This window comes from Capilliphycus salinus ALCB114379, from assembly GCF_047276495.1.
GTDB lineage: Bacteria > Cyanobacteriota > Cyanobacteriia > Cyanobacteriales > Microcoleaceae > Capilliphycus > Capilliphycus salinus.
Window position 1 is genome coordinate 4,539,699 of record NZ_CP178543.1, and the last position, 115,343, is coordinate 4,655,041.

The 115,343-nt window shown below is 43.6% G+C and carries 85 protein-coding genes and 2 pseudogenes (2 of these 87 cut by a window edge); 37 read left to right on the forward strand and 50 right to left on the reverse strand.

Features of this window, described 5'->3' with window-relative positions:
- A protein-coding gene (locus ACL6C3_RS18370; protein WP_413160481.1) for an amino acid adenylation domain-containing protein crosses the window boundary here: on the forward strand, positions 1-2,813 show its 3' portion. It extends 421 nt beyond the left edge of the window; only the last 2,813 of its 3,234 coding nucleotides appear in the window; the start codon falls outside the window, past its left edge; its stop codon occupies positions 2,811-2,813.
- A 29-nt stretch (positions 2,814-2,842) separates the two neighbouring features.
- Here the strand turns inward: ACL6C3_RS18370 and ACL6C3_RS18375 are convergent, their stop codons facing one another.
- The 21 genes from ACL6C3_RS18375 to ACL6C3_RS18475 form a co-directional block, all read right to left on the reverse strand.
- Positions 2,843-8,008: a PAS domain S-box protein gene (locus ACL6C3_RS18375; protein WP_413160482.1), complete on the reverse strand. Its 5,166-nt coding sequence runs from the start codon at positions 8,006-8,008 to the stop codon at positions 2,843-2,845.
- Between the two features lie 3 nt (positions 8,009-8,011).
- Positions 8,012-9,004, reverse strand: coding sequence for a diguanylate cyclase (locus ACL6C3_RS18380; protein ID WP_413160483.1), 993 nt, complete (start codon positions 9,002-9,004; stop codon positions 8,012-8,014).
- Between the two features lie 964 nt (positions 9,005-9,968).
- Entirely contained in the window at positions 9,969-11,954 is a 1,986-nt protein-coding gene (locus tag ACL6C3_RS18385) for an amidohydrolase (protein WP_413160484.1), read from the reverse strand.
- 325 nt (positions 11,955-12,279) lie between these two features.
- Entirely contained in the window at positions 12,280-13,140 is an 861-nt protein-coding gene (locus tag ACL6C3_RS18390) for a spondin domain-containing protein (protein WP_413160485.1), read from the reverse strand.
- Between the two features lie 144 nt (positions 13,141-13,284).
- A complete protein-coding gene (locus ACL6C3_RS18395; RefSeq protein WP_413160486.1) occupies positions 13,285-13,959 on the reverse strand; it encodes a Crp/Fnr family transcriptional regulator in 675 nt (224 codons plus the stop codon).
- On the reverse strand, positions 13,922-15,556 hold the full coding sequence (locus ACL6C3_RS18400) for a PP2C family protein-serine/threonine phosphatase (RefSeq protein WP_413160487.1): 1,635 nt from the start codon (positions 15,554-15,556) through the stop codon (positions 13,922-13,924). Before ACL6C3_RS18400 ends, ACL6C3_RS18395 begins: the two co-directional genes overlap by 38 nt.
- Positions 15,557-15,599: 43 nt before the next feature.
- Positions 15,600-16,013, reverse strand: coding sequence for an ATP-binding protein (locus ACL6C3_RS18405; RefSeq protein ID WP_413160488.1), 414 nt, complete (start codon positions 16,011-16,013; stop codon positions 15,600-15,602).
- Between the two features lie 165 nt (positions 16,014-16,178).
- The gene (locus ACL6C3_RS18410) at positions 16,179-16,517 is read right to left on the reverse strand and encodes an anti-sigma factor antagonist (protein ID WP_413160489.1); all 339 of its coding nucleotides are present in this window, start codon (positions 16,515-16,517) and stop codon (positions 16,179-16,181) included.
- Between the two features lie 83 nt (positions 16,518-16,600).
- Positions 16,601-18,760 carry a glycogen debranching protein GlgX gene (gene glgX / locus ACL6C3_RS18415; RefSeq protein WP_413160490.1) on the reverse strand — a complete coding sequence of 720 codons (2,160 nt, stop codon included), beginning with the start codon at positions 18,758-18,760 and terminating at the stop codon, positions 16,601-16,603.
- Between the two features lie 13 nt (positions 18,761-18,773).
- Positions 18,774-19,106 (reverse strand): STAS domain-containing protein, encoded by a 333-nt coding sequence (locus tag ACL6C3_RS18420; protein WP_413160491.1) that lies wholly within the window; start codon positions 19,104-19,106, stop codon positions 18,774-18,776.
- Between the two features lie 24 nt (positions 19,107-19,130).
- Entirely contained in the window at positions 19,131-20,948 is a 1,818-nt protein-coding gene (locus ACL6C3_RS18425; protein ID WP_413160492.1) for an AGE family epimerase/isomerase, read from the reverse strand.
- Between the two features lie 77 nt (positions 20,949-21,025).
- Positions 21,026-21,643 carry a DJ-1/PfpI family protein gene (locus ACL6C3_RS18430; protein ID WP_413160493.1) on the reverse strand — a complete coding sequence of 206 codons (618 nt, stop codon included), beginning with the start codon at positions 21,641-21,643 and terminating at the stop codon, positions 21,026-21,028.
- Positions 21,644-21,722: 79 nt separating this feature from the next.
- Positions 21,723-22,073: a carboxymuconolactone decarboxylase family protein gene (locus tag ACL6C3_RS18435; protein ID WP_413160494.1), complete on the reverse strand. Its 351-nt coding sequence runs from the start codon at positions 22,071-22,073 to the stop codon at positions 21,723-21,725.
- Between the two features lie 2 nt (positions 22,074-22,075).
- Entirely contained in the window at positions 22,076-22,642 is a 567-nt protein-coding gene (locus tag ACL6C3_RS18440; protein ID WP_413160495.1) for a hypothetical protein, read from the reverse strand.
- A gap of 489 nt (positions 22,643-23,131) precedes the next feature.
- On the reverse strand, positions 23,132-24,418 hold the full coding sequence (locus ACL6C3_RS18445) for a hypothetical protein (RefSeq protein ID WP_413160496.1): 1,287 nt from the start codon (positions 24,416-24,418) through the stop codon (positions 23,132-23,134).
- Positions 24,419-24,453: 35 nt separating this feature from the next.
- Positions 24,454-24,786: a putative quinol monooxygenase gene (locus ACL6C3_RS18450; RefSeq protein ID WP_413160497.1), complete on the reverse strand. Its 333-nt coding sequence runs from the start codon at positions 24,784-24,786 to the stop codon at positions 24,454-24,456.
- 51 nt (positions 24,787-24,837) lie between these two features.
- Positions 24,838-25,515 carry a helix-turn-helix domain-containing protein gene (locus ACL6C3_RS18455; RefSeq protein WP_413160498.1) on the reverse strand — a complete coding sequence of 226 codons (678 nt, stop codon included), beginning with the start codon at positions 25,513-25,515 and terminating at the stop codon, positions 24,838-24,840.
- Between the two features lie 97 nt (positions 25,516-25,612).
- Positions 25,613-29,185: an AAA-like domain-containing protein gene (locus ACL6C3_RS18460; RefSeq protein ID WP_413160499.1), complete on the reverse strand. Its 3,573-nt coding sequence runs from the start codon at positions 29,183-29,185 to the stop codon at positions 25,613-25,615.
- Between the two features lie 34 nt (positions 29,186-29,219).
- A complete protein-coding gene (locus tag ACL6C3_RS18465; protein WP_413160500.1) occupies positions 29,220-30,611 on the reverse strand; it encodes an AAA-like domain-containing protein in 1,392 nt (463 codons plus the stop codon).
- A gap of 598 nt (positions 30,612-31,209) precedes the next feature.
- A complete protein-coding gene (locus ACL6C3_RS18470) occupies positions 31,210-31,443 on the reverse strand; it encodes a hypothetical protein (protein ID WP_413160501.1) in 234 nt (77 codons plus the stop codon).
- A 293-nt stretch (positions 31,444-31,736) separates the two neighbouring features.
- A complete protein-coding gene (locus tag ACL6C3_RS18475; RefSeq protein ID WP_413160502.1) occupies positions 31,737-32,363 on the reverse strand; it encodes a redoxin domain-containing protein in 627 nt (208 codons plus the stop codon).
- Between the two features lie 319 nt (positions 32,364-32,682).
- Between ACL6C3_RS18475 and ACL6C3_RS18480 the strand changes: the two genes are divergently transcribed.
- From ACL6C3_RS18480 to ACL6C3_RS18540, 13 genes are all read left to right on the forward strand, one after another.
- Positions 32,683-33,177 (forward strand): AAA family ATPase, encoded by a 495-nt coding sequence (locus tag ACL6C3_RS18480; protein WP_413160503.1) that lies wholly within the window; start codon positions 32,683-32,685, stop codon positions 33,175-33,177.
- A gap of 159 nt (positions 33,178-33,336) precedes the next feature.
- The gene (locus ACL6C3_RS18485) at positions 33,337-34,134 is read left to right on the forward strand and encodes a peroxiredoxin-like family protein (protein WP_413160504.1); all 798 of its coding nucleotides are present in this window, start codon (positions 33,337-33,339) and stop codon (positions 34,132-34,134) included.
- Positions 34,135-34,701: 567 nt separating this feature from the next.
- The gene (gene ndhL, locus ACL6C3_RS18490; protein WP_413160505.1) at positions 34,702-34,935 is read left to right on the forward strand and encodes an NAD(P)H-quinone oxidoreductase subunit L; all 234 of its coding nucleotides are present in this window, start codon (positions 34,702-34,704) and stop codon (positions 34,933-34,935) included.
- The gene (locus ACL6C3_RS18495) at positions 34,935-35,261 is read left to right on the forward strand and encodes a DUF3007 family protein (RefSeq protein ID WP_413160506.1); all 327 of its coding nucleotides are present in this window, start codon (positions 34,935-34,937) and stop codon (positions 35,259-35,261) included. The genes ndhL and ACL6C3_RS18495 overlap by 1 nt, the downstream gene beginning before the upstream one ends.
- A gap of 41 nt (positions 35,262-35,302) precedes the next feature.
- Positions 35,303-36,118: a tryptophan synthase subunit alpha gene (trpA, locus tag ACL6C3_RS18500; RefSeq protein ID WP_413160507.1), complete on the forward strand. Its 816-nt coding sequence runs from the start codon at positions 35,303-35,305 to the stop codon at positions 36,116-36,118.
- Between the two features lie 931 nt (positions 36,119-37,049).
- Complete coding sequence (locus ACL6C3_RS18505; RefSeq protein ID WP_413168362.1) at positions 37,050-38,264, forward strand: glycosyltransferase family 4 protein; 1,215 nt, start codon at positions 37,050-37,052, stop codon at positions 38,262-38,264.
- Between the two features lie 108 nt (positions 38,265-38,372).
- Positions 38,373-40,016: a hypothetical protein gene (locus tag ACL6C3_RS18510; protein ID WP_413160508.1), complete on the forward strand. Its 1,644-nt coding sequence runs from the start codon at positions 38,373-38,375 to the stop codon at positions 40,014-40,016.
- Between the two features lie 127 nt (positions 40,017-40,143).
- Positions 40,144-40,968, forward strand: coding sequence for an ion transporter (locus tag ACL6C3_RS18515; RefSeq protein ID WP_413160509.1), 825 nt, complete (start codon positions 40,144-40,146; stop codon positions 40,966-40,968).
- A gap of 126 nt (positions 40,969-41,094) precedes the next feature.
- Positions 41,095-45,354 carry a PAS domain S-box protein gene (locus tag ACL6C3_RS18520; protein WP_413160510.1) on the forward strand — a complete coding sequence of 1,420 codons (4,260 nt, stop codon included), beginning with the start codon at positions 41,095-41,097 and terminating at the stop codon, positions 45,352-45,354.
- A gap of 226 nt (positions 45,355-45,580) precedes the next feature.
- Positions 45,581-46,303: a Crp/Fnr family transcriptional regulator gene (locus tag ACL6C3_RS18525; protein WP_413160511.1), complete on the forward strand. Its 723-nt coding sequence runs from the start codon at positions 45,581-45,583 to the stop codon at positions 46,301-46,303.
- A gap of 182 nt (positions 46,304-46,485) precedes the next feature.
- Positions 46,486-46,941, forward strand: a complete 456-nt coding sequence (locus tag ACL6C3_RS18530; protein ID WP_413160512.1) for a response regulator — start codon at positions 46,486-46,488, stop codon at positions 46,939-46,941.
- A 58-nt stretch (positions 46,942-46,999) separates the two neighbouring features.
- Positions 47,000-48,499, forward strand: a complete 1,500-nt coding sequence (locus ACL6C3_RS18535) for a sensor histidine kinase (RefSeq protein ID WP_413160513.1) — start codon at positions 47,000-47,002, stop codon at positions 48,497-48,499.
- Positions 48,500-48,691: 192 nt separating this feature from the next.
- Entirely contained in the window at positions 48,692-50,692 is a 2,001-nt protein-coding gene (locus tag ACL6C3_RS18540; protein ID WP_413160514.1) for a response regulator, read from the forward strand.
- A gap of 354 nt (positions 50,693-51,046) precedes the next feature.
- Here the strand turns inward: ACL6C3_RS18540 and ACL6C3_RS18545 are convergent, their stop codons facing one another.
- Positions 51,047-51,454, reverse strand: coding sequence for a hypothetical protein (locus tag ACL6C3_RS18545; RefSeq protein ID WP_413160515.1), 408 nt, complete (start codon positions 51,452-51,454; stop codon positions 51,047-51,049).
- A 246-nt stretch (positions 51,455-51,700) separates the two neighbouring features.
- On the opposite strand from ACL6C3_RS18545, the gene ACL6C3_RS18550 reads away from it, so the two are divergent.
- The gene (locus ACL6C3_RS18550; RefSeq protein ID WP_413160516.1) at positions 51,701-51,985 is read left to right on the forward strand and encodes a hypothetical protein; all 285 of its coding nucleotides are present in this window, start codon (positions 51,701-51,703) and stop codon (positions 51,983-51,985) included.
- Positions 51,986-52,159: 174 nt separating this feature from the next.
- Here ACL6C3_RS18550 and ACL6C3_RS18555 read toward each other — a convergent pair whose 3' ends face one another.
- Both ACL6C3_RS18555 and pap read right to left on the reverse strand, forming a co-directional pair.
- Positions 52,160-53,146, reverse strand: coding sequence for a YdcF family protein (locus ACL6C3_RS18555; RefSeq protein ID WP_413160517.1), 987 nt, complete (start codon positions 53,144-53,146; stop codon positions 52,160-52,162).
- Positions 53,147-53,388: 242 nt separating this feature from the next.
- The gene (gene pap, locus ACL6C3_RS18560) at positions 53,389-54,891 is read right to left on the reverse strand and encodes a polyphosphate:AMP phosphotransferase (RefSeq protein WP_413160518.1); all 1,503 of its coding nucleotides are present in this window, start codon (positions 54,889-54,891) and stop codon (positions 53,389-53,391) included.
- 243 nt (positions 54,892-55,134) lie between these two features.
- Between pap and ACL6C3_RS18565 the strand changes: the two genes are divergently transcribed.
- The 5 genes from ACL6C3_RS18565 to ACL6C3_RS18585 all read left to right on the forward strand — a co-directional run bounded on the left by ACL6C3_RS18565 (position 55,135) and on the right by ACL6C3_RS18585 (position 61,563).
- Positions 55,135-55,434, forward strand: a complete 300-nt coding sequence (locus tag ACL6C3_RS18565; RefSeq protein ID WP_413160519.1) for a hypothetical protein — start codon at positions 55,135-55,137, stop codon at positions 55,432-55,434.
- Positions 55,435-55,713: 279 nt separating this feature from the next.
- A complete protein-coding gene (locus ACL6C3_RS18570) occupies positions 55,714-56,130 on the forward strand; it encodes a hypothetical protein (protein ID WP_413160520.1) in 417 nt (138 codons plus the stop codon).
- Positions 56,131-56,271: 141 nt separating this feature from the next.
- Entirely contained in the window at positions 56,272-57,348 is a 1,077-nt protein-coding gene (locus tag ACL6C3_RS18575) for a DUF1611 domain-containing protein (RefSeq protein WP_413160521.1), read from the forward strand.
- 296 nt (positions 57,349-57,644) lie between these two features.
- A complete protein-coding gene (locus tag ACL6C3_RS18580; RefSeq protein ID WP_413160522.1) occupies positions 57,645-58,388 on the forward strand; it encodes a WecB/TagA/CpsF family glycosyltransferase in 744 nt (247 codons plus the stop codon).
- Positions 58,389-58,788: 400 nt separating this feature from the next.
- On the forward strand, positions 58,789-61,563 hold the full coding sequence (locus tag ACL6C3_RS18585) for an ATP-binding protein (RefSeq protein ID WP_413160523.1): 2,775 nt from the start codon (positions 58,789-58,791) through the stop codon (positions 61,561-61,563).
- Between the two features lie 33 nt (positions 61,564-61,596).
- On the opposite strand, the gene ACL6C3_RS18590 is transcribed toward ACL6C3_RS18585, so the two are convergent.
- Positions 61,597-63,558 (reverse strand): ABC transporter ATP-binding protein, encoded by a 1,962-nt coding sequence (locus ACL6C3_RS18590; protein ID WP_413160524.1) that lies wholly within the window; start codon positions 63,556-63,558, stop codon positions 61,597-61,599.
- 520 nt (positions 63,559-64,078) lie between these two features.
- On the opposite strand from ACL6C3_RS18590, the gene ACL6C3_RS18595 reads away from it, so the two are divergent.
- Together ACL6C3_RS18595 and ACL6C3_RS18600 are read left to right on the forward strand one after the other, a co-directional pair.
- A complete protein-coding gene (locus tag ACL6C3_RS18595; RefSeq protein WP_413160525.1) occupies positions 64,079-64,372 on the forward strand; it encodes an SH3 domain-containing protein in 294 nt (97 codons plus the stop codon).
- Between the two features lie 110 nt (positions 64,373-64,482).
- Positions 64,483-64,824, forward strand: a complete 342-nt coding sequence (locus ACL6C3_RS18600; protein WP_413160526.1) for a hypothetical protein — start codon at positions 64,483-64,485, stop codon at positions 64,822-64,824.
- Positions 64,825-64,889: 65 nt separating this feature from the next.
- Here the strand turns inward: ACL6C3_RS18600 and ACL6C3_RS18605 are convergent, their stop codons facing one another.
- The 3 genes from ACL6C3_RS18605 to ACL6C3_RS18615 all read right to left on the reverse strand — a co-directional run bounded on the left by ACL6C3_RS18605 (position 64,890) and on the right by ACL6C3_RS18615 (position 70,560).
- The gene (locus ACL6C3_RS18605) at positions 64,890-68,567 is read right to left on the reverse strand and encodes an MHYT domain-containing protein (RefSeq protein WP_413160527.1); all 3,678 of its coding nucleotides are present in this window, start codon (positions 68,565-68,567) and stop codon (positions 64,890-64,892) included.
- Positions 68,568-68,910: 343 nt separating this feature from the next.
- Complete coding sequence (locus ACL6C3_RS18610) at positions 68,911-70,044, reverse strand: glutathionylspermidine synthase family protein (RefSeq protein ID WP_413160528.1); 1,134 nt, start codon at positions 70,042-70,044, stop codon at positions 68,911-68,913.
- Positions 70,045-70,128: 84 nt separating this feature from the next.
- Positions 70,129-70,560: a hypothetical protein gene (locus tag ACL6C3_RS18615; RefSeq protein WP_413160529.1), complete on the reverse strand. Its 432-nt coding sequence runs from the start codon at positions 70,558-70,560 to the stop codon at positions 70,129-70,131.
- Between the two features lie 185 nt (positions 70,561-70,745).
- On the opposite strand from ACL6C3_RS18615, the gene ACL6C3_RS18620 reads away from it, so the two are divergent.
- From ACL6C3_RS18620 to ACL6C3_RS18630, 3 genes are all read left to right on the forward strand, one after another.
- On the forward strand, positions 70,746-71,096 hold the full coding sequence (locus tag ACL6C3_RS18620; protein WP_413160530.1) for a hypothetical protein: 351 nt from the start codon (positions 70,746-70,748) through the stop codon (positions 71,094-71,096).
- A gap of 116 nt (positions 71,097-71,212) precedes the next feature.
- Positions 71,213-72,733, forward strand: coding sequence for an AAA family ATPase (locus ACL6C3_RS18625; RefSeq protein ID WP_413160531.1), 1,521 nt, complete (start codon positions 71,213-71,215; stop codon positions 72,731-72,733).
- A 170-nt stretch (positions 72,734-72,903) separates the two neighbouring features.
- Positions 72,904-73,257, forward strand: coding sequence for a DUF1257 domain-containing protein (locus ACL6C3_RS18630; RefSeq protein ID WP_413160532.1), 354 nt, complete (start codon positions 72,904-72,906; stop codon positions 73,255-73,257).
- 127 nt (positions 73,258-73,384) lie between these two features.
- Here ACL6C3_RS18630 and ACL6C3_RS18635 read toward each other — a convergent pair whose 3' ends face one another.
- Positions 73,385-78,784 carry a CHAT domain-containing protein gene (locus ACL6C3_RS18635; protein ID WP_413160533.1) on the reverse strand — a complete coding sequence of 1,800 codons (5,400 nt, stop codon included), beginning with the start codon at positions 78,782-78,784 and terminating at the stop codon, positions 73,385-73,387.
- A 253-nt stretch (positions 78,785-79,037) separates the two neighbouring features.
- On the opposite strand from ACL6C3_RS18635, the gene coaE reads away from it, so the two are divergent.
- Together coaE and hisA are read left to right on the forward strand one after the other, a co-directional pair.
- The gene (coaE, locus tag ACL6C3_RS18640) at positions 79,038-79,643 is read left to right on the forward strand and encodes a dephospho-CoA kinase (protein WP_413160534.1); all 606 of its coding nucleotides are present in this window, start codon (positions 79,038-79,040) and stop codon (positions 79,641-79,643) included.
- Between the two features lie 31 nt (positions 79,644-79,674).
- The gene (gene hisA, locus ACL6C3_RS18645; protein WP_413160535.1) at positions 79,675-80,448 is read left to right on the forward strand and encodes a 1-(5-phosphoribosyl)-5-[(5-phosphoribosylamino)methylideneamino]imidazole-4-carboxamide isomerase; all 774 of its coding nucleotides are present in this window, start codon (positions 79,675-79,677) and stop codon (positions 80,446-80,448) included.
- Here the strand turns inward: hisA and ACL6C3_RS18650 are convergent.
- From ACL6C3_RS18650 to dndC, 6 genes and pseudogenes are all read right to left on the reverse strand, one after another.
- The gene (locus tag ACL6C3_RS18650; protein ID WP_413160536.1) at positions 80,445-81,236 is read right to left on the reverse strand and encodes a calcium-binding protein; all 792 of its coding nucleotides are present in this window, start codon (positions 81,234-81,236) and stop codon (positions 80,445-80,447) included. The two genes, hisA and ACL6C3_RS18650, sit on opposite strands and share 4 nt — an antisense overlap.
- A gap of 155 nt (positions 81,237-81,391) precedes the next feature.
- Positions 81,392-82,567 carry an NAD(P)/FAD-dependent oxidoreductase gene (locus ACL6C3_RS18655; protein ID WP_413160537.1) on the reverse strand — a complete coding sequence of 392 codons (1,176 nt, stop codon included), beginning with the start codon at positions 82,565-82,567 and terminating at the stop codon, positions 81,392-81,394.
- Between the two features lie 89 nt (positions 82,568-82,656).
- The gene (locus tag ACL6C3_RS18660; RefSeq protein ID WP_413160538.1) at positions 82,657-83,184 is read right to left on the reverse strand and encodes a hypothetical protein; all 528 of its coding nucleotides are present in this window, start codon (positions 83,182-83,184) and stop codon (positions 82,657-82,659) included.
- 227 nt (positions 83,185-83,411) lie between these two features.
- On the reverse strand, positions 83,412-85,397 hold the full coding sequence (gene dndD / locus ACL6C3_RS18665; protein WP_413160539.1) for a DNA sulfur modification protein DndD: 1,986 nt from the start codon (positions 85,395-85,397) through the stop codon (positions 83,412-83,414).
- A gap of 6 nt (positions 85,398-85,403) precedes the next feature.
- A pseudogene (tnpA, locus tag ACL6C3_RS18670) lies at positions 85,404-85,865 on the reverse strand (IS200/IS605 family transposase).
- Between the two features lie 313 nt (positions 85,866-86,178).
- Complete coding sequence (dndC, locus tag ACL6C3_RS18675; protein ID WP_413160540.1) at positions 86,179-87,750, reverse strand: DNA phosphorothioation system sulfurtransferase DndC; 1,572 nt, start codon at positions 87,748-87,750, stop codon at positions 86,179-86,181.
- Positions 87,751-87,842: 92 nt separating this feature from the next.
- Here dndC and ACL6C3_RS18680 point away from each other — a divergent pair, with 92 nt between their 5' ends.
- Both ACL6C3_RS18680 and ACL6C3_RS18685 read left to right on the forward strand, forming a co-directional pair.
- Positions 87,843-89,444: a DGQHR domain-containing protein gene (locus ACL6C3_RS18680; protein WP_413160541.1), complete on the forward strand. Its 1,602-nt coding sequence runs from the start codon at positions 87,843-87,845 to the stop codon at positions 89,442-89,444.
- Between the two features lie 858 nt (positions 89,445-90,302).
- Complete coding sequence (locus ACL6C3_RS18685; RefSeq protein WP_413160542.1) at positions 90,303-91,499, forward strand: DNA sulfur modification protein DndB; 1,197 nt, start codon at positions 90,303-90,305, stop codon at positions 91,497-91,499.
- Between the two features lie 84 nt (positions 91,500-91,583).
- On the opposite strand, the pseudogene ACL6C3_RS18690 reads toward ACL6C3_RS18685, so the two are convergent.
- Positions 91,584-92,010 (reverse strand): annotated as a pseudogene (locus ACL6C3_RS18690) (Uma2 family endonuclease).
- A gap of 99 nt (positions 92,011-92,109) precedes the next feature.
- Between ACL6C3_RS18690 and ACL6C3_RS18695 the strand changes: the two are divergent.
- Entirely contained in the window at positions 92,110-92,949 is an 840-nt protein-coding gene (locus tag ACL6C3_RS18695; RefSeq protein WP_413160543.1) for an ADP-ribosylglycohydrolase family protein, read from the forward strand.
- 55 nt (positions 92,950-93,004) lie between these two features.
- On the opposite strand, the gene ACL6C3_RS18700 is transcribed toward ACL6C3_RS18695, so the two are convergent.
- Positions 93,005-93,232, reverse strand: coding sequence for a hypothetical protein (locus ACL6C3_RS18700; protein ID WP_413160544.1), 228 nt, complete (start codon positions 93,230-93,232; stop codon positions 93,005-93,007).
- A gap of 373 nt (positions 93,233-93,605) precedes the next feature.
- Here ACL6C3_RS18700 and ACL6C3_RS18705 point away from each other — a divergent pair, with 373 nt between their 5' ends.
- The gene (locus ACL6C3_RS18705; RefSeq protein ID WP_413160545.1) at positions 93,606-94,562 is read left to right on the forward strand and encodes a tyrosine-type recombinase/integrase; all 957 of its coding nucleotides are present in this window, start codon (positions 93,606-93,608) and stop codon (positions 94,560-94,562) included.
- Positions 94,563-94,727: 165 nt separating this feature from the next.
- Here the strand turns inward: ACL6C3_RS18705 and ACL6C3_RS18710 are convergent, their stop codons facing one another.
- The gene (locus ACL6C3_RS18710) at positions 94,728-94,904 is read right to left on the reverse strand and encodes a hypothetical protein (protein ID WP_413160546.1); all 177 of its coding nucleotides are present in this window, start codon (positions 94,902-94,904) and stop codon (positions 94,728-94,730) included.
- Positions 94,905-94,918: 14 nt separating this feature from the next.
- On the opposite strand from ACL6C3_RS18710, the gene ACL6C3_RS18715 reads away from it, so the two are divergent.
- Positions 94,919-95,626 (forward strand): hypothetical protein, encoded by a 708-nt coding sequence (locus tag ACL6C3_RS18715; protein ID WP_413160547.1) that lies wholly within the window; start codon positions 94,919-94,921, stop codon positions 95,624-95,626.
- Between the two features lie 88 nt (positions 95,627-95,714).
- On the opposite strand, the gene ACL6C3_RS18720 is transcribed toward ACL6C3_RS18715, so the two are convergent.
- From ACL6C3_RS18720 to ACL6C3_RS18740, 5 genes are all read right to left on the reverse strand, one after another.
- Complete coding sequence (locus ACL6C3_RS18720) at positions 95,715-96,797, reverse strand: WD40 repeat domain-containing protein (RefSeq protein ID WP_413160548.1); 1,083 nt, start codon at positions 96,795-96,797, stop codon at positions 95,715-95,717.
- Entirely contained in the window at positions 96,785-97,756 is a 972-nt protein-coding gene (locus ACL6C3_RS18725) for a CobW family GTP-binding protein (protein WP_413160549.1), read from the reverse strand. The genes ACL6C3_RS18720 and ACL6C3_RS18725 overlap by 13 nt, the downstream gene beginning before the upstream one ends.
- A 256-nt stretch (positions 97,757-98,012) precedes the next feature.
- Positions 98,013-98,141, reverse strand: coding sequence for a hypothetical protein (locus tag ACL6C3_RS18730; protein WP_413160550.1), 129 nt, complete (start codon positions 98,139-98,141; stop codon positions 98,013-98,015).
- A gap of 135 nt (positions 98,142-98,276) precedes the next feature.
- Positions 98,277-100,133, reverse strand: a complete 1,857-nt coding sequence (thrS, locus tag ACL6C3_RS18735; protein WP_413160551.1) for a threonine--tRNA ligase — start codon at positions 100,131-100,133, stop codon at positions 98,277-98,279.
- Positions 100,134-100,210: 77 nt separating this feature from the next.
- A complete protein-coding gene (locus tag ACL6C3_RS18740; protein WP_413160552.1) occupies positions 100,211-101,281 on the reverse strand; it encodes a metal ABC transporter solute-binding protein, Zn/Mn family in 1,071 nt (356 codons plus the stop codon).
- Between the two features lie 52 nt (positions 101,282-101,333).
- On the opposite strand from ACL6C3_RS18740, the gene ACL6C3_RS18745 reads away from it, so the two are divergent.
- Together ACL6C3_RS18745 and ACL6C3_RS18750 are read left to right on the forward strand one after the other, a co-directional pair.
- The gene (locus tag ACL6C3_RS18745; RefSeq protein WP_413160553.1) at positions 101,334-102,053 is read left to right on the forward strand and encodes a metal ABC transporter ATP-binding protein; all 720 of its coding nucleotides are present in this window, start codon (positions 101,334-101,336) and stop codon (positions 102,051-102,053) included.
- A 15-nt stretch (positions 102,054-102,068) separates the two neighbouring features.
- A complete protein-coding gene (locus ACL6C3_RS18750; RefSeq protein WP_413160554.1) occupies positions 102,069-102,944 on the forward strand; it encodes a metal ABC transporter permease in 876 nt (291 codons plus the stop codon).
- Positions 102,945-102,976: 32 nt separating this feature from the next.
- Here the strand turns inward: ACL6C3_RS18750 and ACL6C3_RS18755 are convergent, their stop codons facing one another.
- The 5 genes from ACL6C3_RS18755 to ACL6C3_RS18775 form a co-directional block, all read right to left on the reverse strand.
- Positions 102,977-103,681, reverse strand: a complete 705-nt coding sequence (locus ACL6C3_RS18755; RefSeq protein WP_413168363.1) for a metallophosphoesterase family protein — start codon at positions 103,679-103,681, stop codon at positions 102,977-102,979.
- Positions 103,682-103,788: 107 nt separating this feature from the next.
- Positions 103,789-104,439 (reverse strand): GTP cyclohydrolase I FolE, encoded by a 651-nt coding sequence (folE, locus tag ACL6C3_RS18760; protein WP_413160555.1) that lies wholly within the window; start codon positions 104,437-104,439, stop codon positions 103,789-103,791.
- 67 nt (positions 104,440-104,506) lie between these two features.
- The gene (locus ACL6C3_RS18765) at positions 104,507-105,523 is read right to left on the reverse strand and encodes a CobW family GTP-binding protein (protein ID WP_413160556.1); all 1,017 of its coding nucleotides are present in this window, start codon (positions 105,521-105,523) and stop codon (positions 104,507-104,509) included.
- Positions 105,524-105,580: 57 nt separating this feature from the next.
- The gene (locus ACL6C3_RS18770; RefSeq protein WP_413160557.1) at positions 105,581-106,396 is read right to left on the reverse strand and encodes a metallophosphoesterase family protein; all 816 of its coding nucleotides are present in this window, start codon (positions 106,394-106,396) and stop codon (positions 105,581-105,583) included.
- Entirely contained in the window at positions 106,393-107,172 is a 780-nt protein-coding gene (locus ACL6C3_RS18775; protein ID WP_413160558.1) for a GTP-binding protein, read from the reverse strand. The genes ACL6C3_RS18770 and ACL6C3_RS18775 overlap by 4 nt, the downstream gene beginning before the upstream one ends.
- 87 nt (positions 107,173-107,259) lie before the next feature.
- On the opposite strand from ACL6C3_RS18775, the gene ACL6C3_RS18780 reads away from it, so the two are divergent.
- Positions 107,260-108,459: an FAD/NAD(P)-binding protein gene (locus tag ACL6C3_RS18780; protein WP_413160559.1), complete on the forward strand. Its 1,200-nt coding sequence runs from the start codon at positions 107,260-107,262 to the stop codon at positions 108,457-108,459.
- Between the two features lie 4 nt (positions 108,460-108,463).
- Here the strand turns inward: ACL6C3_RS18780 and ACL6C3_RS18785 are convergent, their stop codons facing one another.
- Complete coding sequence (locus tag ACL6C3_RS18785) at positions 108,464-109,693, reverse strand: DUF1501 domain-containing protein (protein WP_413160560.1); 1,230 nt, start codon at positions 109,691-109,693, stop codon at positions 108,464-108,466.
- Positions 109,694-110,247: 554 nt separating this feature from the next.
- Here ACL6C3_RS18785 and ACL6C3_RS18790 point away from each other — a divergent pair.
- Positions 110,248-110,574, forward strand: a complete 327-nt coding sequence (locus tag ACL6C3_RS18790; protein ID WP_413168365.1) for a hypothetical protein — start codon at positions 110,248-110,250, stop codon at positions 110,572-110,574.
- A 329-nt stretch (positions 110,575-110,903) separates the two neighbouring features.
- Positions 110,904-112,160, forward strand: coding sequence for an LCP family protein (locus tag ACL6C3_RS18795; protein WP_413160561.1), 1,257 nt, complete (start codon positions 110,904-110,906; stop codon positions 112,158-112,160).
- 302 nt (positions 112,161-112,462) lie between these two features.
- Here the strand turns inward: ACL6C3_RS18795 and ACL6C3_RS18800 are convergent, their stop codons facing one another.
- Positions 112,463-115,343, reverse strand: partial view of a transporter substrate-binding protein gene (locus tag ACL6C3_RS18800; RefSeq protein WP_413160562.1) — the 3' portion only. The gene runs 1,067 nt beyond the window's last position; only the last 2,881 of its 3,948 coding nucleotides appear in the window; the start codon falls outside the window, past its right edge; it ends in the stop codon at positions 112,463-112,465.

Consider the following 115,343-nt stretch of genomic DNA (forward strand, 5'->3'; position numbering starts at 1 on the left):
GGACTCAACATCATTTGATTCTTGATGGTTGGTCTGCGGGATTGGTAATTAAAGAAGTTTTAGATGTTTATCAAGCCTTATCCGCAGGAGAACAGTTTTCTTTACCGAAAATTCGTCCCTATGGCGAATATATTGCTTGGCTGTACAAACAAGATTTATCAACCGCTCACCAATTCTGGAAAGAACAATTAAAAGGGTTTACAACTCCGACATCTTTAAGAATTGAGCATAATTTAAACTCTATTTCTCACACAAACAAACAAGAAGAACAACAGGTTAAACTGCCTCAAACGACTACATCAGCACTCCAGTCATTTGCTCAAAAAAATAAACTAACTATAAACACAATAATTCAAGGTGCTTTTGCAATACTTTTGAGCCGTTATAGCGGCGAACAAGATATTTTATTTGGTGCAACTTCTTCGGGTCGTCCGGTTGCGTTAACTGGAGTAGAATCAATGGTTGGGTTATTTATTAATACTCTCCCTGTTAGAATCAAACTTCCCGGTCAAGCGGTTTTAGTTTCCTGGTTGAAGCAATTACAAAACCAACAGTCTGAAGCTTTACAATATGAATACACATCTTTATTAGAAATTCAAAAATTGAGCGATATTTCTCCGGGTTTACCTTTGTTTAAAACGATTTTAGTTTTTGAAAATTATCCCATAGATACAACTTTAACACAACAAAAGGCAAGCCTGAAAATTCAAGAGGTAGATTCGGTTGAATGGACGAACTTTCCCCTAACAATATTGGTCGGACTGGGTTCGGAACTTTCGGTTAAACTTAAATATTCGGGTCATCTTTTTGAACCGAAAACTCTCGGCAGATTTTTAGAACATTTCTGCATATTACTCGAACAAATAATAGCGAATCCTCAGCAACGCTTGGGAGAGTTTAACTTTTTAACCCCAACCGAACAAAAACAGCTATTTCTTGACTGGAATAACACTCGTATTGACTATCCGACAACTTTAACTATACCCGAATTATTTCAAACACAAGTAGAACAAACTCCCGATGCGATCGCACTGGTTTTTGAAAATCAATATTTCACCTATCAAACTCTCAATTCTCAAGCCAATAAACTCGCACATTATTTACAAAATCAGGGAATTACATCAGAATCTTTAGTCGGGGTTTGTGTCGAACGTTCTCCAGAAATGTTAATCGCAATTTTAGCCATTATCAAAGCTGGAGGCGCCTATGTTCCTCTCGATCCCTCTTATCCCCAAGACAGATTAGAATTTGTCCTAAAAGATGCTGGCGTTTCTACTCTCCTCATTCAAGAAAACCTTTTAGATAAAGTCTCGAATACCGAAGCAAATATTATTGTTTTAGACGAAAGTTTAAAAATCAAAATTGATCAATATTCATCCTCTAATCTTCCGAACACTATCACCAACCAAAACAGCATTTATGTCATCTATACTTCCGGTTCAACGGGTAAACCAAAAGGAGTGATTAACACCCATCAAGGGTTATGTAATCGCTTATTCTGGATGCAAAATACTTATCAATTAATGACCGACGATCGCATTTTACAAAAAACACCTTTTAGCTTTGATGTTTCAGTGTGGGAATTATTTTTGCCCTTGCTGAATGGCGCTTGTTTGGTGATGGCTAAACCCGAAGGTCACAAAGATAGTTATTATTTAGTAAAATCAATTATCAATCAACAAATTACAATCCTACATTTTGTTCCGTCAATGCTGCAAGTTTTCCTAGAAGAAAATAACTTGAAACAGTGTAAATCAATCAAGCAAGTTTTCTGTAGTGGGGAAGCCTTAAGCCTTGAACTTCAAAACCAATTTTTTAAACAGTTTGATGCCAAATTACACAATCTTTATGGCCCCACAGAAGCCGCAATTGATGTGACAGCTTGGACTTGTACTCCTGATAGCAACTTATCAACAGTTCCCATTGGTTATCCCATCGCAAATACTCAAATCTATGTCCTCGATACTCATCTGCAATCCGTCCCCGTCGGCGTACCCGGAGAATTGCATCTAGGCGGCGTTGGACTGGCGCGAGGCTATTACAATCGTCCCGAATTAACAGCCGAAAAATTTATTCCCAATCCTTTTAATTCTCAACAAAAATCGGATCGTTTGTACAAAACAGGTGATTTGGTGCGATATCTTTCCGATGGAAATTTAGAGTATTTAGGAAGGCTAGATTATCAAGTTAAAATTCGCGGACAGAGAATAGAATTAGGAGAGATAGAAGCGGTATTACAACAACACCCCGACATCAAATCCTGTCGAATAATCCCCGAGAATAATCGCTTGAACGAGCCATGTATTGTAGCCTATCTCATTTTACCCGAAAAACCGAGTCAACCCGAAAATTTACATCAAAAACTACAGAATTTTTTAGCAGAAAAATTACCCGAATACATGATTCCCAGTCATTTCATCACTTTAGATGAGTTTCCTTTAACTCCCAGTGGAAAACTCGATCAACAGTCACTTCCTAAAGCAGAAAACACCAATCAAAGAAGATCAGTGTATGTTCCACCTCAAAACCCAATAGAAGAAAAAATAGTCACAATTTGGCAAGACGTTTTAAAAATCGAAAAAATCGGAATACACGATAACTTTTTTGAACTCGGAGGACATTCATTACTGGCAACTCGGGTTAATTCTCGTTTGCGAGAAACCTTTGAAATGGATATCCCTTTACGCACTCTATTTGAGAAACCCACCGTTTCCAGTTTAGCCCAACGAATTTCTACCATGCAAATGACAATTCAGCAATGTTCACAGCCTTTTACTGTTCAAGAAGGAACTCGAAAAGAAATGGAAATTTAAACAAGAACATTCGGATTACTCAAAAACAGTTATCTGAAAGCGTTATTTTCTCGTTCTGATAGAGTATCAAGATACATTTGGGTCAATTTCATCATTTTTTCAAACTCAAAGTTTTCAGTGAGATGCTGTAAGCTAACCGCCAGAGAGGAATATTCAGGCGGAATTTGTTTGATTAACTTTTCGACAGTTGTATGTTGACAGGTGATTGAAGCTTGATAGAGTTTAACAACCCAATTTTGCGGCATTACAGCCAGATTTTCTACCGTCAGATTGGGTTCAACACCGAATGCCTTATCATTGGGAAACTGATGGTTATCTTGACTGGAAATGTAAACAATACCCAGATGTTCTGACATTTTCTCAAACAGAGTTTCTATTTCAAACGGTTTGCTGATATAATCATTACAGCCCGCAGCAAAGGCTTGGGTCTGTTCGTTCCGAGATGCTTGGGCAGTTAGGGCGATAATTACCGTTGACTGTGGACTGTTAATTTTCGACTGTCGGTTCTGCTCTTGGGCGCGAATTTGCTTCGTGGTTTCATAGCCATCCATTCCCGGCATTCGCACATCCATCCAAATCAGATGGGGATGCCAATTCTGCCAAACAAAGAGCGCTTGCTCACCCGATGCCGCTTCTTTGACCTCCAGTCCGACTTCTTCTAACAACTTCACTAACAGCAGTCGATTTTCGACTTGATCATCAACAACCAAAATTCGATAAACCCGTTGGTTGGGGGCGAGTCCGATAATTTTTTGCTTGGGCTGCTGAGGTTGTACACTGCTTTTTGTTGTAATTTGAACGGGAATACTAAACGCAAAAGTGCTACCTTTTCCAACTTCGCTATTAACCGTAATTTCACCGCCCATCAAATTAACTAACCGCCGACTAATTGTAAGTCCCAGTCCCGTTCCTTCCTGGGCTTTTCGACCTGCTGATGCTTGGGAAAAAGCCTCAAAAATCTGGTTCATCTCAAGAGAAGAAATGCCGCTTCCCGTGTCTTCCACCTCAAAATTTAAAGAAATAACATCGGACTGAGGAGAGTCCCGAACGTTAAAACATACTCGCCAAGTTACTTTTCCGCTTTGGGTAAACTTAATGGCATTGCCAATTAAATTAATTAAAACCTGCTGTAACTTTTGAGAATCGACAATAATATATTGCGGCACTTGGGGGAAAATTTCTAGGTAAACTTCTAAGTCCTGATTTTTAACCCGCTGACTAAACGTGGCGTGTAAAGACTCAAGAAGATCGAACAGGTTTATCGGTTGATTTTCTAAGGTGAGTTTTCCGGCTTCTATTTTTGAAAGGTCGAGAATTTCATTAATTAACTTCAAAAGATAGCTGCCACTGTTGTGAATAATTTTGATATATTTTTGGTAATCGGGGTTGAGAGTTGTATCTCTATTCATCAATTGGGTAAATCCCAAAATCGCATTTAAAGGCGTGCGGAGTTCGTGGCTCATATTTGCCAAAAAAGCACTTTTAGACTGGTTTGCCGTTTCTGCGGCTTCTTTAGCCTGTTGAAGTTCAAGTTGTGCTTGTTTGCGATCGGTAATATCAACCGAAATCACGGTCACATTCCAGCACCGCTGCATCGGGTCCCAACAGGAATTATTCGTTTGCGAAATCCAACGTAGACTGCCATCTTTGTGATGCAACCGATATTCATAAGTACCCGATTTTTCGGCAAAAATGTCGGCGAAGATCTGGGCTTGAATCGCTTCCCAATCTTCCGGAACAATTCGACTTGTCCACAGGTCATTGTCAGAGATTAATTCGTCAGCCGTGTAACCGGAGAGAAATTCCACTCCCGCTGAAACCTGCTCAATTTGCCAGGTGCTATCTTTAAACACTCGCAAACTGCTAATTGCCGCGATCGCACTGTTGAGAATATACCGGGTTTTGGCTTCAGATTCTTGCAGTGTCAATTCAAGCTGTTTGCGCTCGGTAATGTCTCTAGCGGCTCCATAAATCAACGTTCCGACTGGGAATGATCGCCATTCAATCCATCGGTAAGAACCATCTTGACAGCGATAACGATTTACAAAGTTAATACTGATGTTCTGATTGGCGAGAACTTGAATTTCATTGAGGGTACTTTCTAAATCCTCTGGATGAACCCAATCGAGGAATCGGCTGTTCTCCAATTCTTGCAGACTGTAACCCAAGGTCTTTTCCCACTGTTGGTTGAGGCGATGGAAATAGCCATTTGTATCGGCAATACAAAGTAAATCGAGAGCAACGGAGAAAAAGCGATCAAGTTCTTCCGTTTTAGCTTGTAATGCCTGTTCTGCTGCAAAGCGATCGCTGACATCCTGTACCAAAGACAAAACGGAAACTATATCTCCCCGTTCATCGAGAAGAATGGAGTTGTACCACTCGCAATAAACAATCGATCCATCTTTGTGATAGTTGCGATTGTGAGAAACCCGACTAACCCCTTCGAGTAATTGAGCCGTAACCTGATGAACATCATCCCAATCCTCCTCAAAGATAAATTGCCAATCGTCCATCTTTTTACCGATCACTTCTTCTGCTGTCCAGCCAAATATTTTCTCCGCTTGTTTAGACCAAGTTTGAACTCGAAATTCTCGATCCCAGCGAATCGTTCCCAAAGGAGAATTTTCAACATGATAAGTTAATTCTTGCAGGGCTTTTTGTAGCGCGATTTCTGCCCGCTTGCGATCGCTAATCTCCAATACAACCCCATGCCAAGCCATCTCACCATTTTTGCGTTTTTCCGCTCTAGAATTGGCTTGAATCCACTTCATTGTCCCCGAAGGTGTGATAATCCGCCATTCGTGTTTGAACGGTTTCCCGGTTTCTATACTTTCTTTTACGGCTTGTTGATAACCAACTCGATCGTCGGGATGAATTTGGTTAAAAGTAATACTGGCATCTTGGCGAACTTCGGCTACGCTAATTTCGTGAATGTCTTCAAAAGCCTGACTTACATATTCGTAGCACACCGGGCCGGTCGGATATTCAATCACAGTGTAAATCACTCCGGGGGAAGCGGCCGCTAACTGTTGAAATCGTTCTTGATTTTGGCGTAAAGCTTCTTGAGTCTGAATGCGATCGCTAATATCCTGAATCACCCCATGCCACGCGATCGCCCCATTGCGGCGCCGCTCCGGTTTCGAGGTGGCCTGTAACCATTTCAGTTGGCCTGTGGGGGTAACAATTCGCCACTCGTGAGAGAACAACTCCAAAGATTCGGCACTGCGAGTCCGGGCGGCCAGATAACCCGGGCGATCGTCGGGGTGGATCTGGTCAATCACCAAATTAGCATTTTCCAGCGCTTGTGCTGGGGTGAGTTCATGGATGGTTTCTACCGCCGAACTCACATACTCGTACCAAAGACGACCATCGGGTTCGAGAACCAGAGTATAAATTGAACTCGGGGATTGACGGCTATATTGTTGCAGCCATTGTTCAGTTTTGCGAAGCTGTTCTTCCATCTGTTTGCGATCGCTAATATCGCGAATCACCACAATCACAGCATCCTGTCCTTGCAGGTTGCAGACGGTTGCCGACAGCAGCACAATCTTAATCTCGCCCCAGCTTGTGGGAGTTGTAACTTCGAGATTATCAACATAGCCTTGGGTTTCCAGCAGATGTCTAAACTGCCCTCGTTCCTCACAATTGACCCATAAACCCACTTCCGAAGCCGTTCGCCCAATGATTTGGGAGCGGGAATAGCCATAAAACTCGATCATCCGGTTGTTGACTTCCAAAAATCGTCCTTCGGTCCGGTTGGTAATGGCGATCGGGTCGGGGATAGTCCGAAACACGGTTGTAAACTTTTCTTCTGACTCTTGTAAGGCATTTTGAAGGCGATGGAAGGATTCTTCTAAGCGATCGGCCATCTGGTTGAAAGAGAGCGCCAATCCTTTGACTTCCGCAACGGGACTATCGGCCGGCAATCGTTGGGTCAAGTTTCCCGATGCGAGTTCCTGACTGACCCGGTTGAGTCGGGCGATGCGAAAAGTAAATCGATGGGCAATTCCTAGTCCGGCTGCGATCGCCAATCCCAATGTTAGCAAGCAGAGTAAAACCGTTGTGCGGGTATTGCGGTGAATTTCTGCCATAAAATCCGACTCGGGAATCACGGTGATAATCAGCCAATCCAACCCGTATTCATCTTGATAGGGCGAAATATTTAAAAAGTAGCGATCGCCATCCCTATGAAAATTCAGGGCTTGGGCTGATTTTACCCCTGCCAAATTCTCAAATTTTTCCACAAGATACTTATAGGAATCTTGAATCGCCCGGTTGGAAATTTCTGAGGGGTCCCGGCGCCGAAATTCCACCATTCCGGGTCTGCCGATACTCTTGATCTGGATTTCGCCGGATGCAGAGTAAGGAGTTTCGGAGGTTGAGTCGGCAATCAGCAAACCGTTGCGTTCGATAATATACACCTCTCCCGACTTCCCCACCTCCAAACGACGGAGAAAGTCACCCAGTTGATTGAGGCTAATATTAACCGCAAACACCCCCAACAATTGCTGAGATTTGTCGTATAAGGGGGCGTAAGCATTGAGCGCCAGGTGATCGGTACTGCCGATTTGAAACGGACTGGTCCAACCGGGTTTTCCGGTTTCCACCGCCCGACGATACCATTCGCGATCGCGCACGTCTATATTTGTGATCTTTTCCAAATAGCGCATCAAGTCCCCCGCTTGATTAATGCTGTAGATCTTGAGGGTGGACGGGTTCGAGGGCTGCGAGAAAGAGGCTTCATAGGGCAATTCTTCGGGTTTTAGATAGGTGTTTACCCCGTAGTCTGTCGGACTGACGCGGTGGCTGATCCGAAAATCTCCTTGAGGATTTCCAAACAATAGCGTTGTCAGGTCTTCGGTTTGCTGATGTTGTAGAATCAGATAGCGATGAAGCCGATCGAGGTTTTGCAGATCGATCGCTCCGGATGCGATCGCGGCGATTTGAAGTTGATTGAACTCGTGAGCCTTCTGCAAATAGCGATCGAGTTCCTGATTGACTTGCTGTCCGGTATTTTTCATCAGTTGATCGGCGAGGTTTTCGACCGCCTGCCGTCCGGTGCGGTAAGATAGATACCCGACTAATGTCACCGCTCCGACGGTTTGCAAGACAAAGGGAACCACTAACGCCCACCACAGCGGGATAGTTTTCCTGCCTTTTTTCTGAAAAGGCCGCATCAGAAATCTGAATTTCATCAGTTATCTATTTTCGGGGTATGTTTCTACGCTAACCCGATTTCGTCCTTCTGCTTTTGCCTTGTAGAGTGCCTGATCCGCGATTTTAATTAAAGTCTCTACAGATTTACTCTCACAAGGAATAAGGCTGGCAACACCCAAACTCAGGGTAACGTGCTGACAGGGAGGGGTGGGTAGATCAGTAATGGTCACTTGTTCGACTGCCAAGCGGATTGTCTCTGCGATTTGAGACGCCCCGCTTATGTCAGTTTTGGGTAGCAGTATAATAAATTCTTCTCCGCCATAGCGAGCAACCAGATCGCAGGGTCGTTTAATTATTCGTTCGATGGTTTGGGCGACTTTTTGTAGACAGCGATCGCCGGCCAGATGACCGCACAAATCGTTATATTGTTTAAAGTGGTCTACATCTGCCAAAATCAAGGACAAGGGCAATTTATCCCTGGCTAATGCCTTCCACTGTTGGTCTAGGTATTGATCGAAGTGACGGCGATTGGCAATTTGGGTCAGTCCGTCCAATGTTGCCAGACGTTGGAGTTCATCGTTGGCTTGTTCTAAAGCTTCAATTAAGGCTTGGCGCTGCTTTTCTAAACTGCGAATTTTCAATTGATGCTTGACCCTGACTAAGACTTCTTCCAACTGAAACGGTTTGGTAATATAATCGGCCCCACCCACTTGAAACGCTTGCACTTTGTCGAGAGGCTGATCGAGCGCACTTAAGAAAATTACGGGGATTTCACAGGTTAGAGAATTGGCTTTTAAGCGCTGACAAACCTCGAATCCATTCATTTCTGGCATCCGAATATCCAACAAGATCAAATCGGGAGGATCTGCCTGCACTGCGATCAGGGCCATCGCACCACTTTTGACACAACGCACGTTATACCCGACCTGGGTAAGGGCATCAAATAAGATGTGTAGATTACCAGGAGTATCATCAACGACAAGAATCGCTCCCGATCTCGATTCTGAAAGGGCTATTGATGAATCGAAGTTCATCTTGTTTTCAACCTGCATAAAAGGCATAATATCACAATTGAGTCAACGTATTTTACAAAAATATATTAACGAGTTGGATGGAAATCTTTTCAACCCTCAATTATTTGATCAATACTAGATTAACTGACTTTTATATAAAATACACCCGCTCTGCGCCGTCCTAGCTACCATCATAACGGCTCTCCGGTTCTTTTTTGACAATTAGAATCAATTAATATTGAATAGAAATCCCCCCGTTCAGTTGAAAGCAGATGAACGGGTCGGTCTGATCTGAAAGACTTAAATATTGGCGTGAAAATGATTAATGGGGAGGTGGGGAAAAAGATGTGTGGGATGATTTTCTGTATTTTATATTACAAACTGCTCTGCCCATAGAAGTTTCTGCAATGAATGCGGAAAAGTCTACGAAGAAAATCGCAGCTATCAGAAAGCACTCATATGATATCCGGTTGATTAATGCGTCTTATGGGGGCGGGGCGGGTTTAACTCAATCTCGGAGTGGTGGCCCTCGATCTTCGACGGAACCCGCCCCTACCGATACGCTGATTGATTAGTCGGATATCATATAATTATCCATTATCAATTATCAATTATCAATTATTGAAAGGCGTATTTTTGGCGGACATTGCAGTTTCGTTTTTCGGTGTTTATCCTGTAAAAATAAATAAAATTTCCGGGAAAAATCACAGATGTTTCCCGAGACTCATAAAAATATTAAACGTCAAAATTTTACAGTTTTATCCAACAAAAAAAGATTGAAAGCCCTCTGGATTTAGTCGTTAAAGTCATGGGTGTTATGGGTGCGGGGCGGTTTGAACTCAATCTCTCAGTAGTAGTAAAAATCGCAGTCGAACCCGCCCCTTTGAGCGGATGATTGATTAGTCGGATATCATATGATTAAACCCGATTCAACCCGAGTTAAAACTTTTAAAAAATTCGCGGCTTTCTATAAAACTATTGAACCCTAGATAAAACAACCGCAACCCATACCGCCGATCCATCCAGAAAAACCACTGGCAGAGTTCAGCAACGACGCGGATAAATTATTGCTAATTTTACTGTTTAAACTGGCGGGAAGACAGCAGCCAACATGGGTCGATAAATGGGTCGATAACGAGATTTGATTTGATTTTTGTTGTGAATACTGTTCGCCCCCGTAATAAGCAACCGGAGACCAATCAGGACTCACGGGTAACGGAGGAGGCGCGAGATTACTAAACTCTTGATCTGCATAAACAGTCTGACCGCCAACAATTGTTAAAACCGATTCTAATCCGCGAATTTCTTCTTCTGGAATGGAGAAATAATCGGCAGAAAGAACCGCCAAATCCGCCAATTGACCGGGAACAATTGCCCCTTTTTCGCCAACAGTTGAGGTAAACCAATCCGCATTGGCGGTATACAATCTTAACGCTTCCATGCGGTCAAAACGGTTATTTTCGGAATACAATGTTGTGCCGCCAACGGTCTTCCCGCTTACCAACCAATACAAACCCACCCAGGGATTATAACTGGCGACTCGGGTGCCGTCCGTTCCCCCACCGACGGGAATTTCCATCTCCAACATTTTCTGAATGGGCGGGGTGCGTTCGGTGGCTTCTTTTCCGTAACGTTTGAGGAAATTTTCCCCTTGAAATGCCATCCGGTGTTGAACGGCTATTCCGCCCCCCAAGGTTTTAATTCGTTCTAAATTGGCGTCGGAAATGGTTTCGCAGTGGTCTAATAACCAGTGAATTCCAGTTAAGGGAATCTCTCGATTTACGGATTCAATCACATTCAAAAAACGAGTAATTGATTCATCGTAGGTGGCATGAAGGCGAAACGGCCACTGATTTTCTGCCAACAAACCAATTACTTTTTTTAGGTCTTCTTCCATCGTCTGCGGCAGGTCGGGACGGGGTTCGGTAAAGTCTTCAAAATCGGCAGCGGAATAGACCAACATTTCCCCGGCGCCGTTGTTGCGATAAAAGTCGTCACCCTGGCCGGGTTTGGTGATTTTAACCCACCGTTCAAAGTCTTCGAGTTCCTGCCCGGGCCGCTGGGTGAACAGGTTGTAAGCAATGCGAACCGTCAGCAAACCCCGACTGTGGAGTTGTTCAATAATTTGATAATCGTCGGGGAAATTTTGGCCGCCGCCCCCCGCATCGATGACGCTGGTAATCCCCAGGCGGTTCATTTCTCGCATATATTGGCGGGAGGAGTTGATCTGATCTTCGGGGCTGAGAAGCGGCCCCCTGGCGATGCTGGCGTAGAGAATGCCGGCGTTGGGTTGGGCGATCAGCAGTCCGGTGGGGTTGCCGCTGCGATCGCGTTGAATGGTGGCGCCTGGGGGTTCGGGGGTGTTTTTGGTAAAGCCCAAGGCCCGGACTGCGGCCCGGTTGAGGAGGGCGCGATCGTAGAGGTGGAGGACGAAAACGGGAACGTCGGGGGAAACGGCGTTAATTTCTTCGAGGGTGGGCATCCGGCGTTCGGCAAATTGAAATTCTGACCATCCGCCGATCACCCGCACCCACTGGGGCGCCGGGGTGCGTGCCGCCTGTTCTTTGAGCATTCGCAGCGCATCGGCGAGTGACGGTACCCCATCCCACCGCAATTCCATATTGTAGTTGAGGCCGCCGCGAATCAGGTGGGTGTGGGTGTCGTTGATGCCGGGAATGGCGGTTCTTCCCCCGAGATCGATAATTTGGGTATTGTCGCCTTTGTAAGCGATGATTTCTTTGTCGGTTCCGGTGGCAATAAATCGACCGTTCGCGATCGCTACGGCCTCAACAAAAGAACGATTTTCATCTTGGGTGGCAATGCGACCATTGATTACAATTAAATCGGCATTTGTTGGCTCGTTTGCCGTTTGTTGGTTCCGGCGACAGGAGCTTAAAAAATAAGTGGAAAGTCCCGAAGCAACGGCCAGTTTTATAAATTCTCGTCTGGGCAATCGACTTTTGTTAAACATAGTTCGCTTGAAGGTTTGAGGGTACAATTGGAGAGCGTTGGAAATTATCAGCGAGAACGTTTACATGAAGTTTTGCGCTTTTTTAAATTGTAAAACGTTTGGCGTGCAAAAGCAATGGAAATTTTGTAGATAGGTGAGGAAAATTTATAAATTTGATCAAAGATTTGATTTCCAAATCTACTCCGATGTTACCCTTGGTATAGTTGTTGGGTGTAGGTTAGTTTTAGGATCAAAAAAAATCGCCTCTCAAATTAATGAGACTGCGACCGTTGTAAAATCTATCCCGAAAAAAATATTCTTTTAGTTTCGGGGTTTGATCGAAAGTTTAGAATTGGCGATTTTTCACCGAGGATCGCTTCTTTTTGAGAAGGAATAAACTCCCCAAAGCCAACAAACCGATGCCGGTAGCCGGTTCGGGAACTTTTTCAATTTTAATGCGGGCCAGTTGATAGTTCGGCTGAGTAAAATCTGCGTTAGGAAATGCAGTTAAAATATTACCCCCCGGAATAAAACCCGGATGAGGTGAAACGACTCCATTTTCATTAATTCCGGTGTTTGGTGCGGCTTGGGCGAGTGCTGCGGTATTTTCAGGAACTTCGTCATTGACTTCGGTTCCCGCATCTCCAATTTGAGCGCCCGTTATGATGAAGTCGGCTCCCAAAAAGTTACCTTCCTCATCAAAAATTTCAACGGCAAAGGGATTTTCGTTGCCAAAAAAAGCATCATTACTGGGGAGAATCATCGCCGCATAGCTAAAATAACGGCTTGCTGTCGGATCGTCAATTTTAAAGGTTGAAGATACGCGATCGCCGGGAAAAAAGTCACTAAAAGAGCCGGTTAAACCCAAAATTGTGCCTTCAGTTCCGACCGTACCGTTGTCTAAAAAAGTGCTGCTGAGAGTGTTTTGGAAGGCACCTGTGGGTTCTGTAATGGCATCTTCTGCCAAGCGTTCTAATAATTCGGGTGCGGTTTCGCCATCATTAAAAATGTCAAAATTGCCATCGTGAAAACCAACCCAAGTCCGCGAGAAAAATACACCTTCTTCGGGGCCAATATTCTCAATTGTTACTTTGAGAGTTGCTGCGGTGGTAGCAGATGCCCAAACGGTGGAACTGACAGCGATCGCCAGTGTTAGGAAAGATGTTTTGAGAGAATTGAGGTAAATGGAAGTCGCTTTAGGTTTCATGTTGCTTATGAATAATGGTTGTTTGCACCCAATGGTTATCCAAGAATTTTCAGGAGGTTTTATCGTTCATCCTTTCAGGAGATAGTTTACAGCTTGCTCGAAAAATATGTCGTGTTTTTTCCTACCGAAATGGCTTGATTTAGATCAAGCAACAAAAAATTTTTGTAGGGTTATCGTATTCTTTGAACGGGTAATTAGTCCTTCCGCTTCCAATCGCAATAAAGCTCTTGATAGCGTTTCTGGGGTAAAGCCTAACTCGGCAGCGATTTCTTTCAAAGGTTGATCAAAGGTTATAACTTTAGAGTTATTGGAACGAGCCAGGTAATGTAAGTATTTGAGCAAGCGTTGATGAGCAGAGCGAATATTTTGCAACTCCAAACGGAATTTAAGATGATGATTTTTTTTGATCAACATCTTAATTAAATTCTCGAATAAAACTGGATAATCGTGCAAGCTGGATAATAATAGCGTTTTGGGATAAATAATAACTTCTGAAGTTATTTCTGAAATTGCCGTACAAGAATAAACTTCGGAAAATAAAGCGGTTTCACCCAAACAATCGCCGGCTTTGGCGAAATTCAGCAAAATGCCATGATTGGGATTGCTAAACCGAATAACTTTGAAGCGTCCAGTTTGAACGACAAAGAAAAAAGATGCGGAATTTCCTTGCCAAAAAAGTTTCTGTTCGCCAACTAACTTTTTGATTTTTACTGCCTTTTTTAAATCGGGGGGAAGGCTATCAATATTTAATAGATTCACGATTGCTTCTTCCGTTTGTAAATTAGAGAGTTCGTCGAACTGCCAACATTGTAATATCATCAAACTGTTCGGCGATGCCCGTATGGTGTTGAACGCTATCGGAAATATCTTGTACCAAATTTTCGGCAGAATTATTATTTTTTTGCAAAATAGAGAGCAACTTTTCTCCGGTAAAAAATGAACCATCTACCGCTCTGGCTTCGGGAACACCATCGGTATATCCGATTAAAATTTCTCCCGGTTTAATGTAAGTTTGAGCGAGATTAAATTTCAGATCGGGCAACATCCCAACAGCCGGCCCGGTGGAGGTGAGCGACTCTCGAATTCCGGCTTCTGAATTGAGAATATACAGGGGTTCGTGTCCGGCATTGATATAAGTTAATAAACCCGTACAGGGGCATAAAACCCCAAAGAAAAGGGTGGCAAACATTCCCAAATCTCCGTGATATTCGGCAACATAATTATTAGCTAAACAAACCGCTTGCAGGGCGTTTAAGTGAGTCAAATTCATCGAAGTTGATTCGCCAATCCAACCGTTAATGGGTTGGTGATCGTCGAGAATTTTTGAGGGAGAACCTCTGAGTTTTGTTTGGGCTGAAAATATCCGAATTAAACTCCGAAATAAAGCCATAAATAACGCCGCCCCGACGCCTTTATCGCAGACATCGGCAATCACCAAACCGACGGAACCTTCGGGAAATTCAAACACATCATAAAAGTCTCCGGCGACTTGTCGGGCGGGTTGAAAAAAGGCGGCAATTTCCCATCCTGATTTCTGTAAAAGTTCTGGTGGAAGGAAGTTTCTTTGAATTTCTCGACCTGTTTCGAGTTCTTTATTTAAGGCTTGAGAATAGGCCTCAACTTGAGTTAAACTTTCTTGTAATGCGGCTTCTGCTTTTTTGCGATCGCTGATGGCTTGTGTGATTTTCTGAAACATGAGATTAAAATCAAGAATTACATCTCCCAACTCGTCCGGGCGGTTATTTTTCATCGAACAAAAATCGGGCGGGTCGAGGTCTTTTTTGATGGCATCCCCGGCTTTAATTAAATCTTTTCTCAGGTCTAAAATTGGGGTAATGACTAGGGGATTTAAAGCGACCCAAACGCCGAGAGTGACAAACAGAGAGATAATTAAAACTAGCCCGATAATTCGCAAAATAAAAGCACTTAATTCTTGATCGACCGTCGAAACATCGTGGCGAAAGATCAGGATATAATCTTGCATCATGCTACTCGGAGTCCAAGCCGCATCAAAGCGATTCCCATCGAACAACATGATGGGTTCTTGTTGACTGACTTGGGTGTAAGATAGCTTGGGTTTTTCTCCAAAAGTTCCAATAACTTTCCCGCTAGAAGCTTGATAAAGTACGCCTCCGACAATTCGATGGGTCAGTTTTCCCATCAAGTGAATCGGTTGATCTTCTAGGGTTTTAATACGTCTAAAAAATTTTGATTCGGAATCGTTGGGGGGAATAGTTCGGATGAGAACTTTAACCTGTCCCGCCGAAACTTCTTCAATTTGATTGAAAAATTCTTGTCTGCGGCGAATGACGGAGGGAATGAGTACAATCCCTTCAATGATGACAATACTCGCAAAGACAACCATGACAACTCGGCGAGATAAACGGGCTTGGGATAGAGAAAAATATCTGAACATTTTCGGCTAATTTATGCTATAATTATTGCTGTTAACGGGTTGATTATTGCGGTCGATTCATCACCAAAATATTTCGATTTGTATTATGAATTCGCTGATAGAGAAATTCATCGACGTTTTCGCGAGCCAGATAAATTCCCAGTCCGCCCAAAGCACGTTCTTCTAGGGGTTTATCTAAGTTTTCGGGATGCTGATGAGCGGTTGGATCGAAAGGAGTTCCGGTATCTTCGAGATAAATTGTTAAGGTGTGTTCGTCAAGATTTGCCCTAATTTTAATCGTTCCTTCTTGGTTTCCATTTTGGTAGCCATGAAGGATAATATTGGTAGCAATTTCATCAACGGCGAGACGAAGTTTTGAGGCTTTTTTTCCCAAGTTCGCACGTTTGGAAGCGCAGAGAACATACTGAGCAATTTTATCGAGATATTCTAAAGTTCCGGGGACGACTAGAGGTTCCATTTTGAATTTGCTAAAATTAGCCAAATAAAGCTTGAAATTTTGATGAATGAATTTGGGTTGATACCATTTCTTTCTAATCATGCAACTTTTTCCGCTCCCCTTATCTCCCCCACCCCCCTTTTTAAGGGGGGATCAAGGGGGGATTAAAGGGAGGATTGGGGAAATTTAGGCGGATTCTAGTTTGTCAGTTTCGTATTCATCCAACAGAATAACGCTGTGATGAAATCCGGTTTTTTCCAGGGTTTCTTTGACGCTATCTTGAACCCCAACCAGATAAATATCAACCGTTTTCCCCATTTTTTGTTTCGCAAAAATTAGGACTCTCAGCCCCGCACTTGCCATATATTCCAAATCTTTCATGACCAAAACTAACCGTTGCAAATTTTGACGGGCGGCTTCTTCAATTTTGGCTTTAAATTCCGGGGCTGCGTTCGCGTCAAGTTCTCCCGATAGGGTAATTTTTGCCGAGGTTTCAAGGGTTTCTAGAGTTGCTGTAAAAGCCATAGTTTTCTCCGGGTTTTAGGGTTGCAAACGTGATAATTTTGAGGTAAAATAGAGGGTAAATTGGGGCAAAATTGAGGTAAAAATTACCGAGAAACAAGAATGACAACACTGCGATCGCCGACCAATAATCCCGATTGATTTTCTAATTTCGGTTCGGTTCCGGGTTCCCAAGAATCTTCCGGGGGCTGACATCCGGTATTGACAAAAACGCACCATTTTTTATGGGCGGGAAGTTGAGGAAGTTCAAACCAATGGCTTTTCCAGTGCATATTCATCGCAACATAAATATCGCCATCTTCAACGCTTCCCCGTCTGGCGTGTTTTCCGCACAGCATAAAGGCTAAAATACGGCTTTCATTTGACCAGTCCGCATTCCAAGCTTGGGTGCCGTGCCAGGTAATATCCGCGTAGCCGCTACCCAGATAATCTTGATTTTGCAAATGGTGGGAATTTCTCAAAACCGGGTGTTTGTGGCGAAAAGCAATGCAGTTTTTGACAAATTGAAACAAGCTCGAATTTGATTCTAGCAAATTCCAATTCATCCAACTGAGTTCGTTGTCGTGGCAATAGGTGTTATTGTTGCCATTTTGAGAACGTCCGATTTCATCCCCCATCAATAACATTGGCGTTCCCTGACTGACGAGCAAAATTGCAATGGCATTTCGCATTTGTCGCCGTCTGAGTTGATTAATTTCGTCGTTTTCCGTCCAACCTTCCGCCCCACAATTCCAGCTATAATTATCATTTGCGCCGTCGTTATTGTACTCGCCATTGGCATAGTTATGTTTGGAATTGTAAGAAACCAAATCCGCCAAAGTGAAGCCATCGTGACAGGTAATAAAATTAATTGAAGTCGCCGGACTTCGACCCGAAAAAGCGTAGAGATCGGGAGAACCTTGTAAGCGTTGTGCCATCTCTCCAACAATGCCAGAATCACCTTTTAAAAACTTACGAATGCAGTCGCGATATTGGCCATTCCACTCGGCCCAGCGCCCAAAAGCGGGAAACGATCCAACCTGATATAATCCCCCCGCATCCCAGGCTTCGGCGATCAATTTACACTTAGCCAAAATCGGATCAAATGCCAGAGTTTCTAATAGCGGGGGATTCGTTAGCGGCGCACCCCAAGGATCTCGTCCGAGAATAGAAGCTAAATCAAATCTAAACCCATCAATATGATATTCGCTCGCCCAATATCGCAGGCAATCTAACACCATATTTCTGACAATTGGATTATTACAATTAAGCGTATTTCCGCACCCGCTAAAGTTAAAATAATATCCCTCGGGCGTCAACATATAGTAGGTTTTGTTATCGAGTCCCCGATAGGAAATATAGGGGCCTTTTTCGTTGCCTTCTGCGGTATGGTTGAAGACAACATCGAGAATGACTTCGATACCATTTTTGTGCAGTTCTTTCACCAAACTTTTGAACTCATCCACCTGCATTCCCAACCGACCCGTTGCGGCATAACCGGCTTTGGGCGCGAAAAAACCGACGGTACTATAGCCCCAATAATTCATCAGCATCTCGCCGGTTTCGGGGTGGGGGCGGGAATTTTCAAACTCATCAAACTCATAAATTGGCATTAGTTCAATGGCGTTTATTCCGAGTTCTTTGAGATAAGGAATTTTATCCCGAATTCCGGCAAAAGTTCCCCGATGTTTCTCTTTGACGGCCGAAGACGGATGGCGAGTAAAGCCGCGAACATGGGCTTCATAAATAATTAAATCTTCTGCGGTAATTTCTAGGGGTTTATCATCTTCCCAGTCAAAATCATCAAAGGCAATTCTCGCCCGGTGGTGGTAGATATCATCCCAGTTAGGAGGAGTTCCCCAAATATCGCGACCTCCGATTATTTTTGCATAAGGATCGAGAAGGATTTTCTGTTTGTTAAACCAGTGACCCTCCTGGGGGTTAAACGGCCCGTCCATCCGATAGCCATACTCCAGATTTTCATAGTCTAAATCAAACACAACCATGCTGTAAACATGACCGATTCTAAATTCTTCGGGAAAGGGGATTTCTGCGAAGGGTTCGGCGCCGTGTTTTTCAAATAAAACTAATGTGCAGGCGGTGGCGTGGGAGGAAAAAATAGAGAAATTCACGCCTCCGGGTACTAAAGTCGCGCCAAAGGGAAAAGGTTTTCCCCGTCGAAGTTTAAAGTTATCGTAAGTATGGGTGGGATGAATATCGATGCGTTCAATCTTCATCTGTTGGCTTTCGTTTGTGGTATTAATCATGGTTTTTGGGCGATTATTTTAACGCTTTGATTCCGGCTTCTAGGCTATCAAAGGTTTTAAAAAAGTCCAGAAATCCGGTAATTGACATGGTATCTTGCAGGTCTTCCGACAGTCCAACGAGGGCAATTTTGGCATCTTTGGCGGTTGCAGTTCGGTACAAAGACAGTAACATTCTTAAGCCAGCACTGGACATATATTCAACCCGACTCATATCAATTAAAATTTGGCTTTCTGGTTTCACCAATGACAGAACGTTTTGAGTGATATCGGGGGCGGTTTTGGTGTCAATATCTCCCGCCAATTCGATAACGTTTACCGCGTCTATTTGTTGGGTGTTAATGTTCATGGTTGGTTTCTCCTGTTCGGGGTTTTAGTTGGGAACAATTTGCACTTTGACTTTGACCCGTTCTTTGCTTTTGGGAAGTTTAACGGTGAGGTTGTGGGCATCAAAATCGGTGTGGGGTTCGCCGTCTATTTCCACCGAACCTATTTTAATGCTACCTGCGGGAAGAATATCCGGTGAAACGCGCAGGATATTATCAGGAAATCCGCCGGGAATGGGTTTAAAATAGAAGTTCATCGGCTGTTTTGTCACCAGTAAATTGGTGTAAACCGCAGCCAAATAGCACAGTTCAATGGAGTGATAACCGCTCATGGAATGGGACCCTTTCCCCCGTTCATTTCCGCTGGCTAAAAACGGGATTCCATTGGCTAAAACGTTGAAATAAACGCCCCCATCTTCCACATCTAAAAACCAAGCATTGTAGAAGGCGGCGGCTTCTCGGGCATGGCGATGATAGGTTGATTTTTTCAAGGTTCCTGCTAAAATATAGTAAGCAAGAATTGACTGTTCTTGTTGCCACCAAGCCTTGCGGTCGTGCCAAACAAAACGATGATATTTTTCGCCTTTTTTTAAGATTCTTTCAACAACATCGTACCAACCCCCCCGCTGGCGATCGCTTCCCACTTCGGGCATTATTTCAGCGATTTTTGTCGCCAATTCGACATATTCATCCTTGTCTTTGAGGGAATTCATTCGCATTAAATTCCAGGCAATTTTGAGGTTGTGACCGACAACCGCCCGATTTTGTTGCCATCCCCAAGTTGTATCGTGAGACCAGTCTTCAAAAAATCGTTCTTGCACAAACGGACTGCGTTCGTAATCGGGAAATCTTTTGACAATTGTATCGAAAGTATACTCCAACATTTTCGCATATTTGGGTTCGCCCGTCGCCAACCAAAGGTTAATCAAATAAGCGGGAGCATGATCGCCAACGGAGTTCCAATTTTTCGTGCCTTTATTTCGTCCCAAAGCTTCACTTTTCGGGTCTAACGTTACCGGATCTAAGTGCGAAAAATAACCGCCATATTCGCTTTTATCGAGGAAGAAATCATCAAACAGTTTAATGGTTAATTCTGCATCTTCTCGAATTTGCGGGTCGCCGGTGATGCGATAAGTTTGAACGGGGCCGGCTAAAGCATAAATTTGTTCGTAGGCGGGAATTGCATCATAATCATCCCCAAATTCTGAGGTAAAAATTTTAAATTCTCGCTCGCCTTGAACGTCAATTCCATGATACCAATAAACAATTTTATGATCAAGGTCGAGAAATCTCATGTGTTCTCGCAGATATTGAACGCCTTCTTCTGCCGCTTCCAAAAATCGATCTTCACCGGTTAACATAAAAGCGCTGGCAAACCCGTAGACCAAACGGGAAATGGTATCGGTTTCTTGACTAAAATTAACCTCGGAACGAATTCCCGACAAGTTGAGAAAAGTTCGGTATCGGCGATAGTTAATTTCCCCGTCTCCAAACTGGGCTTTCAAGTAAAAGTTCGCCAGAGAACGGGCTTGATCGACCCACCAATTGGGTTTTTCAAAGATATAATCATCGGCTGTTCGTCCGACAAAAACAATAGATTTTACATCAAATAAAGGACTATCCGGGTAAAACACTCCGTAAGCATATAAATAGCGTCCGGGGACTAACATTGAACGCATGGTTCCGGTTGCATCCGGGTAGGCTTCATCCAAATTTTGAATCAATTTCGCATAGGTCATAAAACTCAATTTGGCGTGAATTTCTCGCTCATCGGATGTTTTTATCCCGAATTTATCCTGTTCGGAATCAAAATAGGTGATGTATCCGGCGACTAAATCGGAAGTTGGAAAACTGACCGCATTCATGGTTAAAATATCCTCCCAATTGTTACTGTGGTTTGAAGTGTTGGTTTGGGTAGGCCGAACCTACCCGGTGATTTTTATCAAGTTGCTGAAACCGCCGCTTTCTGATTTAATTCTTGTAAGAAAACCCGCATAAATTCTTCAACAACGCCGGGATGTCGCCCGGTGATTAAGTTCCCATCAATATAAGTTGTGGCGGTTTCTCCGTTTTCGTAGATGATGGTTGCTCCCGCATTTTCAACATCACAAATAATATTGTGGGCGCAGGTAACTTTTCTGTTTTTCATCAGTTCGGGGTCGGCACAAAACAGCCACAAACTATGACAAATTGTACCGATTTTTAGATGATTTATATCCATTTCTTGAACGGCTTTCCGAAGAAATTCAACCGCCGGAGATTGATTTTTTTGACCCGGTTTGACTTTAACTTGATACCGCAGCCGATCCATTGCATAGCCTCCAATGAGGATAATTCCCCGATAATCGGAGGGTTTAATATCGTTAAAATCAATACTGACGGTAACGGTTTCTTCGTGGTCGTTTCCCTTAAAAGTTAGGCTATTTTGTCCCCAAAGGTTTGAAACATATTCGACATCGTAGCCGTTTTCAGGAAAAAATTCGTTGAATCTTCGATATTCGGTTTCGTCAAAATGTTCTTCAACGATAACCGCTATTTTTCCTTTTTTTTCTGTGGTCATTTTGCCAAAAATCCTGATAGATGTTAACTCTAAATTTCGAGGTTTTGTTGGGCGTATGCCATACGCCCCTACGTTAGGTTTAACCTAAAATTTCGTTCAGCATTCCAAAGCAACCGGCGGCTTTATTGAAGCCCGCATAAACGCACATAAACAGCAATAATTCTTCAATTTCTTCGCGGGTTGCGCCTTGCTGCATTGCCATCTTTACGTGAGCGCCAAAGGGATTTCCCGGCCCTGTTTGGTCTTGATTAACAACATCAATTGCAATAGTAATCAAGGCTTTTGTTTTCTGATCAATTAACGGAAGTCCCCAAGCTTCCCCCGCAACCCGAGTACAAAAATCTCCGAATTTGGGGTTAATACTGTTCAAACCCGCTTGCAAATTTTGGTCATCGAGAACCGCATTTTTAAACGCTTTATTGTCAGTCATGGTTAGGCTACCTTGATAAGTTTTAACAGATTTTCGGGTGCAAAAACGTCCCGATAAAAGGTTAATTGTTCGGTTTTGAGATAACAGCCTCCCCGGTGTCCGCGACGAACCCAAGTTACATTTCCTTTGGCGATAGTTTCGTTGGTTTCGTTGTCCAAACATTTCCATTCAAAAAAGGTATGTTCGGCGTAAAACATGACAATAGGCCACACCATTGTAACGCCGGGTTGAGCAATTAACGCCCACCAATGTTGTTCCCGTTCTTGTTGTTGTTCCAAGCCTCTATAGGGGCCGTCTTGACAAAAATAAACGAGATCTTCTCGATATTCATCGGTGAGAATATCGCCCCGTCCCTGTCTCAAAGCTTCGCAGTGAGTCGGCCACCATTCTTTATTTTCTTTCTCGATTTGTTCGAGGGTGTAATCTTCATTAATTTCGGGTAAGGTGGCTTCTTTCTTGCTGACAATTTTCTCGCCGAGTTCGATGAGTTGCCGTTTCATGTCTTCGGAAATTAATCCGGGTCTAGAATAGTCTGCCGATAGTTCTTTGTAGTAGTTAACTCGCATCATTTCAATTTTCCTCGCGTTCATATTTCTAGAATATTCGCTCAAATTAGAGATGCCAATGGAAAAAGTTTAAGTCCCAGTGGAAAAAGTTTTGATATTGAAGCAAAAAAAAGACACCTAATATGTCTTATCAATAATATTTTTGTCGGGGCGGGTTCTGCCTAGATCTCTGTTTCCAATCAATAATTTAGATAAACCCGCCCTACACCACAACAAAATTAATCAAGCGAACAGAGCATAAATTCTGTCCGTTCAATCAATAATATTTTTGTCGGGGCGGGTTCTGCCTAGATCTCTGTCTACGAGCAAAAGTTTAGATAAAGCCGCCCTACGCCACAACAGAATTAATCAACTGATTTCAGTTAACAGTAAGGGGAGTTTATAGAGGTTCTTGATGGGATACGCAGATTTTTACTGAACCCGCCCCTACAACATATATCGCCCATAATAGAGTTAGTTTTGTCTTGGCTGAAAGGAAAAAATCAGAAATATTTAGTCGATGCTGGGTACAAAATTTAACGCCTGACCATTCAAATTTGGAAATTCAATAAAAACATCAATAAACTCTCCCGTTATCCCATCAAAACGAACGACACTTCCGGTTCCGGTACTGCTAACATAAAAATGATTATCAGGACCAAAACCCATTCCTCTCGGCGCTTCTAATAAAGCTTCTCCCCCTTCATCAACTCCCGCATTTAACACATTTAATAATGTGCCATCGTCAATATCATAAACCCGAACGGTTCCGGTTGCCTCATCGCTTCCAAAGGGAAATTCACTGCTAACATAAAGATTGCCATCCAATCCATTAATAACATCTAAAGGACTAAGTTCGGGGTCATTTACAAAGTTAGAATTGATTAACTCTCCGGTCAAACCATCATATTGATTAATTGAACCGCCCCCGGTTCCCGTTGCGGGATCTGCACCATTTCCCAAATAAAAATTTCCGTCCGAACCAAACACGAAACCCCGGGGAAAATCAACAGCCTCCGAGGGGATAAATTCATCAATAAATTCCCCCGTTTCTCCGTTAAATCGTAAAATAGCTCCCAGCGATCGCGCACCAACATAATAATTTTCATCAGGTCCGAAAACTGCACCCCCTCCGTTTAAGTTGGGAAACTCAATAAAGCTATTAATAAAGCTGCCATCACTGGCTTGAAACCGCAAAACATTATCGTCGCCGCTATTAATTAAAACCGTTGATTGGTCGGGAGGTTCTAACACAATATCTCGGGGATCTGTAAGTCCTCCTCCAATGGGAAATTCTCCAATAAATCGCCCGGTTAGCCCGTCAAACCGCAACGCCGCACTATTACCATTGTTGGCGGCACTGGTAACAACAATATCAAATTGAGTTCCAATAAAATCTTGAGCAAAAGTCCGACGTTCATCGATGCCAAATTCAACAAAATGCTGAAACGGAGTCAGGTCTAAATTATTTTCAAGTGCTTCGCCAAGGTCTTGATTTTCCAGCAAATAAGTTGTAGTAATAAACTGGGGATTGGGATTTCGTCCTTCAAACTGACCGAATTGGATAAAGTGTTCAACTGCGGTTAATCGACCTTGTTCAACCGCCTCAGCAACGCCGGGATTTGTTTCCAAATAAAATTGATGATCGAAGAATAAACTGGGGTTTCGTCCTTCAATTTGACCGAACTGGAGATAGTGGTCTAGGCTATTTAAAATAATACCCCGACTTAAAGCATCATCGACATCTGGATTTGTTTCTAAGTAAAAGTTTTCGTCAAAAAGGTCAACTAGATTTAGCATAGCTTGAAGTTGGGGATTGATTGAGTTGAAGTGAATTAAAGTCCGTAGGTCAATTTCTCGATATCATAAATTCTGACATCCGCATCTTCGGCTAATAGTTCTGAAATTTCTTTAATTAGCGGGGTAATATAAGGTTGTTGAAGATGTTCCTTTAGGGCGTCTCGGTCTTGCCATTCTTCAAAATAGAGAAAGCAATTTGAATCTTCAATATCTTCGTAAAGGAAATAACTAATATTTCCGGGTTCTTTGGGGGTTTGTTCGAGTCCGGGTTTGGCGAGTTCTAAAAATCGTTCCCGTTTTTCGGGCTTGATTTTGTAGCGTCCGGCTAAAACCAATGTGATTTTTTGGCTAGAATTGGCTGAATTCATGGTAAACTATTTTAAGGTTTGTAGTAACAATTGAAATGAGAGATTTTCGGTTTAAGATGCCGCTTGACGCTGACTATTTCTCCAACTTTGAGGGGATTGATGATGGAATTGGGTAAACTGTTTAATAAAATGTCCGGGGTCGGAATAGCCGACGGCTTCCCCAATTTTCCGAACAGAGAAATTACTGGAAATTAACAGATAACGCGCCTGAAACATTCGCCGTTGCACTATCCACTGATAAAGCGTTTTTCCCGTTAACCGACGCACCAAACTGGTGAGGTAAGCCGCCGAATAATTGAAGGTTTTGGCAATTTTATTCAAGCTGATAGACCGATGATAATTTGCTTCAATAAATTCAAAGATTGGGTTCAGTTGCTGATGCTTTGGAAAGGCAAAAATTGAATGTTCTTGACTTTTTTGGGGATTTTGTGGTAAATTCTTGTCAAGTGAGATGATGGCTCTTGGTGTACCTTCTCCCCGAACCTGAACCGATGAAATGGGGAATGCAAGGCTAGAGTCTGCCGAAACGGGACTCAAAACCCACGGCTGCGGCAAACGGGATTGCAAACCCTGGCAGTTAGCCTCAGTCGCTTCGCTTCCGACCATCCGATAAACTTCCCCGATTCTGCGCTGAAGCTGGCTTTCCAACGCTTCCACCTGGGCTAGAGATTGACGCAGGGCGACGAGTTCATCGAGAAGTTGCGCTTTTGTCTTGGCCTGATTGTTCATGGCGATTTCAGATGTACCACTCTGTATAACAGCCTAAGCGCAACTTTTGGCGATGTCTGTCGGAAAAGATCGGAAAAGATCGGATCTTGACGTCGGATTAATATTCTTCGCAAAATTCAAAATCCCGAACCGACACGTTGGGGTTGGTTTGCAGGTAATCCCCGACCCAATCGCACCCTTGGGCAATCAATTCTTCTACAGTTAAATCAACTTTTAAATTCCAAAAAATCACCTGTCCGCTAGCATCCGACGACACCAAAGTTTGACCATCGTGGCTAAAATTCACATCCCGAACCGCCGACATATGACCCCGCAAAATTTGCAATCTTTCCCCCCTTAAACTCCACAATTTTACCATACCATCGCGATAAGCCAAAGCAATTTTTTCGCCATCCGCACTGAAGCCAACCCCGGTAATTAAACCGTCAAAAGTTTGAAAAGAACTTAATTCCTCACCCGCCAAATTCCACCGTTTGACCATGCCATCTTGGGAAACCGAAATTACCTCTTGGCTGTCGGGGCTAAAATTCACCCCAATCACCCAATCCGAATGACCCGAAAACGTTTGTAAAAGTTCGCCATTCACCGTCCAAAGTTTAACAGTTTTGTCTTCGCTTCCCGAAACCAAAAACTGAGAATTCGGACTAAAACTCACAGTAAAAACCCCCGCTTGATGTCCGGTCAAAGTTTTAATTAATTCCCCTTCAATACTCCATATTTTAACAGTTTTATCTTCACCAACCGATGCTATTTTATCACCTTTTGGACTAAAAACAACATCCCAAACCGCCGCCTGATGTCCTTCAAACTGGCGCAGTTCTTCCCCGTCAATACTCCAAAGTTTAACCGTTTTTCCCCAGGTTGCCGTCGCCAACATTGAACCGTCCGGACTAAAACTCACGCTTCTAACCGTCGAATCAAAATTCCGCAAAGTTCGTAACCTTCGACCCATGCGACTCCACAATTTTACCGTCATATCCATGCTTGCCGTTGCCAATATTTTATCATCTTGACTCAACTCAACACTCCTAACTGCGGTATCATCACTTCGCAGAATTTGAACCCGATTACTTTCAATTTGCCACAATTTTACCGTGCGGTCTTCCCCACCCGTTGCCAATATTCCATCCTCACTCAAACTTAATCCCCAAACTGCATCATTATGTTTAAATTGAATCGGAAGTTCTTCTCCATCCAAATTCCACAATTTAACCGTTGTATCCCAACTCGCCGTTGCCAAAGTTTGGCTATCCGGCGTAAAACGAACTCGAAAAATTGCCGCTTGGTGGGCGGAAAATGTTTTTAATAATTCCCCCTCGCGACTCCACAATTTTACCTCACCATTTCGACTTCCACTGGCGAGGGTTTTACCATCACGAGAAAAACTCACCGTAAACACCCAATCTTGATGACCTTTAAGCGTGCGAATCAGGCGACCATCGGGGGTCCAAAGTTTAACAGTACCATCCCGTCCTGCGGTTGCAAACACGCTATTATCGGGACTAAAACTAATATCAAAAACCCCTCCCGTGTGACCCGTAAGCGTTTTTATCAGTTCCCCTTCCAGCGTCCAAAGTTTCACGGTACCATCCCAACTCGCCGTTGCAATTTCTCGCGAATTCGGACAAAAAACCGCGTCAACCACCCAAGCTTGATGACCCCGCAAAGTTTTTAATAATTTTCCATCGCGACTCCAAAGTTTGGCGGTTTCGTCTCGACTGGCGCTAATTAAAGTTTGACCGTCGAAACTATAATTAACACTCCAAACCGAATCTTGATGACCCCGCAACGTGTGCAGAAGTTCGCCGTTTCTTCCCCATAATTTAATCGTTCCATCCCGTCCCCCGCTAGCAATTTGTTGATTATCGGGGCTAAAACTTACACTCATCACCGAATCTTCGTGTCCTTCCAAACGGTTTTTTTCCCTCACCCAATCTAGGGTTTGTTGCAAGTTGGTTTTTACGTGAGTTTTCAGGTCTATATTGTTGTTCGCCCAAGGATTTTTTCTCAGGGAATTAGCGGCTTTTAAACTTTCTAACAATGCCTCAAAATTTTGGTTGGCTTTAAATAAAGCTTCCGAAGAAAGAGTTAAAGCCGAAATTTGATTTTCTATGGCTTGTCGCTTTTGTTGGGTGGCTTGAAATGCGAGAAAAGCGGCGAGTCCGAGTAAGGCGACGGCGAGAATTGAAATGCTTCCCAATCCCACCAATCCCCGTTGAATCGTTCGCTTGGCTTTTTGTTGGGCTTCCGATAAAATTTGGTTGGCTTTTTGGGCGGTATTTAAAGCATTTTGTACCTGTTTTTTCTCGGATTCTTGACTCGCGGCGAGAAACCGATAATCGATGTCGCTCAAGCTTTTTCCTCTCGCCCAATCTTGGGCATCTTCTAAGGCATTTCCCCGCAACAAACGGGATTCGTCTTGAGAATTTGATTCTATCCAAGCGCAAATTGCTTCCGAATAAGGCCGCCGTTTTGCCAGTTCTTTATCTATCCAAACTTGATTAAAAACGGCTTCATAAATGCGATTGTAAACCCTCAGTTTTCCCTGCTGTTTCACCACCAAACCCGATAACAGCAAGTCAATTTGTTCGCCGCTATCGTCGGCTAAAATACTCCCCTGCTGCAAGATTTTTTGATAGAGTCCCAACAGTCTCCCGGCGCGTTGTTCGTTCATTAACAAACGGTTGCGAATAGTTTTCAGGTGTTCGGGTTCGTCTTGAGATTCCCAATTTTCAAGAATATTTTTTTGAACAATTGCCGCAATTTTTGCTTTCCGAAATATTTGTTGAGTCGATTTTGAGGGTTTGGATGTTGTCTCGGGAAAACTGGGGGTTGATGGGGGATTGAGAACCGATGAAAGCTTTTCTACTTCGGGGCGTTCCCACTCTCCCCGTTCCGCATATTCTAACACCAGTTTGCAGAGTTTTTGGGTTAGAAAAGGTTGTCCTCCCGTCCAATCTAAAATAATATTCAGGACGGCTTTGGGATTCTTAATTTTTCCCTCCAATCCCTTCGCTAAGGGTTGGGCTTCCCGAAATTGAAAGCCGTGCAGTTCAATCGCTTTGCCAATATTAAACGGGGTGCGATTTCGGTCTTGAATTAAATTTGAAGGGGTTGCAACCCCAAACAACGCGAAGGTTAAACGGTTGTAAATTGGGTTTTCCGCCCGTTGGTTGTAACAGTACCGAATCACCGCAAAAAAATCGTCAATGGAAAAGTTTAAACTTAAAATACTGTCAATTTCATCGACAAAAATAAATATTTTTTGGCTTTCAATCTCCGCCAGAATCACTTCTTCAATAAAACGGCTTAATCGCTGTACCGGAGAAATTCCTTCCTGTTCTCCCCACCAACTTTTAAAATTAACAATCCCCAAAAGGTTGAACCCCCGCCACAGTTCGGAAGCAATGCCTTTATACCACTGTTCTGCGGTTGTATTTTCGCTACCAATACTGGTAATATCAATCGCCGCACAACAAAATTCCTCCTGTTGAAGTCGGTGTTTTATTCTGACTCTCAGGGAAGATTTTCCCATCTGTCGGGAGTTAAAAACATAACAAAATTCCCCCCGAATTAAACTTTCATAAAGTTCGCTGTCGGCTTCTCGTTCAACATAACTTGGGTCCGTAACTTTCAGACTTCCGCCAACTTGATATCTATAATTTTTCATCGTTATTTTAACAGGATAGAAGTTAAATAATGGTTTAATCAAGCTGTTGGCGAAAATAAAGCCGATACAGTTCGCAACTGGGATATATTTTATTTTGACTCATTTTTATCAATCCCATACTATCCAACTTGTAGGCAACAATAGACTCCAAATCTACACTTTCAGAAGCCGTTACAACCCGTTTAATGGCGGTTTTTAACTCGGAATTTTCCTGAATTGCGTTCAGGTGTCGCCGCAAATGATGGCCGTAAATCCCCGTCGGTGTCGGCGCTTCTTCTAAAAGTTTTTCTAAGGTATAATTTTCTTGAGAAAGATGGGAAAGTGCCAAACTAATTAAATAAGGATGTCCGCCCACCAATTCCATCAACTGCAAAGCATTTTTAGTCGGATTTTTTCTACACCAATTCAACCCGTAACAACCCGCCAATTTGATCACTTGTTCTAGAGTAAACTCCGGTAACTTAACGGGAACTCCCACGTTAAAAGGAGATTGATTCAGGTTGAGGGGAATATAAATTTCGGTGGAGTGAACCACAATTTGTCTGAGATTTTGCCAAATTTCCAAATTGTTGGCTTCTTCGTACCAAAACCTCAATAACGGTAAAAAGTCCTGTGCAACGGTGGGAAACTCAAAAATTAAATCGACTTCATCCAATGCCAAAACCAACGGACGCCGAATTTGCTGAAGAATATACCCTTGAAAATAGGTTGTGCAGCTTACTTTACTCCCCAAATCTTCATCCCAATAATTGTTAACTTGCGGTTCCAAATTTAACTGGCGGCTGACATTGACACAAAACCACCGCAAAAATTTATCCGAATCTGCAAGAATAGCCCGATCCGCTTGACTTAAATTTAACCTTGCCGTACAATAACCTTGGGTGCTGGCGTGGGCTAAAATTCGGGTCATTAAAGATGTTTTTCCCATTTGTTTGGGCGCTCTTATTCTTAATAATGCTCCCGGAATTAAAATTTCTTCGTAACAGCGCTGTTCGAGGGGAGGACGTTCAATATAAAGCGGAGAATTAACGGGAATTAACCCGCCGGGATGCTTGGGATTTTCTTCGTGAACATTCGAGGGGGTCTTCCCCAAACTTTCCATTTTCAACCGAGAAGATTTTACCCGTTTTTTGGGTTCTAAATCTTCAAGTTCAGACAACCGTTGCATCACCACAGATTGTACATTTTTTTTCGTCACTTTTTCATCTAAAATCTCGGAAAGAAGCTGCCATAACTGATAGCCAACATCTCGAATATGTTGTATACTATAAGCGGACGACATGGCAATTTCTTCGTAGGTTTTTCCAGACAAAGACAAGCGTAATACAATCTCTTGAATGGAATTTAGACGTTTGGGTAATACAACAGTGTTCACGATTGTTAAGACTTCTTCATCGGTGAGTTGTCCGTTAAGATTTTGAGTCATGGTCAAATCCGATCCACAGAGAGTAAACTCGAGTTTAGCCTAACATTTCTAAAAGTGCTTTGACCCCATTGCTAGCCCCACATTTCTCCAAAAGAACGCGATCGCTGCTGTTGCCAGACACATCAACATCGGTGAACTTTCAGGCTTGAGTCTCTTTCAAACGAGTTCTTCTCAGATGAGCAGCTTGACTTAAAGACTTACCTGAGCGAGAAAAGCAAGTCTGCTGAAAAGTTAATCAACGACATTTATTGTTAGACCGATCCGCGTCCGACGATGAACATCAACCCAATTTCAGATCCAATACTGAACTCTCTCCCCCGAGTCATAACAACTATTATTTTTAATTAAAATTTTGTTCTTTTTTACTGGCGATTTATGTGGTATGATTTATAAATAGCGTTTCTCAGAGTTTGTCGAGCTTCGATCAAACCATGAGAATGATTTTGCCGTTTTCCAACCGTGAAAAATTCAACAATTCAGTCCAACCCGCTCCTGAGAATTATGGGGAGTGAGCGACAAAAGATCGAATCATCGGTATACTAGATTTGAAATCCAGTGTACCGATGACGGCTTGACCAACCTTGACTATCGAGAAGGCTTACATTTTACCCTTCTGCATTACTTCTTGAAGATGCTGACGAACTTCAGAAGCTTGGTTTAACTCTTGCTCTTGCAATTTCTTGAACAGTTCCACACAAGCATCAGAGTCAGTATTTTGGGCGTCTTGGATATAAGTGTTATAAATCTGAACAGCTTCACACTTGTTCTTTAACAACGCCAGCAAATCATACTCAAGGTCACGGACAGCCTTGGAGTTTTCAGTAGCAACCATAGAGTTGGCCTCCATTAGCTAAGTTTTAACTCATTTTGACTTAATCTCGTTAAGACTTCATCTATCGAAAAGGGTATAAATAATCTTGGCAACTGCATGATTTTGAACGGAGTGTATATCAAAGGGCGTGCGTTTTCAACTCCAATCTGGAGTATTCTCTTCGCCCCAATTTTTCGGCTATTTTCGGCAACTTGTAACCTGATTATTTCGGGAGTTAGCTGATAATTTAGCAGAACAAGTAGCGAAAACCCCATTACAACTCCTTTCCGATGGTTTTAGGAGTTAATCGGGTTTTAGATGAGTTCAAGCCAATAGTTTTCATCTTGAACAACCAGAGCGTTTTGAAATTTTAATTGAATGTCATTCTCCGATTCAGTTCGAGCATAAATTATTTTCTGTTCGGAATTAACCTTATAAATAGCCGGAACCATGACTTCAAACTTATTGGGAGTTTTTGACCTGATGATTTGCACTCCAAAGCGTTCGTAGCTTGAGCCGAGAGCGGCAGAAATTTCACGCATTAAACCAAACATTCGAGCCACTTTTAATTCATCATCAATTAAGATTTCTATCCGAAAAAGCTGTTTCTTTAGGGTTTCTATAAAGGCTTCCGAGGGTTGGGGAGAAATCAGAATGATTTGGTGATGCTTTGAAAGATTTTTTAAAAAAGACTTCTGAAGCGTCCAAAGTTCCAAACTGTCATAGGGATACCATTGACCCCGAGCAAAGATTAGTATGACTGAACCTTTGGCTAAATGGGTTTGAATTTTAATCCGTTTTCCCCGAATGTTTTTTAGGGTAAAGTTCGGAATGCGGTCTCCGACTTGGAAAGGATTGACTCGATAAAATTCTTGAAGTTTTGAAAAACTTTGATTGATGTTTTCCCGGCTGGCTTGCGGACGGGTAGACATGATTTTCATTGAACTAACTTGAACTCGTTTTGATTCTCAATATAACCCTTCTTATACAGTTAGACTATATGAAAATGTTTGAAAATGTATAGAATTTTCAAGAGCATAAATTTGTTTGAGCAACCCAAATCAAAACCATACAATCCTGAATTTTTCCTGAGAGAACACCCAGAATTTCCGGTGAAAAGTATATTGGAAACTCTTTGAAATGCCTCGGGGTTTAAACAATTATGACTCCGCTTGTTGGTTTGGAGTCTCGAAACTTGAGCGAGTCTTGAGCTAAAATTGAGTGGCAAGAACCCCAGGTAATCAATCAGAGGTCGGGCAAATGAATCAAGAAACAACTTTACACTTCTTCTGTGGAAAAATGGCAAGCGGTAAATCCACCTTAGCTCGAACTTTAGCTCAAGACAATCATGCCCTATTGATTTCTGAAGATGTTTGGTTATCCCAACTTTATCCAGAAGAAATTCATCAGTTTTCAGATTACCTCAAATACTCATCTCGATTGAAAGCCACCCTGTCACCACACATCCAAAATCTTCTCTTACAAGGGATCTCAATTGTTCTTGATTTTCCGGGAAATACTCCCAATCAACGAAATTGGTTTCGTTCAATATTTGAATCGGTGGGAGCCAATCATCGACTTCATTACATTATTACATCCGATGAACGGTGTAAGCAACAGCTAAAAATCAGAAACCAAGGTTTACCCGAAGGTTCTCCATTTACAACCGAAGCCGAATTTGAAGCAATTACCCAATATTTTCAACCTCCAACGCCCGAAGAAGGATTTCAGATCGACACATACCAAAGAGATTAAATAAAAACTTTAAAGTTGTATCGTCAAGAGGCAGTCCGAAAATTTTTGTAGATCAGTTAGGGTAAAATTAAACATTGAGGAGAATTCACGAAACTTTTTCAACTCGGTGAATGTGCAGTTGTTTTTTCTTTTCCTAATTCCTTAGTCAACAGGTAGCTGATGAATACATATACCCTCTTGAGTCAAACTGAACGCCAACGGGTCAGCGATGGAGTTGTAACATCTATTTTGAGCGGTTGCCAATCCTCACCCGGGCAATTAGTGTTAATATTGCCACAACTGGGAGATTTCGACAGCTTGGAATATGCTTGGTGGTTGACGGAGCGTGCCGAACAGCTATCGATGCAAGGGATAGCAATCCGAGCGGTTGGAATTGGCGATCGCAATTCCGGTCAGCGATTCTGTGATTATACTGGATTTCCGGCCAACTGTTTGTTTGTCGATCCCACCGCCCAACTGCATCAAACACTCAACCTCTATCCGGGTCTATCCCTGAAACTACCGGGTTTATCGCCCGGTGTCAATGCTTGGCTGAACCTGATGCTGATGTGTGCTGGAATTGGTAGTCCCGGTACTTTGGCGGAAGTGTTTCGCGGATATCGGGGTGATACCAAAGCGCCTCAGTTAATTGGCGACGAAGAAATTGTTCAAGCTCCCCCTCTACCCCCGCTCAAAGGTTCATTCTTCAGATGGGCGGGTGGTCGCGGTTTTCAGCGTCCATTTGAGTTGGCCACTTTACGACTGCGAAATATGGGAGAAGTCTTGACAAACTGGAAAACTTATGTTCCCAATTCTGCCTATCTCACCCAACGGGGAGCGACTTTCCTATTCAACGAACGGGGAGAATTACTTTATGAACATCGCGATCGGGCCATCCTTGGCTTCGCTGCTGATATGAGTAATCCCCTATCTTTTCTGACGGATTTTATGACCAATCAAACCGAGTTAAAAGCTTGAAACCTTGTTTTTATAAGGTGTTATACTGTATGGGGGCGGTGGGACTTGAACCCACACGACCGTTTAAGGTCAACGGATTTTCATCCTCTCGCAGCTTTCGCCACTGCTGGTGAACATCTGTCCGACCAGCTTTGAGAATTGGACTCTCCCTTTACCCTCGACTACACGTTAGGGTAGCTCCCGTCGAGTCTCTGCACCTTCCCCGTCATTCAACCGGGCTTGGCTCAGGATTGCCCTGTCTGTCTCCAGATTTAGGTTTCCCTGAATTTGAGAGCCGTCACTTGAGAGATTTCTCGCCTCAAGGCTCAGTTTTCTAAGTCCGTAGCGTCTACCATTCCGCCACGCCCCCGAGTTTTCACAGGTTCAATCTGTCTTTTTTGTGACAGTATCCTATACTATAGCAGCCAAGTTATAATTTTTGCAAGTTTTTTTTTCGCCATCACAGCGATCATCTCAAAAGCCACCGACATGACGATTCAAGATCGCGATCGGGTGTAATAATGGTTCAATGTGCATTGCTGTGCGATCGCATCTATTCTATTATTGTTGGATCTAATTGCAACTGTTATGTCTATTACATCCCCAATCACCATTACACTAATTTTGTATGCTGCTCTGGCCGGCGCCTATCTATTAGTCGTTCCCGCTGCGGTGTACGCCTATCTCAACAGCCGTTGGTATGTCGCCAGTTCCTTTGAACGGGGTTTCATGTACTTCTTGATGTTCTTCTTTTTACCCGGTATGATCGTCCTGGCTCCCTTCCTCAACTTTCGTCCCAAACCCCGACAAATTGAGAACTAATGCGACGAATTGATGCGATTGGAATCGGAATCGGAGTCTTTGCTGCCGGAGGCGTCGCTTACCTGATCTTACAGGCGATCGGCTTGGAAAGTGCAGATGCCGGAATCTGGAGTCAAGTCTTATTAGTCGCCGCTTTGGTGGGTTGGTTATTGAGTTATCTGTTTCGGGCGCTGACTCAAAACATGACCCTCAACCAACAAGTCAAAGACTACGAAGACGCCGTTTTACAGAAACGTCTCGAAGAAATGACCCCCGAGGAGTTGGCCCAACTGCAAGCCGAAGTTGAACAAGAAAAGCAAACTCGCCAAAAAACCGCCGACAACTAAAACTCCCGATCTCCGATTTTTCCCCACCCCTACCCCAAACTATGATCTCTGTTTCTCAACAATTTGAGTCTTTGCAATCGCCATCCGACTCAACCGGCCGCCACTGTGCTTTAATTCCCTTTATCACCGCAGGCGATCCCGATCTGGAAACTACCGCCCAAGCCTTGCAAATTTTGGATCAAAACGGGGCGGATTTCATTGAGTTGGGCGTTCCCTACTCCGACCCCTTAGCCGATGGTCCGGTGATTCAGGCCGCCGCCACTCGCGCCTTACAACGGGGAACCCGTTTAGAAGCGGTGTTGGAAATGCTGCACAGTGTCAGCCCCAATTTAAAAGCGCCAGTTATTTTATTTACCTATTACAACCCCATCCTCTATCGGGGAATTGAACCGTTTTTGGAGCGAATTTACCAAGCCGGGGCGCGAGGGTTAGTGGTTCCGGATTTACCTTTGGAAGAAGCGCCCGGTTTGTTGAAACCCGCCGGCGAAATGGGGATAGAAGTCACGCTGTTGGTGGCGCCGACTTCCCCGAAAGAACGCATTGAAATGATCGCCCGTCAGTCTCAAGGGTTTATTTATTTGGTGAGTGTTACCGGAGTTACCGGAATGCGTTCTCAGGTACAAACCCGAGTTCAAGATTTACTCCAACTGATGCGAAGCGTTACCGATAAACCCATTGGCGTTGGCTTTGGGATTTCTCAACCGGAACAAGCCCGTCAAGTTCGCGACTGGGACGCCGATGCGGTAATTGTCGGGAGTGCGATGGTCAAACGTTTAGCCCAAGGAACGCCTTCGGAGGGGTTGGAGGCGATCGCCGAGTTTTGTTCGAGTTTAAAAGCCGCAATCACTTCGCCATAAAATTCTCAAAAAGATTGATCGTTAACTTGCGAAAACCGCATCCATCCAACTGTATATATAATAGAAGAATCACCCCAAGAAAAATTGGGGTGTGCTGATTAGATGACCCTGATATTCTATTCTTGTATAGATGCTCCCCGATCAATTAACCCTCTAATCAACTAGCTGATGAATAGACTAGATTGCAAATAGCTGAAGTCTGGTCCATTCAAAAAAAGAAGAACGCTGGAAGTTTAGTGCTCCCATAAACACATCACTTCCAGCTCCTTGAAACCCTCGTAATGTGCCTTTCTGTATTTAATTATTGCAAGCTATTTTTGAGATTACAAGAGGTCTTTTGCAATCACCCACTTTTGCGGCTCGATCTCGCTTGAAATTTCTCAAACCCTCTCTACATCAAGTTTCTAACCCTGCAACTTTCGGCCCGTCGCTTTGTCTTTTTTTCTCGGTCTGTCCCGGCAACGGTAAAGTTGACAAATGCTCTAAAATATGATATTTACAACTCCCAACAGCACAAGTATAACATCAGTTTAAAAGAAGTTGAGGGGTAATACCCACCTTTAATATATCGAGTTCCCGAACTCCAGTAAACCAATTCGTCCGATGGGTCCGTCTCAACCCAACCCTCAACCGGTGAATTGACTTTCGTTTTCCTGTGGGGTTTAATAGTTTTACACCCGAGCGATCGACTTTTCGCAACATTTTAATCGCGCCTCGATCGCGGCAAAATAGAGAAAAGCAAAATCCAACAGAAACCGGGAGTAAATAGCCGCTCAAAATTCGATCCAAATCCCTTGAGATCAAAAGAGAGTCCGAACCGGATCTGATGCGATCGCCAACTTTATCTCAAGTAGAAATAAAGCTATATTTAATTGTAGATTATCCTCCCCTTTCTTCGAGAAGCACTCAAAGTAAGAATATAGAAAAATTTATGAAAATCTTAATGCTTTCGGCAACCTTTCCCTATCCCCCCACCCGAGGCGGAACCCCGATCCGCACCTTTAACTTACTCAAATATTTAAGCCAACGACATCCCGTCACCCTCGTCACCCAACGCAGCGAAGACGTCACCGATGAAGAAATCGAACAACTGGGTGAATACGTCGATAAATTAGTCATATTTCCTCGACCCGAAAGCGAACAAACAAAAACCGGAACCGGGGCCAAAATCCAACGCTTTGGCGAATTTCTACTCGAAGGAACCCCCCCAAGCGTGCGATCAATCTACTCAGAAGCAATGCAAAACTGGATCGATGAATGGGTAAATGCGGGTAAATGCGAAGCGATCACCTGCGAACATAGCGTCAATGAAATCTTTGTGCGTCCCGAATGGAAACACCAACTCAAAACCGTTGTAGACGTTCACAGTTCAGTGTACGGCACAATTCGCCAACAACTGCAAACCCACACCGCAGAAAAACCCCTGCGCGATCGCCTCAACCTACCCCTACTGTACCGCTACGAAAAACGCTACTGCTCAAAATTTAGCGCCATTGTAGTCACCACCCCCGAAGATCGCCAACAACTGATCGCCTTCAACCCCAAAGCCCGATTTGAAACCGTTCCCAACGGAGTAGACTTAGATCAATTTCCCCCTCGCCGCCAAGATCCGGGAGGACACCGATTAATTTTTGTCGGCACAATGGACTACATTGCCAATATCGATGCGGCCCGTTATTTTAGTTTAGAAGTCTTTCCGAAACTCAAACAGCGTTATCCCGACGCGACCCTCGCCCTGGCCGGCGCAAGACCGGTACCGTCCGTCTTAGAATTAACGAAAATACCCGGAATTGAAGTCACTGGACGAGTCCCATCAATGGCAGAATATTTACATCAAGCCACTGTTTGTATAGTACCCATGCGAATCGGTTTCGGAATCAAAAATAAAACCTTGGAAGCAATGGCCGCCGGTGTCCCGGTGGTCGGCAGCAATAGCGGTTTAGAAGGACTCGCCGTTGATGGACCGAATGTACCGTTAAGGGCTTTGCGGGCTAATACGGTCGAGGAATATATCGACGCCATTAGCCGACTGTTTGAGGATGCTCAACTCAGACAAAAACTTTCCGATCAGGGACGAACGTTAATCGAAACCGAATACACTTGGGAACGAGCGGGTCAACGTTATGAACAAGTGCTACTGGCATAACCGGCTTGCATCAATTCTAGTGCAGCACAGTAGGGTAATCAGAGGTTAAAAACCATCACCAAAAATTACAAGCATTTGAAACCCTGGACAATAGGCGGAGAGTTGACGATGAACAACAAGTTTCACCGAAGAAACCGAACACCCAAAACCCCCCCTCAAATGGTGAGAATTCTTTACCGACTCGGATGGTTACAGCCGAAAGCCAGCAGTCACGAAACGCCGGCTGTATCCCCTCGAAAACAAGCTCTAAAGCCCCGACGTCGGCTAAGACGGAGGGCATCGAAAAACACCATTTTGGGGGCGGTCTGGAAAAAATGGATGGCCGATGGCGTCGCTTTTGCCCTGTTATTGGGGGGATCGGGTTTACTGGCCGGCGGCGCCTGGTTTAGCTACAAATTGATTTTAGATCCCGATATCGGGATTTGGCTCAATCAATTTTTACCCGCCTGGACTCAAATTCCCCTACAGCGCCACGAGGCGATCAAAACCCTCGATGAAGTGCGCGTCAGTCTCGAAGAACAGGGACTCACCATCGGAGAGGGTTTATCTTTACCGCGATCGGATTCTCCGAAAGCTTCTCACAGCTTGTTTGAGAATAATCCCTATTTAAAAGTTCTCAAACCTTTTCTTTTACCCCCGGAAAAATTGGTTCAAAACTCACCGGATTTATTAGTTCCGGTGGTAAGAAAGCGCGAACCTTCTCAGGCTTATCCTTGTCCTTCGGTTTGTCAAGAAATTATCGAACTGCGGGTTTACAAAGCGGTTCAAATGCCCTACCAACGTCCCGGAAGCGAACAATATTATCGCCTGGTTCACCAACTCGACGCCAACGGGCCTGCTGAATCGTTTATCTTGACTTCTCTGATTAGCAACCGCACCAACCAACAAGGCTCGAATAAACCCGTTCCTTTAACCCGGATTCGTCAATTTACCGGGAAAGTTCCGACTTTTGGGGTGTGGTTTAGTCTCAACGGTGAACGGATTCTCGGCACCAAAAAAGTTCCCTATGGTAAAGTCATTCATTACAACCCTACTCATTATTATTTGAGTACAATGTTGGAGTGGAAAAGTTCGGCCGGACAACAACCGATTTGGGAACAAGTTACCGGAAATCTTGAACCGGAATTATTAGTTGAGGAAACCATCGGACTCGAACCCCAGTTTCAAATTTATCAGGTTAAACCCCGTCAATTTGTTCCGAATCCGATTCAGCTTGCCGATATTTCTTTAGAAGAACAAGCCATTGATAACTATGCTTATCGCAAGGCGTTAAGACTGGCCCGCAGCGGTTTGTGGTCCGCCGCTTTAGAGTTGATGGAACCGATTAAAGTTGAGATGAATAAAGACGGTTCTAATAGCAGTAAATGGCCGGCTTTGGCGCAAGCTCAGTTAGATTTGATTCAGTTTCATGCTAAAATTACAGAAGCACAGGCAACCGCTTCTTGGGCGAGTCCGACTCAAAAAGTCTTGGCGGGTTTAATTGATGGTCGCTGGACGGAAGCGTTGGATGTGCTACAAACAGAACAGGTGAATTCTGAGGATATTAATACTCTCTTACAAGCCGATGACGGACGTTTGAAAACTCGCATTAAAGCGGCTTTGGCTGAAAGTCCAGAAGAACCGGATTTACAGGCTTGGGGTGCTTTAGTGGTCGCGGCGCAAGAAGGACGAAATCAGGCTTTAACTTGGTTGGATGAACAGTCTTTCGCCAGCAGTGAAAATAAAATTAGAATTCAACAATTGTTGGATTAAGCAAAGGGAAAATGGGGGACAGGTTTCGGGTTTTTGGGGTTTGGTGAATTCGCCCTTTACTGTTCCCTAAAATTTTTCCCGAGTCCGATTTTTTTTGAAACTTGTTGCTCTCAATTTGTTAATCTCAATGGGTGAAAAAGGGGAAGCAGAAACTCTGAAGTTAACTCGCCAGCGAATCGCGTTTTATTTGGATGATTTAGAAACGCCTATCGGTCGATTTGTTAGCTTCAGCATCACGGGTTTAATTTTACTTTCTTCGGTGATTTTTGTGGTTCAAACTTATCACATTCCCCCGGAAGTTCGGTATATTTTAGAGAAAATAGACCGGGGAATCGTGATTATTTTTGCCTGCGAATATTTAATTCGATTTTGGGTAGCCGAAGACAAAATAAAATTCTTTTTGAACCCGTTTTCGCTGATCGATTCCATAGCCATTTTACCTTATTTCTTTGGATTTTTTAACGTTAGTTTTATTAGAATTCTGCGCTGGTTTAGAATTTTACGGCTGATTCGATTTATTGAAGTCAAACTTTATATATTCCGCCTGCAAACCGAAGACGGGATTATTTTTGCTCGAATTATCTTTACTCTGTTAACGATTATTTTTGTATTTTCCGGGCTAATTTATCAGGTCGAAAGTCCGGTGAACCCCCAAATTTTTGGAACATTTCTCGATGCGGTTTACTTTTCAGTTGTGACCATGACAACCGTTGGATATGGGGATGTTGTTCCTTTCTCCGAACCCGGTCGATTTTTAACCATTTTGATGATTTTAACCGGAATTGCTTTAATTCCTTGGCAAATCGGAGATTTAATTAAACAATTGGTAAAAACCGCCAATAAAATAGAAACCACCTGTTCCGGTTGCGGTTGGATGAGCCACGACCAGGATGCCCTTTATTGTAAACGATGTGGGACCTTACTCAACGCCAATCGTTCTTCTAAATCCTAAACTCCCACAAGCACCCGGTTTTCATCCGAAAGAATGATCTTTATAAAAAAATTTAGTCTTGAAACAGACAAAAAGACAATTTCCTGACATGATAAAAAGTAAGTTATCTGAATTATAGAGCAAAGAATGAACGCTGATGTTATATACACAGAAACCTCTCACTCCAGACAACTACTGCGATCGCTGCGATCGCTTTCGGTGTATAGTAGCCTCATTATTTTAGTAACCGGATGTATTGTACTCGTCGGTTGGGCGATCGACATCGACATCCTCAAAACCATTTTACCCGAACATCTGACCATGAAGGCAAATACAGCCATCGGTTTTATTGTCAGCAGTATAGTCTTGTGGTCTTGGCTTCATCAATACAATTTCAATAATTCCAAATTTCAACGAATCTTCCCATTTTTAATTAAAATTGCTTCATTTTCAGTGATTTTATTGGGTTTACTCACCCTAATCGAACATTACTTTCAAACCGATTTAAACATAGATCAAATTTTATTTTCATACTCCCCCGATCCCCTCGATCCCGAAGCCCCCGGACGCATGGCCCCCAATACTGCGATCAGCTTTATTTTATCGGGATCGGCTTTAATTTTACTGGCTTATCAGCTTTGGCGTTTAGCCCAACTGTTCAGTTTGTTCAGCTTCTCCGTCGGTTTGGTTTCCCTAACCGGTCATCTTTACGCGGTGGTACCATTGTACAGTGCAGGTTCGGTCAGCGGAATGGCATTTCACACCGCAATTTTATTTATGATCCTCTCACTGGGAATTTTATTCGCCTGTGCAGACCAAGGCTGGATGCAGGAACTCACCACCAACGCCGCAGGTGGGATTATGGCCCGGCGTCTGATTCCAATATTAGGTTTATTGCCGCTATTTTTAGGCTTATTTGTCTTAGTTCTCTACGAAGAATTACAACTCACAGCAGAGTCCGCTTTTGCGCTTCGGAGCGTATTGGGTATGATCATCTATGTTGCTATTGTTTGGCGGAATGCCAAAACCCTCAACCGCATCGATTATCACCGCCAAGAAATTCAGCAACACCTGATTAATAGCGAACGTCGCTTCCGAGCAATTTTAGATCAAACCTATCAATTTATTGGATTATTACAACCCAACGGTATTTTAATTGAAATTAATCAAACCGCCCTAGAATTTCGGGGTTTAAACTTGAGTGAGGTTCGGGGTAAACCCATCTGGGAAATCTACTGGCCGAACTCATCAATACAAACCCAAAACCAGTTCAAACAAGCCATCGCCACCGCAGCTTCGGGGGAATTTGTTCGCAATGAAGTTGAAATGCGGGATAGGGAAAATCAAATTGCCATCATTGACTTTTCCTTAAAACCGATTCAAGATGAACAAAGAAATGTCACCCTTCTGATTTTTGAAGGGCGAGAGATCACCGACTACAAAAAAGCACAACAAGCCTTAGAACGCAGTCAAGCGCGTTATCGTGCCATTGTTGAAGATCAAACCGAATTAATTTGTCGTTATCACGCCGATACAACAATCTCCTTTGTCAATGATGCCTATTGTCGTTACTTCTGCATCGAACGAGAGGCTTTAATTGGCAATAGCTATAACCCGATTATTTATGAAGCCGATTATCAGCGAGTTTTGCAAGAGATCAATACGATCAGTTTAGAAAATCCGACTGTTACCATTGAAAATCGAGTGGTTGTTAACGGGGAAATTCGCTGGACTCAGTGGAATAATCGCGCTATTTTTAATTCCCAAGGAGAACTCATCGAATATCAATCCGTCGGTCGAGATATTAGTGAACTGAAACAAAAAGAAGAAGAACTCCGACAACTCAACCAACAACTCACCGAAGTGAATAAAATCTTGCAACGCCGAGAAGAACAATTTAGAGCATTGGCTGAAAATATACCCGATAGCATTACCCGCCACGATCGCCAATATCGCTATCTTTACACCAATCCCGCCTGTAGGCAACAATCCGGCTTTCCCCCAGAAGTTTATCTGGGAAAAATCCCATCCCAATTGGGTTATCCCGAAGAAATGACTCAGATGTGGGAAGCTTCTTTAGAAACGGTTTTTCTCACGGGTGAGATGAGAATTGATGAATTTGAAGTCGTCAATCAAAACGAAGTTAAAAGTTATCAAACCCAAATTGTACCGGAATTTGCACCCGATGGTTCCGTGCTATCGGTTTTAACAATTTCCCGCGATATTACCCAACTGCGACAACTCAATGAATATCTCGAAGATGAGGTGGAAAAACGCACCGCTCAATTGGCTGCAACCAATACCCAATTGCGCGAAGAAATTCGTCGCCGCCAAGCGGTTCAACGGGAACTGATTCAGCAAAAACGGCTTTTAGAAAGCTTCTTTGAAAGTTCTCCGGTGGGGATGATTATCTATGACAAGCAATTGCGCTTTATGCAACTCAATACCTCAATTGCAGAAATGAATGGCGTTTCAATTGAAGCTTCTTTGGGTCGTACTGTTGAGGAAATTTTACCCGATATTGCACCCCAAATTAATCCCAGATTTCAGCAAGTTTTACAAACCGGTAAACCGGTTCTGAATGTGGAAATTTCGGGAGAAACCCCCCAGCATCCCGGTGTAACCCGCTATTGGCAAGCCTCCTATTTTCCGATCCTCAGACAAGATCATCAAGTGATGGGAATTGGAGCGGTAATTGTGGAAATTAGCGATCGCAAACGAACCGAAATCGCATTACAACAGAGTGAAGAACGGTTCCGAAAAGCGATCATTGAAGCCCCTTTCCCGATTCTCATTCATGCGGAAGATGGCAAAATTATGCAAATTAGTAATACTTTAAGTGAAATTACAGGTTACACATTTGAGGAAATCCCCACAGTTGAAGATTGGACCGAGCGAGCCTATGGTGAGCGTCAAAATATTGTTTTAGAAGTCATCAATCAGCTTTATCGGCTCGATCATCGAGTGGATGAAGGAGAATGGGAGGTTAGAACTAAAAACGGAACCCATCGGATCTGGAATTTTAGCTCTGCTCCTTTGGGCAAATTTTCAGATCGTAGACGATTGGTTATATCAATGGCGGCCGATATCACAGAACGAAAACAGGCAGAAATTGCCCTGGCGACTCGCCTCAGACAACAGGCGATCATCACTCAATTGGGTCAGATGGCGTTGTCGGGATGCTCTTTAACAGAACTTTTCGATCAAACAACGGAATTGGTCGCCGAGAGTTTAAGCGCTCAATATTGTAAAGTCTTAGAGTTGTTGCCAGATGGTGAGCGTTTACTATTGCGCTCGGGAGTGGGTTGGCGTGAAGGTCTAGTGGGGAAAGCAACCTTGGGAAGCGATAATAATTCTCAGGCGAGTTATACCCTGGCAGTCGATGAACCGGTGATCGTTGAAAATTTAACCACAGAATCCCGTTTTAACGGCCCGTCTCTGTTGCAGGAACATCACGTTATTAGCGGCGTGAGTACCATTATTGAGGGGAGAAATCATCGACCTTTTGGGGTGTTGGGAGTTCATTCTACAGAGCAACGACATTTTACCCCCGATGATGTTAACTTTGTACAAGCGATCGCCAATCTTTTAGCCGAAGCGATCGCCCGCAAGCAAACCGAGCAGGAAATTAACGAACTCAATAGCAGTCTCGAACGGCGAGTTAAAGAACGTACTCAACAGTTAGAGGATGCTAACCAAGAAATGAATGCTTTTTCTTACTCTGTTGCCCACGATTTACGCGCTCCGTTGCGAGCTATTCAAGGATTTGCTCAAGTGTTAATTGAAGACTACAGCAATCAACTCGATGAACTCGCAAAAGAATATATTAACCGCATGGGCGCCTCTGCCGAACGTCTCGATCAATTGATTCAGGATTTACTCGATTATAGTCGTTTGGGACGGACGGAAATTCAGTTAAGACGGATTAATTTAGCCTCTGTTATTCAAGGGATTATTGATGAACTTCAGCCCGAGTTGGAAGCAACACAGGCCCAGATTTTGATAGACTCATCTCTACCAATGGTGAGGGCGCAACGCAGCGTTTTAAAGCAGGTGATGACCAACTTGATCTCAAATGCGATTAAATTTGTTCAACCGGGTGTTTCCCCGATAGTATCGATTCGGGCGGAAAAGGTAGGGGATAATCACTTAGATACACAGACTGAATCGATCAGAATTTGGATCGAAGATAATGGGATTGGTATCTCAGCCCAACACCAAGAGCGTATTTTCCGGGCGTTTGAGCGGTTGCACGGCGTCGAAGCTTATCCGGGTACGGGAATCGGATTGGCGATTGTTAAACGGGGCGTTGAACGCATGGGCGGACGGGTCGGTGTGGAGTCCGATTGGGGTCACGGAAGTCGATTCTGGATAGAATTGATTCCTGCCGAGTCTAAATTGGACTAAATGGGAGAGATTTTACTCAGATCGATAGATTCCATGCCTTAATCGTTTGTGCTAAACTTGGGGACTAATTGCACGCTTAAAAAACCGCATAAATCTAGTCGCTGTCGCGTTTTTATAGGGTAAAAATGCAGATAAAGTTTTGCTGATTTATACCGATTTTTTCAGGACGTTCAAGCAAAAACCAGAACAAAAAAGAGCATCACCCAACCAATTGAATAAAGGTAATATGGACAGTTCAATCCGCAACTCTTTATTGGAAAATCATCTTTTGGCAGCTTTACCCCAAGCAGAGTTGGAACGGCTCGCCCCCTATTTCATCGAAGTTTCTCTGTCTTTAGGACAAATTCTCCACGAACCCCAAGAAAAAATAGAAACCGTCTATTTCCCGACTCATTCCATGATTTCGTTAGTTTCGATTATGGAAGATGGTTCGACTGTTGAGGTGGGAATTGTTGGGAATGATGGGATGTTGGGTTATCCGGTTTATTTGGGCGGAGACTACAGCCATACTCGGGCGATTGTACAGATAGAAGGAACCGCTTTGCAACTTGATGCGGGTGTTCTCAAATGTGAATTTAATCAGGGGAATTTTCTACAACGGTTATTGCTACTTTATACCCAAGCCTTTCTCGCTCAGGTGAGTCAAACCGCAGCTTGTAACCGCTTTCACCCCGCAGAAGAACGACTCGCCCGTTGGCTTTTACAGTCTCAAGACTTTGCCGGTTCGGAAAAATTAAATTTAACTCAAGAATTCCTTTCCAGTATGTTGGGGATTCGTCGGGCGAGTGTTACAGTGTCCGCCGGAACCTTACAGCAAGCGGGTATGATCCGCTATAATCGAGGCAAAATTACTATTTTGGATCGTGCCGCCCTAGAAGCTACAACTTGCGAATGTTATCAAATTGTTCGCCGAGAATATAATCGCTTACTTGGCCTTTTAACAGTTTAGGTACGGTGGCGTACATATCTTGATTTATTATTGTGGGATAGTTAGAAAGAATGACTCCAATCGTTGTCGGATCAGAGCTATTTTATCCATTTCTGGACATCTTGTTGTGTAAACTCATAGGCCCGATAGGTATTTTATTTCTAAATGCTCGCAGTTTTAGGTTATTCTCAGTATTGGGTTGAATGATGAATATCAATGATTACGGTATATTATTAGTAGAAGATGATGCTAATGACATCCTGTTTGTACAGCGGGCTTTTCGTCAAGCCAACCTAAAAAATCCCATTCGGATTGTTAAAGATGGTGAGCAAGCTATTTCTTATCTTCAAGGAGAAAATGAATATGCTAATCGCGATTTATATTTCTTACCGACCTTGATTCTTTTAGACTTAAAGTTACCTCGCTGTTCTGGATTGGAGGTTTTGGAATGGATTAAAACACAAGCACATCTGAGACGGATTCCCGTCGTCATTTTAACATCTTCGAGAGAAAGTGTTGACGTGAATCGAGCTTATGAAATCGGGGCTAATTCTTATTTAGTTAAACCCGTAAAATTTGATGACTTAACTAAAATGATCGAAATTATTGATGCTTATTGGTTAAAATTAAATCAATATCCTTCGTCAATATCAATTTGAGTTTTCAGCTTTCTGTTAGATTTAGATCGGAATAATAGTGTATTTTCCCTATTGGATAATGACTGGAGAGCAATTGCTGCAACGTATTTTGCTTGTTGACGATAGCCCCGACGATCGCCTTCTCGCCATTCGAGAAATTTCTCGGGAATTTCCAGAGGTTGAAATTCAAGAAGCGGTCAGTTTGCGGGAGTTTTATCAGGCTTTAGAAGCCGATCGGTTTGATTTGGTGATTACCGACTACGAGTTAAATTGGACGACGGGATTGGATATTTTACGGATGGTGAAAGAACACGATCGCGATCGCCCGATTATTATGTTTACCAATTCGGGAACTCAAGAAATCGCCGTAGAAGCGATGAAAGCGGGTTTGGATGACTACGTGTTGAAATCTCCCAAATATTTTATTCGGCTGTCTCAGGCGGTTCGTACCGTTTGGGAAAATACACAAAATCGTCGCAAAGCCGAAGAATTAGAATTGCGCCTGCAATTTTTACTGGATGAGTTAAATGTCGGGGTATTTCGCGCAACTTTAGACGGTGAACTGTTGGAAGTCACCGATGGGTTTTATAAGCTTTTCGGACTCAATTCTTTTGAAGAAGCTCAGATTTTTTTTCGGGAAAACCTAACGTTTAATGATGTGGAGATTCGCCAACAAGAACAATGGAAATCTGAAACGGAATTAACCCATCCGAATGGGAATAAAATTTGGGTCAAAATTAGTGAAACTTTGGTCAATCAAAATGGAAAAACGGTCATCGATGGGTTGATTGATGATATTACCGAACAAAAGCAAACCGCCGACAAACTTCAAAAACTGAACCAAACTTTAGAACTGCGGGTTCGAGAACGAACCGAACGTTTAGAAAATCTCAATAAAGAGTTAGAAACTTTTGCTTTTTCTGTCTCTCACGATTTGCGAACGCCCATCCGTCAAATTGATGGTTTTGTCACCTTACTCCAGCAACAACTCCAACCCATTACTACAGATGAAACCGTTCTACATTACTTGGATATTATCAGCAAATTAACCGAACGTTCCGGTCGGATGATTGATGATTTATTGCTTTTTTCTCGAACCGGACGAGCAGAAATGCAGTATAATATCGTGAATATGGAACAGTTAGTTCAATCTCTCACACGTCAAATCGAGTTGCGACAGGAAAGCCGAAAAATTATCTGGAAAATAGACCCCTTGCCCTCGGTACCTGGGGATTCTCATCTGCTCCAACAAGTTTGGCAAAATTTACTTGAAAATGCGGTAAAATATACTCGGAAAAAAGAACAAGCTGAAATAGAAATCGGCAGTATTTCCGGCGAACAAGAAATTACTTATTTTGTCAAAGATAATGGGATTGGTTTCGAGATGAATTATGTTAATCGGCTGTTTGGTGTATTCCAACGCCTAGAAAATGCTCAAGACTTTGAGGGAACCGGGATAGGACTCGCCAATACTCGCCGGATTATTCACCGTCATCACGGACAAATTTGGGCGGAAGGAAGCCCCAACCAAGGAGCAACCTTTTATTTTAGTTTACCTCGCGAGCGACGCCAAATTTGAAAAGAATCTTTATTTTTTTTGGTTTTTAAAAAAATTTTGGTTAATATCAGTTATTAGTTCGCTTTTAAATGCCCCATCGATTCACAAAGTTCACCGTCTGTTAAGATCTATTTATTCCTTGAGATAGAGATAGGGATTGGTAGCTTGTCATATCATTGCTAGAATGGCATCCCTTATGTTTAACTGAATTTAATGTACGCTCTATGGAATAGCTTATTTGTTCAAGTCTCCCCTCCCCCACCAATGCTACAAATTCTCCTGTTAGAAGATGATCCGGTAGATGTCGAGTTAATTCAAACTCTACTCAAAAATGGAGGCATTGAAGCCGAATTTATCTGTGTTAATCAACGCTCCGATTTTGCGGAGTTCTTGAAAACACAATTGCCCGACTTGATTTTATCAGACTATGTACTGCCCAACTTTGACGGAATTACCGCCTTAGAAATTGCTCAACAATTCTGTCCTGAAGTCCCGTTTATTATGGTGTCCGGGATGTTGGGAGAAGAACGGGCGATCGACACCCTCAAACAAGGCGCGACCGATTATGTTTTAAAACAGCGCTTGCAGCGATTAGTTCCTTCAGCCAAACGCGCATTGCGAGAAAGTCAACAGCGAAAGGAACGCTTTCGGGTTGAGGAAGCCTTGCGTCAGAGGGATGACCTACTACAAGCGATCGTAGAAGCTTCTCCCGTTGCCATAATCACCCTCAGTCCCCAGAAACAAGTGATTACCTGGAATACTGCGGCTGAACGGATTTATGGTTGGCAGCCCTTAGAAGTAATTGATCGCCCGTTGTCGGTGATTCTTCCCAAACAACAAGATCAATTTAATCGCTTATTTCAGCAGGCTCTAGAAAATCATACCCTAACCAACTACGAATTTCAACACCAGGGAAAAAATCAAGATTTAATTGAAATTAGCGTCTCCCTGGCGCCCCTGCACAACGCCGAAGGAAATGTCTGTGGAGTCGTAATGACAGCCATTGATATTACCGCTCGCAAACGCATCGAAGCCGAGCGTTTTAACCTCCTCAAACGAGAGCAAACCGCCCGAGAACAAGCCGAAGCCGCCAACCGGGTTAAAGATGAATTTTTAGCCGTTCTTTCCCACGAATTGCGGACTCCTCTCAATTCAATTTTGGGATGGATTACCTTAATTCAACAGGGTAAACTCAACCAAATTACCCTCAATCAAGCCTTAGAAGTGATCGAACGGAACGCTTCTTTACAAACCCAATTAATCGAAGATTTACTCGATATTTCACGAATTAGTCGGGGAAAACTGAGTTTGAGTATTAACCCGGTTAATTTGATTGAGTTAATTGAAACCACCGCCGAAACGGTACGCCCTGCGGCGCAGGCGAAATCAATTTCTCTCGAACTGGTTTTAGATAGCAGTCTGGGTAGAATTGCGGGAGATGCCAATCGGCTTCAGCAAGTTTTTTGGAACTTATTTTCCAATGCGATTAAATTTACTATAAATAACGGTTCGGTCACAGTTCGATTAAATAAAATAGACAATTCTTACGCTCAAATTCAAGTGATTGATTCGGGGATTGGGATTGAACCGAATTTCCTTCCTTATGTGTTTGAATATTTTCGTCAAGCCGATGCTTCCACCACGCGATCGCACGGGGGTTTGGGATTGGGTTTGGCGATCTCTCGTCATTTAGTTGAACTGCATGGCGGTACAATTAATGTCGAAAGTGAGGGAAAAGGAAAAGGGACAACTTTTACGGTGATGCTGCCGATTCAGCCGATTGAATCAGATTCCCAACAGCCCGAACAACTGATTGATAATGGCTTGAGCTTGCAAGATCTTAACATTATGATTGTTGAAGATCAAGCCGATGCGCGAGAGTTAATCAGGTTGGTTCTCGAACAACAAGGAGCGAAGGTCAACGAAGCAAGTTCGGGTCTAGAAGCGTTGGAAATGATTAAACAATCTCAACCGGATGTTTTAATTAGCGATATTGGAATGCCCGATGAAGATGGTTATACTTTTCTCAAAAAAGTGCGTTCTTTACCTCCCGAAAAAGGCGGTAATGTTCCGGCTTTGGCACTGACTGCTTATACTAAACTAGAGGATAAACAGCAAGCGATCGCCGCCGGATTTCAGATGCACTTGGGCAAACCCCTTGATATTACCGAATTGCTAAAAGCGGTTTATGAACTCAGCCCCAAGGCTCGTTAATTTTTAGAGAATTTAATTTTTAGAGAATTTATCGAGGTTTAAAACCATGAAAGAACCCAAAAAAAATCGAGAGATTGATCCGGTGACTGTGGTGGCGATTATTGTCGCTATTTTGTTTATTCCTCTGTTTATTGCCGGCTTTTTACCTTAATTATGTGATATTACTTTCTCCCAAAAACCCGGTTTCTTTTATAAACCGGGTTTTTAAATCCCCACTGTATATCATCTCCGACTCATCAATCCTCAGTGCTGTAGGGGCGCTCCTCAGCCAAGATATTTACTACTACTCCGAGATTGAATTAAACCCGCCCCACCCCCATAACAAAATTAATCAACCGGATCTAATATTGCTTTCTAAAAGTTGGCGATCGCCAATTCTTTTAAGGAATTATCTTCCAGCCAATGACCTAGCCTCGTGCATTCATTATCGGGTGGATTTCCTCGGTAGTTATTAGCATGATAGCCGATAAAATCTGCAAACATTTGGAGTGGAATTAAAATCGTGTCTACTTCCATAGCATCGTCAAAACAAACCTTCTCCAGTTGAAATTTATAACCCGCCCACTTGACGGTTGAAAGACGATTATTGACCAAAAGTTCTAGGTTATAAATAACGCAATTGCGTTCAAGGTCTGGATTTTTTTTCCCATAGGCAATACTCCAGTAAATATGGTGGCGGACAAAATAGATCCCCCTGACATCTTGACAAACTTCTATTTCTATATCTTTTATATTCAGAAAACAACGTTTTAGCTGCTTCATATTTGACCTGCAATTATTGATACCGGCAAATCGCTAGATAATCCCCTGAATTCTGCGGAATATTGGGATTTTTCTAACCAATATGTGATCATATCCGGGAAATACCCTGACCGATAAACCCAGTGTCTTGGAGAAAGGGGGTGTGTAATTTTCCCATCAGCATTTTAATTTTATCCTGAGATCCGCTTGCGAAACCCGTAGTCACTGAATAGTTGAAGTGATGATTAGCAAGCGCGAGGAAATCCAATGTCAGACCGTGAACAAGTTCAAATTGATGGCTTTCGAGTCTCTGGTCCCGTTCAAGGGAAGCGAATTGAAGTTGAATTTGATGTCAAACCGACCCGAGAAAGAAAAAGTTCATCTTATTCTAATTCTTCCGATGAATGGGATTCCATTTGGTTTTTATTTATCCTGCTCTTTTCTTTAGTCTTTTTTGTGGGAAATACGGTCGGAACCGGCCCTAATCCTTTCCCCGATTCTTTCTATCCCTCTAGCTCAAATTTGAATTCTTTATCCCGATCCAATCGGTAAATCTGGGATGATGAATATTATTGATCAATTCGAGTTAATTCACAATTCACAACTTGAGGGTTAAAACTCTTAAATAACTAGATTAGACCTTTTTTTTTCAGTCTAATCTAAAAAACGAGCAAGATTTGTGAATTGTGAATCGGCAATTTTTTGGGGATGCTTTTGAGTTCTCCCTTAAATACCCGCAGCCAACCAACCGCGAATAAAGTAATAGAATGTAATGATATATTCCTCCACTACATCCGTCGTTAATAAAAGAGCTTCAGCGCTAGGTAAGAAGTCTTTACCCGCAACTCGCCGTTGGTATTTTTCATCGGGGAGAGAAGCATAAAAGTTGGTCGGAGCCGGAATCACTTTAAAGCCGACATCGGCAAAAGTTAAACTCGCCCGACGCATTTCTAGAGCAGAAGTCACCAAAATAATCGCCCGTCCCAAGTCTCGTTTTTTGGCAATTTGTTGAATAGAAACGGCGCTATCGTACAAGGTTCCATCGGATGTATCCTTGATAATGACACTGGAAGGAACCCCCATTCCCACCAATAATCGAGCGATATAATCGGCTTCGACAACCGGTTGAATGTACTCATTTCTTGAACCGGCACTAACGATCATGATCGGCGCCAAACCATCTTTATAGAGTTTAGCCGCATAGGGAATGCGATCGCCAATTCGAGTCAGTTGAACTTGAGTGGTATAGGGAAGCTTGGGTTCAGTGGTTCCCGAACCGAGTAAAACAATCGCTTCGGCCCTTTCTCCGCAACACAAATCCGTTTGAACCGTTTCAATGGCAGTTTTTTCTAATTGAAAAGCCAACCATTGAGCAACAAACGGCATACTGGAAAGAATTAAAATCAGTAAGGCCGTTAAAATTAAATTCGGTCCGGGATTACCAATTCCCCCCTTATTAATTTGAGCCGCCGCTAAAATTAACAACAAAATCGAGAAGCCGAGCGGCTTAATAAACACCGACAAAAGACTCAAAATGGCGAGTCCGATGGGGCTATCGGGTGCGGTAAAGGCAATCAGCAACAAAAATACAGCCAGTAGGAACCACAGCCGACCGACTAAATTACCCTCTTTGCTAACAATCAGTTTCCATAATCTAAAGATAATGGTTCCAATTAGCAGCAACAATAACAGTCGAGTGAGTTGTACAAACATTGTGTCTGTTGTTCAAGATGAGTGGTTAAACGTTTGTTGGGTGGAAAACTTTAGACCATCCAACTGGATATTATCGGCAGAAAACAGAAACTTCCGCTTTTTCCTCAACAGTCCACCCCAAATGAATGGCCAACTGAGATGGAAATTCCAATTTGGATATGGCTAAAGTTTACAGAAACGATGGGCAGTTTTAAAGCCTATTCTCAATATTAGTCAAGCTGATCAAACGGTCAACAGAATTTTCACGGTTTTTGCTTTGAGCGACGTTGTAACTCATACTCAACCGCTTCGACTACCGTTTCCACCACTTGCACCCGAGCGGAATACTTACAATTGGCCCCTACAATTGTCCAAGGTGCCGTCGGTGTATGAGTGCGTTGAATCATCTGGTTAACGGCCACCTCATAAAAAGGCCATTTTTCCCGATTGCGCCAATCTTCATCGGTGAGCTTATACTGTTTAAAAGGATTGTCTTTACGCGCAGCAAATCGCTTCAGTTGTTCGTCTAAGTCGATGTGCAGCCAAAACTTCACCAACACATAACCGGCACTGGTAAGCTGTTCTTCAAATTCGTTAATTTCTCGATAGGCCCGTCGCCATTCTTCATCTGTCGCAAAGCCTTCGACCCGTTCAACCAAAACTCGACCGTACCAACTGCGGTCAAAAATCCCAATTTTCCCGGCCGGCGGTAAACGTCGCCAAAACCGCCACAGATAATGATGGCTTTTTTCCTCATCCGTCGGCGCCGCAAAGGGTTGCACTTGATAGCTGCGGGGATCTAAAATATCGGTGAGCCGTTTAATTGCCCCGCCTTTTCCGGCCGCATCCCAACCTTCAAACACCGCCAACACCGGAATTTGTTGTTCGTAAATGTCCCGTTGCAGCTTACCCAAACGGGCCTGTTGTTGGGAGAGTTTGTGTTTGTAGTCGTCTTCGGAGAGAGTATGAGTTAAATCGACTTGTCCGAGGGGATTGGGTTCGGTGGGGTCGAGGTGGTCTTGTAGCGGGGTTCTCACCGGCGGCAGTTGAACCTGTAACCGGTCCAATCCTTCTTTGAGGGTGGCAACCATTGCCGAGAGAACTTTAATTCGAGCATAGCGTTGATTATCGCCTTCTACCAACGTCCAAGGTGCCGCGCCGGTGCTGGTATGAATTAACATATCTTCGGCGAAGGCTAAATAGGTGTCATAATTTTTTTCTTGTTGCCAATCTTCTGAACGAACTTGCCACGCTTTTAACTCGTCTTTGGCGGCTTTTTTCAGGCGACGCTTGAGTTCTTTTTGGCTAATATGAATCCAAAATTTTGCAATTACCGCCCCATCGTCTACCATTTGGCGTTCAAAGGCGTTAATTTGTCGCATCGCCATCGGTACTTCGGCTTCGGTCAGTCGTCCAAATAGTCTATCTTCGAGAACGTGGGTATACCAACTGTGGTAAAAAATGCCGATTTGACCTTGGGCGGGGAGTTTTTGCCAAAATCGCCACATAAACGGATAGCGGCGTTCTTCTCGGGTTGGCGGCCAAATAGGATGGACAATAAATCCTCGCGGGTCCATGTAGCCGACCATTTTTTTGACGAGCGCCCCTTTTCCGGCGGCGGCCCAACCTTCCAAGACTATCATAGCGGGAAGTTTCTTTTCCCAACAGGTTTGTTGCAGCGATCGCAATTTTTGCATTAAGCTTTCAATCTGGCTGTTATAGGTTTCTTTGTCGAGCGTTAAATTGAGATCGAGTGTATCGAGCATGAATTGATCGTTGTCACTATAAAAGTCAAGTCTAACTGTTCTGCGGACAGTCCCGCACGGTTGAAGTTGAAAATTTTTTTGAAGAAGTGAGAAGACAGCTTAATCAAAAATAGAGAAAGATTTAGCCTTGTCATTTTCTTGTCATTTTGTGGCGTTATTGTTTAAACCATGAGAAGTTAACCCGTCTTAACGGTCTACTTCCCAATACATCTATTTAAAATTATTCTTTTTTGGAGAGTTCCCATGAAATTAGAAATCATCGGCACAATTGTACTCGGTGTGGTTGCGGTGACTGTTTTTCCCGGTATTGTTCAAGCCAATAATGGTTCTTTTTCCGGTACCATTGAACGGGTTTGGGAAGATGGTTTCCGCTTGCAAAGTGACAATCGGGCGATTACCGTTGATTCTTGGGATGTTTGCGGAGATAATACCGCTCGTCATCTGTCTGCCGGGGAACAGGTGACTGTTGTGGGTGAGTTTGAGATGGGAGAATTTGATGCGTTTTCAATTACGAAAGCCGATGGTGTAGCCGTTTGTCAATAATAATTTCGCTTCACTGTTCTGTTACAGCTTTCTATTTTATTGGGCTGGTATTTTATCATTGACTTGACTTTCTGTTTGGATTGGATTTGTGAAATCTATGGGTAGTTCTCCTCGGCTTTTTCAAAAAGCTGAGGATTTTTTATCACCCAATCTTGCCGAGGATTAAGTTGTCGGAAAGTCAAACGGATGAATTTCAGTTTTTTTTAAGATGAGTGATCTGTTCATCGTGATAAACTGGCAAATTAAATAAACCCCGATTTCCGAAAAGGTTAATCCGGCATGAATTTTATTGCTAAACGTCAACTCCTGCTGAAAGTTTTTCTGCTCGCTTGTATAATTTCTACGGCTATTCACTTTACCGATAATTATCTTTATATTGAGCAATATCCCCAACCCGATTGGATTACTCCCCGTTCAATTTATGTATCGTGGATAATTTGGACAATGATTGGTATTGTCGGTTACGGCTTGTATCGCAGTCAAAGATTTTGGCTGGCTTATCTCTGTTTAACCCTCTATTCATTTTCAGGTTTAGATAGTTTAGCGCATTATTGCTTTGGAACTTGGTCAGATTTCTCATTGAAAATGCACTTTTTTATCCTCACCGATGGATTAACCGGTTTAACGGTTTTAGGATTTACACTGTGGTCGGGATTAATTATTCGAGAACAATTTAGCGAGACTGTTGCTGAGTAATAACGAGCGGGATTTGTATTGATGAGGCGGCTAGTTATTTTTTGACGGCGATCGCAGACTTACAAACAGGCGGTATGATTAAGTTCAACCGATCAATAACTATTTTATAGCGATCGCTAGTTATCTAGAACTCAAACCGATATGACCCCTGAAAATCCCCAATCTCAAATCCAAGCGGGGCGGTTAGCCATCCTGTTACATGAAGGTATTCTCGGTTCTGTTGGTAAAACGGGACTGTCTTTGCTGCGCTATTCTCAGGCTAATATTGTCGCAGTCATCGATCGCGACTGTGCGGGACAGTCCTTATGTGAACTGACGGGAATTAACCGAGATGTGCCGATTGTGGCTTCGGTGAAGGATGCGATCGCTTATAATCCCAATATTCTAATGATTGGAATTGCACCGTCAGGGGGCGCTTTACCGGAGGAATGGTGGGTCGATCTCGATGGGGCGTTAGAAGCGGAATTATCGATTGTTAACGGCTTACATACCCAATTAATTCCTTTAGTTGAACAACGACATCAAAATAAGATTAACCAAATTCTAAAGCCTCAACAATGGATTTGGGATATTCGTCAAGAACCACCGGGTTTAAAAATTGCCAGCGCTGCGGCGCGTCAACTGAGTTGTCGGCGAGTTTTAACCGTTGGAACCGATATGGCAATTGGGAAAATGTCAACCGGTTTAGAACTCAATAAAACTGCAAAACAACGGGGAATTCGATCTAAATTTCTCGCCACCGGTCAAGGGGGATTAATGTTAGGAGAAGATGGCATTCCCTTAGACTCGGTGCGGGTCGATTTTGCAGCCGGTGCGGTGGAACAAATGGTAATGCGGTTTGGAAGCGATTATGATTTACTAATCGTTGAAGGACAGGGTTCGTTAATTCATCCGGGTTCAACGGCGACTTTACCCCTGTTGCGGGGAAGTCAACCGACGGATTTAATTTTAGCCCATCGTGCCGGACAAACTCATATTCGCAATCATCCTCATGTGGTTATTCCTCCTTTATCTCAGGTGATTGAATTATACGAAAATGTTGCTTGTGTGGGGGGCGCGATGGAATCTGCAAAAATTGTCGGAATTAGCCTGAATACTTATGGTTTAGCCGAAGATGTAGCTAACGAAGCGATCGCGCAAGTTCAATCCGAAACGGGTTTACCTTGTACGGATACGGTTCGGTTTGGGGGAGGGATTTTACTGGATGCACTACTGTAAACAGTCACCAGTGTTTTCAGTTGTCAGTTATGCAGTAAGCAGTAACCAGTGACCAATAATCAGCGATCAGTGACCAGTTACAGGTGATAGGTTACAGGGAAGATTGATAATTGATAATGGATAATTCATCACTGTTCACTGATTACTGGTCACTGTTCACTGTAAAAACTGGTCACTGTAAACTGTAGAACTGTCCCCTGTTCCTTCTCCCGACAATAAACCCGTTTATGGTAGCCAATCGAGACCAGATCGGTTAGTCTCAATAGTAGTGTGTGTGAGGTGGTTAAAAAAATCTTATGAATGATGTGATGCTGTTGGGTGAATCTACCATTAATAGGTTTCCCGTTTTAGGACTTCCCGTTCATCTGCATCATAATTATCATCATTGGTTGCTTAACCGTCTGTATAAAGGGTTAGGAACTCATGTGATTACTTTGAATGCTGAAATGGCTATGCAAGCCGATCGCGATCGGCATCTGGCGGATGTCATTCATGGGGCTGAATTAGTCATACCCGATGGGGCGGGAATTGTTCTCTATTTACGGCTAAAAGGAAAACAAACCCAGCGCTGTCCGGGGATTGAATTAGCCGAGTCTTTCTTACAAAAAATCGGTCAACAAAATTGTGCGGATCTGGTTTTTTTCTATGGCGGAAAACCGGGAGTTGCTCAACGGGCGGCGGATCGATTTCAACAAAAATTTCCCAACTTGGCGATCGCATCTTATCACGGTTATCTTTCGGCTTCTGAAGAAGAACAGTTAAAAGATACCTTGAAAGATTTACAACCCCGAGTTATTTTTGTGGGTTTGGGCGTGCCGCGTCAAGAGTTGTGGATTGCCCAAAATCGTCATTTATGTCCCAATTCGATTTGGATTGGAGTGGGGGGAAGTTTTGATATTTGGGCGGGGGTGAAAAAACGGGCGCCGGCTTGGTTTTGTGACAATCATTTAGAGTGGCTTTATCGACTTTATCAAGAACCCTGGCGCTGGCGTCGTATGTTGGCTTTACCTCATTTTGCGTTCAAAGCTTTTCTGAGTTAATTCAAGTGTTGAAAGGCTGGAGTAGTTGACAAGCTACAACAGCCTATTTTTCTATTTACTTTCTCTAATCGTAGTTCGAGAAAAGCGTTTTTTAGAAGTAACTTTTTGAAAACCATTTAATTTTAAAATATCCTTTTAAATCCCGGTTTTTCAACAGTTTATAAAAACACATTATCTTTTGGGTTTTCCGAGGGCGGTTAAGTTATCCATTATACAAGATCGGCACTATGAAGTTCTGTTGCAAAATCTTTTTGAAAATTGAAGAAAAACGTTAAAGTATAAACAGACTACTTTCTCTGCTGGGTTGCAATCGCTTTTAACACAACAGCCATGAACAATCTATAGTCATAGAGTTAGTCTTGGCGAGGTATTCATTGCCCCTTTTTAACAGATAGGAGTTATGGTTAAAACTAATGATAACTTCAAAGGCTTTCCTTTGGCCCGAATTCCCTTACAGGTCATTATTGTCACACCATTTCTCCTGCAAATTATGATCGCAGTCGGTTTGGTGGGGTATCTCTCTTTTAGAAATGGCCAACGGGCGGTTAACGATCTCGCCGCACAATTACAACAAGAAATTACAGCCCGAGTTAACGGCGAATTAAAATCATTTATCGATCAACCTTTTAAAATTAATCAAGATACTGTTGCGGCTATCAGACGAGAAAATCTCGATCCCAATGATGTCAGAACTTTAGAAGTTTTACTCTGGGATAGATTAAAAGTTTATCATTCAATGACAGGTTTTGGATTTGGAAGTGAGTCATCCGGTTCGGTGATTGCGGTGACAAGCGATAAAATTAATAATGAAAAAAAATACTACATTGAATATGCTGACTCTCGTACAAAAGGAGATTTCTACAGTTATCAAGTTGATGAACAAAGACGCAGACTTCGTTCAACTGTGCGAGTTCGTAATTTAGATATTCGTCAGCGACCTTGGTATCAAGCCGCTAAAGCCGCAGGTCAACCGATTTTTAGTGAGATTTATTTATCGATTAGTCATTCTTCAAATGATTCTCTAGCCACCACTGTGGCTCATCCGCTTTATGATGGGAAAGGTCAACTTCAAGGAGTTGCTACCATTATACTAAATTTAGATCAAATTAGTCAATTTTTAAAAAAGTTACAGGTGGGGAAATCCGGAGAAGTTTTTATTATCGAACGCACGGGAGAATTGATCGGAAGTTCTGATGGCTACGACCCAATTTTATTTGAAAATAACCAAAAGGTGCGACTGCAAGCGACTCAAAGTTCAACCGAATTAATTGCAGCAGCAGCAACCGAGTTAAAGGATAAATTTAATAGTTTTACCGAGATTAATCAACCTCAACAGTTTGAATTTAAGTTAAAAGGAGAAGCGCAATTTTTACACGTTCAACCCTTTCGAGACGAGCGGGGAATTGATTGGTTAATTGCGGTTGTTATTCCCGAGTCGGATTTTATGGCAGAAATTAACGAAAATGCTCGCTCAACACTTTTGCTTTGTGCAGTTGCTTTAATGGGGGCTACAGTTGCCGGAATTCTCACCGCTCGTTGGATGACTCAACCGATAGAAAAGTTGAATAAAGCCGCCCGAACAATTGCCAAAGGAGAATTTAATAAAACCGTTCAAGCTGATGGTCGTTTTCAAGAAATCGAAGAACTAGCCAACTCGTTTAATTATATGGCTCATCAACTTCAAACCTCTTTTAATTCTCTCGAAAAAGCGAACGCTGATTTAGAAGAAAGAGTGAAAGAACGAACCGCAGAACTCGAAGACGCCAAAGAAAAAGCCGAAGTTGCGAATCGAGCTAAAAGTGAATTTTTGGCTAATATGAGCCACGAACTCCGAACGCCTCTCAATGGAATTTTAGGCTACACTCAAATTTTACAACGTTCTCGTACTTTGCCCGAAGTTGATGGAAGTAAAATTGAGATTATTCATCAATGTGGTTCTCACTTGCTCACCCTAATTAATGATATCTTAGATCTTTCCAAAATTGAAGCTCGGAAGATGGAACTCAATCCCTCTGAATTTCATTTTTCAGCTTTCTTGCAAGGGGTGGTGGAGATGTGCCGCATCAAAGCGGAATTGAAGGGAATTTCTTTTATTTATGAAGCCGAAAGTCAACTTCCCGAAGTGATTCTAGCGGATGAAAAACGTTTGCGACAAGTGTTAGTTAATTTGCTGAGTAATGCGATTAAATTTACTCGGGAGGGTTGTGTAAGTTTTAAAATAACTCAAACGGAGTTAGGTCAAACTCGCTTTGAAATTTGCGATACTGGAGTCGGGATGACTTCGGAAGAACAATCTCGTCTTTTTCAACCTTTTGAACAGGTTGGCGACGGAAAAATACAAAGCGAAGGAACCGGACTGGGATTGGTGATTAGCCAGAGAATTATACAACTGATGGGAAGTCAAATTCAAGTGATGAGTCAAAAGGGAAAAGGTAGTATTTTTTGGATGGATTTAGATTTACCGATAGGCACACAAGTAACTCCAGTTAAACAGAATGAACCCGACAAAAATATTATTGGACTTAAAGGAACTAGACCGAAAATTTTGATTATTGATGACCGTTGGGAAAACCGTTCCGTGCTAATTTCTATCTTAGAACCGATTGGATTTGAGATAGAAGAAGCGGGGAACGGTTGGGAAGCTTGGAACACCATTCAAGCCTTTTCTCCCGATTTGGTGATTACAGATTTAGTCATGCCTCAGTGGGATGGATTTGAATTTATTCAACGAATTCGATCTTCCGAGAAGTTCAAAGATTTAATCATTATTGTTTCCTCTGCGAGTGTGTTTGAGTCCGATCAGCGTCAAAGCTTGGATGTGGGAGCGAATGATTTTTTACCTAAACCTGTTCAAGCTAAACAGTTAATGGAACAACTCCAAAACCATCTCAATTTAGAGTTTATTTATGAAGATATTACGGTCTCAAAACCGTTAAATAATTCTATTGAAATAACAGAAATCGTCCCCCCTCCCCAAAAAGAGTTAGAGGAGTTGTATAATTTGGTTCTGCAAGGTCATATTAAGGGAATTATTAAACAGGCAAAGATTATTAAACAGCTTGATGCGAAATATGTACCTTTTGCCGAACAAATTGAAAAACTCGCTCGAGAATTTCAAGAGCGAGAATTGATTAACTTCACCGAACAGTTTATTCAGGTCAAGTCTGAAGTTTGATTGGATTTATACTCCCGACAGAACTAACAAAATTTAACTCGCCAATTGTTTAATATCTCCCGTTGGAATTGAAGCAATTAGCTGACGAGTATACTCGGTTTGCGGACGCTGATAAATGTCTTCGGCTTGACCGATTTCTTCGATTTTCCCCCGATTCATTACCATAATGCGATCGCTAATAAATTTGACCACACTTAAATCGTGGGAAATGAAGATATAAGTTAACCCAAATTCGGCTTGTAGTTCCTTTAACAAGTTCAAAACTTGGGCTTGAACCGAAACATCTAAAGCGGAAACTGACTCATCACAAATGATAAACTTGGGGTTTAAAGCCAACGATCGCGCAATACAAACTCGCTGTCTTTGTCCCCCGGAAAATTCATGGGGATAACGTCCCATCCAGTCCGGTTTCATTTCCACTCTTTCTAATAAATAAGCTGCGCGATCGCGCCGTTCTTTCCCGTTTTTACCGACACCATGAATTAACATCGGTTCCATAATTGTATCTCCAATTGTCATCCGAGGATCGAGGGAACTAAAGGGATCTTGAAAAACAATTTGCATTTCTCGCCTTAACTTTTGTCGCTTTTGATCATATTCTTTTTGTTTGTTATAGTTCTTAATCTTGTCAAAAACGGAAGCTTGAGAATAGATTTTCGTAATATTTTCCCCATCAAATATCACTTTCCCGCTGACCACCGGAATCAGTTGTAATAACGCTCTGGCTAATGTACTTTTACCACAGCCGGACTCTCCAACTAAACCCAAAGTTTCCCCTTGATAAACCTGAAAAGAAACATCATTCACCGCCATAAATAAACGTTTCGTTTCCCCAAACATTCCCGAAACTTTAAACCCAACTCGCAGGTGTTCAACAGAAAGTAAAGCCGTTGTAGAAGCTTGTCTCTCTTGGGGCGGAGAATTCAACCCTTGAATTTCATTCATTTCTGTGTTCTTTTCTCGAATTTCTAACTCTCCCGTTGCGCCGGTTTCAACTTCCATAAAATCAGAAATGGTCGGGAGACGTTCAACTTTAATATCGAGGGGAGGACGACAAGCTAATAAACCTTTTGTGTAGGGATGTTGTGGCGTTAAAAAGATGGAACGAATCGAACCCGATTCAACAATTTTACCCCGATACATAACCGCAACGGTATCCGCAATTTCAGCAATGACTCCCAAATCATGGGTAATAAAAATCATTGACATTCCCCGACGACTACATAACTCCCGTAATAAATCAAGAATTGTCGCCTGTACCGTCACATCTAAAGCGGTTGTGGGTTCATCTGCAATTAACAAAGTCGGGTTACAAGAAATCGCGATCGCAATCATTACCCGTTGCAATTGACCCCCCGAAAGTTCGTGAGGATAGCGGTCAAGCATGGCTCGTTTTTGAGCGTTAACATAGCCCATCAAATCCCGTCGATCATTTCGTTGTTCCTTGGCAGTTTTTAGAGTATTATTGGGGGTATCTGTTGCAGCAAGTTCGGCTTCTACTCGTGCGAGTAATTCTTCATCGGAGGGGAGAAGTTTAACTTCTTGAAGCAAAGAAGTTGCTTTCCACATCGCCTGTCGAGGCGAAACGTCTTCGTGTTGTTTAATCGCTTCTGTCAGTTGAAAACCGATAGTATAAACCGGGTTCAGAGAACTCATCGGTTCCTGAAAAACCATCGCAATTTGTCCCCCTCGAAATTGCTGTTTTTCTTGGGGTGATAATTGCAGTAAATTAATCAATTCTGAATGAGGCTGAGATTCGTTGAGATTGTTGCTGAAACGAAACAAAATTTCTCCACTGACTTGAGAAGTATCGGGAGAAAGCAACCCCATAATGGCGAGAGAGGTGACGGATTTTCCCGAACCGGATTCGCCGACAATACCGAGAGTTTGTCCGCGTTTAACCTGAAAAGAAATATCGTTGACCGCTTGTACAACCTTTTCGTCACTTTGAAACTGAACTCGCAGATTTTTGATGTCTAAAACAATATCTTTCATAGATACTTGAAACTCAACCCATAAATTTTATTAATTCTATCAGCCAACCGCAGTAGAGATAGATCATTGACTACAGAATAGCTCAAGTTTGCTCCCCGTCAAATTCCCCCGCTCGTCCGTCATCAGTTGTCGGGTGTCAAATTCCCCCGCTCGTCCCTCATCAGTTGTCGGGTGGGTCAAATTCCCCCGCTCGTCCGTCATCAGCGAGTTAATGGTTTGACCCACTCTACTTTGTCCTCAGCATCCCTTCAAGTGCAATAACTCAAATTATGGTGATTTGACCTCAGTGGAAATACGGAAATGAGTGAGAAAAAAAGTTTTTTTGTTTTTCCGAAGAACTACTGATGGCGCTCGGAATTTTCTGAGGCAATAATAGAAATAAGCAAGCAAAAAGCTTGAAAACAACGCAAAAAAAAGGCATTAAAAACTTCGGCTCTTATTGGCTTTTCATCCAATTAATGCCGATTTTCTAACCTGCTTATAAAGTTTAATTCCATTAATTTTACCTGAGGATAAACCCATGAAATTGAAGCAAATTTTATTGACCATCACTGCTGCTGCTAGCGTTTGTGTTGCGACTGCATTACCTGCATTTGCTACTTCTGCTCGTTTAACTGCAAATGATCCCGGCGCTCAAATTAACGTTCGGACTGCACCAACCACTCAAGCGAATTCTCCTCATTATGGTGTAGCTGGAGACTGGGTAGAAGTTTTAAATAGTTCTGACGGAGGAGATGGATATATTTGGTATTATGTTCGATTTTATCAATCCGGTGCAGAAGGTTGGGTTCGTTCCGATTTTCTCTCTTTCTAATCACTTTATTCGACCATTATTGTAACCTCTGTTGTGTTCCTCTCCGACTCGGAGAGGGATTTTTATTCTCGACCAATTTAGCGTAATTTTCACAAACAGGAGCGAGTTTAATGTTTGACCTAAATCAACTTATGGGAGCGGCTGATTTAATTTCTGATTTAGCAGGTGCAAAAGAACGTCAAGTACGACAGATCAAGTTTTTTCGCGACAAAAAAGGAAGCATGGGAATCGCTTTTTTTGACAATCAAACCATTCACGGTGAATACTGGATTGAAAATATTATGGTTCCCGCAGAATACGAAGCGACCTTCAAGGCTAGCGGGTATAAAATTGGGACTAAATATGATGTGTTTTTGTTTGGTTTGCAGCCTTTCAGCGCCAATAAAGAAGTCTTAAAAACTCCCGGCGTTCAAAAACGTCTATTAAATCTGATTTTTGAGGCGATGAAATAATTAGATTTTAGGACTTATTTAAAAACCCGGTAGATTGAAAAACCGGGTCTTTAGGATGTCATTAATTATGATGATTTTACGACTATTTTAGACTCGGTTAATTCCATAATATGATCGTAACGAAAATTATCAACTAACTCTTTTAAAGTATCTGCTAAGATTTGATTTTCGGGAGGAATGTAATCAATTAGTTCGCAAATTAATAAATCGCTACAAGCTTGAGCCGCTTGATAAAGCTGTTCAACCCAGTCTTTTGGCATTGTCTCTAACGCCTCAATACTCGAAACAAACTGCATCTTTTCCGATTCAAAAGATTGATAATATGAATGACTATTTTGAGATTCATCTTCAGCATACATATATTGAATGCCCAAATGTTTTCTAATCACTTCCAAGAGTTCATCTTGTTGAAATGGCTTCCCGACAAAATCCTGACATCCCGCCTCAAAAACCGCTTGTTTTTCTGACTCAAATGTACTGGCTGTCAAAGCAATAATAACAGGTTTTTTCGCCAAAGACATAGCATTAATGTGTTGAGTCGCCTCCAAACCATTCATTACAGACATTCGCATATCCATTAAGATTAAATCGGGTTGCCAACTCGAACAAATTTCAACCGCTTCTTGACCATTACTCGCTTCTCGAATTTCAAAGCCAATTTCCGATAGTAATTTCACCAGTAAAAGACGATTAGCGGGTTGATCTTCGGCGATTAAAATCCGAACATTTGGCTGTTCGGGTGCCAAACGGATAATACTTTGAGAAGGATAGTTTCTGTGATGATTTTGAGGTTCAATACAAGTGAGAGGGATTTCAAAAGTAAATGTACTCCCCACATTAACTTCAGATTTAACGGTTATTTCTCCACCCATCAGTTGCACAAATTGTTGACTAATCGATAATCCCAAACCCGTACCCTCGCCGGATTTTAAACCGCTTTCAGTTTGATAAAAGGCTTGAAATAACCGCTCTAATTCATGTTCAGCCATACCCTGACCTGTATCTGAAACTTCAAAGCGAATCGTGACAAAATTGCTTTTAACCGAACGATTTTCTGTTTCTATTCTTTGGGGTTTATAAACTCTAAATGCTCTTAAAATTATACAACCTGATGCGGTAAACTTAATTGCATTACTCAAAAGATTAATTAAGATCTGGCGCAACTTCTTTTCATCTGCGTTTACCCATTGAGGTAATTGTTCGTCTTGTTCAAATCTCAGCAATAATCCTTTCGATTCGGCTTTCAAACGCAACATTTTTTCTAAATTTTCCAGCAGACGAAGTAAATCAAAATCCGTTTCCGTCAGCGTCACCCGACCCGCCTCAATTTTTGACATTTCTAAAATATCATTAATTAAATTGAGCAAATGTTCACCGGCTCGACTGATAATTTCCAGATGTTGATGATGTTCAGACTCGATACTAGAATCCTTATTCATCAATTGTGCAAAACCCAAAATAGCATTTAACGGCGTGCGGAGTTCGTGACTCATTGAAGCTAAAAATTCACTCTTAGCCTTGTTCGCTCGATCTGCGGTTTCTTTGGCTTCTTGAAGTTCTTCGGCTTGCTGTTGAGTTTTAGCAAATAATTCCGCTTGTTGAACAGCTACCCCCAACTGACTTCCAATTTGAGTAATAATTTTAATTTCTGCTTTTGTCCATTCTCTCGGTGTTCCATTTTGATAGGCGCAGAGTAACCCCCATAAATTAGTTCCACAGAAAATCGGTGCAATGGTATAAGAACGAGCTTGTAATTGCTCTAATAAATTCAGATAACAATCATCAAATCCGGCTTGATAAATATCCCGGACAGAGCGATAATAACTTTTTCCTTGACGATAAAATCCGCCTTGATTTTCTTTTAAATAAGTATCTTCTATCCAAGCTTCGCCGCTTTCGAGTAATTTCGCCGTACAATTGGGCTGATTAACTGTAATTTCAGTGAGATAGGCTTGATCTTCGCTGGTGGGGATTAATTTTGTCCATCCTGACATCACAGACTCGGCGATCACTTCTCCACTCCAGTCGGGGTTGAAACGATAAACCAGAACCCGCGAACAACACAACGCTTGTCTTAGTTCTTCGGTGGTTGCATTAAATATCGTTTTTAGTTCGAGAGTTTCCCGCATTCTTTGCATGACTTGAACAATTGATCTTTCCCGTTTTGCATTTTCTTGTAAGGCTTGTTCAACTTGTTTGCGTTCGGTAATATCGGTATTAGAACCCGCCATGCGATAAGGTTTATTGTTACTATCCCACAGCGCCACACCCCGACAAAGTATCCATCGAATATTTCCTTGTTTAGTGATAGCTCTAAACTCGACTTCATAGTAAGGAATTTCTCGATTTAGATAGTTATTTAGAATGTTAAAAACCCGTTCTGAGTCTTCGGGATGCAGGATTTTTTTAAACGAGTCGAGATGGTTGGGTAATTCCCAATCACAATAACCTAACATAGCTTTCCAGCGAGAAGATATATAAGCTTTTCCACTTCGGATATCCCAGTCCCAAATGCCATCGTTTGACCCTTCTACAGCTAGGGAAAATCGTTCTTCTGAGGCTCTCAAAGCGGCTTCGGTTTGCTTTTGTTGGGTGATGTCGCTAACCGTACAAACGACTCGCTCAACACTACCGTTTTCTGAAAGTTGGGGAGTGGCGTTCACTAATAGCCATTTCTCAGGATTTTTCGGTTCTGATTCGGCAATTCCGATAATAATATTACGAACAGGTTGACGTTGACGAATGGCAGATTGTACGGGAAGTTTTTCTAGGGGAAAATCGCTGCCATCTTCTTGTAAAAACTGCAAACTTTTACCAAAGATTTGAGGGGTTTCGGTTTCGGGTTGTAGCTTTAATAATGTTTGTGCTGATAGATTGCTCGTTAAAATATCAGCACGATTATTTAGGAGTAATACGCCCACTTGCATTTCCCGAATCAGAGTCTGAAACCGTTGTTCGCTTTCTGCCAGGGCTTTTTCTCGCATTTGATGGGCGTATAGACGCCGATCAAAAAAGCTGCTAACCAGGGTAAAGATTAATAGAATTAGGGTAATTATAGCCACCCCAACCGCCAGCAAACATTGATTAAACTGGGCGAAAGTATCAGTCGGTAATACTCCTTTTGCAAAAAAGTGAGTTGCCCACATTCCACTATAGTGCATTCCACTAATTGCAACTCCCATAATTGTTGCGCTGCCTATTTTTTGCCAAAGTTCCTGGCTACCATTTGAATTTTGCGATTGAAATGCTAATCCCAAAGCGGCGCCCGATGCTAGTATCGCTATGATAATAGATAAAATGACAATCGGGAGATCGTATCGCATTTGAGCTTGCAGTTGTAGGGCTGCCATGCCTGTGTAGTGCATCAAAGCGATCGCAATTCCCATACATATACTACCTCCAATTAGCCATAATCGATTGGCATTCGGTTGACGCAATAGCCATAATGCCAAACCCGAAGCGGCGATCGCTAACGCTAGAGATAGTGATGTTATAGGCATATTGTAGTGTATGGGTATGGGTAAATGAAAGGCAAGCATGGCGATGAAGTGCATTGACCAAATTCCGCCTCCCATCGCGATCGCTCCTCCCAATAACCAGATCAGGCTTTTCCGTTTGTGATGTTCAAGTTTCACCTGTTTTGCTAAGTCTAAAGCGGTATAGGAAGCGATGACAGCGACGATCAATGAAAGCGCGATTAAGCTTTTGTTATACTGACCCAGTATTTCTGTTGTGATTTCCATAGATTTTGATCTTGATGAGTTTTGAATTTATTGGTTTTTTGTGCTGTGCGTCAGCTTTGATCTGTTTTTATTTTGCATCAATAAAAATTGATGGTTTTGCCAATTTCTATTGATGCCAGTCCGGGTGCGAATAAAATTTTCATGTAAATCCGTAAAAATAAATTCAACCCAACTCTATGTTTAAAAACCGCACTCTGATATTTGAAGAGTGACAAAGGTAAAATTTTTTTAGGGTTTTACCTTGGCTTTTTAAACCCGAAAATCTCTTGGGGTTCGCCCCAAATTTGAGGGAATGAATTTGTACGTTTAGGCAAGGCAAGAGGGTAAAGGAAGCTCTGAGAATTCAGACAAAGTAGTGAGGGATAAACTGGCTGGTATTTTGGGTAATGGGAGTTTGATCTTCTCGAATACCGATTCCGGCTGCTTCCTCACCGATAATCCACGATCCAATAACAGGATAATAACTGTCAAACTGGGGTAAGGGCCAGTAGGACTGATAAATTAGGGGTTGGTCTTGATAGATGCCTTCGGTTTGATAGGAGCGATCGCCATAATAGATGGTAACATTACCCCCTTCGCGGGAAAAGATCGGTTTACTCAGATAAGGATGCTGGAGTTGAGTTGAGTCAAAATAGGCGGGTAGTAGGTTGGGATGATCGGGAAAAAATTCCCATAAAATGGGTAAAATGGCTTTGTTGCTGAGGATCATTTTCCAAGCCGGTTCTAACAGCAGCATCGGTTCATTTAAAAGCTGTTTTCCGAAGTCTTCGTCGATCATCCATTCCCAAGGGTAAAGTTTAAACAGGGCTTGAATGGGATTGTTTTCGAGGTCACAAAAGATTTCTTGGGTGAAGTTCCAGCCGATTTCATCTATATAGAGATGTTGGGTTTCAAACCCGGCTTGAATGGCGACATCTCGCAGGTATTCAACGGTTCCGAGGTCTTCTGTGCTGTCCCGTTCGCAGGTAAAGTGTAGATATCTTTGGCGACCAGATAGGCGAGAATAAATATATTGAAATTGTGCCAGTAGTTTTTCGTGAATGGAGTTAAATTGATCCGCATCGGGGAAGACTTCTTCTAACCAGGTCCACTGAACAATACTGGCTTCGAGTAAGGCGGTGGGAGTATCGGCGTTGTATTCGAGGAGTTTGGGGGGACCGATGCCATCATAGACAAAATCAAAGCGACCGTACAGGGTGGGGTCGTCTCGTTCCCAGGACTGACAACAAATTTGAAAAAATTCTGGCGGGATGGAAAGCTGGCTGTAGCGTTCTTCTGCAATTATGCGCGCGACGGCTTCCAGACAAAGCTGATGGAGTTCTTCGGTTGCGGCTTCGAGTGAGTCTATTTCTTGAGATGTAAACTGATAACAGACGCTTTCGTTCCAGTAGAGTCCACCGTAGTTGTAAAAGTGAAATCCAACCTCATCGCATTTTTGCTCCCAGTGGGGACGCGGTTTGAGGGGGATGCGTTTCATAGCTACACCTGCTTTTTTAATATGATATTGATGATTTGCGATTAGAGTTCCCAGTTTGGGGACTTTTGACGACTTAAACTTAAGTTAACCGCCTCGGCTACCGGCTCGTCCCCCGACTCGGCTCCCCGAACCAAATCCGCCTCGCTTGACGGTACCAACCGAGGAACTGGGACGACTCGGAGAGGTGGTGACAATTCCGGCGCTGCGGGGTACGGATCGGGGAGGACTGTTGTAGGTGCGGTAATAATAGTATCTCCCACTGCGACGTCGGTAGTAGGGGCCATAATGATAGCCGGCGGGATAGGAACCATCGGTGATCGGTTCGCAGAGTTCGACTTGATTCCAATCTCGCTGACAGTCTTGGAGATTGCGATAAACTTCTCGTCTTTTAGAAGATTCACAGGCTTTGAGTCCGACGGATGCAATTAAAACAAGGGTCACAACTGCGGTTCTTTTCCGTTGGCGGGGAGGGGTTTTTGTCATAATTGGACTTTCCAAACCTTCTTCTTTCAGCATAGCTGATGGCCTAAATTCACAAGAAGTGCCTCAAATGCCGATTTTGTGCGGGTTTTTGGCTTTAGATCGCCCGTAAATGTAACGAAATGTAAAAAAAACACCGTCATAGCAGCATACCGTCTTGACATCTTAGAAAAATACCTTTATCTTGTAATACATACCCGGGTACACAAGTTCACTGTCCTATGCAAAGTAAGCAAAAGGTAACGTTATATATTCCGCCCCAACTGCACCGCCAATTAAAAATTAAAGCGGCAGTTGAATCAGAACCGATGTCTTCTCTAGCTGAACGGGCGATCATCTTTTACCTCAATAATCCAGAGGTAGTCGATGAAATAGAAGCATCACATGGGCAAACACATCGGGTATACTCTTGTCCCGAATGTGCCAACTCAGTTGTTCTCAGGGAAGGTGATCTCGTTTCACTGAAGAACCAACCGAGCGTACTGACCGAAGACGAACTCGATCTTCAACAAGTGCAGCAGGTTGATACCCCCTCCGCTCAACAGGGAGAAGAAAAATTAGTTCCCTGTTAAATCTATAAACTCTCGCTCGCAGTTTGGGCGCACCTGTCGTGTTCAGATTTGAGTGAAAGAGTTATAATAAACCCTTCACCAGATAATGTTGTACCGTCTCTATTGGATCGAGGACTATGCAAGAAGAACTAGGAATCTTAATTGAAGCTCGATATCCTCTGATCTACCTCGTCACATCCGAGGAGGAGCGGTCTGAGCAGACAATCGCCAGAATTGCACAGGCCAAGCGTCAACGAGAAGTTTATGTATGGACAGTCACCCGTGGCTTAGTCAAATACGATCAACCGCGCACCACTGTTCAGTCCAATACAGTTTCTCCCCAGGCGGCAGTTGAGTGGGTCATTCGACATCGAGAACCCAATGTAAGTGGCAGTATTTACATTTTCAAAGATTTGCATCCCTTTAAGGATTCTCCAGAAGTGACCCGGTGTTTGCGGGATGCGATCGCCAGTTTCAAAGACACCAACAAGACTATCATTCTGATGTCTCCGGTGCAAGAAATCCCGATTGAGCTAGAGAAGGAAGTGGTTGTTCTCGACTTCGCTCTACCGGACATGAAAGAGCTAAATCAAGTTCTGTCGGCTCAGTTGGAACAAGCCCGTTCTCGTCGAATCAGTACGGAAACGCGAGAGAAGCTCTTAAAAGCGACTCTGGGGTTAACGAAAGATGAGGCCGAGAAGGTTTACCGTAAAGCTTATGTAACGGCGGGTCGTCTAACTGAAGCCGAAGTTGAGATTGTTCTGTCTGAGAAAAAGCAGCTTATTCGGCGCAACGGGATATTAGAATATATCGATGTTGATGAAACGATTGATGCTGTGGGAGGTTTGGAGGAGCTAAAACGCTGGTTAAAACAACGTTCCAATGCCTTCACCGAACGAGCTAGAGAATACGGTTTACCGCAGCCGAAAGGGATGCTGATTCTGGGAATACCCGGTTGTGGAAAGTCTTTGATTGCGAAAACCACCTCTCGTTTATGGGGTTTACCCTTGCTGAGGTTGGATATGGGCCGAGTTTATGACGGCTCGATGGTGGGACGCTCCGAGGCGAACTTACGCAACGCATTAAAGACAGCCGAATCGATTTCACCTGCAATTCTGTTTATCGACGAGCTAGACAAATCCTTCGCGGGAAATTCAGGTTCAGCCGACTCCGATGGCGGAACATCTAGCCGAATCTTTGGTTCTTTCCTGACTTGGATGCAAGAAAAAACATCACCTGTGTTTGTGATGGCGACGGCGAACCGTGTGGAACGATTACCAGGAGAGTTCTTGCGGAAAGGACGATTTGATGAGATTTTCTTTGTAGACCTTCCCACTAAAGAGGAACGGCAAGATATTTTCAAAATTCACCTGTCCAAACGACGTTCAGAAATTGACCGCTTCGACTTAGATCAGTTGTCTACGGTTTCTGAAGGGTTCTCAGGGGCAGAAATTGAGCAAGCGCTCGTCGCTGCAATGTACGAAGCTTTTGCTCAAGACCGAGAGTTTACGCAGCTTGACATCATAGCCGCAATTAAAGCGACACTACCGCTGTCGAAGACCATGAACGAACAGGTCACGGCCCTGCGAGATTGGGCGCGTCAGCGGGCGCGGCCGGCTGCATCTTCCGTCGCTGAATATCAGCGTATGGAATTTTAAAGGCTTTCTCCTGGTCCAAACAGGAGGATAGGCTAGCACAAAAAAGGCTAGCAGTTTCTGAAAAAAAACCGCTCTTGTCATCAGCGTCTACGCTACAAATTCAAGGCGGTATCCGTTAAAATCCAAAACCGTTGTTGTTTCGTTTTCAGTTCCACTAGGAGGATATCCCAATGTCTCATTTCAGCACTCTGCGTACCAAAATCTCTGATGCCGAAATCTTAAAGACTTCTTTACGCGATTTAGGTATCTCTGTTAAGACTAACGCAGATGTTCGCGGCTACAATGGCCAACGTGTTCGCGCTGACTTAGTAGCAGTTCTCGAAGGTGAGTATGATTTAGGTTGGTCTCGCAACAGCGATGGCACCTATGACCTGATCGCTGACCTGTGGGGCGTTGCTAAGAAGCACAACCAAACCGAATTAATCAACTCTATTAACCAGAAGTACGCTGTTAACAAAACTCTGTCTGAAGTTAAGCAGCGTGGTCTGCAAAACGCCAACGTTAAGTTGATCGTTCAAAAATAGTCGCTCTGAGCGTTCCCAAGCTTGCGGGTTAACCAGTACGGGTTAGCCCGTTTTTTTTGGGTTAAGAAGGGAATAGGCAAGAGATAATATTCATAGTTCATAATTGATCATTCATAATTCATAATTCTTACCAAGGACTTCCAATTAATGTAAAACCCGCCCAGTAGAAGGGATGAGACAAACTAACATCACCCCTCACCGCAATTTCTGGGGGTAATTCCACATCTGCGGTAATGGTCTTTTTCTGATAGACTAATTTTCCATCTTCTAAACGAACTTTCCCCTGTAACATGGCGAGTTGGGCTTGTCTGAGGGCTTCTGCTTTGATGGGACTGTGTAACAACGCATCATAAAAGGTACTCATCAGTCCCAAAGTTCCCGCATCACTAACGTACCACAAACTGGCGATCGCTGACTTTACCCCGGCTTGAATGGCGAGTCCCGCAAAACCCAATTCCGCTTCTTCATCTCCAACTGCGGTGGTACAAGCACTCAAAACTAAAAGTTCGACGGGGGGCTGATCTAAACGTAACTGACGCAGTTCATCCAACCATAATTTTTGGTCCCAAAATTGAATATAAGACCGGTTTGCACCCCCGGCTAAAAACTCCCCGTGTGTGGCTAAATGAATAATCTCAAATTGTTTTTCTTTGCGTTGGTTGGTGAGATTATCAATGGTAAATTCTTCGTTGAGAAAGGATTGACCGGGCCATTTATTTTCCTTAACAATTAAACTCAATTCAAGGGGAACCGCAGGTAAAGGTTCTTGGGTGGGGTCGGTAAATTTAGACGCTCCCATCGCCAAAACTTTTGAGTTTTTCAGGTGAACATAACTGGTATCGGTTAAACTCAAACTGGGAATTAATGCTAAACTATAGTCTTCTAACAGAAACTTTTCGCCGTCGTATAATGCAGCAATGGGTAAGGTTCTTAACCCCGCATCCATTGAAAAAATTAACGTTTTAACTTGATGCTTTTCTAACTCGGCTTTTAAGGGTAAAATCAACCAATCATAGAGTTGTTTTCCGGTCATTTTATATTCGGTATCGCTTAGACTTCTGGGGCTGCGAATTTGATTGCTAAATTCTCGAACAACTTGTAATAGTTCTTCTCGTTTGATTTGGGTACTTTTAAATAGAGGTTGACCATCGGGTAAAACCAGCCGCATTTCTAATTGATTGGCTTGTATTGAAACGTATACAATCGCCGGTTTGTGTCCGGTTAGTGTGGTAATATCGCTCAGGGTTTGACGAATACTTTGATCGCTAACTGGATTTTTATTGATATTTTCACCAAAATATTTGATAAATTCCTGACCGCGAAACAAATCAATTTGTAAGACGGATGAGGAAAAAGTAGAAGTGGCAATTTGATCGCTTGAAACGGTTGTTCCTTCCAGTTGAATGGGAATATTTTCTATGTTTTGGGCGATTTCTTCATTGTTATTCAAATTATCATTTTCTGTGATAATATCCGTTGGTGAATCTACATCTTCACCGAGGGGAGTTTCTCCATTTTCTGAAGGATTAGACGGGTTTTCTGTTGTGGGTTCTAAAGGATTATCTTGAATAACGGGTTCTTGATTATCTGGGGTTTGATTGGGAGTTTCTGGGGGAATATTATCTTCGTTTGCTTCGGGTTTTTGGGGAGGATTTACGGCGTTATTTGTCGGGGGTAAAGCGGTGATTTCTCCGTTTGTAATTCCCCCAACCGTACCGTTTAAAGTCGCATCTCCGATTTCAAATGTGTTGCGGGTTGATGCGGGAAGAACGATGCTTCCCCCTTCCTCTGAACCAATTGCAGATATACTGGCTTCAACTTGATTTGCTGCTGTAAATGTTCCGGTCGCCCGAAAGAAACGTTGGGTATTTATTTCTATATTTCCTCCGGTTTTTGCGGCTTCTGTATTAATCGAACTGACTTCAATATCATTGGGAGAAACTAGGCGAATATTTCCCCCGTTTCCCTCGGAAGAAGTGGCTTCTAGGGTTCCGGTTGTAATGCGATCGCCGGACTGAACGGTAATATTTCCAGCGTCTTCAGTGGCTTCTGTGGATAGATTTCCAGTGACAATTTCGCCCCGTTCGCTGGTGAGGTTAATCTCTTGATTGGAAGTAATATTATTGGTTTGAATTCTACCGTCTGCTTGAATATTTACCCCGGTGAGATTGCTATTTGGATTGGTGTTAATATTCCCCCGGACAACGACATCACTTTCTTGACTCACGAGATTCACTTGAGGGTTTGCTTGGGTTGAATTCGAGACAGAATTAGAAGAAATCGTGATATTTCCGGTTTCAATGGCTTCTGTTGCTTGCAGATTAATTTGACCGCCAGATTGTAAATTGCCGGTGGTAATTTGACCGCTAATACTGGTGAGTTGTAATGTTTGACCTGTTGTGCTAATATTACCTAAGAATATATTGCCATCCGCTTCGATTTGAATTGCTGCATTATTAACGCCGGTAATTGTTCCTTCTGCAACCACAAAACCGGGAAAATTAGGCGTTCGCAATATAACCGGATCGCGAAAAGTAATATCTCCCGCTACTGTCATCGGTCCGCTGCTATTTGACCGACCAATAGTTATTAATTCAAACCCATTTGCAACTGCATTCAAATCGCTTCCACTCAAGTCCAAAGCCTCTGTATTCGCCTGATTTCCTAATGTAATGGCTTGGCGGTTATTGGAGGGTTGTAACCGCAAAAACCCATTCCCCATAATTGAGTTATTTCCCCCAACAAAATCAATCTCATTGGCGGTTAATTCTATTGTTGCTTGTGGGGAACCTGTATTTTGAATTTGTCGGGAAGTAATTCGCCCCGACTGACTGGTAACAGTAATATTCTGACCATTTGTAATCAGATTTCCCAAACTAATATCATTCAACGCATTAAAACTCAAACTCGCATCATCCACTCCCGTCAAAGTATAAGGACTACCCGATGAATTCGTTTCTGTATTAATTCGACCCAAAGGAGATTGAATCAAAATCGGGTCTTGAACCGTTAAATTTCCCTGAATAGAAACCGTCCCTTTACTATCCGATCTTCCGATAATAATTTGGTCAAAACCATTTTGAATCGTTCCCATTTCATCGGATGTTAAATCTAAGGACAACCCCGAATTATTCCCGCTGTTGGCGATCGCAATATCCTGGGCGTCTGTGGCGGGTTGTAGAATTAAATTTCCGCTTCCTTCTACTAGATTTGTAATATTAATCTCGTCGCTGGTGAGAGTAACATTACCCGTTAAACTCCCCGTATTTTGCCTTAATTCTTGTTGGCTGCTATTCTCAAATGAACCCGTCCGAATTGTCTCGGCATTAATTTCGACTTCAGCTTCTAAATTAATATCACCGCCGGCGGTTCTCCCTTTAGCATTCACCGAATTTAAACTCAGTCTTTGAGAGGTCTGAACTTGAATATTTCCGCCCGTTCCCTCAGCAGAAGTCGCATCTAAACTATAAGAATCGGAGGAAAAACTAATATTCCCTTCCTCGCTATTAATACTAATTTTTCCCCCCTGCTGCGAACCCGAACTATTCACCAAATCAACTTCTATATTTTCCACAGCATTAACACTAACATCACCGCCTTCACCCGAAATCGGATTGAGGGCTTGAGTCGAAATTTCACCCGTAGTAATACTCCTCCCACTATTAAGAATAATATCCCCACTCTGATTTAAACCATTCGTTTGTAAATCGCCTGTAGAAATTTCACCTCGATTTGTAGCAATGGTAATATCCCCTCCCACACCCGAAGAATTCGCCGTTGAAACTTGACCGGTTTCAATCTCTCCATTAAACGTTGAACTGAGAAAAATATTACCGCCATTGGTAGAAAGATCGCCAATATTAAGGTCAACTCCTGTAATCGTAATCGTTCCACCGGCGGTTTGAATACTATCATCAGCACTCATAGAAAACACGCCGTTTCCATCCCCATCTGCATCGGCGGTAAACGTCACCGAACCGCTAGACGCTTGCAAATTAAGTTGATTATCCGCCAGGTCATTAATTGTAATATTATCTCGGGCTTCCAAAACAATATCGGCCGTTTCTCCAATCCGTTCTAAACTGGTTTCTGAAATGGTAAACTCCGAGGGATTATTCTCGGCTAAAATCTGATTATCTCGCAGAGAATTTTCATTTTCTATTGCTTCATTGCCATCAACAATGGTAATATTAAGAGGATCTAACAACAAAGTTCCAACGCTGCCATTTGCCCCCCGCAAATCAACGCTTCCATCTACGGTTAAATTTCCATAACTGGAGATTTCTGCAAAGCCGCCATTTCCGGTCACACTCCGGGCGTTAATACTGCCAAAAAACCGAGTTTCGAGATCCGACCAAATAATAATTTCTCCGGCGTTTCCCGTGACTTCTGCATTGGCTAATATAGAAGAATTACGATTAATAAAAGTAAAGTTTGCATTTGGAATTAACCCGCTTCCCCGCCGATCGCCCCCAATTCTGACGATACCTCCCCCGTTAATACCAGAAACGTCAACCAAAGCATCGACCAACCCCACCGTTTCCCCGACGATATTGACGCTTCCCGCTTCTGCGGTGGTACTTCCCGAAACGACGGCGACACCGTTAGATGTGGGGATTTCGGTCCCCGAATTCGTTAATTCTACCCGACCGTCGGCGAGTACCGTCACCCCGGTTGCGTGTTGGCGATCGCCTCCGGTTAACAGTTGGGGTAGCGACAGGGGCGCGATTTCCGACGAATACCCCCCCATGTCGGCTGTCGTCACTTCTAAATTGAGTAAATGTCCGGTTTGGCTGATGCGAAGAATTTGTTCGCCGGGAATGGCGGCGATGGTAATTTGGCCCCCCGGTGCGATCAGTTCCCCGGTATTAATGACATTGCTTCCTAATAAGCTGAGATTTTCTCCCGAGGCTACTGCAAGTGTACCTGCATTAATAATACTCCCCGATCCGGTTGCTGAAAACCGAAAAGCGTTAGGAGTCTCCACCAAACTCGCATAATCATTATTTCCAATTGCATTAAACCAATTTGAACCCAATCCAATTCCGGTAGCTGTTGTGACGGTAAAAGAAGCGGGAACATTTAAACTTGCATTCGATCCAAAAATCACCCCCGCAGGGTTCATTAAAAATAAATTGGCATTTCCCCCAGTCACCTGAATTAAACCATTAATAACTGAAGGATTTCCCCCGACCACCCGAGTTAAAATATTTTGAATGGAATTATTCGATAAAAAGTTGGCAACCTGTCCGGACTCAACATTAAACTCGGTGAAACTATGAAACAAATTCGCCCCATTTCCCGATAACTTTCCCCCTTCTATATTAATCTGATTTCCCTGTTGATTGGTAACGGTATTGGTACTGTTGGGTTCGGGAACAATCGGTTGAGCAACAACTTTTTTTGATTGGAAATCCGAGAAGATTTTCCATCGCCAACTCTCGGGAAATTCGTAAGTTTCCAAAACCAAAAGTATTGTCAGGGGTAAGGAGAAAACCACTGACTTGAGGTAGTTGCTTGGGTTCATTGAAAATCCTCCTGGGAAACTCCCGTATCAACCAGTTTAACAGTAAGTGTAAAAGGTCGCGAGTCTACCCTGATTTCCTCTAGTTAATTTTACCAACTCCAATGTATAAATCGTTTAATTTTTATCCTTGCTCCCCATACAGTCTAACCCAAAAACGGCTTGAAATTTCCGCCAATATTCGTTAAAAGGGAGCCACAGTCAACTATAGTAGATTACAGGCGATCGCAGAAATTAACTCACCGAAAACACTCTCATGCGTTTGATTGGCTTAACTGGGGGAATTGCGACCGGAAAAACCACCGTGTCCAACTATTTAACCCAGACTTACCCCTTTCCCGTTTGGGATGCAGATGTCTACTCTCGCGAAGCCGTACAACCGAATTCCCCCGTGTTGCAGGCGCTCGTTCGTCGCTACGGTACTGAGATTTTACTCTCTGATGGTAGCTTAAATCGTTCCCAACTCGGTAATATTATTTTTAATAGCTTAACAGAACGTCACTGGGTCGAAAAGCAAATTCATCCGATTGTCCGCGATCGCTTTTCTGACAATATTACCAAACTTCAGTATGAAGCGGGTAAAAATGCTACAGCGATTTTGGTAATCCCCCTGCTGTTTGAAGCCGAAATGACCGATTTGGTAACAGAAATTTGGGTAATTTCTTGTTCTGCCGAACAACAACGGTGTCGTTTGATACAACGAAGTAACGGTTCTCTCACCCCCGAACAAGCGATCGCCAGAATTGACAGCCAGATGCCGCTTGAGGAAAAATGTAAAATGGCAGATGTAGTTTTGGATAATTCCTCAACTGTGGAGGAACTCTGGCAACAAATTGATCAAGCGATCGCCAAAACCTCCTAAAATCTGGTTAAGACGATTACCCAAATACCTCATGGATGTCATTCCTGCGATTGATTTACTCGACGGACGCTGTGTAAGATTATACCAAGGCGACTACGAGCAAGCCCAAACTTTCAACGACGATCCGGTTGCTGTCGCCCAACAGTGGGCCGATCAGGGCGCGACTTGGTTGCACTTGGTCGATCTCGACGGCGCGAAAACCGGTCAACCCACCAACCATAAAATTATAGAAGCGATCGTCAACGCCGTTAATATTCCCGTCCAAGTGGGGGGCGGGTTACGCAGTCGAGAAACGGTTGCAACCCTGTTAAATTTGGGCGTGAGACGGGCAATTTTAGGCACTGTAGCCGTCGAAAATCCCCAGTTAGTCGCGGAGTTGTGTCAAGAATTCCCCCAACAAATTGTGGTTGGAATTGACGCCCGTGACGGAAAAGTTGCGACGAGAGGATGGTTAGAAACCTCGGAAGTGTTGGCCACCGAACTCGCCCATCAGATGGCACAGTTGGGCGCCAGCGCTATTATTTATACCGATATCCATCGGGATGGTACGTTACAGGGGCCGAATAAGGCGGCGCTGCGGGAAGTTGCAAACGAAGTCGCCATTCCGGTGATCGCTTCCGGGGGAATTAGTTCGGTGACGGATTTGTTAAGTTTGTTATCCTTGGAACCGTTGGGGGTAACGGGGGCGATTGTGGGTCGCGCTTTATACACCGGAGATGTTGACTTGAAAGAAGCAATTCAGGCCGTCGGTCAGGGACGTTGGCAGGATGTCCCGCCGGATTTTGGCGGTTCAAGTTTCGCCTAAAATCCGTCAACACTCACAAAACTTCCTTCGAGATCTTGAGGAGTAACCGCTTCGACAAAAGCGATAATATTTCCGGTAGATTCTGCCCGGATTATCGTTCCTGAAGTTAAGAAAGGTTCTCCACTAAGCAGAGGAAGAAGACCAAAACTGTCGAATATCTCTGTAATACCTGCGGAGAGTTCTAGATTGATAGATACAGTTACGTTTTGTGCGGCTTCTAAGGTTAGGTCATCTTCGGTTAATCCTCCGGTTAATCCCAATTGATCCGTACCTATTAGAAAGCTAGTAATCAAATCTGCATCATTAATATCCTGTGCATTTGACTCTACTTCCAAAATATAAAGCTTATTACCAAAATCCGTAAAAAAGTCTCGACCTGATATAAAGTCTCTGCCTTGATCTCCCGATAAAGTATCATTCCCCAGCGAACCGCCTATGAGGTCATTTCCCTGACCACCAAACATTAAATCATCACCTTCGCCCCCTATTAAAGCATCATTGTCTCTATTCCCAAATATAGAGTCATTACCGAGATCTCCACTCACTAAATCTCTACCTTGACCCCCAAACAGAGAATCTTGACCGCCCGAACCAGAAATTACATCTTCTCCTTGATTTCCGATAATTAGATCGTCGGCAAAAGCTGCACCAGTAACAGTATCATCTCCTTCTAAAAGCAAGACTCCTAATGGAAAATCTGCTGCTTGTTGAGCGGTCACAAAAACAATTTCAGAAGTAGAATCACCCAGTAAACGAGCTTCTCCAGAGGGATCGGGTTGTAGTACCATGCCAATCTTTCCTTTAAATGTGAAAAGTAACTCGGTTTCTACTTCTCTATCGGTTGAGATGGTGACTTTTTACGGATTTGGGTAAAATTTTTTTCGAGAATTGCAAAAATAATCTCCCGAAAGGCTTACAATATCAAGGTTTTCAATTTTCTGAGTTAAAGGGTTGAACGCAGGGGCGATAACTGTTTAACGAGTTCATCGGGTTGTCCGGTAACGTGGTTGGCGAAGCGTTGGGCGAGGGGCGGAACAAAAACCAACGGGTTACTAAATCCCGAAAAAATATGAATTCCGGTTAAATTGGGTATCGCACCAACCAAGGGCAAACTATCGGCCGTAAACGCCACCAAACAATGATACCAATGGGCGGGTAAATCTTGCAAAGCGGGTAAAATTTTCCCGATGGCGTTGCGAATTTGGGCTTCACTTTCGGCGGGATTAATTTTAGCATTCGGATCGCTTAACACCCGAGACGGCTGACCGATTCGCATTTTACCATTTAATAATTGTACCGCACTGGCATCAATAATTAAAGGAACAAATTCGTGTCCGGGTTCATCCCAAAGCGCTTCAAATTCCGGTTTGGCGGCGTCGGCTTCGAGTTGAAAGCGTTCCATTCCCGCAGACATAACAACGGTTCTTAAATTCGTCTCAACGGGGGGCGTTTCTAACACTTCGGTATGGGTGAAATGTAAACGAATTGAAATTCCCGCAGAGGTTAACAAACTCCGGCTTAAACCTCCCGCACAAATGGCGGTATTTTCTGCGAAATAAGTCTCATTTTTTGTTTTAACGCCCGTAATTTTATTTTCTTGTTTCACCAACTCCGTAACCGTATCAATTTCTAATTTACCCCCCAGTCGTTTAAAAGCGTCCAAATAGGCGAAATTGGTTTTTTCGGGGGAAATATGACCGTGAGTAACGGTAAAAGCTGCGGCGATACCGTTGGGGTTGAGAAGCGGTTCAATTTGACAAGCTTCTTCCGGGGTTAATAAGCGGGGGGGCGTGATAAATTTGGCGTAATTTTTGGCAATTTGTTCGGGATTTTGTTCGGGGGAAACGGTTAAAATGAGGTCAACTTCTCGAAACTCGGTATCGGCTTCTAATTCTTCGGATAAAATTTGATGACGCTGTTTTCCCTCTTGACAAAGTTCGCGAGTTAGGGGGGTACTTCCCGACCAATAAGCCAGTCCACCGTAACTGTAGCGAGTGGCGTTTTCAAAAGTTGGATTTTCTTCGATCAGGAGTACATTCAGACCTTTTTTCGCCAGTTCATAACTGAGGCTTGTTCCGGTAATTCCCGCACCAACGATAATCCAGTCATAGGTTGTCATAAGAGGAGTGAGAGTGTTGACGTCTATTTATATTTTGCCTTAATTTTACCGAATATTTCGATCAATTTTTGGGTTGGGATGAGATTCGGCTAATCAATGGGTTTGTATAATATCGTCTTTCCGCGACGTTTTCCCGAGTCTTCCCAACCTCTTTGTTGCAATTCTCCGATGCGATTTAGGGTGGTAATATAAGGGGCGGAAACGCCTAAAATATCGCCTAATTCTTTGGCTGTTTTTAGGGTGGTGGGTTGGTTTTTTTGTTGGGGTGGAGTGGGTTGGGTTTCTTGGGGGGATGGAGTCTCAGGGGTTTGACTTCTCTGAGATTGAAGTTGATGTTCGAGGGAGTTTTGAATGAGTTCATTTAGCCGATTTTCGACGGTTTTTAAAACTTGGGTTTCTAGATTTTGTTGTAAATACTGTTCAACCGTTTCTCGGATTATCTGATTGATAAGTTTATCTAAACTCTTGACAGAAGATTCCCCCATTTCGTCTAAGTAGTCAGCGATTAACTGGCTTAAAACTTCTGGTGTTGTTTTTTCATCTTCAATACACCTAGCTTGAAAACGTTGCCATAATTCCTGGCTAATTTTAAAGCTGGCTAGGATTTGTTCGTTCACATCTTTTTTGTTTGAACGCTCTACCAACGATTTTTACCTTAATTTTTTCAGTAGACATGATTAGTTGTCAGATATAAAAAGTTTAGCAAAAAAATAACCGATTTTAACTCTTAGAAAAGATTTTCAAATCGTTATTAAAAAGTTTTTCTATTTATTTTTCGATTAATAAGAGTCTTTTTCAATAAAAACGGCGAGATTTAGCTTCGACCGATGGACAACCTCTAAAGTCAAGAAAAGAAGTAACCCGCTTCGACGAGGGTTTTGCTTTGTTGGGAGTCGTATTTTAGCAGGTATTCGTGGGCGATGGCTTCTTGTTCCCGCAGGTTGATCAGTTCACTTTCGCCAATTTCGGTATCTGTCGATAACAGGATCACCTGATGACTCGCGGAGGGAAAATAACGTTCGATCAGGTTTTGGCGGTGAGAGGAGTCCAGGCGTCCGAGGGGGGTGTCGATGGCGACGGGGAGGTTGCGTCCCGATACCCTCGCCAGTCCCCACAAAAATGCGATCGCCAGGAGTTGTTTTTCACCCGCAGAAAGTCGATGTTTGGGAACAATTTTTCCTTCGATATTGTAGAGGGTGAGGCTAAAGTCGTCGCTGCTGATAATGACTCGATGAACCAAGTCTGATTTATGTAATAAATAACGAAAACATTCGGCAACTTCGACTTCGAGTTTATTCAGTTTTTTGAGGGTGAGTTTTTCTTTAAATTCGGCGAGGGTTTCTTGTACTTTTTGAATGGAGTCGAGAAGATGCTGACCGCTTTTGTATTTAAAAGTACCGTCGCCGTAGGTATCTAACTCTTTTTTGGTTTTGGCGATCGCGATTTTAATTTGATCCAAGTTTCGCCGTCCTTCTTCGTGGGCGGCTTGGGCTTTGAGGAGTTCAGTTTCCGATAGTTTGAGTTTGTCTTCTAGCTTTTTATAAACTTCTTCGGGCGGTGCCATTTCCAACTTTCTCTCGGTGGCGTCTATTTCATCCTGTAGGGTTTGCAGTTGTTTTAAGCAATCTTTCGTTTGTTGGGTTTGGGCGGGTAACTGGGAGTAGAAAATCGTTTTAAATTGACTAAATGTTTCCGAATCAATTTCTAAATAAGGCTGAATATCGCTTTCTATTTCTTGTTCTAGGGTTTGATTTTCTTGGTCTAGAAATGATTGTATTTGTTCGACGGATTGGGAATCGAGCGAGAGTTGTGTGATATAATTAATTAGGCGGCTATCCCGTTCTTGTAAGACTTCCCTAGCGGCGAGAGATTGTTGACGTTTGAGTTCTTTTTCGGCTTGAGTTTCCGCTTCAACAAGCAGGGGAGAAATCAAATGTAAGGGCAGGGTTTCGGCTGCCAGGTTTCGCAGGGTTTGGCGTTGGTTGTCGCGGGCTGTTTCTAATTCTTTAATTTTGCTTTTCAGTTGGGAACGTTCTTGGGCAATTTTACCCCCTTCTAAAATAAACTTTTCTGAGGCTTTCTTTTGATGTTTTTGGGCTAATTCCAGTTGCAGTTTAAGTTCTTCTAATTTCTCCTTTACAACTTTTTTTTGTTCCTCTTGTTGGGCGAGACGCGCTTCTATTTCTTCGATTTCCGCACGTTCTTCAACATCTGCAACTTCTTTTCGTTTGCGGTTGGCGAGAATGTTTAAATCGGTCGATAAACGGCTGGCGAGTTCGAGTCCTAACAGGTTATAAATAGCATCAATAACAGCTTGGGGAGGTTTCTCTAATTCGGCTAATTCTTTAACTTGTTCCCCGTCAAATAAGAACAGATTAGAAATTCCCAAAGGAAGAATATTTTCGATGTATTCATCCCAAATACTAATAAGAGATTTATCCGGCCATTCTCCGATAACAATCCCCAATTCATCTTTACCGTCTTTGGGGTTTTTTGTCCAGGTTCTCACGATTCGCCATTCTTCCATTTTACCCTCTTTGACGTGTTCAAATACGAGTTCTACCCTGGTTTTTTCGATGGGCGAAGCGTTGCTATTAACGCACTGGGTTAAAAAGTCATTGTAGCTGAGGTTTCCCCTCGTCGAACATTGGGCGCGTTGTCCGTAGAGGGCGAGGCGAATGGCGTCCATTAGGGTTGTTTTTCCCCCTCCGTTCATCCCTCCAAATAGGATGATGGGGCGGGGGTTTCCGTTGGTTTCCGGGCGAAGGTTGATGGTTTGTCTTCCTTGGTAGGGACCGAAGTTTTGCAGGACGAGTTCTAGGAATATCATGTGATGCTATACTGTTTTTTTTGAGGGGGATTGCCAAACTGTGGGAGGGTCGTTTTTGGCGGTGGTCTGTTCGAGGGCAGCTATTATATTTTGATTATTATGATGATGTTGTTTTTGGTTGTTGACGTAGGTAACGGCTTTTTCTAGCTGTTTGTATCCCATTTAAAATATGCCATATCCTTCTTGCCATGTAAATCGGTCTGAGGATGTAGATAAAACATGATTCATGTAGTGGGCGCTGCTGCCTTTTATTTGTTTAACAAATTCTGAAATTGATAGGGTTGGGGGAATTGAGACGACCAAATGAATATGATCTTCAATGCCTCCAATTACGTGAACAATACTGTTGAGTTGGTCGGCTTTGTTAATAATATAACCGTATAACTTTTTTTCTTTATCGGCTGTAATCAGAGGTTGACGTTCTTTTGTTGTCCAGATTATATGATAATAAAGTCTCCACAGTGACATGGTTATTAAGATATTGATTGATTTGATTATACAGGATTTAGCCAGAGATTAAAATCTCTGTCTAAAACATAAAGTCCTCTTAAGAGGACTTGGGTTTTCAGACCGGGAATTTATTCCCCGGCGTCGGGGACTTCGGTTTTCAGACGGCCAGACCCGTCACACCCGTCAACACCCGCCAGCCACACCCGTCAGCCACACCCGTCAGCCAGACCCCCCACACCCGCCAGAGATTAAAATCTCTGTCTAATACATAAAGTCCTCTTAAGAGGACTTGGGTTTTCAGACCGGGAATTTATTCCCCGGTTTAACTAACCTATTCCTCCTCATCGTTGGTGGTTTCTGAATTCTTGGAATATTTCATGTTTCCCCAAGTTAGTTGTTTAATGGTTTCAACGTCTCCTTCTTGGGCGGCTAACTTTAAATTGCGTCTCAGGTGGGCGTTTGCAATGGCTTCTTCTTTGCTTCGCGAACTGGTTTCAAAACATTTTTCCAGGTCTTCAAAGATTCCCAAACGACGGGCTTTTGTATAATATTGTCGTTCGGTATCTAACAGTTTTGCCATTAATTCTAAGTGCATGGCGTTTTCCCCGCAAATTTCTTCTAGGGTTGTCCATTCATCACTCCCTAACAGACTGTTTTCCATGCCGCGATAGGCGTCTATAAAGGTTTCTCCTGTCACTTCTTTATATATCCTCGGTAAACTATCATCAAATTCGTGTCTTTCTTCTAACCAAATTCGACGGATTTCGCTAAGTTCTTCTATTGTTAGAAGGGTGATCTCCCCCATGTCTTCAGGCGCATTCTCACGGATTTCTTTTTGAATCGTTAATAATCTTCTCAACCAATACTCTCGCGCCTCTTTTAGAAAAGGGCCTGGAATGGGTTCAATAGAAACCTCTCCATCTAAATTGCGTTCATATAATTGAACTTTTCCATTTCTTCGTCTAAAATCACGTCTATCTCTGTTTTCTTCAAGATCTAATTCTTGACGTAAATCTAACAAAGGCTGTAACCACTCTTTTTCTTCATCGTTTCTAATCATCGCCGCTAAAGATTTATCTTGACTAACCAAAGTACAAACCCAACAGCCAAAACGAGAACTTCCACAAGTTGGAGTTGAGGTATCAACAACTAACGGACATTCATTATCTGCGGTTGCTCCTCGATACATGGTAAATAAATCTTTATTACTATGTCCCCAAGGGTTTTCCCATTGCATTAAATAAATCCATACTTCATCATTCTGCCAGTCTTCAATAGGACTATAAACCAGTGAATTAGGCAGATTCATATTAGGACTCAAATGTTCTCTAACACGCTTTTTTTCTATTTCTTCCATGCGCTGTTCACGGGTTTTACTTTCCGCTTTCCGAATTCCTAAGACTAAGATTGTTTCGCCTCTAGTTCTAATAACTTCGCGAATAAAACGGTTTGAAGGCTGGATTTTTAGTCGTTCTGTACACCAACGAAATTTTCCGCGAGGTGGTGGATAACCTTTACCAATTAATCCTACCCAAAAGGTTTCTGTAAGTTCAGGATGTAGCAAATGAGGCTCAAATGGTAGATTCTGTTCTTGGGCTGCAACTTCTATCGCTTTTAGAGATTTCCTGACCCAAGCTGATACTATAGGATTTTCTACTAATGTATCTGTTGTAATTACATGAATAGTTTTACTGCGCTTTTCTGGTGGAAGTGCGGCGATCGCATTCCAAACCAGTTGTAATGTAACAGTGCTATCTTTTCCGCCTGAATAACCAATTACCCAAGGAACCTGATCAAGACAGTATAATTGCTGAATCTCAGTAGTAAGAGCTTCTACCACTTCTACCAACTCAGCGACAGTGCGATTTTTTTGTTTTTTTTCTTCTTGCTGTGCGGTACTCATGTTTGTTGCCCTTTTACTAGCACCCTGTTCAGTTATAATAACCCGTATCATAGAGTTTTTAAAAACTTGTTCTCATAGCTTAATATTTACGAATGAAATCTGCAACCGATCCAACCCCCGAACCCAACCCCCAAGACCGAGAAGCGATTGCGCGGAGCGCAGTGGCGGAGCCAATCGCGAAGGTTCTTGAACCCCTCCTCAACTCCCCCGACACCCTCCTGGTACACAAAACCCAGATGGGAGGAACAGAAGCCTTTATCGGTTCAGTAACATTGGACTGGTTGGATCGCAAAGTGGGTTATGCTTCCCAACTCCCCCTGTTTAAACGCCACCTGAACCCAGAAACCGGCAACGTTGAACGAGTCGCGGACACCGTAGAAGACATCTTACAACGCCCCCTAGACTGGTCGCGTCAACTCCCCCTCGCCCAATACCTCGCCACCCACAAAGCCCACAAGTTCCCCGCCTTGTTAGTTGTTATCTGTCCGTCTTGGGTCAACCATCCGAAAGCTTTTGAGTGGGATGAGGAAGGACGGGCCACCGAGTCGGCGATCGCATTTCAGGGGTTAGACAGTGGCGGACAACTGGGACTGTTGCATTTATCGTCCGATGTTTCAGTATTTGCTTTAGACGGACAACATCGCCTGATGGGGATACAGGGCTTAATGCGACTGTTGCGAAGTGGAAAACTCCAACCCTACACCAAGGTCAAAAAAGCCGTCGGGGAACCCATCACCTTCGCGGACATGGCCGAAGTTTCAACCTTAACCCCCGAGGAGATGCGAAACTTAGCCTCCGAAACCATTGGGATCGAGTTCATTCCCGCAATAGTTCCCGGAGAAACTCGCGCGATCGCCCGTCAACGGGTCCGATCTATTTTTGTTCACGTTAACCTGATGGCGGTGAAACTCACCAAAGGTCAGTTAGCGCTACTCGACGAGGATGACGGGTTTTCTATTGTAACGCGACAGGTGGCAGTAACTCATCCTTTATTAATGGAAAAACGCGATCGCAACCCTCGGATAAACTGGGATAGTGCAACGGTGGCCTCCAAGTCTACGGTTTTAACCACCTTACAAGCCCTCAAAGAGATGACCCAACGCTATTTAAGCGATCGCTTTCCTCACTGGCTTTCGCCCAAACCGGGGTTAGTTCCCATGCGTCCCGACGATGACGAACTTGACGAGGGGATGCAGGAGTTGCGGCGCCTGTTGGATGCGTTGGCGAGTTTGCCGAGTTATCAACGTCTGGAAAGGGGCGAGGAAACTCCCGTGTTGCGGCGGTTTAGCTTTGAAAAACCGGGGGGCGAGAGTAATATTTTGTTTCGTCCGGTGGGTCAAGTGGCGATCGCCCAGGGGTTGGGGGTGTTGGTGTTTCAGCAGAAAAAACCGCTGGTGAGTTTGTTTGAAAAGTTGCGGTCTTTTGATGCCAAGGGCGGGTTTAATGGGATAGAATACCCCGAGTCTTTGTGGTATGGGGTTTTATTCGATCCGAGTAAACGGCGTATCCGGGTAGCGGGGCGAGATCTGGCGGCGAAGTTGTTGGTTTATATATTGGGTGGAATAGATGAACCGATGGATCGGGCGGAGTTGCGACGGGGGTTGGCGGAGGCGAGAACGTTTGAGAATAGGGCGGTTAATTTTGAGGGGCGGTTTGTGAAGCCCAGAGAAATTAAATTACCCAATATATTGTAGTTGAATAACCCCCACCAACCTCCCTTTATCCCCCCTAGCCCCCCGAAGATCGGGGGGTGGGAGGCTAAATATTGTAGTTGAATAACCCCCACCAACCTCCCCCTAACAGGAGGAGGCTAAATATTGTAGTTGAATAACCCCCACCAACCTCCCTTTATCCCCCCTAGCCCCCCGAAGATCGGGGGGTGGGAGGCTAAATATTGTAGTTGAATAACCCCCACCAACCTCCCCCTAACAGGAGGAGGCTAAATATTGTATTAAAATAACCCCCACCAACCTCCCCCTAACAGGAGGAGGCTAAATATTGTATTAAAATAACCCCCACCAACCTCCCCCTAACAGGACTGAAGAAAGTTTAACTCCCCTCGCCATTAAACAATAGTCCCCGACGGGACACCTTTTCCCTCTCCAACTAATAAATAGTCCCTTTGGGACACAATTTTCCCCCTCTCCAACTAATAAATAGTCCCTTTGGGACACGATTTTCCCCCTCTCCAACTAATAAATAGTCCCTTTGGGACACGATTTTCCCCCTCTCCAACTAATAAATAGTCCCTTTGGGACACAATTTCCCTCTCCTCGTAGGAGAGGGTTAGGGAGAGGTAGGAGAGGGCGCTGCGGTGAGGTGGAGAGGGCGCTGCGGTGAGGTGGAGAGGATAGGGAGAGGTGGAGAGGATAGGGAGAGGTGGAGAGGGGTTGGGGGAGAGGTCAAAAAATGTTAACGCTACAAGTTTTTTTGATATCAAATCCGAGAATAATATATGGTGTTTGATACGGTTTGTTAGGGGGTGGTCATCTGATCATTTTTACATTTACAATACAAAATAGAACTCACAGAATTTTATGTATCAGGACGGCATGACCTCACTCAACATGAACGATATTAATGATGATTTTACCGAACTCAATTCTCAGCTTTATGCTGTATTTTCTCCCCTTTTTTCAAAATATAGAGAAGAAAATTTTTGCTGTCTGGGTTTAAGTTTCCAACAGGGAAAACGGCAAATGATTCAAATTAATGTTCCCGCCCGAGATATTCCCACCCTACTAGAAGCCAAACCCTCGGAAGATAACGACCCCGACTCTGGAAAAAATCGTCCGGTTGTTAAAGGTCATGCCGAAGAAATTAAAGAGTATATTGTTCATCATGCCAGTCTAGATAAGCCTTGGATTTTGGGAACGTTAACCGCCAATATTGACCCGGAAAAAATCACGGTAATTGAGTTGGGTTTGGGAGTGTGTTTTGTTGGAATTCCCCTGGATACGCCCCTTGATATTACGGACGGACAGCATCGCTGGAAAGCTATTGATGAGTTGTATAGAAACAAACAAATTAAGTTAATCGGAAAAAATTTCTTTCCCATTACATTGGTTTTAGAAGCGAATTTTAACCAGTGTCAGAAAGATTTTCGAGATATGGCACAAACCAAAGAACTCGACCAATCTTTGTTATTGTCTTTCGGAGAGTTTAGCGGTCAAGTTGGGATTTTGAAACAATTGGTCGAAAAAGTTTCGATGTTTAGGGGGAAAACCGAAAAGATTAAACGCACTCCCAATTCTAAGAAAAAGTTGATTTATACGAATAAATTTATTGCGACTGCGGTCAGTTGTGCGTTTGAAAATGATCCGAATGCGACTTTAGAAGATTATGATGTTGAGGAAGCTTCTCGAATTTTGGCGGAGGCTTTCAACCAGTTCTTTTCCGAATGCCCCCAAACTCAATATATTGCCGGTCAAAGCCCCAAAGATTTAACCGTTGAGGAAATTAACGATTTTATTAAGGAAAAATCAATTTTAGGGAGATCTGTTGGCTTAGAAATTTTAGCTCGATTACTGCATTTATGCTACAATGAAAATGAGCAATGTTTTGATTCTTATAAAATTTCCCAACTCGCTCAACTGGACTGGTCATACAGTAGCAATCTGTGGGCAAATAACATAGTTACAATTAATCCAAATCCCGACAATCCAGCTAAACCATACAGCATATCTAATAACAAAGGTAATGTAAAAATCGCTGTGAATACGGCAAAAGCACAGTTGGGTTGGATGTAATTTTTAATAACTAAATATTGAATAAACTTTTGGGGTATGGGAAACAATACCCCTTTTTAAGTTCAGAGTTGCAGAATTTCACGTTCAACCCCAAATCCGACGCAAATTTAATACAAAACCGGTTAACACCCTTTCACCGGAGAACTCGGAGGGATTTTCTAACACTTCGACTGCCAATTATGGCCGATAAATTTCTACTTGTTTTTGTTGCGGATCGATTCGTACCATTAGGTAAAATAAAACCAGTCGAGGAGTCAAAAATTTTACCCGTTTCCCCCGAATTACGCCACCATAAATACAACTCTCCAGAAAGATTGCTATGACGTTCTCCGGTTTCCCAACAATCAGGGGGGTTGACAATTAATTCTCCTTGTGGGGTTCTTTCTAGTCTCAAGTCGGGGTTGGCTGCGGCTAAGGCTGTAAATTGTTCTTGGGTAACGGACAGGGCGATCGTTGTGGGTAATTCTATTGATAGGGTTTCGGTTTCAGGTCTGGCGGGTGTTTGTACCATGTTGGCTTTTTGTTATTATGTTTACCCTATTGTCTTATTGTAAATAGAATTAATGCGATCGCGATCAGTTACAATATTGTTAACTTCACAAGAGTGGGTATGTTAGTCGAACTTGCCATTGGTGATGCTTACGGCGCCGGTTTTGAATTCGCCCCGGATGAATTTGTCGCGACTCACAACACCCTAAGCGGTTATGTTCAACACCCCCGTCATACCCTGAAACCGGGAAGCTACACCGATGATACTCAGATGAGTTTGGCGATCGCTGAAACTTTAATTGCTAATGATCCTTGGACGCCGGAAGTTCTCGCGAGTCGGTTTGTAAAAACGTTTAAACGCGATCCGAGAAAAGGTTACGCCAGTCGCTTCTATGAGTTTCTGTTGTCTGTCAATGATGGTGAAGAATTTCTGGCTAAAATACAGGGAACCAGTGATAAAAGCGGTTCGGCGATGCGGGTGATGCCGGTGGGAATTTTACCGACTGTCGAACAGGTGATCGAAGCGGCAACCATTCAAGCTAAACTAACCCATAATAGCCCCAATGGAATTAATGCGGCGATCGCTGCGGCTTTGATGTCCCATTATTTTCTGTACCGTTTGGGAAATAAGGAGGGACTGGGATTATTTTTAGAACGTTATATTCCTGGGAGTTGGTCTATTCCTTGGAACCAAAAAGTTAGCACATTGGGTTGGCAATGCGTCCAAGCTGCGGTGACGGCGATTGTTCGTAATGATAGCCTCAGTAATATTTTACTCGATTGTGTGGCATTTACGGGGGATGTAGACACGGTTGCGGCGATCGCAATGGCTTCTGGATCTTGTAGTGAGGAAGTCCGTCAAGATTTACCCTCGGGTTTATTTGAGGGTTTAGAAAATGGAAGATATGGTCGAGATTATATTATAGAACTGGATCGAAAATTATTGAGCCGAGTGATTTAAAGGTAATTTGTTAAAGGTTTTTGGTGTGAGTGAGCGTGAGTTTTAAGGTGTGTTGTTAACTGGCGATTTGATTGTTTTTGGGTTTGATTAGGGCTTTTTTGATTTGAGATTTTCGCAATCGCATAAAGGGTTTCCCTTCAATTAACCAACTTAAATCAAAGATTTGTTCTCCTCGATAGCTAATTTTACACCCGACTATAAATAGTGAAAATCCCGAGATTTTAATCCCCGAAGATTTAAAAGGACAGCTTTTTTTCGGACAAGTTGTACATTTGATTTCCATAAGATTTATTCCTCTCCCCTCTTTATCTATAGTCAATATTTCCTATAGTTTCAGTGATGATGGTGTTGAGAGGAATTGATTTTGATCTTTATCGCAAGTGAGATATATCAACAAGGATTATGGGTTGAAGTCCGTTAATTTAGTGATTTTGATCGAGTTAATTGGTGATGACTATCACAACCCGAGAGTATTTAATCTTCAACTCTAAACTTATTTTAGTCTGGGGTTAATGGAGGCGCGCGCTAAAAGGGGGTAATTTTCCGAAAAAAAGTCTGGGAAGTCGGAGGGTGAGGGGGGCGGGCGCTAATTCCCGTAAGGGTAGTTATCGGAATTAGATAAGATAGAATTTCTATAAACACCCCAACTACACCCCATGTCTATCCCGGAATCCTCAATTACCCAATCACCCAATTCTCCCGTTGGTGTCGCGCGCCTTCTGAATGTCTTTGCTGATTTTCTCGATCTCGATGTCGGCGCCGGAGATGCGGCGACGGATACCCTCATTACCTACAAGCGCCAACTCATTCAGTTTCTCGACTGGTGCGATCACAGACAGCTTCATCCGGCTGAAATTACCAAAGATGATATTAAAAAATACCGTCGCTGGATGATTGATAAAAAAGGTTTTAAACCCGCAACTATCGCTTTAAAACTCTCGGTGGTGCGAAGATTTTATCAGGCTGCATTGGAAAAAGGACTGCTATCCGTTAACCCCGCAGCCGGGGTAAAAGCACCCAAAGAAAAACGCGATCCCGCCGAAAAAATTACCTATTTAGAAGCCTCGGAAGTTGAACACTTCTTTGCCACAATTACCGACGATGGTAGCCTGAAATCTGCACGGGATAAAGCTCTTTTGGCAATTTTAACCTTAGAAGGGCCGCGAACGGTAGAGTTGCATCGGGCGAATATTTCTGATATCGTAAGGCAGGGTAAAAATTGGGGGATTCGCGTTGAAGGAAAGCGCAATATTCGCATCGTACCCCTAACACCCGAAATCGCCCAATTGTTGAGGGTTTATCTCGAACGCCGAGAAGCAACAGAAGGACAGCTTAAACCCTCGAGTCCTCTGTTTATTGCAGTCGGAAATCGGGCCGGAGGAAAACGCATTTCTCGGCGGGGAATTCGGTTGATTGTAGATGGGTATCTCCAAGAAGCCGAGTTAAAACACACGCCAGGGCGAACTTTATCGACTCACAGCTTGAGACACACGGCGGGAACTTTGGCGATCGCGATCGGGGGCGGAGTTGCGTCAGGTTCAAGATTTGTTGGGACACGCCGATCCGCGAACCACTTGTATTTACGCCCACGTTGGCGATCGCTGGGAAAATAACCCCGCCTTGAAGTTGGGAATAAAACTTGAGAATGATAATCGTCAACAACTCACGGAGAATAATAAACCGTCTGACATTTGAGAAAATCGGTACCGGGATGATATAAAGTAATTGTTGCTTTTCCCGCTTCTCCGCCTACATTTCCCACCCCAATCACCTGTTTTTTAGAAGTCGTTAAAGATTGCTTGCCAGAGTTCGGGGCTATTCATTTTATGGTTTTGCTGTTCTCGGTTGCCAATAATCGACTGAATACAGTTCCTTAAATCTAGTAACTCTACTTTATATAAACCTGAAATTTCTTGACAAATTCTTTGAACATCATTAATAATAATGATTATCATTTTTATTCAATCCGATGACTCAAACTTGCTTCTACCAAACTCTCACCGCAACTGTTACAGGCATCACTCTCGGTGGCTTGGGAGTTCTCAACATCGCTCCCGCTCAAGCGGCAACATTTCGCCTTTCCTGGACGGGCCAGGTTTTAGGCTACCAGGCTGAAGGTCTTTTCAGCTACAACGAGACTCAAGTAGATGAAAGTGGAATTGTTCGTCGAGACGATCTGGAGTCCTTTAATATCGCATTTTACGATCCGGAGGGAAATCTAATTCAAGAATTTATTGACAACCATCTTACCTATTCGCAGTTCAATTTCAACTTTGATACTCAAACTGGAAAGATTCTTCAAGAGGGCTTTTCCGATGAGCCAAATGGTATTGATATCGGAGAGTACAATCCCATATTTGATGATGAAGGAAATCTGGTTTCTGCCAGTGGTCTCAATTTTTGGTCTGCGGCTCCGGCTCCAGAGGGAACACCAATTCCTCACGTTCATCTCACAGATTTCGGGAATGATTTTCCATATTTACCCATTGGATTTCGTCGGCATTTGGATGTTGCTTTTTTCACTCGAACCACCGCTGAATTGCTAAACGATCCGACGGCAGGGGATGACTTTGGACGGCGAATGATTGCCACTAAAGTTCCCGAAGCCGACCCAATATTTGGATTGGGAATTGTGAGCTTGATTTGGTATTTTACCCGAAAAAAAACCGCGAGTTAAATCGGGCTATATTTGATGTTGGGTGAATTAAAAATTATAAATCGCTCAACATCAGCCCTCTTAGTTTTTTAATAAAAAACCCCGGCTTTTATTTTCGAGCAAACCCCCGTCCCGAAGTAGACTTTGACCAAATTCTAAGTTCTCCCCGCCGTCCTCCTGCGGCGAGAAATTCTCCTTGAGGGTGCCACGACAAACAGGAAAAACCATCAACCCCATCTTCCAAGGTTTGAATCATTTTTTCGGCCGAATGCCACAAACAAACCGCCCCTTCTTCGCTTCCCGAAGCTAACAGAAACGTACCCGGTTGAAACTCAATTCCGGTGACATTTTCCCGGTGTCCTTCCAACACCCAACCTTCCCAACCCGCCTCTTCTTGAACTTGTTTTTCCCAAATGACAACCCCTTCCGCACTGGCGACGGCCAACAGCGGCGCCCCCAACACCGTCGGCGAGTCCGACCAGGCCAAACACCGCACTTTTCCCGGAAAACCCCGCATCACCCAAGGATGGGGGTTCCCCCATTCCACCACCGCCAGGGTTCTATCGAGGTTCCCGCAGGCGATATACTTGCCATCGGGAGACCAGGCGACGGCTTGGCTGGCCGAGGGTATTTGCAACACGTGGGGGTCATCCTCCCAGTTGGAACCCTGCCAAATTTTCACCCCCTGATAGCCGCCAACCGCCAAAGTATCAAGGACGGGGTGCCAAGCCAGACACAACACCGACGAGTCGCGAAAGTTCAACCCCGCGACCTCCCGATGGGTTTCGGCGTCCCAAATTTGCACCGTCCGACCCCGACTGAAGGCGAGTTGGTTGGCCGTTGAACTCCAGGCGAGTTGGTCAACCCAGGCGGATGTGGGGTCGAGAGGGGTGAGGGTTTGGGTGGGGAGGTGCCAAATTTTCACCACGCCATCCTGTCCCCCGGCGGCGAGATATTGACCGTCCCGAGAAAAGGACAGACAATCAATAGATTTTCCCGTCTCCGATTGTAATACGAATACCCGCTCTTTTTGATGCCAGAGGATAAGTTCTCCGCAGGCGGAACTGGCGGCGAGCCAACCTTCGGGCGACCATTTAACGGCGGTAATATAATCGGATAGCGTTAGGTTTTCGCGGGTTTTTAATCGGGTTGAAGGGGTGCGATTTTTTTTGTTTTTGCCTAAATCAAACACTGGCGAAAGCCCTCTTTTAACTGTTCTTCGTTGAGGTTGCGGCCGATAAATACTAATTCATTTTTGCGGGTTTCTTGGGGCTTCCAGGGGCGGTCGGGGATACCGTTAAACAGCATATGAACCCCCTGAAAAACGTAGCGGTGATCTTCGCCGGCGATATTCAAAATTCCTTTCATTCTGAAAATATCCGGGCCTTGATTTTGCAAGAGTTCGCCGATCCACTGATTGAGTTTTTCTCCGTCCAATTCCCCGCTTTCTACTAAAGCGACAGATTTAACGGTTTCGTCGTGTTCGTGGGCGTCTTCGTTTAAAAATTCCGGGTCAATTTCTAAGGCTCTTTTCACGTCAAAGGCTCGAACCCCCAGCAACGCTTCCATTTCTAATTGGGCGTTTTGGGTGCGATAAATTTTCGCCATTACGTTCATTTTTTTAATGCGTTTTTCCAGTTCGTCGAGTTCTTCGGGGGTGACTAAATCGACTTTATTGAGTAAAATTATATCGGCAAATGCCATTTGTTCTTGGGCTTCGTCGGCTTCCCAATGTTGCCAAATATGTTTGGCATCCACAACGGTGACAACGGCATCGAGTAACAGTTTTTCCTGCATATCCTCATCGACAAAAAAGGTTTGAATGACGGGGGCAGGGTCGGCGAGTCCGGTGGTTTCTATCACGAGATGGTCGAACTGATCCCGGCGTTTCATCAAGTTACCAATAATTCGGATTAAATCGCCCCGAACGGTGCAACAAATACAGCCGTTATTCATCTCAAATATTTCTTCATCGGCATCGATCACAAGCTGGTTATCAATGCCAACTTCTCCGAATTCATTGACAATTACCGCAACTTTTTTACCGTGTTCGTGGGTTAAAATTCGATTCAGCAGTGTTGTTTTTCCCGCCCCCAAATATCCCGTTAAGACGGTGACGGGAACTGTATCTTTTGCAACAGCGTTAACCATGGCTCAACCTCGGCTTTTATAAAATGATAACCATTATCGCACAAAAAGCAAGGGGCAAAAGTAGGATGGCAGTGCGAACCGCAGGTTTTTGGCGATCGCCTCGCCTGACCGGTTTTACATCCGACCTATAGCGCTTCGCGCTAGGCAAGAGGCAAAAGGCAAGAGGCAAGAGGGGGGGAAAGTTCCGTATAATCAGGCTTTTGGCTATTCTTCGTGCTTGGGATTTGTAAATATAACAGCGCGAACTGCTATAACATTAGGTTTGGCTTTGCAGCAAAAAGGGTCGAACGGCTTCCATGACGGCTTCGGGGTGTTCTTCGTGGAGTCCCAAAGAACCCGACAGGTGGCGAACTTCCACCCCTTCCAGGTTCGCGATCGCTTCCATTTCGGCTTTCGACCCCGGCGGTGCCTGGTCGCTAACGATAACTATTATCGGGGCAGGTAAGGGTTGAAACCAGTTGAGAAACTCCTGCCGCCCCGATGAAATTATTATACAACTTTTTCGGCTTTGAAACTCATTCTAGAGGTTGATTTTTTGGGCGATCGCAGTTTGTAAATGCTGTTGCAGTTCCGGTAAAGTCAGAGAACCCATTTCCCCGGCTTGTCGGGTTCTCACACTCAAAGTTTGTTGTTCAACTTCTCGTTTTCCCACCACTGCAACCACTGGAATTTTATCGAGTTCGGCTTGACGAATTTGTTTCCCCAAGCGATCGCCACTGCGGTCAATTTCTACTCGAAAACCCGCTTTTTTCAGAGAATGAGCGATCACTTCGGTTGAGTCTCGTTGTTGATCGCTCACGGGTAATAAACGCAATTGAACCGGAGCCAACCACAGGGGAAAATCCCCCGCATAGTTTTCAATTAAAATCCCAAAAAAACGCTCCAAAGACCCAAAAATTGCCCGGTGAATCATAATCGGTTGTTGTCGGCTACCATCGGGGGCAATATATTCGAGATCAAACCGTTCGGGCAAATTAAAATCAACTTGAATCGTCGAACACTGCCACAACCGGCCAATAGCATCTCGAATTTTAATATCAATTTTCGGCCCGTAAAAAGCCCCGCCCCCCACATCTTCCACAAACTCCCAATTTTTAGCGTTTAAAGCCTCAATTAACGCCTCTGTTGCCAATTGCCATCCCGCATCGGTTCCGACAGACTTGGGCGGACGAGTAGACAAATTCACCTCATAGTTTGTGAAGCCAAAATCTGATAATATTTTTTCAGTTAAATTCAAAACCCCTAAAATTTCCTCGGCAATTTGTTCGGGCAAACAAAAAATATGAGCATCATCTTGAGTAAAGCCCCGCACCCGCATTAACCCGTGCAATACCCCCGAACGTTCGTAGCGATAAACCGTTCCTAACTCCGCCCACCGCAGGGGAAATTCTCGATAAGAATGAAGGTCATATTTATAGGTCAAAACATGAAACGGACAGTTCATCGGTTTCAGTTGATACGCTTGATTTTCAACCGTCATCGAATCGAACATATTTTCCCGATAAAAATCAAAATGCCCCGATGTTTTCCACAGTTCCAAGTTTGCCACATGGGGCGTATACAGCAGTTGATAACCCGCTTCTAAATGAGAATTTCGCCAATAATCTTCGATCACATAACGCATCATTGAACCTTTGGGATGCCAAAAAACCAACCCGCCCCCCGCATCTTCTTCAATACTAAAAAGCTGCAATTCCCGTCCAATTTTACGATGATCTCGGCGTTGGGCTTCTTCTTTTTGTTGAAAATAAACTTGCAATTGTTCGGGCGTTTCCCAAGCCGTCCCATAAATTCGTTGCAGCATGGGTTGAGTTTCATCCCCTCGCCAATAAGCCCCCGCAACGCTTTCTAAAGCAAAAGCATCGGGGTGAATTTCTCCGGTAAAATTCAGATGAGGTCCGGCACACAAATCCCACCAATATTCTCCCGGCGGAGTCGTAACGGGAGCGATCAAAGAAGGTTCGGGCGGGGGCGTTTTATCTGTCCATCTGCCCCCATCGGGCGTTCCAATAAAATAACGAGTAATGGTTTTTTCGGGGGGAATTTTCGCCAAAATTTCCAGTTTATAGGGTTCGCCCAATTGTTCAATCTCGGCTTTGATTTCTTCCCGTTCAACCCCTTCACAAATAATCGGTAAATTGGCTTGAATAATTCGCCGCATTTCTGTTTGGATGGTGTTCAAGTCTTCCGGGGTAAACGGTTCTTTGCGATCAAAATCATAATAAAATCCTGTTTCTGTCACCGGGCCAATGGTTACTTTTGTTTCAGGAAATAGCTTTTGTACTGCCATTGCCAAAATATGGGCGCAGGTGTGACGAATGCGTTCGAGTTGTTTGAGATCGCTCGGTTTGAGAACAAGATTTGATTGAGATTGCATCGAGGAAATCACCATAATTACCTGTAAAAAAGTATTTTCGGACTAAAAAATGCGTGAATTATTCCGGCCAACAGGGTTTATTTTTGAGCGGTAAACGGCGTATAATTTCCGCCCAAGCCTTCAACAATTGTGCGCGTATTTGATTTTAGCATTTGTTGATAGGTTTCGGCGCCGCTTCCGGTTTCTCCCAAACCATCGGCGTACAATTTTCGCTCGGAAACTCGAATCTTTGCTTCTTTGGCAACCGTTTCGAGCAGTTGAGGGTTGCCCGTTGATTCTGCAAAAATCGTCGGTACATTTGCCGCTTGAATCTCCCGCACCAGTTCCCCGACTCGCGCCGCAGTTGGGGCTTCATCCGTACTGAATCCCTGCAACGCCCCTTCGTAGGAAAGACCGTAAGCATTCACATAGTAACCCAGCGCATCGTGGGTGGTGACAAGCTTTTGTTGATCGGGGGGAATGGTGGAAATTTTAGACAAAATCCAACCGTCAATTTCTGCAAGTTCGGCCGCGATTTGTTCGGCATTTTGTTGATAAAGTTCCGCCTTTTCCGGCTGTAAATTTGCCAAAGATTCGGCAATAACTCCGACCATTTGAATACCATTTTCGGGATCGTGCCAAACGTGAGGATCGGGGGCCAATTCTTCGCCGTGTTCGTGGTCGTGGTCGTGGTCGTGGTCATGGTCGTGGTCGTGGTCGTGATTATCATTCCCCTGACCGTGATCGTGGGCTTCTCCCATCAACGGTTGGGGGACGGCGACCTCGTGGACGGCAATTTTGGGGGCGGGGTTGCTTGTGGCTTCCACCAATCGAACTAAACTTGGATCGAAGTCGTACCCCGCGTATAAAATTAAATTGGCGGTATCGATCGCCTTGCGGTCCTCGGGCTGGGGCTGATAAACGTGGGGGTCTTCGCCCGCTTCCATCAAACAGTTGAGGTTAACCGTTTCTTGGGCAACCTGCCGGGTTAAGTCACAAATAATACTCGTAGTCGCGACAACCGAGGGAAGGGTAACGCCCGTTTCTATGGCTGCGGGGGCAGTTGCGCCGTTCGGGTTGGCAGCGTTTTGAGGTGACGAATTACACCCGACCGACGCCCAAAGGAAGGTTAAACCCACCAGGGGCTTGAGGTTGACATTTCCTAACATGGCTGACCTCTGTTACGATAATGATTATCATTATGTTACACCAAGATGAACGATGTTAGAAGTTCTGCATCTGGCGGTCAACTACCGGGGGGTTTGTGCGGTCGAGGATGTCAGCTTTCGCCTGGAAGCGGGTCAACTGGTGGGGATTATCGGGCCGAATGGTGCGGGTAAAAGTACGATGCTGAAGGCGATGTTGGGGTTAATTCCGGCGTCGGAAGGGGTGATCCGCTATCATCAACGGTCTTTAAAAGATCAACTCGCCCGGGTTGCTTATATTCCGCAGCGATCGCAAATTGATTGGGATTATCCGATCTCGGTTAAAAATGTGGTAATGATGGCGCGTACCCGCCACACGGGATGGTTTCGGTCGCCTTCTCGCTACTCTCAAGAAGTGGTAAAATCGGCGTTAATGAGGGTGGAAATGTGGGAGTTAAAAGACCGACAAATTGGCGAACTTTCTGGCGGTCAACAGCAGCGAGTTTTTTTGGCTCAAGCCCTGGCACAAGAGGCGGAATTGTTCTTTTTTGATGAGCCGTTTGTGGGGGTGGATAAAAAGACGGAAGCGGTGATTTTTGAGGTGTTTGATGAGTTGAAACACCAGGGCAAAACTTTGTTGGTTGTCGGCCACGAATTGGGGGAAGTTTCCCGCCAGTACGACCGATTTTTGCTGATCAACAAACACATCATCGCCGAGGGAACCCGTTCGCAAGTAATGACCGCAGAAAATCTACAAAAAGCCTACGGAGATAATGTAATTTTATTGCGGGGTTAAATGGGGTGATTATTAATGAATTGGTTTACCGATCCGCTCAGTTTTGAATTTATGCGCCACGCCGTACTGGTGGCGGTTTTAATGGGGATTTTGTGTCCGGTTGTGGGCAGTTATTTAATTGTGCAGCGCATGGGATTGTTGGGAGATGTGATCGCCCACGCGGTTTTACCCGGACTGGCGATTGCGTTTTATTTGGGGATTGATATTTTTCTGGGGGCGTTTATTTCGGGAACACTCAGCACGTTAATTATTGCTTGGATTCAATCCCAATCTCGGGTCAAAATAGATGTGGCTATGGCTTTGGTATTTTCGGGGTTTTTGGCTTTGGGAATTTTGCTGATTACGGTTCTCGAAAGCAAGCTGGATTTGCACAGTTTTCTGTTTGGGGATATTTTGAGCGTCACCACCCAGGATGTTGTCAGAACGTTAATAATTACGCTATTTATTTTACTCTGCGTTCGGCTGTTTTACAAGGAACTTTTGTTTTATACGTTCAATCCTTTGGGAGCGCAGGCGATGGGATTGCCGGTAAATTTAATTAATATTGGCTTGGTTTCTGCGATTACTTTAACGATTATTGCCAGTATGCAGGCGGTGGGGGTTGTGCTGGTGGTTTCGCTGTTAATTGGTCCGGCAATTACGGCTTATTTGTTGGTGAAAGAACTGCATCAAATGATGGGATTGGGGGCAATTTTTGGCATTTTTAGCAGCGTGGCGGGGATGTATATTAGCTACTATCTGAATGTTCCTTCGGGGGCGGCGATTGTGTTGACGGTTTCGGGATTGTTTATTCTGGCTTTGCTGTTCAGTCCTTCCCAGGGAATTTTAACCCGTCCCGAAGCAAACAGTCCCCGATCTGTGCTTCAAAAGTTCAAACAATGGAAACAATAAGGGTTAGAATTACCGATTAATTCTCAGTGTTTTTAGGGAGAATAATAAACGGTCTGAAATTTGATAAAATCGGTACCGGGATGATATAAAGTATAATTTGCTTTTCCCGGTTCTCTGCCTACATTTCCCACCCCAATCACCTGTTTTTTAGAAGGGGTAAAAGTTTGAGTGGGTTGTTGTTCATTAAGAGTTAAAACGGAACTGGAAATTGAACCCGTTTGTAACTCGTACTGAAAAGTTAAACCGGAACGACCACAAAATAAACGGTTTGCTTCGACCCGTTGAAGCCGATCTAACAATTTCCAAGGGGGCGTTTCCGGGGTTAATTCATCGCCCACATTAACGCTGCTTCCGTGAATCAACAAACAATCCAATTCAAAAAACCCAAAATGTTGTTGTCTCAGCCATTGAACCGTTTCTCTGGAAACACAATCCCACAATAATTTTACCCCATCCGCTCCATATTTTTCTCTTAATTCTGTCGCCTCTACATTGCCGCCCAAACCGTACAAATTAAAACATTGTTCTTCCCACCACCCGATACAAACTTGCGGGGTTAATTCTCCGTTCCGGGGTTCCCTCACCCGTTCGACAACCGCTTCACTTTGGGGATTCAGTCCGACTAAATCTCCCAAAATATACAATTCTTCGACAGGAAAATTCTGTCGTTTCAAATCATTAATCACCGCTTCATAAGCCTTGAGATTTCCCTCAATTCCACTTAAAATTGCCCACATTTTAACTTGCTGTTTCCCGGTAAATTTGATAAAATAGAGATGGGAATACATCCCACCCCTATCAATAGCACGCGAAAAGTTCGAGAATTAAAATTGGAGAATTAAAACTAACTCCAACTGGGAGTATGGCGGATCAAACTCATAAATTCTTGGCGAGTTTTTGCATCCTCAGCAAATACGCCCCGAACCGCACTCGTAGAAGTCCAAGAACCGACTTTCTGAACGCCCCGCATCACCATACACATATGGCTGGCTTCGACAACAACAGCCACACCTTTAGGCTTTAATAAACCCTGCAAAGCGTCCGCAATTTGAGCGGTTAATCGTTCTTGAACTTGCAACCGTCTGGCGTACATTTCACAGATGCGGGCGACTTTAGATAATCCTATCACTTTTCCATCGGGAATGTAAGCCACATGAGCGCGGCCTAAAATCGGCAAAATATGATGTTCGCAAGAACTAAAAATATCGATATCCCGCACCAACACCATTTCATCGGTTTGTTCGTGAAAAATCGCTCCATTCAGCAATTCATCCAGGGATTGATGATAACCGGATGTCAGAAATTTTAAGGCTTTAACAACCCGTTTGGGGGTATCTTTTAAGCCTTCGCGGTCCGGATTTTCTCCGAGTCCGAGTAGCAACGTCCGCACCGCTTGACGCATTTCTTCTTCGGAAACCGGGGGTTCAGATTGAGTTTTTAAATTCGGTAAGTTCCCGTTTTGATTTCCCTTCGGCGAGGAGTTTGCTAAGGTCATAGAGTTAGAGTTTTGTTCCTAAAGTAAACGACAAGTTTTTACAATTCAATTAAACACAAACTAGAATTTAAAACAATTTTAAACCCATGGCTTGTGCCAATTTACTCGGCTGTAAAACCAAACAGTTATTCAACTGTTGGCGGATTTTATTGGCATCTAAATGACGGCCAATAAACACAATCTGGTTCAGGGGCGAACTCGGCCATTCTTCGAGTTGGATATCGTACCGAGGCCCGCTGAGTTGGAAAATGTGGCGCATTTCGCTATTATTGAACCAGAGAATTCCTTTCGCCCGAAATACTTCTGCGGGCATTTCTTCGGTTAAAAATTTCTCGAATTTGTCGATATCAAAGGGGGAATAGCTTTTGAAGGGAACGGAGACAAAACCATCGGTTTGTAAGTGAGGGGAATGGCGATGTTCTTCTGCGGTTTGATACTGTTGAACAGGGGTGAGGCTAACATCTAAAATTAAAGGAAGCGGAACTTTAGCCTGTTGGGTTTGTAGAATTCTCGCACTCGGTTTAACGGTTTTGATATAACGTTCCAATCCTTCTACTTTTTCTGGGAAAGCCAGGTCTGTTTTATTTAAAATTACCACATCCCCGTAAGTAATTTGTTTGAGGGCGGCTTCGCTGTCAAAATGTTCGGGTGTAAAGGTTTCTGCATCGACGAGGGTAATAATAGAATCCAGGCGAGTTAGTTCCCGGAGTTCCGTCCCCAAAAAGGTTAAAATAATCGGCAACGGGTCGGCAACTCCCGTGGTTTCAATCACCATGTAATCGACTTGTTCTTCTCGTTCTAAAACCCGATAAACCGCATCGACCAAACCTTCATTAATTGTGCAGCAAATACAACCGTTACTCAACTCTACCATGTCTTCTTCTGTGGAGATTAACAGTTGAGCGTCAATGTTAATATCGCCAAATTCGTTCACCAAAACCGCAACTTTTAAGTCCTGTTTGTTGGCGAGAATTTCATTCAACAGGGTAGTTTTTCCGCTTCCCAAAAAACCCGTAATAATGGTCACGGGCATTCCCCGTTTGGGAATATCCGGGGCGGAGGAGGGGAGAGTTTCCATAGACATTGTTCGGCCGGAAGGTTTGCAAGAATGATAACAGTTATCAAAATTGAAAGCAAGCTTTTAGCGCTCACAGACGTGAGTGGGGTCATCCGCCTTTTCCGCATATTCCAAACCTCGGGCTAAACGCCAAGCAAAAATGGGCGGTAAACCTTTTTCGATGATGGCGGCACAGGTTTTTTGATAATCATATTCAACCTCCCGCAGCGTTGCCCCCTGAGTCTCGGTATCATAAATCACATAGGTGGCGTTGGGGCGACCGTGACGGGGTTCTCCGACGGAACCGACGTTAATAATGTGTTTTAAAGGGGTGGTAAAACTGAGGTTTTGTTCATCGTTTAAATGGGGTTGATTAATTTTGACTTGAAGCTGACCCCCTTCTAACTTGCGAAGATAAGGGATATGAGTGTGACCACAAAATAGCACATCCGCCTCGGCCGATAAGACTCGTTCTAGGGCGGTAAATGCGTCCATATTCGGCATTAAATATTCGTGGTTGCTGTGGGGCGAACCGTGAACAAAACAGAGATTTTCTGTTTTTAAAGTTAGGGGAAGTTGGGCTAAAAATTCGCGAGTTTCGGGATAAATATTGTTGTGCGTCCACTCGTGGGCGAAACGTCCCCGACGTTCGGCTAACAGCGACGGATAACTGCATTCGCAAGCATTTAATCCTTCTACAATATCTTCATCCCAACAGCCTTGAACGGTGGGAATATCGAGGGAACGAATTTGTTCGACGACGGCGTGAGGAAAGGGACCGTAACCGACCAAATCTCCCAAACAATATATTTTTTCCGCCTTTTGTTCGTCGATATCTAATAAAACGGCATTTAACGCTTCATAGTTTCCGTGAATGCAAGAAATGACTGCTATTTTCATGGGGTGACTTCCTCCTCGGTTTGTAATGAGGTTTGAATTTGTTGTTGATAATAATCAATTTGGGATTCGGGGATGAAGCAATATTTCAGGGTTTGGGAGATTTCTTTGAGTTGCAAATTAAATCCGACAATTTCCAAACCGCTAAACCGTTCGGGTCTTCCGGTTAACCACAGGGGAACCTCCAAAGCTACAAATTCTTGATTGATTGTTCCCGCTACAAAATCCCCATAAATCGATTCTCCGCTAACAATATCAAAAATTCCTTTTGCCCGAATGACTTCCCCGTAAGCCCCTTGAATGAGTTCAAACCAAAACAGGGTTAAACTCGTCCAGTCAATAATTTCTCCGGTGAGTAGGTTGCGATGAATTTGTACGGAATAATTATTGATTTTACTGAAAGGTTCGGCAATGTTTTGATTTCCTAAAATCGCCGAATCTGCCCAGTTTTCCCATTCTGTATTTTCAGAGGATGAGGGGATGATGGCGATGCGTTTTGAGTTTAATCGGGTTAGTAAAGGTTCTACGGAAGATAGGTCGAAATGCCAGGGAATCTCGATATAAGTGGTTGATACTAACTCGGGATTAAATAGTTGTAATTCCTCGCCCGAGGTGAAAATTTGCACCTGGGGAAATTCGCTAGCCAGACAAGTCCCATCAATGACAACAGAATCCTCTCCGGGGTTGAAATAGCCAACGGGTTCTGTGGTTTTGCTAATTTGTTCTCGTATCCAGTGGGTTTTACCCGCACCCGGCGGGCCAGTAACCGCAGTAATCATCGCCGCTTCCTTTCGGGAACAATAATCATTATTATAGATAGATATAGCAAAAAATGAGAACCATTATCAAATTATTGACCCGGATTTATGTCTGACTTCGTTTCCGTTGCGATTATCGGTGCCGGCCCTCACGCCTTGACCTTAGCCGCCCACCTGCTGCAAAAACAGCCAATACACGGTAAAATCAGGGTTTTTGACCCCAGCGGGGTGTGGTTGAGTCGGTGGCATCATCAGTTTGCGGCCCAGGACATTCCCCATTTGCGTTCGCCTGCGGTTCATCACCCCGACCCCAACCCCTTCGCCCTGCGAAAATTTGCTGAGAATCGTTCTCACGAGCTATTTCCCCCCTACGACCTCCCCGGAACCAAGCTATTTGAGGATTTTTGTGGGGATGTAGTCCGACGCTGGCAACTGGCGGAGGGAGTTTGTGCGGCGCAGGTGGTCGGTATTCTGCCGTTGCGGGGGTTGAGGGGAACTCGGTTTGAGTTGCTTTTGGCAGACGGGCGGACGGTTCGGGCGAGACGGGTGGTTTTGGCGACGGGAGGGGGTGAGGTTCAGCTTCCCGACTGGGCGGGCAAGATTCCTTCGCCTTTTCCCCCGGAACGGTTGGTTCACAGCCAACAGGTTGATTTGCGATCACTTTATCCGGCCGGGGAACGGGTTCTCATCGTTGGGGGCGGTTTGACGAGCGCTCACCTGGCGGTGGGGATGATGGCACGGGGAGCAACGGTGACGCTGATGGTGCGCCGACAGTTGCGGGAGAAGCTGTTTGACGCCGAACCCGGCTGGTTGGGGCCGAAGTATCTCAAAGGGTTTGAAGCGGAGTCCTGTTGGCGGGTGCGATCGCAGATGATTCAACAGGCAAGAGATGGCGGTTCTATCACTCCCAATCTGATGATACAGCTAAGGCGGGCAATCCGTCAAGGAAAATTAATTTTGTGGGAAAATTGTCAGGTTAAAGCGGCAATTTGGGAGAAGAATTGGCGGGTAAAATGCGATCGCGGCGAGCTTGAATTTGACCGGATTGTGTTAGCAACGGGAACTCAACTTGATGCCAGTCAGCACCCGTTACTTCAGAAGATTTTGCCCGTTTATCCCGCAGAAATTGTGGACGGTTTGCCCGTTTTAGATCGGCATTTGCGCCTTCCGGGTTGCGAGTTATTCCTAATGGGAGGATTGGCGGCTTTGCAACTGGGGCCAGTCGCCCGCAATTTGGCCGGGGCTAGGATGGCTTCCGGGCGAATTGTTCCGGCAATTGTTAAACCCAGTTTAGCATTAACCGCCTAAAGAATCAAGCAAATAAAGATAGGGTTTCTGCGGGTTTATAGCCGGGGAAAATTCGATCAATTTGGTTGGGTTTGACTCGAAATTGATTCAATAAAACCGTCGAAACCACCTCTCGAAAATCCGTTGTAATTGTCAAATCTCGACCTTCATAACGTTCGGATTCCGATAAACCCGGCCACTGACCGTAAACTTTCCCCCCCCGCAGCGAACCGCCGAAAATCCACATCGCATTTCCCCGTCCGTGATCGGTGCCGCCATTGCCATTTTCTGCAACGGTTCGACCAAATTCGGACACCACTAAAATTGTCGTATCGGCGTAATTTTCACCCAATCTATCCACCAACGTTACTAACCCTTCTCCTAAGTTTTTTAGGCGGTTTGCGAGTTGACCTTGACTCGAACCTTGGTTAATATGAGTATCCCAACCGCCCACATCCATAAACGCCAATTGAATACTCGGATCTCGCACCATTAAACTCGCGAGTTGTCGAGTTTCTCCGGCGAAACCTTTCGGAAGCGGGGCGCCATTATTCGCCTCCTCCATTTCCGCTTCCAGTTTTTTTAATAATGTATCTCGGGCGGCGCGACCTTCTTGGTAAGCCAAACTCAGCGGATCGTTACTGGCGTAGAGTTGATCGAAAGCCGACTGAATTTTATCTTGGTCGATGGGGAGTTTACGAGTAGAATTTCCTTGTAGGGAGATATTGCTCGCAGACTCTTTTCCGGCTAAAATAAAAGGTAAATTTGAACCCACGCTGACCGCTTCTACTGGTGTTTGTCCCGGTAAAATAGCCAACATTCGATTCATCCAACCTTCTACCGTTTTTTTGTTTCCGGGTGTGCCGGATTCCATGTATTTTTGAGCATCAAAATGGGAGCGAGTTTCGTCGGGCGAACCGCAAGCGTGAACAAAGGCTAAAGTTCCGTCTTTCCAAAAGGGAATAAGCGGAGATAAAGCCGGATGTAAACCAAAATTTCCATCGAGATCTAACGCCCCCTTTTCCTTTCCGGGTTGAGGAATGGCTATAGTGGGTCTGACTTCATAATAATCGGTTTCAGCATGGGGAACGACGACATTTAACCCGTCAATTCCTCCCCGCAGAAAAACCACAACCAAACGTTTGGGGTGGGGAGTCGTGGCGAGACTTTTGGCGATCCAAGTGTGACTTCCAACGCTGGCGATCGCAGTGGTTCCAAAAATGCCTAAACCTTTTAAAAATTGGCGTCTATCCATTATTTTTTTGATCCTAAGTTAATCAATGAATTTAGAAAAATATCCTGATAGTCTTCACCCCAATTTGAAACATCAGTTATTCCGGGTTAGCTGCAAAGACCGATCCGATTCTACGCAACTGACCCATAACCCCATTGATTCACCCAGACATCCCTTAGTTCCGTTTCTTTTTAATCATGCAACTTTTTCTGATCCCCCCGGCTTCGCCACCCCAACCCCCCTTTTTAAGGGGGGATTAAGGGGGGATCAAGGGGGGTTGGGGGGATCAATTAGATGCAGCTTCATAAAGAATTGGTATAAGTTCCGTTTTTGTTGTAAATCTCTACTCCTATTTTAGAAGGAATTGATAATTTTGTCTAGATCGAATCATTATTGTGAGGACTTAACATGGTTTTAAAAATACGTGAAAGCGGCTATAAAATAAGGGATAAGGGATAAGGGATAATGGATAATGGATAATTGATCAGGGATAATTGATCAGGGATAATTGATCAGGGATAATTGATAATGTTGGACGGTTTGGATTACCTTTTAACAGCCAATTAGAAAAGATAATCAAAGCCTTTCAAACCGAAAACGGACTCCCCGTTGATGGAATCGTTGGAGAAGTCACCCAATTCAAACTAGAAAAAGCCATCGCCAAAATAGAAACCCTGGAAAATTATCAAAAAATCTCCGTTCCTCAACCGCCTCTGACGAATGATTCTGGAGATTTTATCGAAGCAAATTGGTTGGAATGGCGAGTGATAACCCCCAACAAATTAAACGCCCGCAGCGGTCCGGGTTTTGATTATAAAGTCGATTTGAGTTTACCATTCGGAACCCCATTTTCTCCCCCCGCCCGACTATTATTATCCCCTCAAATTCGATGGAGTCGGTAAACCCGGGTTAGTCATTCGTTATCAAGGCGCCGCCTTTTTTGTCCGGGCCAATTCTAAATTTATTGAACCCGTAACAAGCTGTTAATTTGAAAGCAGTTATGCTATTTTAAAATAGACCACAAAAACCCGGTTTTTCAAATCAACCGGGTTTTTCATGTACAAAAGGCAAATAATACAGGTTTACATTTCCACTAAAAATGCTATATTACTCTAAACTGTTAACATCAAAAACGGGTCACTGTAAACTGTAAACTGTAAACTGTAAACGGGTTGCGCCTTCTATGACTCCTCCCCTTTCTTCCCCATCACAGTCTCCCTCACGTCGCCGAATGTCCTGGGGTGTTGTTATCGTCCTTTCCGCTTTGTTGTCGGCGATATTAGGCGCAGTTACCGCAGCGTTTTTACCCGCAGACGAGAATACACCCGATCCCGCTTCCAACGTCCTCAACCAATTTTGGCGCGATCGCTTTGACTACAAACTGACCCGTCCGGTTAATATATTAGTAATGGGAATCGATCGCACCGAAGACGCAGAAGCCAACTCCCCCGCAAGCTTTGAAGGACGCAGCGATACAATATTATTAGTACAATTTAATCCCACAGAAAAATCAGTCAATTTATTATCAATTCCTCGGGATACCGAAGTCGAAATCCCCGGCGTGGGAATGGGAAAAATTAACGAAGCCAACTACTGGGGCGGCACCGAATTAGCCACAGAAACCGTCCGCCAAACCCTCAATCAAATTCCCATTCATCGCTACGTTAGGGTGAGTAGCGGTGCGTTTAAAGAGTTAGTTGATTTGTTGGGCGGCGTCGATGTATTTATTCCAAATTCCATGTCTTATATCGACAATACCCAACAGTTGAAAATCGATTTATCCCCCGGATGGCAAACAATTGATGGTGAACAAGCCGATCAATTCGCCCGTTATCGCAGCGATGCTTACGGCGATATTGGACGCATTCAACGACAACAAGCCTTAATGCAAGCCATACAAAATCGGTTACAAAATCCCAACATCTTACCCCGTTTACCCCAAATCATTCGGGTGATGGAAAAATACGTTGATACCGATTTAAGCTTTAATGAAATCCTCAGTTTAGTTAACTTTGGTTTGAATTTAGAACCCGAACAATTTAAAATGGTAACATTGCCCGGACGGAGTAGCGGCGCCGAAGAAGCTTATAGCAGTTATTGGATCGTTGATGAAATCGAACGCGATCGCATTGTAGCAGAATATTTTCAAGAAGATACAGACAATTATTCGGCAACAGAATCGGACTCAACCTCAGAAAAATTACCCCCCGATACCAAAATAGCCATTCAAAATGCGTCGGGAAACTCCCAAGCCGGCGAAAAAATAGCCGACGCTCTAGCAGACCAAGGCTATTATAATGTATATGTAGTCCCCGACTGGCCGGACGAACAGCGTCAAACGGAAATTATCGTCCAACGGGGTGATTTATCCGGCGCCAAAGCCTTAAAAAATCAGTTGGGTTGGGGAAAAATAGAAGCATCTTCTACGGGGGAAATTGGGTCAGATTTAACCTTAAGAATCGGGTCGGATTGGGCGAATTATTTTTAATGTTTTTTTGAAAGATCAGGTTTTTTTATGATGATTAAAAATATTGACAAAAATGTATTAAGATATGGTTTCAATGCAATTCTATTAATTTTCCTTGCAATATTATGGGTTCTTTTAACTGCAAAACCCGCATTAGCAAGCTATTAAACGTCACCGTTGTTACGACGTCAAAAATCATTTTCATCTCTAATTAAATATTTAATATGGCGTTTCTCAGAGTAATGAAGTACAGTAGAGACTAAAAAACCCGCTTTCTCAGAGAAAGCGGGTTTATGGGATGTACGCGATCGCCACAACAGTAACTACATTCTTCCTTTTAGCCAATAAGTAACCATCCGACCAATTCCTTTGACATCAATTAACCCCCGTTCCTCAAAAAGATACTCATCTTTTAATAAATTATAAGTCGCTTGTGTCACTTGAATTTTACCCGCTTCCCCGTGCGACTCCATCCGCGACGCCACATTCACCGCATCACCCCACAAATCATAAATAAACTTGCGAGTCCCGATCACCCCCGCCACCACAGGTCCGGTATTAACTCCAATTCGCAGACGAAACGGTTGACCATCATAGCGTTGAAAGCGGCGAATTTCCCGTTGCATATCCAAAGCCATTTCAGCGATCGCCTTAACATGATCGTCTTTCGGCGTCGGTAAACCCCCGACAACCATATAAGAATCCCCAATCGTTTTAATTTTCTCCAAATCATGTTTTTGGGCCAACCCATCAAACGCCGAGAAAATCTCATTGAGATGATCGACCAATTCACTGGGTGAAATTTTGGCAGAAAATCCGGTAAAATCAACAATATCGGCAAACATAATCGTCGCCTGATCGAAACGTTCGGCGATGGAATGGGGTGCCTGTTTGAGACGTTCGGCAATCGATCGCGGTAAAATATTCTGTAACAAACGCTCGGATTTTTGCTGTTCAACCCGCAGCGCATCCAACACCCGTCGGCGTTCAGTGGTGTTACGGGCTACCCAAATTACACAATTATTTGGCATTGGAGAAACCGTCGCCGCAAACCAAACCAATTCTGTACTTTCCGGGTTGAGGGGAGAATTAGAACTCGGCAATAAACCCGATTCCGGCTCTAGAGGTAAGCTATACTCAACATTGAGGGTTTTTCCTGTTTCCAGTACCCTTTGAATGTGACTGTAAAACATTCTGGCTTGGGCGGGAGGAAACACTTCAAACACACTTTTTCCCAGGCGATCCGGTGTCGGACTGTACAAAATTTCGGCGTTGGTGGTGACAATTTTTTTATAATTTCCTTGGGCATCAAACACCGTAATCACATCCGTCATCGCCGCAAATAACGCCCTTAATTCCGCTTCCGACGATCGCAAAGCCCCTTCTATTCTGCGCCGTTCTCCTATTTCGCGAACCAATTCGGCCGTGCGTTCTTCAACCCGGGATTCCAAAGCATCCATCGCCTGTTGCAGCGCATCTTCGGCCTGTTTGCGTTCGGTAATATCCACCACTGTTCCTTCATAATACAGCAGTTTCCCCCCATTATCGCGTACAGCCGAAGCATTTTCCGAAATCCAACGTAACTGACCGTCTACCCGGCGAATTTGCGACTCAAAATTCACAACCGCACCCTGTTGTTCAATCAACTGTACAAATTCCTGACGGCGATAGCAATCAACATACAATTGATTACCCACATGAGTCAAATTCTTGATTAAATCTTCAGCAGAAGCAAACCCATAAATTCGCGCCAAAGCCGGGTTAACACTGATAAAACGCCCTTCAGGTGTGGTTTGAAAAATCCCCTCAACCGCATTTTCAAAAATACTGCGATAATTCGCCTCAGCTTGTTTGCGGGCGGTAATATCAATCCCCACAAAAAACGCCGCTTTCTTCTGATTATATTTGTGAGCAACAATCAAATAATTTCGCCGTTCACCTTTCACCATTGAGATCACTTCTCGTTGAGCATCCAATTTTTCGCTCGTGAAGAAATCGCGCACAAACTGATTAAATTGAGGGCTAACATCTAAAAACCCAATATGCCGATTAACAAAATCCTCCGGTTTTAATTCAAACGTATCCGCCAGATAACGATTGACACCCAAATAATGCAAATCTGAACTAATCCAAGAAACCGTTCCCGGTACAACATCTAAAACCGCTTGTAACTGAACTTGAGTATTTTCTAAAGCCGCCTCCGCCCGTTTTTGGTCGGTAATATCAATCCCGACAATAAACGCTTCTTGATTTTGATTGTACTTTTGAGCAACTAAAATAAAATTTCGCCGGTCCTCTCGAACCTTTACAGAAATCTCCCGATAAGTATGAAGTTCCGGTTTGGAAAATAACTCCTGAACAAACTGACTAAACTGTGTACCTCCCCCCAAAAAACCAATCGGTTGATTGGCAAAATCTTCGCGAGAACGGCTATGAATATCGGCGAGATTTTGATTAACTTCAATATAACGCAAATCCGAACTCACCCAAGAAGCCGTTCCCGGTACCGCTTCTAAAACCGTTTGTAAACGAACATTGGCTTTCCTCAACGCTTCTTCAGCCCGCCGACGTTCGCTAATATCAATCCCCACCACAAACGCCGCTTGATTATCATTATATTTACGAGCCACGACTAAATAATGACAAGGTTGCTCGTCAATATTCGCCATCACTTCCCGAGACATTTCCGTTTCCGGGCTGGCAAATAATTTTTGAACAAAATCATTAAAATCCGAGCTAGTTCCCAAAAATCCAATATGTTGACCTGCAAATTTTTCGCGAGGCATTTGAAACATATCGGCGAGTTTTTGATTCACCTCAATATAGCGCAGATCCGACTGAATCCAAGAAACCGTTCCCGGTACCGCTTCTAAGACCGCTTGTAAACGAGTATTCGCCGACATCAACGCTTCCCGGGCTTGTTGATGTTCGACAATTTCTTGAACCAATTGATCGTTAGATTCTTTCAAAGCCGCTGTCCGTTCTTCAACGATGTGTTCGAGTTGTTCGTTGATTTGTTTGAGTTGTTCTTCAAACTGTTTGCGGGCTTCAATTTCTGCTTTTAATTGGGCTTGGGTGGCTTCGAGTTCAATCGATTTTTGTTCGAGTTGTTCGGCCCGTTCAATACTGTGACTGACTTCGGCTAGCAAATGCGTGACCATTTCCGAGGTGTTGAAATGACCTTCTTCAAATCCCAGCCAGGGT

Bases quoted from the DNA above. Each gene is read 5' to 3' on its own strand.
- ACL6C3_RS18605 (WP_413160527.1), bottom strand. From the start codon at position 68,567: ATGGAAATCACAACAGAAATACTGGGTCAGTATAACAAAAGCTTAATC.
- dndD (WP_413160539.1), bottom strand. From the start codon at position 85,397: ATGATATTCCTAGAACTCGTCCTGCAAAACTTCGGTCCCTACCAAGGA.
- ACL6C3_RS18480 (WP_413160503.1), top strand. From the start codon at position 32,683: ATGAATCAAGAAACAACTTTACACTTCTTCTGTGGAAAAATGGCAAGC.
- ACL6C3_RS18420 (WP_413160491.1), bottom strand. From the start codon at position 19,106: ATGAACATTAACACCCAACAAATAGACGCGGTAAACGTTATCGAATTG.
- ACL6C3_RS18390 (WP_413160485.1), bottom strand. From the start codon at position 13,140: ATGAAACCTAAAGCGACTTCCATTTACCTCAATTCTCTCAAAACATCT.
- ACL6C3_RS18400 (WP_413160487.1), bottom strand. From the start codon at position 15,556: ATGTTCAGATATTTTTCTCTATCCCAAGCCCGTTTATCTCGCCGAGTT.
- dndC (WP_413160540.1), bottom strand. From the start codon at position 87,750: ATGAGTACCGCACAGCAAGAAGAAAAAAAACAAAAAAATCGCACTGTC.
- ACL6C3_RS18425 (WP_413160492.1), bottom strand. From the start codon at position 20,948: ATGAATGCGGTCAGTTTTCCAACTTCCGATTTAGTCGCCGGATACATC.
- ACL6C3_RS18595 (WP_413160525.1), top strand. From the start codon at position 64,079: ATGAAATTGAAGCAAATTTTATTGACCATCACTGCTGCTGCTAGCGTT.
- ACL6C3_RS18395 (WP_413160486.1), bottom strand. From the start codon at position 13,959: ATGATATTACAATGTTGGCAGTTCGACGAACTCTCTAATTTACAAACG.
- ACL6C3_RS18505 (WP_413168362.1), top strand. From the start codon at position 37,050: ATGAAAATCTTAATGCTTTCGGCAACCTTTCCCTATCCCCCCACCCGA.
- ACL6C3_RS18765 (WP_413160556.1), bottom strand. From the start codon at position 105,523: ATGTCTATGGAAACTCTCCCCTCCTCCGCCCCGGATATTCCCAAACGG.
- ACL6C3_RS18445 (WP_413160496.1), bottom strand. From the start codon at position 24,418: ATGCTAAATCTAGTTGACCTTTTTGACGAAAACTTTTACTTAGAAACA.
- ACL6C3_RS18385 (WP_413160484.1), bottom strand. From the start codon at position 11,954: ATGTTTAACAAAAGTCGATTGCCCAGACGAGAATTTATAAAACTGGCC.
- coaE (WP_413160534.1), top strand. From the start codon at position 79,038: ATGCGTTTGATTGGCTTAACTGGGGGAATTGCGACCGGAAAAACCACC.
- ndhL (WP_413160505.1), top strand. From the start codon at position 34,702: ATGTCTATTACATCCCCAATCACCATTACACTAATTTTGTATGCTGCT.
- trpA (WP_413160507.1), top strand. From the start codon at position 35,303: ATGATCTCTGTTTCTCAACAATTTGAGTCTTTGCAATCGCCATCCGAC.
- ACL6C3_RS18695 (WP_413160543.1), top strand. From the start codon at position 92,110: ATGTTAGTCGAACTTGCCATTGGTGATGCTTACGGCGCCGGTTTTGAA.
- ACL6C3_RS18485 (WP_413160504.1), top strand. From the start codon at position 33,337: ATGAATACATATACCCTCTTGAGTCAAACTGAACGCCAACGGGTCAGC.
- ACL6C3_RS18465 (WP_413160500.1), bottom strand. From the start codon at position 30,611: ATGACTCAAAATCTTAACGGACAACTCACCGATGAAGAAGTCTTAACA.
- ACL6C3_RS18785 (WP_413160560.1), bottom strand. From the start codon at position 109,693: ATGGATAGACGCCAATTTTTAAAAGGTTTAGGCATTTTTGGAACCACT.
- ACL6C3_RS18570 (WP_413160520.1), top strand. From the start codon at position 55,714: ATGAATTTTATTGCTAAACGTCAACTCCTGCTGAAAGTTTTTCTGCTC.
- ACL6C3_RS18530 (WP_413160512.1), top strand. From the start codon at position 46,486: ATGATGAATATCAATGATTACGGTATATTATTAGTAGAAGATGATGCT.
- ACL6C3_RS18740 (WP_413160552.1), bottom strand. From the start codon at position 101,281: ATGTTAGGAAATGTCAACCTCAAGCCCCTGGTGGGTTTAACCTTCCTT.
- ACL6C3_RS18780 (WP_413160559.1), top strand. From the start codon at position 107,260: ATGTCTGACTTCGTTTCCGTTGCGATTATCGGTGCCGGCCCTCACGCC.
- ACL6C3_RS18510 (WP_413160508.1), top strand. From the start codon at position 38,373: ATGAACAACAAGTTTCACCGAAGAAACCGAACACCCAAAACCCCCCCT.
- ACL6C3_RS18590 (WP_413160524.1), bottom strand. From the start codon at position 63,558: ATGAAAGATATTGTTTTAGACATCAAAAATCTGCGAGTTCAGTTTCAA.
- ACL6C3_RS18710 (WP_413160546.1), bottom strand. From the start codon at position 94,904: ATGATAATCATTATTATTAATGATGTTCAAAGAATTTGTCAAGAAATT.
- ACL6C3_RS18550 (WP_413160516.1), top strand. From the start codon at position 51,701: ATGTCAGACCGTGAACAAGTTCAAATTGATGGCTTTCGAGTCTCTGGT.
- ACL6C3_RS18715 (WP_413160547.1), top strand. From the start codon at position 94,919: ATGACTCAAACTTGCTTCTACCAAACTCTCACCGCAACTGTTACAGGC.
- ACL6C3_RS18745 (WP_413160553.1), top strand. From the start codon at position 101,334: ATGTTAGAAGTTCTGCATCTGGCGGTCAACTACCGGGGGGTTTGTGCG.
- ACL6C3_RS18525 (WP_413160511.1), top strand. From the start codon at position 45,581: ATGGACAGTTCAATCCGCAACTCTTTATTGGAAAATCATCTTTTGGCA.
- ACL6C3_RS18770 (WP_413160557.1), bottom strand. From the start codon at position 106,396: ATGAAAATAGCAGTCATTTCTTGCATTCACGGAAACTATGAAGCGTTA.
- ACL6C3_RS18750 (WP_413160554.1), top strand. From the start codon at position 102,069: ATGAATTGGTTTACCGATCCGCTCAGTTTTGAATTTATGCGCCACGCC.
- ACL6C3_RS18630 (WP_413160532.1), top strand. From the start codon at position 72,904: ATGTCTCATTTCAGCACTCTGCGTACCAAAATCTCTGATGCCGAAATC.
- ACL6C3_RS18610 (WP_413160528.1), bottom strand. From the start codon at position 70,044: ATGAAACGCATCCCCCTCAAACCGCGTCCCCACTGGGAGCAAAAATGC.
- ACL6C3_RS18680 (WP_413160541.1), top strand. From the start codon at position 87,843: ATGAAATCTGCAACCGATCCAACCCCCGAACCCAACCCCCAAGACCGA.
- ACL6C3_RS18460 (WP_413160499.1), bottom strand. From the start codon at position 29,185: ATGAAAAATTATAGATATCAAGTTGGCGGAAGTCTGAAAGTTACGGAC.
- ACL6C3_RS18450 (WP_413160497.1), bottom strand. From the start codon at position 24,786: ATGAATTCAGCCAATTCTAGCCAAAAAATCACATTGGTTTTAGCCGGA.
- ACL6C3_RS18635 (WP_413160533.1), bottom strand. From the start codon at position 78,784: ATGAACCCAAGCAACTACCTCAAGTCAGTGGTTTTCTCCTTACCCCTG.
- ACL6C3_RS18430 (WP_413160493.1), bottom strand. From the start codon at position 21,643: ATGACCACAGAAAAAAAAGGAAAAATAGCGGTTATCGTTGAAGAACAT.
- ACL6C3_RS18380 (WP_413160483.1), bottom strand. From the start codon at position 9,004: ATGAACTTCGATTCATCAATAGCCCTTTCAGAATCGAGATCGGGAGCG.
- ACL6C3_RS18575 (WP_413160521.1), top strand. From the start codon at position 56,272: ATGACCCCTGAAAATCCCCAATCTCAAATCCAAGCGGGGCGGTTAGCC.
- ACL6C3_RS18435 (WP_413160494.1), bottom strand. From the start codon at position 22,073: ATGACTGACAATAAAGCGTTTAAAAATGCGGTTCTCGATGACCAAAAT.
- pap (WP_413160518.1), bottom strand. From the start codon at position 54,891: ATGCTCGATACACTCGATCTCAATTTAACGCTCGACAAAGAAACCTAT.
- ACL6C3_RS18730 (WP_413160550.1), bottom strand. From the start codon at position 98,141: ATGGAAGCGATCGCGAACCTGGAAGGGGTGGAAGTTCGCCACCTGTCG.
- ACL6C3_RS18580 (WP_413160522.1), top strand. From the start codon at position 57,645: ATGAATGATGTGATGCTGTTGGGTGAATCTACCATTAATAGGTTTCCC.
- ACL6C3_RS18775 (WP_413160558.1), bottom strand. From the start codon at position 107,172: ATGATTACTGCGGTTACTGGCCCGCCGGGTGCGGGTAAAACCCACTGG.
- ACL6C3_RS18755 (WP_413168363.1), bottom strand. From the start codon at position 103,681: ATGTGGGCAATTTTAAGTGGAATTGAGGGAAATCTCAAGGCTTATGAA.
- ACL6C3_RS18545 (WP_413160515.1), bottom strand. From the start codon at position 51,454: ATGAAGCAGCTAAAACGTTGTTTTCTGAATATAAAAGATATAGAAATA.
- ACL6C3_RS18540 (WP_413160514.1), top strand. From the start codon at position 48,692: ATGTACGCTCTATGGAATAGCTTATTTGTTCAAGTCTCCCCTCCCCCA.
- ACL6C3_RS18495 (WP_413160506.1), top strand. From the start codon at position 34,935: ATGCGACGAATTGATGCGATTGGAATCGGAATCGGAGTCTTTGCTGCC.
- ACL6C3_RS18725 (WP_413160549.1), bottom strand. From the start codon at position 97,756: ATGGTTAACGCTGTTGCAAAAGATACAGTTCCCGTCACCGTCTTAACG.
- ACL6C3_RS18405 (WP_413160488.1), bottom strand. From the start codon at position 16,013: ATGGAACCTCTAGTCGTCCCCGGAACTTTAGAATATCTCGATAAAATT.
- ACL6C3_RS18705 (WP_413160545.1), top strand. From the start codon at position 93,606: ATGTCTATCCCGGAATCCTCAATTACCCAATCACCCAATTCTCCCGTT.
- ACL6C3_RS18625 (WP_413160531.1), top strand. From the start codon at position 71,213: ATGCAAGAAGAACTAGGAATCTTAATTGAAGCTCGATATCCTCTGATC.
- folE (WP_413160555.1), bottom strand. From the start codon at position 104,439: ATGACCTTAGCAAACTCCTCGCCGAAGGGAAATCAAAACGGGAACTTA.
- ACL6C3_RS18555 (WP_413160517.1), bottom strand. From the start codon at position 53,146: ATGTTTGTACAACTCACTCGACTGTTATTGTTGCTGCTAATTGGAACC.
- ACL6C3_RS18375 (WP_413160482.1), bottom strand. From the start codon at position 8,008: ATGAAATTCAGATTTCTGATGCGGCCTTTTCAGAAAAAAGGCAGGAAA.
- ACL6C3_RS18685 (WP_413160542.1), top strand. From the start codon at position 90,303: ATGACCTCACTCAACATGAACGATATTAATGATGATTTTACCGAACTC.
- ACL6C3_RS18475 (WP_413160502.1), bottom strand. From the start codon at position 32,363: ATGAAAATCATGTCTACCCGTCCGCAAGCCAGCCGGGAAAACATCAAT.
- ACL6C3_RS18455 (WP_413160498.1), bottom strand. From the start codon at position 25,515: ATGAACAATCAGGCCAAGACAAAAGCGCAACTTCTCGATGAACTCGTC.
- ACL6C3_RS18700 (WP_413160544.1), bottom strand. From the start codon at position 93,232: ATGGAAATCAAATGTACAACTTGTCCGAAAAAAAGCTGTCCTTTTAAA.
- ACL6C3_RS18410 (WP_413160489.1), bottom strand. From the start codon at position 16,517: ATGGCTTTTACAGCAACTCTAGAAACCCTTGAAACCTCGGCAAAAATT.
- ACL6C3_RS18520 (WP_413160510.1), top strand. From the start codon at position 41,095: ATGAACGCTGATGTTATATACACAGAAACCTCTCACTCCAGACAACTA.
- ACL6C3_RS18655 (WP_413160537.1), bottom strand. From the start codon at position 82,567: ATGACAACCTATGACTGGATTATCGTTGGTGCGGGAATTACCGGAACA.
- glgX (WP_413160490.1), bottom strand. From the start codon at position 18,760: ATGATTAATACCACAAACGAAAGCCAACAGATGAAGATTGAACGCATC.
- ACL6C3_RS18600 (WP_413160526.1), top strand. From the start codon at position 64,483: ATGTTTGACCTAAATCAACTTATGGGAGCGGCTGATTTAATTTCTGAT.
- hisA (WP_413160535.1), top strand. From the start codon at position 79,675: ATGGATGTCATTCCTGCGATTGATTTACTCGACGGACGCTGTGTAAGA.
- ACL6C3_RS18650 (WP_413160536.1), bottom strand. From the start codon at position 81,236: ATGGTACTACAACCCGATCCCTCTGGAGAAGCTCGTTTACTGGGTGAT.
- ACL6C3_RS18535 (WP_413160513.1), top strand. From the start codon at position 47,000: ATGACTGGAGAGCAATTGCTGCAACGTATTTTGCTTGTTGACGATAGC.
- ACL6C3_RS18615 (WP_413160529.1), bottom strand. From the start codon at position 70,560: ATGCTGAAAGAAGAAGGTTTGGAAAGTCCAATTATGACAAAAACCCCT.
- ACL6C3_RS18795 (WP_413160561.1), top strand. From the start codon at position 110,904: ATGTCCTGGGGTGTTGTTATCGTCCTTTCCGCTTTGTTGTCGGCGATA.
- ACL6C3_RS18515 (WP_413160509.1), top strand. From the start codon at position 40,144: ATGGGTGAAAAAGGGGAAGCAGAAACTCTGAAGTTAACTCGCCAGCGA.
- ACL6C3_RS18440 (WP_413160495.1), bottom strand. From the start codon at position 22,642: ATGATGCGAGTTAACTACTACAAAGAACTATCGGCAGACTATTCTAGA.
- ACL6C3_RS18620 (WP_413160530.1), top strand. From the start codon at position 70,746: ATGCAAAGTAAGCAAAAGGTAACGTTATATATTCCGCCCCAACTGCAC.
- ACL6C3_RS18470 (WP_413160501.1), bottom strand. From the start codon at position 31,443: ATGGTTGCTACTGAAAACTCCAAGGCTGTCCGTGACCTTGAGTATGAT.
- ACL6C3_RS18585 (WP_413160523.1), top strand. From the start codon at position 58,789: ATGGTTAAAACTAATGATAACTTCAAAGGCTTTCCTTTGGCCCGAATT.
- ACL6C3_RS18565 (WP_413160519.1), top strand. From the start codon at position 55,135: ATGAAATTAGAAATCATCGGCACAATTGTACTCGGTGTGGTTGCGGTG.
- thrS (WP_413160551.1), bottom strand. From the start codon at position 100,133: ATGCAATCTCAATCAAATCTTGTTCTCAAACCGAGCGATCTCAAACAA.